Genomic DNA, 104,460 nt, shown 5'->3' on the forward strand with positions numbered 1-104,460 from the left:
GGGATGGCGTAGCCGGCGAAGTCGACGCCGCGTTCGGGGTCGAACTTGTCGACGGCTTTGATCAGGCCGACGTTGGCGGTCTGGATCAGGTCGTCGGTGGGTTCGCCGCGGCCGGCGTAGCGGTGCGCGAGGTGCCGGGCGAGAGGCAGCCACGCCTCGATCGCACGATCCCGCGTCCGGGCGCGCTCCGGCCCGGCGGGTGCGGCCGACATGGCGGCCAGCAGTTCGGTGGCGGTGCTTGTCGGGGAATCACTCGCAGTGATCATGGAAGGTCCTCCATCAGACGGGCAGAGAGCCGTGCCCGCACGCGGCGACCGTACGTACCTCTCACGCTAACCGCTCGGCCTATTCCTGACCAGCCGAAAGTATGAGTGACGTTCCGTGCTCAATCACCCAATCGAGGAATTGCTCGGCGGGCAGCGGCCGGGACAGCAGAAAGCCCTGCACCACGTCGCAGCCCTCCTGGGCCAGGTATGCGTACGTCGCCCGGTCCTCCACGCCCTCGGCCACCACCTGCAGGTCGAGGGCGTGCCCGAGCTGCACCGCCGAGCGCACCACCGCGCGGTCCCGGTGGTCCTCCGAGCTGCGCATCACGAAGGACTTGTCGATCTTCACCTCGTGCAGCGGGAGCGCCCGCAGCCGGCCCAGCGACGAGTAGCCGGTGCCGAAGTCGTCGATCGACAGCTTCACGCCGAGCGCGTGCAGCCGCTCGAGCGTGGCCGTGCTGCCCTCCGGATCGGCCAGGATCGTGCCCTCGGTGATCTCCAGGGTCAGCCGGTGCGGCGGGCTGCCGGTCTGCTCCAGCAGCAGCGCGACGATCTCCGGCAGCTCGGTGTCGAGCAGGCTGTTCGGCGACAGGTTGACCGCCACGTCCAGGTCGTGACCGCGCTCGGCCCAGGCCGCCCGGCGGCGCAGCGCCACCTCCAGCACGTGCAGGGTGAGGGGGCGGATCAGGCCGCTGTGCTCGGCCAGCGGGATGAACGTGTCCGGCGGGATCGGGCCCAGCCGCGGGTGGTGCCAGCGGGCCAGCGCCTCGGCGCCGATCACCCGGCCGGTGCGTGGTTCGACCTTGGGCTGGAACACGACCACCAGATCGCGGTTCTCCACCGCCGTGCGCAGGTCGGCGATCAGGGCCAGCCGCTGCGGGCTGTGCTGGTCCGCGGCCGGGTCGTAGAGGCGCAGGCCGCTGTGGTGCTCCTTGGCGGCGTACATGGCGACGTCGGCGTGCCGGATCAGGGTCTGCGGGTCGTCGCCGTGCAGCGGCGCCGCGGCCACCCCGACGCTGGCCCGCGCGGTGATCGTCATCGGGTCCATCCGGACCGCGCGCTCGACCACGCCGCCCAGCTCGGCCGCCGCGGCCACCGCCGCCTCCACCGACCCGGAGGTGGGCACCAGCACCGCGAACTCGTCGCCGCCCAGCCGGGCGACCACGCCGTCACCGGCCAGGTGGGTGCGCAGGCGCTCGCCGATCTCCCGGAGCAGCGCGTCGCCGGTGTCGTGGCCGAGCGCGTCGTTGATCTCCTTGAACCGGTCGAGATCGAGCAGCATCACGGCCACCCCGGTGCCGTCCCGGCGGGCGTCCGCCAGCGCCTGGTCGAGCAGCTGGTGGAAATAGCGGCGGTTGGGCAGGCCGGAGAGCGGGTCGTGCAGCGACAGGTGCAGCTTGTCGGCGGCCTCGCGGCGCAAGCGGTCGAAGTTCACCGCCCGGCCCAGCGCGGCGCCCGCGTGGTTGGCCAGCGCCCGGAACAGGGTGAGGCGGGCGGCGGTGAAGGGCCCGCCGTCGGTCATGTGCTCGCGCACCACCAGCACCGCCCGGTCGTCGCCGTGCGCGACCGGGACGGCCATCGCGTCGCCGTCCGGTCGCAGCACCGGCTCACCACGGTCCAGGGCAGGCATCAGCCAGGCATCGTCGGCCGCCCAGCCGAGCTCGCGCACGAAACCCGTAGCCTGGCCGCTGAGCCGGACGTGGCGCACGCCCTCGGGGACCCGGTGGACCAGCTCGGCGGTGTCCGCGCGCAGCACGTCGCGCAACAGCCCGAGCACCACCGTGAGCAGCTCGTCGACCGTGCCGTTGCCGTCCAGCGCCCGGGTGAACTCGTAGAGCTGCTGCACCTCGGCGTTGCCGTGGCCGAGCAGCACATAGGCCCGGTACGCCAGGAACAGCACCACAGCGATCACCGCGACCAGGATCAACGCCCACCGGGCCTGCACCGCCGCGGAGAAGCTGACCAGCGCGATCGTGGTGGTGACGGCGACCATCCAGACGCTGCGCAGCGCGGCCGGCAGCCGGCGCCACTCCCCCGGATCGTCGTGCAGGGCGATCACCGCGGTCAGCAGCACCACGGACACCACGTCGGCGAGCACCATCGCGGCATATGCGGCGAGCCAGCCGCGCAGCCCCGGGCCGGTCGCCGTGTGACCCAGCGCCTCCGGGGCGAGCAGGTGGAACACCAGCACCGCCACGCTCGCCTGCACGCCCAGCAGCGCCGCGTTGAAGGCCAGCTTGGCGCCGCGCTGGCGGCGCAGCATCCGCAGCCCGGCGGCGCCCGCCAGGGTGCGGGTCAGGATCACCGTGACCGGATCGAAGGCGAGCAGGCCGAGCACCATCGGGAACTCGCTGAGGCTGACCGCGTGCGCGCCGCGGCGCACCCGGACGAACACCGTGAAGCCCTCGGTGAGCGCGAACAGGCCGATCAGCGCGACCAGCCACCAGGCGCCGCCGGGCAGCACCGGCGCGTGCACGCCGTGCCGAGCGAAGCCGGCCGTCACCACGGCGGCGGCCAGACCGAGCACGGCGGTCAGCGCGCCCACCCGCACGGAGGGGCGCGACCACCACGCGGACGCGTCCGGCCGGATCAGTGCCATGGGTCTCCGGTCCAGCCGCCGGAGGCCCAGGTGCGGCCCGCCCAGGTGCGCCCGGCCCAGGTGCCGCTCGCCCAGGTGCGGCCGGTCCAGTACGCACTCGCCCAGGTGCGCCCGGCCCAGTCGGCGCCGGCCCAGGTGCGCCCGGTCCAGGTCACGCCCGCCCAGGTGCGCTGGTCGCCGACGTTCGCGCCGAACGCGTCGCCGGCCCACCGGGTGCCGTTGAAGGTGCCGCCGGTCCAGCTCGTCTCGGTGCGCGAGGCGAGCGACCAGGACGGAGCGTTCCAGGCCTTGCCGAAGATGTCCCTCTCGCCGGTCAGCGCGGCGTCGTTGGCCGGGTCGTAGACGTGCGTGCCGCCGCGCGCCCGCTCCAGCGAGCCGAGGCCGGTCGCGGTGAGGTTGAGCTGTGCGGCGTCCGTCGGCTTCTTGGCGGCCGCGGCCACCCCGACGTTGATCTGACCGCTGCCGCCGGCCAGCGCGTCCGCGCCGGCGATCGGCGTGGCGGTGCTCATCAGCAGCTTCTTGACCTGGTCCGGGGTCAGATTCGGGCGCTGCTCCAGGAGCAGCGCGACGGCGCCGGAGACCACCGCGGCGGCCTGCGAGGTGCCGCTTCCGCGGACCAGCCGCTGGGCCGGGTCGGCGGTGGTGCTCAGCCGGGCGGCCGGGTAGGTGCGGTCGACGTACGAGCCGGGGACGCGCAGCGAGACCACCGAGCGGCCGGGCGCGAGGACGTCGGCGTGCCGGGCCACGTTGCCGCGGTTGCTGAAGTCGGCGACCACGTCGTCGGTGCGCGTCTCGGTGCCGCGGGCGTCGGCGGCGCCCACCGCGATCACGTCCGGGTCGGCGGCCGGCATGGTCAGGTTGCTCGCACCGAAGCCGTCGTTGCCGGCCGAGACGACCACCACGATGCCCTTGCTCCAGGCCTGCTCGACCGCGAAGGCCAGCGGGTCGAGCGTGGCCGGCTGGGTCGACTCGGTGCCGAAGGACAGGTTGAGCACCCGGATGTTCATGCCCGGGTCGCTGCGGTGCTCGACCACCCAGTCGATGGCCGCGATCACCTGCGAGACGTCGCTGGCGCCGTCGGACGCGGCCACCTTGAGGCTGATCAGGCGCGCGCCGGGCGCGACCCCGTCGAACCGCGACGCGCCGGTCACGCTCGCCGGGTCACTGCCGGCGATGATCCCGGCCATGTGCGTGCCATGCCCATAGGTGTCCAGGTTGCGCAGGTTCGGCGCCTGCGACTCGAAGGAGAGGTCGGGGCCGTGGATCACCTTGCCGGGGGCGTTCAGCCCGGGAATCGGCGCGACACCCGAGTCGATCAGCGCCACACCCACCCCGGCGCCGGTCAGCCGCACTCCGGTCTTGGCGGCGCCCGAGTCCGGGTCGGCCTTGTCGGTCTTGTCGCCGCCCGCGCCGCGCACGATGGGCGCGAGCAGGGCGCTGCCGATCTGGTTCAACCAGCCCTCGCCGCTCATCAGCCGGACCTCCGCGCCGGCAGCCGGCGCGGCGACCGCGGGACCGGAGAGGCCGACAGTGAGCGCCGCGGCCATGCCGGTGGCGGCGACGATTCGGAGCGGGCTGCGCCGCATGGCGACTCCTTCGGTGGCGACGAGACGGCAGCCGGGGGTGTCCGCCGGACGTCGTCGCCTGGTTCTCGACCTCCTTTTCGGCACGGCACACCCGGACTTGACCCGAATTCCCCAGCGGGTCTCAGGCGGTCAGCACGACCTTGCCGCTGACGGTGCCGGACTCGGCCAGCCGCATCGCCTCGGCGGCGCTGGTCAGCGGCAGCTCGGCGGCGACCGGCGCGGTCAGCCGGCCGGCCGCCATCGCCTCGAAGACCTCGGTCAGGTCGGCGCGCAGCCGGGCCCGGAACTTCGCCTTGTTCCGCAGCCCGCCCCACACGTTGTAGAAGTGCGCGCGGCGCCCGTTCGGCGTGAAGTTCCACCAGTACAGCCGCCCGAACAGCTTGAGCAGCGGGATCTGCGCGTTGCCGGTGTCGTCGCGCGTGGAGGCGCTGCCGTAGGAGAGCAGCGCGCCACCGCGGCGCAGCAGCTTCCACGAGGTCACGATGCCGGGGCCGCCGACGTGGTCGAACACGGCGTCCACCCCGTCCGGCGCGATCGCCCGCACCTGGGCGCCGATGTCGCCGCGGTAGTCCACCGGCTCGACGCCGCGCGCACGCAGCGCGTCGTGGTGGCGGGCCGAGGCGGAGCCGATCACCCGGGCGCCGGCCAGCTGGGCGAGCTGCACCAGGGTCGAGCCGACGCCGCCGTTCGCGCCCATCACGAAAACCGTCTGGCCGGCCCGGACCCGGGCGTGCCGGTGCAGCATCTGCCACGCGGTGATGCCGTTCACCACCACGGTCTCGGCCTGTGCGGCGCTCAGCCCGGCGGGCACGTCGACCAGGTCGGCGGCGTCCACCACCAGATGGCTGCTCCAGCCGCCGACCTTGGTCAGCGCGGCCACCCGGCGGCCGGTCAGCGCGGCGTCGACGCCGGCGCCCACCGCCTGGACCCGGCCGACCAGGTCGTATCCGGGCACGAACGGGTAGGGCGGCTGGTCGTAGTAACGCCCGCGGCGCATCTGCTGCTCGGCGAAGCTGACGCCCGTCGCCTCCATCCGGATCAGCGCCTGACCAGCGCCGGGACTGGGCACCGGGCGGTGCGCGACCTGCAGGCCCTCGGGCTCGACGATGCCGGGAAGGATGATTTCGGTCAGTCCGTTAGAGGTCATAACTTGAGTGTTACCCATTAACTGGCAATCGTCAAGTGATTCGATGGCGGCGGCACGTGGTACTAAGCAGGAACTGCAACCGCGATCAGACGGGAAGACAGATGGCCATCCTCGGCATCGACATCGGCGGCTCGGGCGTCAAGGGCGCCCCGGTCGACACGGTCCGCGGCGAGCTGCTCGAGGAGCGCTACCGCGTGGCGACCCCACAGCCGTCCGACGTGACCAGCGTGGTGGACGCGGTGGCCGAGGTGGCCGCGCAGTTCGCCGGCTTCGACCGGGTCGGCGTCACGTTCCCGGGCGTGGTCGTCGACGGCGTCACCCGCACCGCGGCGAACGTCGACAAGTCCTGGCTCGACGCGCCGGCCGCGCAGCTGTTCGCCGACCGCCTCGGAGCGCCGGCCACGGTGCTCAACGACGCGGACGCGGCCGGGGTGGCCGAGGTGGCGTTCGGCGCCGGCGCCGGCCGGCGCGGGCTGATCATGATGCTCACCTTCGGCACCGGCATCGGCAGCGCGCTGTTCCTGGACGGCACGCTGATCCCGAACACCGAGTTCGGCCACCTCGAGCTGGACGGCAAGGACGCCGAGCTGCGCGCCTCCGACCGGGCCCGCGAGCAGGACGACCTGAGCTGGGAGAAGTGGGCCGGCCGGGTGCAGGACTACCTGCGCCACGTCGAGATGCTGCTGTCCCCGCGGCTGTTCATCATCGGCGGCGGCGTCTCCAAGAAGTCCGACCGCTTCTTCCCGCTGATCGACATCCGCACCCCGATCGTGCCGGCCACCCTGCTGAACAACGCGGGCATCATCGGCGCGGCCGTGACCGCCCAGATCACCACCACGCCCGCGACCGTGGGGAGCTGACACATGGCCCGGAGCATCGCGACCAACCGGAAGGTCGAGCGCGCGGAACTGCTCGAGTTCCTGCGCCCGCGGCACCACGCGATCCTGATGACCACCCGCCGGGACGGGCGGCCGCAGTCCTCGCCGAACTCGTGCGGGGTCGACGCCGAGGGCCGCATCGTCATCTCGACCTACCCGGAGCGCGCCAAGGCGTGGAACATCCGGCGCAACCCGCAGGTGTCGGTGTGCGTGCTCTCCGACGACTTCGGCGGCCCCTGGGTGCAGGTCGACGGCACCGCCGAGGTGCTCGACCTGCCCGAGGCGCTGGAGCCGCTGGTGGAGTACTTCCGGGTCATCTCCGGCGAGCACCCGGATTGGGACGAGTACCGCCAGGCGATGAAGGACCAGGGCAAGTCGCTCATCCGCGTGACGATCGACGGCTGGGGCCCGATCGCCACCGGCGGTTTCCCGGCCCGGCTGGCCGACTGACGCCTCAGACCGCCACCGGCGAGTCCGAGGCCATGACTCCGAGCAGGTAATAGAGGTCGTCGCGGTGCATCGTGGCGACCGACTCGATCAGGTCCGGGTGCCGCAGCAGTGCCGCGGCCTCCCGGTCGGCCGCGTCCGGGGCGAGCAGCTTGCGGAACTCGCCGGTGCCGCGGGCGTGCGGGCGGGGCTTGCCGGCCGGGATCGCCGCGGCCACCGCGTCGACGCCCCGCCGGGCCAGCATCGGGTCGGCCAGCAGGCAGGCCGCCCAGCTGACCACGACCTCGTCGACCCAGGTGCGCCAGCCCTCGTCGGCGGCCTGTTCGTCGTCCGGCTCCGACCCGGCCCGCCAGTCCAGCACCGCCGAGCCGCCCGGGCCGGCGATCGCCACCAGCGCGGCGTCCATCGCGGTCGGGTAGCGCAGCCACGCGGCGACCGTGACGGCCTCGCGGGCCTGCAACTCGGCGCGGTCGAAGGCGACGATGTCCGAGACCGCGGGCGGATAGGCACGGGCCAGCCAGTGCGTGCTCGCCGCGATCACGGGCGACAGGTCGGCGAACGGTCCGGCCACGGGTGGTCCCCTCGTCGGCGCCGTCCCGGGCGGGACCGCGTCATGGCTCACCACTCGGCGGCCGGGACGCGGGGATGAGCAGGGTCGCCCCGATGGCACCCGACGGCAACCGACGCGCTCCCGTGGTGGCCGCGGTCAACCACGGATTCGCCGGATCGGACCGGTTGTGCCGGACGCGGAATTGCGAGCTTTTGCTGCCGGTGCGCAGGCGCGCCTCGATGCGCCGGGCTGAGCGTGCTCCGGTAGGTTGGGCGTGTCGGCGGCGCCCGTTTGCGAACGCTCCACTACGGAGAAGTTCCGATTACGGCGCATGGGCATATTCGCGTCGCCGCCCAACCGTCCAGGCCTATCTGACTACGGTGGAGATCATGACCGGACGCTTTCCCATCGAGGACGTCACACCGTCGGTGTCCTGTGGCCGCTACCCCGCCAAGGCGGTGGTCGGCGAGCTCGTTCCGGTTTCGGCGGTGTCCTACCGCGAAGGACACCACACTCTCGGGCTGAACGTGGTATGGCAGGGCCCGGACCGGCATCACGAGCCGTTCACCCGCATGCAGCCCGGCGCTCCCGGGCTCGACCAGTGGCACGCGGTGATCAAGCCGGACACCGTCGGCCGCTGGACGTTCACCATCGAGGCCTTCGACGACCCCTATCTGACCTGGCACAACGCGGTCACCAAGAAGATCGGCGCCGGGCAGGGCGTCGAGGACCTGGCGAACGACCTGTCCGAGGGCGCGGACGTGCTCGACCTGGCGCTCAAGATCGTGCCGGAGAGCGAGCAGGAGCGGGTCCGCGAGGCGGCGGCCGCGATGCGCGACGAGGAGCGGTCGCTGTTCGCCCGGGTCTCCCCCGCGCTCGAGCTGCGACCGCTGCTGTGGGAGCACCCGGTGCGCCAGCTGGTCACCACCACCCGGTCCTACGCGGTGTGGGTCGATCGCCAGCGGGCGCTCTTCTCGGCGTGGTACGAGTTCTTCCCGCGCTCCGAGGGCGCCGAGATCGGCCCGGACGCGACGCCCATCAAGCACGGCACCTTCAAGACCGCCCAGCGGCGGCTGCCCGCCATCGCGGCGATGAACTTCGACGTCGTCTACCTGCCGCCGATCCACCCGATCGGCAAGATCAACCGCAAGGGCCGCAACAACACGCTGGTGGCCCGGCCGGAGGACGTCGGCTCGCCGTGGGCGATCGGCTCCGACGAGGGCGGCCACGACGCGGTCAACCCGCTGCTCGGCACGCTCGACGACTTCCGTGAGTTCGTCGCGGTCGCGCAGGAGAACGGCCTCGAGGTCGCGCTGGACCTGGCGTTGCAGGCGGCGCCCGACCACCCGTGGGTCAGAGAACACCCGGAGTGGTTCACCACGCGCGCCGACGGCACCATCGCCTATGCCGAGAACCCGCCCAAGAAGTACCAGGACATCTACCCGCTGAACTGGGACAACGACTACCGCGGGCTGCGTGACGAGGTCTATCGCGTGGTGATGCACTGGGTGCACCAGGGCGTGCGCATCTTCCGGGTGGACAACCCGCACACCAAGGCGCTCAACTTCTGGCAGTGGCTGATCGCCAAGGTCAAGGACGAGGAACCGGATGTGCTGTTCCTGGCCGAGGCGTTCACCCGGCCGGCCATGATGAACGGGCTCGGCAAGATCGGCTTCACCCAGTCGTACACGTACTTCACCTGGCGCACCACGGCACAGGAGATGCGGGAGTACATGGACGATCTGCTCGCCTCGATCGACTGGATGCGACCCAACTTCTGGCCCAACACGCCGGACATCCTGCCGGCCCACCTGCAGCAGGGCGGGCCGCCGATGTTCAAGATCCGCACGGTGCTGGCCAGCATGTTGTCGCCGTCCTGGGGGATGTACTCGGGGCTGGAGCACTTCGAGCACGTGCCCCGGCCAGGCGCCGAGGAGAACATCGACAACGAGAAGTTCGAGCTGAAGCCGCGCGACTATGCGGCGGCCGAGCGGGCCGGCCGGTCGCTGGCTCCGTTCATCACCAAGCTCAATCAGGTCCGGCGCGACAACCCGGCCCTGCACTGGTTGCGGAACCTGCGCTTCCACGAGATCGACAACCCGGCGCTGCTGTGTTTCTCCAAGCGCGATCCGGAGACCGGCAACACCATCCTGGTGATCTGCTCGTTCGACTCGATGAACGTGCAGTGGGGCAACACCGTGCTGGACATGCCGGCGCTGGGACTGGAGTGGCACGACCGGTTCACGGTCACCGACCAGATCAGCGGCGCCGAATACGAGTGGGGACAGCACAACGCGGTGCGGATCGACCCGTACCACGAGCCTGCCCACGTCTTCGTCGTGCAGCGGCGCGACTAAGGCCCTTTGCTCTGATTGAGATCCAGCAGGTGGGGTAGGTGGGAACAACGATGGACCTGACGGAAGACCTGGACCCGAGCACAGACCACATTCCGAGCGAGGGGAGCCACGTCGAGGACGGCGTGGTGGAACACCCGACCGCGGACGACTTCGAACACGCGCGCTCACTGCCGGCCGACCGGACCTGGTTCCAGCGCGCGGTGTTCTACGAGGTGCTGGTTCGCGCCTTCTACGACTCCAGCTCGGACGGCTCGGGCGACCTGCGCGGGCTGATCGAGCGGCTGGACTACCTGCAGTGGCTCGGCGTGGACTGCCTCTGGCTGCCGCCGTTCTATCAGTCACCGCTGCGCGACGGCGGCTACGACATCAGCGACTTCTACCGCGTGCTGCCCGAGTTCGGCACGGTGGAGGACTTCGTGGCGCTGCTGGACGCGGCGCACAAGCGCGGCATCCGGGTGATCACCGACCTGGTCATGAACCACACGTCCGACCAGCACGCCTGGTTCCAGGAGTCACGGCGCGATCCCGGGGGCCCGTACGGCGACTACTACGTGTGGAGCGACACCAGCGACAAATATGAAGAGGCCCGGGTCATCTTCGTCGACACCGAGGAGTCCAACTGGACCTTCGACCCGGTGCGGCGGCAGTTCTTCTGGCACCGGTTCTTCTCGCACCAGCCGGACCTGAACTACGACAACCCCGACGTGCAGAACGCGATGCTCGACGTCCTGCGGTTCTGGCTGGACCTGGGCATCGACGGTTTCCGGCTGGACGCGGTGCCCTACCTGTTCGAGCGCGAGGGCACCAACTGCGAGAACCTGCCCGAGACGCACGCCTTCCTCAAGCACTGCCGCAAGGTGATCGACGACGAGTTCCCGGGCCGGGTGCTGCTGGCCGAGGCGAACCAGTGGCCGGCCGACGTGGTGGAGTACTTCGGCGACGCTAAGACCGGCGGCGACGAGTGCCACATGGCGTTCCACTTCCCGCTGATGCCGCGCATCTTCATGGCGGTCCGGCGCGAGTCGCGCTTCCCGATCTCCGAGATCCTGGCCCAGACGCCGGCCATCCCGGACATGGCGCAATGGGGCATCTTCCTGCGCAACCACGACGAGCTGACGCTCGAGATGGTGACCGACGAAGAGCGCGACTACATGTACTCGGAGTACGCCAAGGACCCGCGGATGAAGGCGAACGTCGGCATCCGCCGCCGGCTGGCGCCGCTGCTGGAGAACGACCGGAACCAGATCGAGCTGTTCACCGCGCTGCTGCTGTCCCTGCCCGGATCGCCGGTCCTCTATTACGGCGACGAGATCGGGATGGGCGACAACATCTGGCTCGGCGACCGCGACGGTGTGCGTACCCCGATGCAGTGGACCCCGGACCGCAACGCCGGGTTCTCCACCGCCAACCCGGGCCGGCTCCACCTGCCGGCCAACCAGGACCCGATCTACGGATACCAGTCGGTGAACGTCGAGGCGCAGCGCGACAACCACACGTCGCTGCTGAACTGGACCCGCACCATGCTGGCCGTGCGGCGCCGGCACGACGCGTTCGCCACCGGCACCTTCCGCGAGCTCGGCGGCTCGAACCCGTCGGTGCTGGCGTTCCTGCGCGAGGACAAGAGCGACGACGTGGTGCTCTGCGTCAACAACCTGTCCCGCTTCCCGCAACCGATCGAACTGAACCTGCAGCACTGGGCCGGCTACACCCCGGTGGAGCTGACGGGACACGTGAACTTCCCGCGGATCGGTCAACTCCCCTACCTGCTCACCCTGCCGGGGCACGGCTTCTACTGGTTCCAGCTCTGCGGGTCGGAGGAGAAGCAATGACGCTGCCCTACGCCGAGTGGCTCCCGCAGCAGCGCTGGTACGCCGGCCGCAACCGGACCCTGGTGTCCGCCGAACCGGCCGCGGTCACCACGCTGCGGGACAACCTCGACCTGGTGCTGCTGGACGCCACCTACGCCGACGGCAGCTCGGAGCGCTACCAGATCCTGGTCGCCTGGGATTCCGGGCCGATCTTCGAATACAGCACCGTCGCGACCATCGGCACCGACGGCGACCGCACCGGCTACGACGCGCTCTACGACCCGTCCGCCGCCCACTTCCTGCTGTCGCTGATCGCGGCCGGCGAGACGGTCGGCGACATCACGTTCCTGCCCGAGCCGGACGTGCGACTGCCGGTGGACGCCTCGCCGCGGGTGTTCGACGCCGAGCAGAGCAACACCAGCGTGATCTTCGAGCAGGAGGCGATCCTCAAGATCTTCCGGCGGGTGCAGCCCGGCATCAACCCGGACACCGAGCTCAACCGGGTGCTCGGCCGGGCGGGCAACCCGCACGTCGCGCGCCTGCTCGGCTCGTTCGACGCCGGTGACTCGCCGCTCGGCATGGTGACGGCCTATGCGGCCAACTCGGCCGAGGGCTGGGCGATGGCCACGGCCAGCGCGCGGGACCTGTTCGCGGAGGACTCCGAGCTGGCCGCCGATCAGGTGGGCGGCGACTTCCAGGGCGAGTCCTACCGGCTGGGCGAGGCGGTCGCGTCGGTGCACGCCACGCTCGCCGCCGAGCTGGGCGCAGGCCCGGCGCCGTTCCCGGTGGACGCGGTGGTGGCCCGGCTGGGCTCGGCGGTCGCCGCGGTGCCCGAGCTGGAATCGGCCGCGCCGGCCATCGAGGAGCGCTTCCGCAAGCTGACCGGCGAGTCCGTCACGGTCCAGCGGGTGCACGGCGACCTGCACCTCGGCCAGGTGCTGCGCACCCCGGCCGCCTGGTTGCTGATCGACTTCGAGGGCGAACCGGGGCATCCTCTGGAGGAACGGCGGATGCCCGACTCGCCGCTGCGCGACGTCGCCGGGATCCTGCGGTCGTTCGAGTACGCGGCGTATCAGCTGCTCGTCGATCAGGCGGACGACGAGCACCTCGCCGCCCGCGCCCGCGAATGGGTGGACCGCAACCGTGCCGCGTTCTGCGACGGTTACGCCCACGCCTCCGGCCTCGACCCGCGTCTGCAGGGCACGTTGCTGGCGGCCTACGAGCTCGACAAGGCGGTCTACGAGGCCGCATACGAAGCCCGGCACCGGCCCGGATGGCTGCGCATTCCGTTGCGCTCCATCGCGCGGCTCGTCGGCTGAGACCCCCGGAGGATCCGATGATCGGACACTCGACCACACCGTCCGCGGCCGCCGACCCCCGTGCCATGAACGCGGTGATCGCCGGGGAGACGCACGACCCGCACGGGGTGCTCGGCGCGCACCCGGCCGGCGACAACACGGTGATCCGCACGCTGCGCAAGGGTGCCAAGGAGGTCACTCTGGTGGTCGGCGGCGAGCGGGTGCCGATGGTCCCGGTGCACCCGGACGGCATCTTCGCCGCCGAGGTGCCCGGCCTGGTGCTCGACTACCGGCTCGACGTGGACGGGACGGAGTGCGACGACCCCTACCGGCATCTGCCGACGCTGGGCGAGTTCGACCTGCACCTGATCTCCGAGGGCCGGCACGAGAAGCTGTGGAAGGTGCTCGGCGCGCAGCCCAAGGACACCGGCGTGGCGTTCGCGGTGTGGGCGCCCAGCGCGCAGGGCGTGCAGGTGATCGGGGACTTCGCCGGCTGGGGGCCGTATGACGGCTGGCCGATGCGCTCGCTCGGCTCCACCGGCGTCTGGGAGCTGTACGTGCCCAACGCGCACATCGGCACCAGGTACAAGTACAAGATCCTCGGCCGCGACGGGGCGTGGCGCGAGCACGCCGACCCGCTGGCGCAACACACCGAGATCCCGCCGGCCACCGCGTCGGTGGTGTTCAAGTCCAGCTACGACTGGGCCGACGGCGAGTGGATGTCCGAGCGCGCCGCCCGGCAGTGGCACCAGGAGCCGATGAGCGCCTATGAAGTGCACCTCGGATCGTGGCGGCCCGGCCTGTCGTACACCGAGCTGGCTTCGCAGTTGGTGGAGTATGTCGTGGATGCCGGCTTCACTCACGTCGAGCTGATGCCGGTGATGGAGCATCCCTTCGGCGGATCGTGGGGATACCAGGTCACCGGCTATTTCGCGCCGACGTCCCGCTTCGGCTCTCCGGACGAGTTCCGGTTCCTGGTCGACAAACTGCACCAGGCCGGCATCGGCGTGATCCTGGACTGGGTGCCAGCGCACTTCCCCAAGGACGAGTGGGCGCTCGCGCGCTTCGACGGCACCCCGCTCTACGAGCACGGCGACTGGCGGCGCGGCGAGCAGCCCGACTGGGGCACGTACGTGTTCGACTTCGGCCGCAAGGAGGTCCGCAACTTCCTGGTGGCCAACGCGGTCTACTGGTGCGAGGAGTTCCACGCCGACGGCCTGCGGGTGGACGCGGTCGCCTCGATGCTCTATCTGGACTACTCGCGCAAGGACGGCGAGTGGACCCCGAACCAGTACGGCGGCCGGGAGAACCTCGACGCGATCAGCTTCCTGCAGGAGATGAACGCGACCGTCTACAAGAACAACCCCGGCGTGATCACCGTCGCCGAGGAGTCCACCGCGTGGCCCGGCGTCACCCGGCCCACCCACCTTGGAGGGCTCGGCTTCGGCTTCAAGTGGAACATGGGCTGGATGAACGACACCTTGTCCTATATGGAGAAGGAGCCGATCTATCGCCAGTGGCACCACCACCAGATGACCTTCGCCACGGTCTACTCCTGGAGTGAGAACTACATCCTGCCGATCAGCCACGACGAGGTCGTGCACGGCAAGGGTTCGCTGACCGGCAAGATGCCCGGCGACCGCTGGCAGAAACTGGCCAACACCCGCGCGCTGCTCGGCTTCATGTGGTCCTTCACCGGCAAGCAGCTCATCTTCATGGGCGCCGAGATGGGCGACGAGCGCGAGTGGAGCGAGGAGCGCGGCCTCGACTGGAACCTGCTGTCCGACGAGGGCGGCGGCGGTGGCATCTACCGCCTGATCCAGGACCTCAACCGCGTCTACAAGCAGACGCCGGCGCTCTGGACCCAGGACACCTCGCCGAGCGGCTTCCGCTGGATCACCAGCGAGGACAGCCAGCACAACACGTTCTCGTTCCTGCGCTTCTCCCCCAGCGGCGACATGATGGCCGTGGTCGTCAACTTCGCCGCGGTCCCGCACGAGGGCTACCGCATCGGCCTGCCGCGTCCCGGCCTGTGGCGCGAGGTGATCAACACCGACAGCACGCTCTACGGCGGCTCCGGCGTCGGCAATCTCGGCGAGGTGCACGCCGACGAGCTCCCCTGGCACGGCATGAACGCGTCGGCCTCCCTGCGCGTGCCCCCGCTCGGCGCCGTCTGGCTCCACTACGAGGGATAGTTCGGCACCGCCGGTCTCGTCCTTCCGAGGCCGGCGGTTCGTCTCTCCAGCCAAGATCAAATGCAAGGTGTCGTGCCTGGGTGGGTGGTCGCAGACCGCAGCTCCCGCCGGGCCGGGCGTGCACCTCGAGGCCGCTGGCGCGTCCAAGGCAAGGCGCGCACCCTTCACGCGGATTGCAACTCACCCCCAACCCCAAACCCCGAGTGGTAGGCCAGCCGCGCATCCGGTCCACAGATGCACGCCTGAGCTACCACTTGGATTGACAGCCCGCGGGGGTGGCTGCCCGCCGTGCCCTTCGGTGTTGACCGGGATCGTCAACATCAGCCCGATTCGGTGACGCCCCGGAATTTCTAGCGTCGTAGGCATGAATCTTCGACTCGCAGCCGCGCTGGGGCTGCTCGGGCTCATCCGGCCGGTGCTGAGCATCGTGGGCGCCTATGACTCCGGGCCGCTCACGAAACCGTTCGGGCCGCTGCTGATCACCGGGCTGCTGGCCGCGGTGTGGGTGGCCGTCGTGGTGGTGCGCAAGGTGCCGAAGCCGGTGCACACGCTGACCGCGGCCGGCCTCGCCTACGGTGTGGGCGCGATCCTGCTGAACTGGTCCCTGCAACCGTTTCTGGCCTCGGCCGAGACCATCCCGCTGCCCGGCTATCCCGCCATCCTGATCTTCAACGCCGCCCAGGGCGCCGTGCTGGGCCTGATCGCCTGGGCAATCCTGCGCCGGCGCCGGGCGGCGGCCTCTCCCGCGCCTGAGCTTCACGACCCGGCATGAGGACGGTCGGCGCGCTGGTCATCGGGATGTTCGCGGGCCTGCTGGTGGGCGTGTTGCTGACCGAAGTGGTCGGCCGGCTGACCGACCCGGCGGACAACCTCGGCGTGGCCCTGCTGCTCGGATTCGCGCCACCGCTGCTCGCGGTCGCCGGCGCGGCGGCCGGCGTGCTGGTCGAGAGACGCGCCCGGTGAATGCCGCCTACCCTGCGGAGGTGGACGCCCGCCGTGATCGCCTGCTGGACGCCGCGCTGGGCGCGCTCACCGCGGGGCTGATCGGCGCGGCGGTGACCGCGAACGTGCGCGGCGACGGGACGCCGCCGGTGGCGTACCTGTTCGCGGTGGGTTTCGGCGCGCTGATGCTGGTGCGCCGGCCCTATCCGGTGCTCACCCTGGTGGCGTCCGGCATCGGCCTGCTCGGCTACTACGCGCTGGGGCTCCCGCCGATCGGGCTGGCCCTGCCGGTCGGCGCCGCGCTCTATTCCGCGGCCGAGGCCGGGCGGCTGCGCTGGGCGATCGGCACCGCGGCGGCCCTGGTGATCGTCTCGTCGGTGGCCCGCACGGCAGGCGGCGAGGACCCCGCCTACCTGTATGCCTACGAGCTGCCCACCACGGTCGCGGTGATGGCCGCGGCGATCGTGTTCGGCGACGGCGTCCGCACCCGCCGCCTGTGGCGCGCCGAGGTGGCCGCCCGGCTGGCCCGGGAGGCCGACCGCCGGGTGCAGTCCGAGCGGGTGTCCCTGGCCCGCGACCTGCACGACGTGCTGGCCCACACGGTCTCGGTGGTGACCCTGCACGCCGACGTCGCCGCGGAGGCGATCGAGGACGGCGACGCGGCGGCCGCCCGCGTCGCGGTGGGCCGGGTCCGCGAGGCGAGCGGCGGAGCGGCCCGCGAACTGCGCGGCACCATGGCGGCCCTGCGCGGCGAGTCCGGCCTCGAGCCTCCGATCGGCATGCTCGACCGTCTCGGCGACCTGACCGCCGGCGAGCCCGTCGAGGTGACGGTCGAGGGCGACGAGCGCCCGCTGCCCCGCGTGGTCGACGCGACGGCCTATCGCATAGTCCAGGAGGCCCTGACCAACGCCCGCCGCCACGCTCCCGGCCACCCCGTCACGCTCACGGTGTCCTACCGCCCCACCGAACTCACCCTGCGCATCACCAACAACTCCCAGCACGGCCCGGACCGCACAGGGCCGGCACCCACTGGGCACGGCTTGCGCGGGATGCGTGAGCGCGCGGCCCTGCTCGGCGGATCCCTGACCGCGGGCCACAGCACAGGCGGGACTTTCGTCGTCGAGGCCGCACTACCCGCGGAGCCGGCCCAATGATTCGCGAAGGCTACGACCCGATGACCAACCGCCATCCCCCGGCCATGACCGTGACCGCGATGCCGACGCCAAGACCCCGTCAGCGAAACGACGGCCGCCGCCAAGATCGCAAGCGCGGCGCCCCGACCGTGCACGTCATGCCAGCCGACGACCAGGACGCGACGACCATCCCGGAGGCCCTCGCCATGACCGCAGGCGTGACGCCATGACTGTGCGGGTGGTGCTCGCGGATGACCAGGAGCTGGTCCGGGCCGGGCTGCGCGCGCTGCTGGAGCGCGACCCCAGCCTGACCGTCGTCGGCGAAGCCGCGGATGGGTCCGCCGCCCTCGCGCTGGTCGCGGCCGAACACCCCGACGTGGTGCTGATGGATCTGCGGATGCCGGGCGTCGACGGCATCGAGGCCACCCGCCGGATCGTCGCCGACCCGGCCCTGACCGGCGTCCGGGTGGTGGCGCTGACCACCTACGGCACCGACGACCACGTGTTCGCCGCGATCCGGGCGGGTGCGGCCGGCTTCCTGCTCAAGGACTGCGGCCCCGACGAGCTGCGGCGCGCCGTCCGGCTGGTCGCGGCCGGCGACGCCCTGCTGTCCCCCGCGGTGACCCGCCGGGTGATGGACGCCGCGATCGGCGCCACCCCGAGAGGCATCGACAACACCGCCCTGGCCGCCCTGACCGACCGCGAGCGAGATGTGCTCACCGAGATCGCGCACGGCCTCTCCAACGACGAGATCGCCGCCACCCTGCACCTGAGCCGAGCCACCGTCCGCACCTACGTCAGCCGCCTGCTCACCAAACTGACCGCCCGCGACCGCGCCCAGCTGGTGATCACCGCCTACCGAACGGGCCTGGTCCGGCCGTCCTGACGGACCTTCCTCGACAAGACCAACTCCCGATGCCGGGTTGACCTGCCGCATCGCTTCCCACCTCGGCGGCCCGGCGGGTAAAGGTGATGACCAAGCAGCGTTCGGGGAAAACATTGAGCTCGGCGCAGACATAGGCGATGCAGGATGCCGCTTCCGAACAGCGTGCCAAATCGGGTCAGCGCGTCACGCAGGCTTGGTCGGCCACCGTCTCCTCGCGGCCTCCTCGGACCCGATCTCCGCCCTGACGACACCACCTCTTTCGGTCCGCGCCGAAATCCGACGGGCAGGTAGTCGCAAAGCTGCCGAATGTGGCGACCGACTGAGCGACCACGCGACAGCGAACGCGGCCCACCGAGCGAGCGATAGCACAGCAGCTGAGTGCGATCAGTTGAGGAGGCCGGCGCCCCGGCTCCAACGCCCTCCTGGTCGATGCCGGGTCCGTCGTTGGGGCCCGGCACGGGCGGCGCGGTCGAGCCGGTGGTGCGGACCGGATGGTCGGTGACCCGGGCTAGCGCGGCGCGCCGAGCCAGTCCCGGGCGAGCAGGCCGAACAGCAGGTCGTCGGTCCACTCGTTCTTGATCCAGGTGTGTTCGCGGCGGTGGCCCTCCGGCCGGAAACCTACCCTGGTCAGCAGCCGGGCCGACGCCTCGTTGCGGGCGTCGCATTCGGCCGAGACCTTGTGCAGGCCGCGCACCCGGAACAGGTGGTCGAGCATGCCGCGGACGGCTTCGGTCGCATAGCCCCGACCGTGGAACGAGGGCGCCAGGGTGAAGCCGATCTCGGCCTGCATGCGGTTCTGGTGCGTGTGCACGCCCAGGTCGCCGATCATCCGATGGTCCTCGGCGCGCTCGATCGCCCACTGGAACCAGCCGGGCTCGTCCGGGTCGCCGGCGGCCAGGTCGGCGGCGGTCGTCGACGGGTTCCAGTCCTGGTAGCGCGCGATCTCCGGTTCGGCGCGATAGGCCGCCAGCGTGGCCTGGTCAAGAGCGCGGAAGCGGCGCAGTGCTAGGCGTTCGGTGGCGATCAGCACGGACGAAGGATACGGCTGGCAGCGCCGTCGTAGGCTGATCGGATGTTGACCCGCATCGTGGCAGTGGGCGCCGCCGTCCTGGCCGGCGCCGCCGTCAAGAAGGAACTGGACAAGCCCGTCGACCAGCGTGATTGGAACGGTGACGTGGGCGGGGTGCCCTACGACTTCCGGTCGCCCACCCCGGACAAGGTGGTCCGCTCGGTCTGGGACCCGGACAACCCCAAGATCGTCGGGAAGATGCCGTTCGGGGTGGGGTGGAGCATCAACTTCGCCCGGCTGGCCAAGATGGCCCAGGCGGCCACCCAGCCGCCGGCGAAGAAGGCCGACTAAGAAGGCCGGCGAAAAAGGCCGGCTAAGAAACCGCGTCGATGTCGGCGACGATGACCGTCACGTTGTCGGGCGCGCCGGCCTCGAGCGTGCGCTGCACCAGCTCGGCGGCGCACGTCTTGCGGTCGTCGTGCGCCCGCAGCGTCGCCGCGATCACCTCGTCCTCGACATAGTCGGTGAGGCCGTCGCTGCAGAGCAGGAAGCGGTCACCGGCGTGCACCGGGATCATCCGGCCCGCGGGCCGGAACGTGCCGCCCTGCACGGCCTGGGTGACCAGCGCCCGCTGCGGGTGCCGGCGCGCGTCCTCCGGGCTCAGCACACCCTGGTCGACCAGCGCCTGCACATAGGTGTCGTCGCGGGTCAGCTGCGACAGGTCGCCGGCGCGCAGCAGGTAGCACCGGGAGTCGCCGACGTTCAGCGCGGCCACCCGGTCGCCGGCCAGCAGCAGCGCGGTCACCGTGGTGCCCATCCCCTCGCGGGCCTCGTCGTCCGCGACCGCGGCCTCGATCCGGCCGTTCGCGATCTCCACGGCCTGGATCACGTCCTGCAGCGGCTCGTCGCCGCCCGGCTCGCCGTCGACGGTGCTCAGCGCCTGGACCACGATGTCGCTGGCCAGCTCGCCGGCGGGCAGGCCGCCCATGCCGTCCGCGACCACCATCAGGCGCTGCCCGACGAACACCGCGTCCTCGTTGTTGGACCGCACCAGGCCCTGGTCGGTCGCGGCGACCGCGCGGATGACAAAAGTCATGTGACCAGAGTGCCAGCGACCGGGTTCGGTGTCTCTAGTACCTGTTACGTAGGGTTGAGTGGTGATGCCGGTGCCGATGGTGGGACGCGAGGCCGCGCTGCGGGAGCTGCGGGAGGCCTGGGCGCGTGTGCGGCGCACCGGGCGCACGGTGCCCGCGGTGATCACCGGGCTGCCCGGCACGGGCAAGACCGCGCTGGTGGCGGCCGCCGCGCCGCAGGGCGCGATCATGGGTTCGGCGCGGCTGCACTCCCCGGCGCCCTATGACTGGCTGGCCGCCGCGCTGGCCGGCCGGGACACCTCGGGGCTCAGCCTGCCACCCGACGCGCTGCGCTGGTTGGCACAGGATCCCGATGTCCCCCGGGAGCGTTACCCTCCCGACGCGCTGCTGCGGATCGCCGTGGCCACGGTGCGCGAGCTGGTCGGCGGGGCTCCGCGCGTACTCGTGGTGGAGGATCTTCATGCTCTTGACCCGGCGAGCCTCAACCTGATCGCCGAGCTGGCCACCGCGGACCTGCCGGCCCTGCTCCTGGTGACCAGTCAGCCACCCGACGCGGCGGTGTCTCCGCTGCTCACGGCACGCACGCTGGCGCGGCTGTCGGGCGTGCCGGGTGCGGTGCGCCACCACCTCAACGCTCTCGACCCGAGCCAGGTGGGTCAAATTCTCGACCATGTGTACGCCGACCGCACGCTCACGCCCGGCGTCGCGGAGGCGGTGTGGCGGCGCACCGGCGGCAACCCCTATCGGCTGACCGAGCTGCTGGCCGTGGAGGGCGCGAACGGCCCGTCCGGGCTGATGCCCAGTCCGGATCTCACCGCGCGCGAGCGGGAGGTGCTCGGCCTGCTGGTCGAGGGCATGTCGAACAAGCAGATCGCCAGCGCGCTCGGCATCTCGGTGCGCACGGTGACCGTGCACGTGTCCAACGTGCTGCGCAAGACCGGCGCCGCCTCCCGCACCGAGGCGGCGATGATGGCGATCAGGGCCACAGCAGCGTCTTGATCGACTTCCGGCCGTCCATCGCGCGATAGGCATCGGTGACCTGCTCCATCGGCAACCGCAGGTCGAAGACCGCGGCCGGGTTGAGCGCGCCGGAGAGCACGCTGGGCACCAGCCCGGGCAGGTAGTGCCGCACCGGGGCGACCCCGCCGGCCACCCCGATGTTGGCCGAGAACATGTGCTGGATGGTGAGCTTGGCGCCGCCGAGCGGGACGCCGACGTAGCCGATCCGGCCGCCGGGGCGCACCGACGCAAACGCCTGCGCCATCGAGGTCTCGGTGCCGACGCACTCCAGCACGCAGTCCGCGCCGATGTCACCGAGCAGGTCACGCAGCACCGCCGCGCCGTCGTCGCCGCGGGCCGAGATCACGTCGTCCGCACCGAACCGGGTGGCGATGACCTGCCGGTCGGTGTGCGACGAGAAGGCGATCACCCGTTCGGCGCCGAGCCGCCGGGCGGCCAGCACGGCGCACAGCCCGACCGCGCCGTCGCCGACCACGGCCACCGTGCTGCCCTTGCCGACGCCCGCGGAGACGGCCGCGTGATAGCCGGTGGACATCACGTCGGAGAGGGTGAGCAGCGCCGGGATCAGGGCGTCGTCCGGCCGTTCGCGGGTCGGGTAGAGCGTGCCGTCGGCCAGCGGCACCCGCAGGAACCGGCCCTGGGCGCCGTCCAGCACCCGGCCGTCGGGGTCGGTGCCGCCCCACCACTGGGCCCGCACGCACGAGGTGGTCACCCCGTCGAGGCAGTGGCGGCAGGTGTTGTCGCTGATCGAGAACGGTCCGATCACGAAGTCGCCGGTCCGGAGCGTGGTCACCTCGGCGCCGATCTCCTCGACCACGCCGACGAACTCGTGCCCGATCGGATGCGGGTCGGCGGGCGGCCGTGCGCCACGCCAGGTCCACAGGTCGGAGCCACAGACACAGGCCGCGACCACCCGTACGACGGCGTCGGTGGGCAGCGCGATCACCGGATCGGGCCGCTCCTCCCATCGGACGTCACCCTTGCCGTGCCACATCGCCGCATACACGATTCCGACCCTACGTGGATGGTGGATTCATGGCCCGCAGAATGTCGAGTGCCAAGTGGATCATGGTCTCTTCGGCCCTGTCCAGCAGGGCCGGGACTTCCGTGAGTGACGCGCCCGGGGTGTCCAATGAGATCAACGGCGGCATCTACTTCCATGCGGTGATCCAGGGGCGCGACCATCCCGGACGCACTGCAGGACAAGAGCCGGCTCTTCCGGAGCGTCCTGAGCGCCTACGCGGATCAGGGACGCCGCATCCTGCTGGTGGTCGACAACGCGTCCGCCGCGGACCAGGTGATCCCGCTCCTGCCCAGCGACGACCGGACCGCCGCCCTGGTCACCTCGCGGCACACCCTCGACCTGGGCCGCCACCACGTCCGGCGAAGAGGCTCCCGTTCGCGCTGGCCCGGTTCCTCAACGCACGCCGCCGGCACGACCAGCTCATCTCCTCCACGGCGGTGGCGCTGGAAGCGGGCCAGCGCACCCACGATCCGGCGGCGATCCGGGCGGATCGACGACGCGATCGCCGTCCACGACGAGCAGCTCGAGATCGGCCGGAGCCTCGCGGAGCCCGAGGTCCAGGCGGCCGCATCGTCAGGTCTCGGGACTGCCTTACATGAGGCATGGGCGCTTCGACGAGGCGGCCGAGGCTTACGAGCCGGCCGTTCGCCTTCACCGGGAGTCGGGTGATCTGCGGAGCCTGGGAGCCGAGCTGGCGAACCTCAGCGCGGCACTGAAGTGGCGGGTCGCGACGCCGCGGCTCGCCGCCGCATGGGACAGGCGGTCAAGGCGTTCACCGACGCGGGCGATCGGTACTCCGCGACCCGGGCGAGAGCATTGCTGGGTCAGGTCTGCGACGTGCCGCGTCCCACCGGACGACGATCGTCACGGGTGATCATCTTCTCGCCTTGAGCGGGGCGGCGCGACAACCCGTGTCCGGCTCAGTCACAATCGCTGCCGTGACGACCACGATTCATCAGCGCATCGCGGAAGAGCTCGGGGTACGGGAGAACCAGGTGACCGCCGCGGTCGACCTGCTCGATGGGGGCGCCACGGTGCCGTTCATCGCCCGCTATCGCAAGGAGGTCACCGGCACCCTGGACGACCAGCAGCTGCGCACCCTGGAGGAGCGGCTCGGTTACCTGCGCGAGCTGGAGGAACGGCGCGCCGCGGTGCTGGAGTCGATCCGGTCGCAGGGCAAGCTGGACGACGCGCTCGAGGCGCAGATCCTGGCCGCCGACTCGAAGGCGCGGCTGGAGGACATCTACCTGCCGTTCAAGCCGAAGCGCCGGACCCGCGCCATGATCGCCCGTGAGGCCGGCCTGGAGCCGCTGGCCGATCTGCTGATCGGCGACCAGGCGCGCGACCCCAAGGTGGAGGCGGCCGCCTTCGTGGACGCGGACAAGGGCGTCGCGGACCCCCAGGCGGCGCTGGACGGCGCCCGGGCGATCCTGATCGAGCGCTTCGGCGAGGACGCCGACCTGATCGGTGAGCTGCGCGAACGCATGTGGACCAAGGGTCGGCTGGCGGCCAAGGTGCGGGAGGGCAAGGAGACCGAGGGCGCCAAGTTCGCCGACTACTTCGACTTCGCCGAGCCGTTCCCCAAGCTGCCGTCGCACCGGATCCTGGCGATGTTCCGCGGCGAGAAGGAGGAGGTCCTCGACCTCACCATGGACCCGGCCGCGGAGCCGGACGTGGAGGACCGGTCCTATGAGGGCGCGATCGCCGGCCGTTTCGGCATCGTCGACCACGGCCGGCCCGGCGACAAGTGGCTGGCCGACACGGTGCGCTGGGCGTGGCGCACCCGGATTTTGATCCATCTGGGCGCCGACCTGCGGGTGCGGCTCTTCCAGGCGGCCGAGGACGAGGCCGTGCGGGTGTTCGCGGCGAACCTGCGGGACCTGCTGCTGGCCGCGCCGGCCGGCACCCGCGCCACGATGGGCCTGGACCCGGGTTTCCGCACCGGCGTCAAGGTGGCCGTGGTGGACGGCACCGGCAAGTGCGTGGCGACGCACACGATCTATCCGCACGTGCCCCAGAACAAGTGGGACGTCTCCATCGAGATCCTGGCCGCTCTGGCCAAGCAGCACCACGTCGACCTGGTCGCGATCGGCAACGGCACCGCCTCGCGGGAGACCGACCGGCTCGCCACCGACCTGATCAAACGGCACCCTGACCTGAAGCTGACCAAGGTGATGGTCTCCGAGGCGGGCGCGTCGGTCTACTCGGCCTCGGCGTACGCGTCGCAGGAACTGCCCGGCATGGACGTCTCGCTGCGCGGTGCGGTGTCGATCGCCCGCCGCCTGCAGGACCCGCTCGCCGAGCTGGTGAAGATCGACCCGCGCTCGATCGGCGTCGGGCAATATCAGCACGACCTGTCCGAGGTGAAGCTGTCCCGTTCGCTGGACGCGGTGGTCGAGGACTGTGTGAACGCGGTCGGCGTGGACGTGAACACCGCTTCGGCGCCGCTGCTCACCCGGGTCTCCGGGATCGGCGCCGGGCTGGCCGAGAACATCGTGCTGCACCGCGACGCGAACGGGCGGTTCAGCTCACGCGAGGCGCTGAAGAAGGTGCCGCGGCTCGGCCCGAAGGCGTTCGAGCAGTGCGCCGGCTTCCTCAAGATCCCGGACGGCGACGACCCGCTGGACAACTCGTCGGTGCACCCCGAGTCGTACCCGGTGGTGCGGACCATCCTGGCCGCGGCCGGCGGCGACCTGAAGACGGTGATCGGCAACAGCCCGCTGCTGCGCGCCCTGAAGCCGACGCAGTTCGTCACCGACGCGGTCGGCCTGCCCACGGTCACCGACATCCTCAAGGAACTGGAGAAGCCGGGGCGTGACCCGCGGCCGCAGTTCACCACGGCGACGTTCGCCGAGGGCGTGGAGAAGATCGCCGACCTGCGACCCGGGATGATCCTGGAGGGCGTGGTGACCAACGTGGCGGCGTTCGGCGCGTTCGTGGACGTCGGCGTGCACCAGGACGGGCTCGTGCACGTGTCCGCGCTGTCCGACACGTTCGTGAAGGACCCGCGCGAGGTGGTCAAGTCGGGTGACGTGGTCAAGGTGCGGGTGGTCGAGGTGGACGAGGCGCGCAAGCGGATCTCGCTCACCATGAAGCTCCAGGACAAGCCGCGCGACCAGCGGCCGCCGCGGGAGAAACGCGACGAGCGCCCGCGTCAAGGCCAGGGCCAGGGCCAGGCTCAAGGGGGCCAGCCGCGGCAGCAGCGCCAGGGACAGGGACAGCAGCGCCAGGGGCAGGGGCAGCAGCGGCGCCCGCAGGCCCCGGCGGCGTTGCAGAACGACGCGATGGCCGAGGCGCTGCGGCGAGCCGGTCTGGCCAGGGACTGACCGGCGGCGTATACCGGGAGGCATGGCCGTCTTCGCACCACCGCCGCCGTCCGTCGAGCCGACCCCGCGCCGCGTGCGGGTGCGGCTCGGCGACCGGGTCGTCGCGGACAGCACCCGGGCCCTGCTGCTCGTCCAGTACGGCCCGGGCGTGCTCCCGACCTACTACCTGCCGCTGGCGGACGTCCGGCCGGGCGCCGTCGTGGACGAGCGGGACGGCCGCTGGTCGGTGGTCGCCGGTGACCGCCGGTCCGCCGCCGCGGCCTGGCACAACGACGACTTCCCCGAGCTCAAGGGCCATCTCACGTTCTCCTGGGACACGCTCGAGTGGTGGGAGGAGGACGAGCAGGTCTTCGTGCACGCCCGCGACCCGCACCACCGGGTGGACGCGCTGCACAGCTCCCGGCACGTCGAGGTGTTCATCGGCGGCGAACGGGTGGCGGACAGCAGGCGGCCGGTGGTGCTCTTCGAGACACACCTGCCGACCCGCTACTACCTGCCGTTCGAGGACGTCCGCACCGACGTGCTGACCAGCAGCGAGACGGTGACCAGATGCCCGTTCAAGGGCGTGGCGCGATATTGGTCGCACCCGGAGGTGGCCGACGTGGCGTGGAGCTACCCGGAGACCATCCCGGAGAATCCGAAGATCCGCGGCCTGCTCGCGTTCTACGACGAGCGCGTGGACGTGGTCGTCGACGGCGTCCCGCAGGACCGGCCACAGTCACCGTTCGCGTGAGGTCGCGGGGGGTCGTTTGGGGATACCATCTCCGCCATGGAGCCGGCGGATCGGTTCGACGCGCTGATCGGTGACTTGATCACCGTGGACGGTGTGTCGGCGCCGGCCGGTGGGCGTCGGCTGGGCGCTCAGGCACTTCGTTATCAGGGGCGGATCATCGCGATGCTGGCCGGCGGCTGTCTCACCGTCAAGCTGCCCCGGGCGCGGGTGGACGAGCTGGTCGCCGACGGTCATGGTGGCCGGTTCGAGACGACCCCGGGCACGCGGCTGCGCGAGTGGTTCGTGCTCGCGCCGCACGCCCGCGTCCCGTGGCTCGACCTCACCAAAGAGGCGCTGTCCTATGCGCAGCAGCCCGGTCGGAGTGGCGCCCGCACCTCGACGTCATAACGGGTGGCGGCGAACGGCGCCGAGGACGCCGGCCCAGCAGGCGGCAGTCGCCCAGCGCGCGGCGTCCCCGCCGGTCACGGCTCCACCAGGTCGATGTCGTGGATCGCGATCCGATAGGGCGGGCCGCCGCGGCTCACTGCGGGCGGCCATGCCGAGCACCGACCGGCCCACCTCGGGCGCCTGCCCGCCCAGCGTGATCGTGCCGAGCGGCTCGCCATCGCGGGCGAAGGTCACCCCGCCCGCCACCGAGTGCAGTTGCGCCGACGAGAGCGGGCCGCGCTCCTGCCCATCCCGCCGGAGCCCAGCCGGCCCAGCAGCCGGTTGCGCCCCAATCGGGACGAGTCGGTCGCGAGCAGCGGCCGCACTCGGTGCTCTGTGTCCATGCGCCTACCGCCGCCACAGGTCGGCGTCGACGTCGGCCGACGACGAACTCAACCGGTTCAGTTCAATTCCGGCGTTGATCATCCGGCTTGCGGTGGTCATCGGTCAGCGTCCGTCCGCGACGAGGGCCGGCTCGCGGTCGCCGGGCCGGCGCGGCGCCGACCGGACCAGGACGGCGGCGGCGCCCAGCAGGACCAGCAGCGCGACGACCAGCCACGGTGCGCCGGCGCCGCCGACCAGGGCGGCCAGCCACTGCTGGACGCGGCCGGCCGCGTTGACGATCGGGTCGGTGCCGGCGATCCCGCGGTCGGCGGCCACCCGCAGTTCGTAGGCGCCGTACCAGGCCACATAGGCGCCGGTGATCAGCAGGACCAGGCCGCCGATCCGGGGCGTGACCGCGGCCGCCCGGCGCAGGCGGGTCAGCACGGACGTGCGGACCAGGGCGACCGCCACCGCGGTCAGCCCGACCACCAGGCCCATGCCGGCGGCGTAGAGCACGAACAGCAGGAGGCCGTCGGTCAGCGAGCCGGCGATCACGATGGCCAGGAAGGGGCCGATCGCGCAACCCAGGGAGGCGATCGCATAGACCATGCCGAACACGACGGTGGACCGGAGCGAGCCGGTCAGCCGGGGCGCGGGCAGGCCACGGCCGGGCGCCGGGAGCGAACGCCCGGCGGCGAGCCAGGCGCCGGCCAGGGCCAGCGCGGCGCCGAAGACCACGGTGAGCCAGGGCAGGCGGGGCAGCAGGACACCGGAGAGCGGGGTGAGCAGCAGGCCGAAAACGCCGAAGACCAGCGCGTACCCCAGGGTGAGAGCGAGGGTGCAGCGCAGTGCGCGGCCGACGGCCGCGACGGATCCACCGGGCCGGGCCGGGTCGTCCGCGGAGATCAACACCGACAGGTACGCGGGCAGCAGCGCGAACCCGCACGGGTTCACCGCGGCGAGCATGCCCGCGGTCAGCGCCAGCGCCCACACCGGTCAGCCCACCAGGGTCTTGACCTTGGCGGGCAGATCGACCGTGTCCAGGTAGCCGTTGGTGACCACCGTCCCGGCCTTGTCGAGCAGGACGAACGTGCTCTGCTGGGTGATGCCGAACTTGCGCCACACCACGCCGGCCTCGTCGTCCAGCGCGGGCACGTCCGGGATCTCCAGGTCGCTGACGAACTCCTTCATCTCCGCGTTGCTGCCCATGCCGGCGATGCCCAGGACGCCGAGCTTGTCGCCGTATTGCCGGCGGACCTCCTGCACGGTGGACGCCTGACCGGCGCAGGTCGCGCACCAGGGCGCCCAGAACCAGAGCAGCGCGGGCTTGCCCTTGAGCGAGGCCGCGTCGAAGGAGGCGCCGTTTATCATCGTCCCGCTGAACGCGAGCGTGTCCGGTCGTGGAGCCGCCGGCGCCTCCTTCGCCGGCGCGCAGCCGGCGACCAGGAGCACCCCCAGGAGCGCGAGGAGCAGCTTCACTTCGACGCCTCCGTGAGGCGCAGCGCCAGCGCCGGGCAGACGTTGACGGCCTTGCGCGCGCCGTTCTCCAGCCACGGCGGCAGCGGCGTCTGCGGGAACGCGGGGAACCCGTTGGCGTCCAGCCGGATGATCTCCGGCGCCACCGCCGAACACAGCCCATGACCGTCGCAGCGCGACCAGTCCACGGCCAGCTTCCGGGCGCCCTGATCGGCGTGGTAGGGCAGCGGCAGGATGCCGCGGACCTGCTTGCCGCAGCCCTCGCCGTTGGCGTGCGCCTCGACGTCGCGGGCGAAGACCTCGAGCGCGGAGAGCGCGAACCGGGACGTGCCGTCCGGGTGGCTGCACGCGCCCCGGCCCTTGACCACGCCGGCCGCGGCCCGCACGTTGTCCAGCGCGCTGCCGCCCAGCGCGACCAGCGTGACCGCGCGGGCCAGGTCGGGCAGGCCCAGCCGGCAGGGCCCGCACTGCCCGGCCGACTCCCCGGCCAGATACTGCGTGACCTGCGCGACCTCGCCCAGCGGGCAGGTGTTCGAGCCGATCGGGATGATCATGCCGGCGCCCAGCGTGCCGCCGACCGCGGCGAAGCCCTTGCGCGAGATCAGCACGGTCTGCGCGGCCTCGGCGCTGATCCACTTGCCGTGGTAGCCGCCGACCAGCAGGCCCGGGCCGACGTCGGCGCCGCACATGGTGAGGATGTCGATCAGCGGGGTGCCGGTGGGCGCCTCGATGACGGCCGGCGCGGAGGCCGAACCGCCCACGGTGAGCATCACCGTGCCCGGCTCGTCCGGGGTGCCGACCGCGTTGTACTCCCACGGTCCGAGCCGAGCGGCGATCGCGAGCTGCGAGTACGTCTCGGCGTTCGACAGCAGCGTGGGAAGCCCCATCACGCCGTTGTCGCTGGACCGCACCTTGCGGCCGGGCGGGATGTGCGCCTCGCCGTTGATGCCGCGGACCAGCGCGCCGCCCTCGCCGGAGATGAACCGGTGCGGCACGGTGACGATCCGGGTCGGCACCGGCATCCGGCGCTCGGCCAGCGCGGCGGCGAGCGAGTTCTGCCCGATGCCGTCGTCGGCGATGCCGATCACGATCTCCTCGGCGTCCAGGGCGGCGGCGGCGAGCGCCGCGCCGTCCAGGATCAGGTGCGGGCCGCGGGTCAGGATCGCCTTGTCCTTCCAGGACGGCGGCTCGCCCTCGGTGGCGTTGACCACGATCACCGGCGGCAGGTCCTGCCGGCGGCAGGAGTCGAGCACCGCGCGCACCTTGCGGGCGAACGGGAACCCCGCGCCACCCCGGCCGCGCAGTTCGATCCGGTCGGCGAGCCCGATCAACTCGCCGGACGACAGCGCCGCGAAACCACCGTGCACTTCCTGGTGAGCGACCAGGTCAAGCCTTCCGTACTCGTCGAAGCCCGCGGTGATCCGCGGTGTGCCGATGCTGGTGACCGGCGGGACCTGCTTCGAACTCACTGTGCCTCTCCCCTGAGCTGACGCCAGTACTGCGCGTCATCGAGCGCCTCGTCACTGCCACGTCCCCGGCTGCCGCTGCCGCCGCCTCGACGGGCCCCCCGGCCCGCCGCCCGAGGCGGCTCTTCCTGCTGTGCCTGCCGGCGGGCCCGGCGCGACGCCATGTCGACGAGCGTCGGGGTCTCGTCGGGATCCATGTAGTTCGCGTCGGACCGGTAGTTCGGGTCGGCCCGCACCCGCCACGCGTCGGTGGACGGGCCGGCCAGGTCGACGAACTCGCTGCGGCTGTGCCGGCCGGTGTCCGCCGGCCCGGGTGGCGGCGGTTCCTCGGCGGCGTAGCGGCGACCCCGCGGCGGCCGCTCGTCGTAGCGGTCGTCCTCGGCGTACCGGCGGCCGGCCGGCGGCTCCTGGTAGTCGTCCGCGGCGCGGCGGCGGCCCCGCGGCGCCTCCTCGGCGTACCGGTCCTCGTCGTAGCCGCGGCGGGCGCTCTCCACCGCGCGACGGGACATCTGGCCGGTCGGCTCGTCGTAGCGGTCGCCCATCGTGCGGCGCTGCCGGGGCGCGGCGACCCGGGGGTCGTCGACGTCGGCGTACCGGCGGCGGCGCGGCTCCTCGTCGGGGTACCGCTGCTCGTCGGGGTACCGCTGCTCGTCGGGGTACCGCTGCCCGCGCCGGTCGTCGTCGTAGCGGGGGTCGTACCGCGGGTCCTGCGGCGACCCGCTGATCGGCATGCCGCTGGCGGGCATCGCGCTGGCCGGCATGGCACTGGCCGGCATCGCGCTGCTCGGGGTCATCCCGGTGGGCATCGGGCTGATCGGCGACGGGCCGGCCGGCGGGCGCGGGCCCGCGGGCCTCCACTGCGCGGGGGCGACCGGCTCGGGTTCCGGCTCGCGGCGGCGGGGCTTGCGGACCGCCGGCTGGGTGGGCACCACCGCGCCGACCGGCTTCATGTTGCCGGTCGAGGTGGACGAGAAGTCCTTCTTGCGGTTCAGGCTGACCGAGAGGCGCACGGCCAGGCCGACCAGCACGGCCAGCACGCAGACCACGTAGCTGACGATCACCCAGGTGGCCGCGGCGCGGCCGGCGGCGAGGCCGTGCACCAGCGCGATCGGCCACATCAGGTACGAGACGGCGTGGATCGAGCGCCACATCCAGGGCTTGCCCTTGCCGATGAACTTGGACCGGGCGATACCCGTCCACATCACCAGCATCATGATCCAGCCGGACAGCGTGCCGAGACCGACATAGACCGTGTTGTACGGCGCCAGGAACGGCACCAGGATGTCGATGGCCCGGATGTGCTGTTCCATGTACTTGGTCCAGATGTGCACCGCCAGTGACGCGACCGCGATGACGCCGGTCGTGCGGTGCGCGGACTGCAGCAGCACCCGCTGGCGGATCGACAGGACCAGCCGGTCGGTGGCGACCAGTCCGATCATGATGGTGATCGAGAGCGACACGAGCGTCAGCACGCCCATGTAGAACTCGGAGTACACGAAGAAGTAGTAGTACCCGACGCGACCGAACGGGGTCAGCATCGCCGCGGCCCAGATGGCCGTGATGATCGAGACGGCGAGCAACGCCACCGACCACTTCGGCGGCGGCGTACGTCCACCGGTGGCGCCCATCGGCACATCCACACGATTGGCGGATCGTTGGTTGAGCTTCGTCCGAGCCATTGACTCCTCGTTCTCCGCAGCGGTGTCGCGTCCGTCGGTGGGCGGTCGGGACGCCGGCACCCGTGGGGGGTGCCCCGCGCTTCAGTTCTGGCGGGTCCGGGGGCCGCTTCTCTCCTTTGCCCGTTTGCACTCTCGGTTGCGGCCTGTTCGTGCCCTCCCCCATCTACGTAGGGCGGCCCGGTTCGGATGAACCGTTCGGCAGAACTTTGCGGCCGGTCTGGCGAGGCCCTGCTATCGCACTCCTTCCCGAGCGCGCTGACCTGCGGAGACATGGAGTCGAAACCCTGAGCTAAGGCAAAAATAAAGTCCCCGCCGGCAGTGAGCCGGAACACCGGCTGAACCATTTGGCCCGACCGTGCGAACTACTACGCGTGTGGGGGTTCTGACGCCTCTGCGTGAGGAGATGATTGCCGTGCGGCATCGCTTTGCTGCCCTGCTGCTCTCGAGTGCATTGACCATGACCATTGCGGTTCTGCTCCCGGCGCCGGCGCACGCCGAGGTCGACGGGGTGGACGTGGAGATCACGAAGCTGCCCGACGAGTTCGAGGCCGGCGACGACGCGGAGACCGTCGAGGTGGTGGTGTCCACCGACAACGAGGGCCGCTGCCAGAAGGTGCGCTGGTCGATGGTGCTCACCGTGGACGGAATCAGCCTCGACCAGGTCAAGGTGGACCGGATCGAGGACGACGGCTCGTTCCCGCTGCAGGTGCGCACCGAGGGCGACACCGCCCGGCTCACCGACGTGCGGTTCGACCCGGGGTCGCTGTGCCGCGGGCGTACGGTGACGGCCCGCTACCGGGTGGCGTTCGACGAGGACGCGCCCGAGGGCGAGGTCAGCTTCAACGCGCAGGCGTTCGACGCCCGGACGCAGTTGCTGGAGCAGGCGAGCTCGTCCAGCAAGATCCTTTCGGACGCCGAGCCTTCGCCCTCCGCGTCCCCCTCCCCCTCGCCTTCCGCGGAAGAGTCTGAGGAACCCATTGCCGCCGCCAACCCGCCGGCCGACGACAGTGGACTTCCGCTGGATCAGGCCGCCGCGGCCGGCAGCAGCACGCCGAGCCTGCTCGGGCCGGGCCTGATCGTCGGCGCGGTGCTGGTCTTCCTCGGCGTCGGGCTGCTGCTGCGAATCCGGCTGCGGAACCGGCGCCGGCCCAAGCCGGTCCACCAGTTCCCCGGATACATGCCCATGTGACACCACGGCAGTCGGATGAGTGACGGCGTGCTCGCACACCGTCCACCATCCTGTCCCGATGAGACAGGCACTCTGCATCGGGATCAACGACTACCCCGGCACCGGCAGTGACCTCGCCGGTTGCGTGAACGACGCCAACGACTGGGCCGAGGAGCTGGCCAAGCGCGGGTTCGGCACCGAGCTGATGCTGGACGCCCAGGCCACCGGGGACGGGATCCGGGACGGCATGCGGCGGGTGCTGCGGGCCGCCGGATCGGGTGACCTGGTCGTGATCACGTACTCCGGGCACGGCACCTGGGTTCGTGACGACAACGGCGACGAGCCGGACGGGCGGGACGAAGCCCTGGTGCCGCACGACATCGGCACCCGTGGGCCGCTGCTCGACGACGAGCTCCACGACATCCTCAGTGACCGGGCGCGCGGCGTACGGGTCGTGATGATCTCCGATTCCTGCCACTCCGGCACCGTCGCGCGGTTCGCGCCGTCCACCCGGACGGACGCCGACCGGGTGCGGTTCCTGCCGCCCGCGGTGTTCCTGGAGCCGGCCGAGGCCGCGCGGGCGGCGAAGATGCCGCGGGTGGCCGCCGGACGGCCCCGGCACGCGGCGCTGCTGATGTCGGGCTGCACCGACCTGGAGTTCAGCTACGACGCCCACTTCGACGGGCGGCCGAACGGCGCGTTCACCTATTTCGCCCTGCAGACGCTGCGCGAACTGCCCGCCGGGGCTTCCTATCTGCAGTGGAGCCGGGCCATCAAGGCGACCCTGCCCAGCCAGGACTATCCACAGTCGCCGGGCATCGACGGCACCCGCACGCAGAAATCCTGGCCCGCGCCATAGCGAAACTTATACACGCGCTAAACATCGTCTTCGCTAGGGTCGGTCCCGCCTGATGTCACCCACCGTAAGGACCTTGCTCGTGAAGAAGCGCACCTTCCGCATCCTGGCCTCGGTCAGTGCCGCAGCTCTCGGCGCTGTCGCCGTGACAGCTGGTAATTCCTTCGCCGCCGACAAGCCGGCCGCCGCGCCCGCTCCGGCCGCCGACCAGTCGGCCGCGCAGGCCGACGGTTTCGTCGGCGCCCAGCTCAAGGTGCCGGTCGACCTGGTGCCGCCGGCCGGCAACACGATGACCTCGGTGTTCAAGGCGCGCGGCGTGCAAAATTACGGCTGCACCGCGGCCGGCGCGTGGACGCTGAACGAGCCCGCCGCCGTGCTCACCGGCATCGAGCTGCGGCCGGTCAAGCGGGTCAGCGCGATCCACTTCCGCGGGCCGAGCTGGCAGTCGGACACCGACGGCACGCTGATCGAGGGGCAGAACCCGAAGTCCGCGCCGTCCGACACGCCGAACAGCATCCCGCAGCTGCTCGTCGAGGCGAAGCGGACCACCGGGGCCGGCACGTTCGGTGGCGTCACGTTCGTGCAGCGCCTGGCCACGGTGGGCGGCGTCGCGCCGGCCGGCGGATGCGCGGAGGGCCAGACGAAGGCGGTCAAGTACACGTCGGTCTACCGCTTCTTCAAGAAGAGCTGACCTCGATCACGACCGCGGTGGCGTTGTCGTTGCCGCCGGCCGTCAGCGACTCGTCCAGCAACTCGTCGACCGCGTCGGCCGGCGCGCCCGACAGCGCGGTCTGGATGCGCGCGTAGGGGACCTGCTCGGACAGGCCGTCGGTGCACAACAGGAAGCGGTCGCCCGCGTGCAGCGCGACGTTGAGCAGGTCGGGCTCGGGCGCGTCGGGGTGTCCGGCGAACCGGGTCAGGCGGTAGCGGGCGGCTCGGGCCTCGGCGGACTCGAACGCCCACCAGCCGTGCACGGCGCCGAGCCAGGCCATCGTGTGGTCGACGGTGAGCAGTTCGAGCAGTCCGGCGCGCAGACGATAGACCCGCGAGTCCCCGAGCTGAATGATCCACGCATTGTCATTTTCGGCCACGAACCCGGTCAGCGTGCACCCGGTGAGCCCGGTGGTGGTCTCCCCCGCGGCGAGCACGCGGCGCTGCACCTCGGCGACGGCCGCGCGCAGGCTCGGCGCGTCGGGACGGGCCGCCGCGCCGAACGTGTCGACCGCCGTGGTGCCGGCCAGGTCGCTGCCCTCGCCGTCACCCATGCCGTCGGCGACCACGGCCAGCCGCTTTTCCGGATGGACGCGCAGCTTGTCGTAGTTCGCGTCGTACCGGTTGCCGGTCACACTGCCGGCCGCCATCTCGAGGTCCGCCACGACGGCAGCCTACGCTGGCGGGGTGGACGATCTGGTGCAGGCACAGGCGTTGTGCGACCGGCTGGGCGAGAGCTATCACCTGCTCTACGTCCGGGGCGAGGCAGGCTGGTCGGTGACCAGATCAGAAACGGACGCGGCCTCGGCGTCGGCCCCCTCCGGCGAGGCCGTCGCGCTCTCCCGCTCCCCAGGACAGGCCCATTTCGGGTACGCGAAAAGCGGCGTCATGATCACCGCATTCGATCCGGGCTACCCGTCCCCGGAGACCATGTGGGGCTCCGATCCCGGGCATCTGGACCACCTCCTGAGCGCCCTGGGCCTGCGTGCGCCCACGGACGAGTTCGAGGACGGCTGGAAGGACTCCGACGCCAGGGTGATCGTGCTGGCCCAGCGCCTGACCGGCATCCGCCCGTCCGAGGTGCCCTGACGCTGTCAGTCGAGGGAGAGGTGGTGCTCGGTGATCTCGGTGTGGCGGGCCGTCGCGTACGCGACCTCCGAACCGATGCGGCGGAAGCCGCACTTCTCGAGGACCCTGCGGGAGCCCGCGTTGTCCTCGGCGACGCGGGCCATGATCGGCCGCACCGGCACCATGTCGAGCAGCAGCGTGAGCGCCCGGGTGGCGATCCCGCGGCCCCAGAACGGCCGGGCGATCCAATAGGTCACCTCGGTGTTGCCCTCGGCCACGAACGAGCCGATCGTGCCGGCCAGCTCGCCGTCCACCACGACCGCACGCACCAGCATCGTCGGGGCGGTGCGGATTCGGTGCATGTGGGCTTCGAACGCGACCCGGTCCGAGGGGTCGTCCGCGGTGAACGCGGCCATCCGCACCGCCTCGGGGTCGCGCATCATCTCGAAGATCGCGTCGAGGTCCCCGTCTTGCACCGGCCGCAGCCGAACCTCGGTCATGCCGGCACATTACCGCCCGGCGCGAGCTGCTCGTGCGCGACGCGCACCAGCCCCTCCGGATCGTCGGCGTGGAACCGGATCTGGGTGACCGGCCGCCCTCTGGTCTTGGCGATCCCGACCACCAGCGGCTCGCGCAACACCACGTCGACGCTGGTCTGACTGCCGACCCCGATCGACAGCACCCGCGCGGATCCGTCCTCCTCCACCTGGGTCTGCCCCTCCGGCGGAAGCGACCGCCGCCGCACCCGGACCGTCTCGACGGCCGCCCAGGGCACCGAAACGTCGACTCCCGGCCCGTTGCGGATGCGAAGCCCGAGCGGCCCGACGGCGTGCGGGTTGCGGATCATCATCGCCCACAACCCGACCATCCACACCAGACCGTAGATGCCGAGCACGAGCACCGCATCACGCACGGTGGCCCACCGCCACAGGATCACGTGCATCATCGGGACCTCGATCGCGGACACCCCGATCAGGATCCACAACACCATCCGCACCGCGCCGTGATAGGGAAACAAAGTGTCCCCGTCCCGCGCGGGCAGCGGCCGCCGGCCGACCCACCGAAACAGATCAGCCCAGAGCCGCACCTCATAACGCCAGACGAACCGGAGCCCGCGCCCGATCCGAACCCACCAGCCCCGACCGCGCTCCCCCGCCGTCATGTCCGCACCGCGGCTCTGGTGTCGATGCCGAGGTCCTGGAGGGTGCGGAGCACCTCGTCGAGCCCCGCCACGAACTCCTCGAACCGGGCCTTGTCCATCTTCCCGAACAACGCCCGAGCCAGCTCGACCTGCTCGCCCCGCTGCCGCTGCAGCCACTCGTCGCCCTTGCGGGTGAACGTCACGAGAAGCGCCCGCCGATCCGTGGGATGCGGCTCCCGGGTCACGAACCCACCGGCCTCGAGCCCGTCGACGAGCCCGGTGACGGTGCGCGCGCTGACCCCGAGGGCCTGCGCGAGTGCCCGCTGCGAGCTGGGCCCGGACTGGGCGAGCGTCCACAGGAGAGTCGCCCGGGAAACCGTCAGATCATCCTGAGCAAGGCTCGAAGTCATGTCGTGATTGAGCTGCACCACAAGCGCAAGCACCCGATCAAGCGCCGCAACATGCCGATCCCCCGCCATCCCGCCTCCAACCGTGAGCCCACCAGATAGTGATGCTTGCTCACTATTACATCACATCACCATGAGCGACCGCCACAGTCCTGAAGCCGCTAGGTCTGGCGGCGAGGTCGCGGCTCCGAGGCACGACATCTGCGGTCAGGACGAAGCGGGCAGGCCGCCCGATTGGGCGGTGACGGGCGCGGCCACGGCGCGGTCGAGGTCTGGCACTGAACGGTGCGGCGCGCACAGTCGTGGCCCGTCCGGCGCGGACAAGCGCAACGCGCGCAAGGTGCGCGCAGCGCGGACGGGTGCCGCACGAACGGTTGTGGCGCGGACGGGTTCCCGGCGGCAATCGGGCGCGGCACGGAAGGTCCGAAACGAACGGGCCGCGGCACGGAATGGGCCCAGCCCCAACGGGACCTGGCGCGGACAGGTGTGGCGTGGACGGGTGCGGCGGGATCAGGTCGGGTCAGGGTTAGAGGGTTGCGCTCAGGTAGGCGGTGGCGGAAGTGGTTCGGCGCGGGGTTGCGGCGGCCAGCTGGGACTCGATTTCGGATGTGAAGCGCTGCTGTTCCTGGGTGGTCAGGGTGGTGGTGATGGCCTCCTGGTAGGTCGGCGCCAGCGGGTTGGGGGCCGTGTTGCGCAGGACGTTCCAGTCGGCCGGCAACGGTGGGGCGGGGGTGTTGATCTCGGCTCGGTAGTCCAGCTTGATCTCGGTGAAGCCGGCCTCCGCCGTCCAGCGGAGGAGGTCTCGCTCGTCGAAGTCAACTATGACGGCCTCTGCGGTGTAGGCCGTCAGCACCTTGGCGATCAGGTCGCTCACCGGGGTCAGGTCCAGGCCCAGGAACGTTCCGGGTGCGTCTCCCGCCCCGAAGCTGTTGATCGGCTCGAAGATGGAGAGCCGGCCGCCCGGTCGCAGCACCCGGGCCAGTTCGTGGAAGCCCTGCGGCTTGTCCGGGAGATACATCAGGACCGAGCGGGTGGTTGCCACGTCCACCGACGAGTCGGGGATGCCGGCCAGGTCGTCGGCGGATGCGCGCACGAAGGAGCACCTCGGGTCATCGCCGGCCTCGCGGCGACATTCGTCCAGGAGGGCGTCGGAGACGTCGCTGAAGATGACGCGGCCGGACTTACCCACGCGTTCGAGCGCGCCGAATCCGATCAGGCCGGTGCCGGTGCCCACGTCGAGGACGACGTCGCCGTCGGTGATCGCGGCGCGCTCGAGCACCCCGTCACGAAAGGCGATCAACGACGGATGATGACCCTTTCGCACGCCCGGATCGCCGCCGTCGCGCCGCTGCAACAACCAGGAGGCCCACTTGTCCGTCGCCACCGCCTCACGCTAGCCCCATCCACCCGCACCCCGGCAGCCACGTTCGAACCAGCAACCCACATGCACGCCGACACACGCCGCCGACGTCGACACATCCGGCAACGACCGAAGCCCGCCGTCGAGAGCAAGGCCATCCGCCGACCGGTGCCCGCCGGAAGAACGTCGTCTGTCCACGGTCATGACCCACCGTGGACAGACCTGAAACTCAGTTCAGGGCGGGCGCCGACACCGTCTTGGTCACCTCCGGCACCCGCACACCGGCGCCGCGCGGACCACTCCCGGTCACCTCGATTCGTCGACCGGCCCGACCAGGGCTCCGGCTGCACCTGCAGCGGTGGGCTCTCGGAGCGCGCGGGGGCGGCGATCGGTCAGGTGTGGAGGGCTCTCATCACGGTGGAGGAGATCGTTGCCAAGTCGGGGCGGGCTGGGATCAGGAGGGTGGGGATGCCCAGGGTTTCGTTCATCGCGGCCAGGCGGGACTCCCCGATCAGGTCGGCGGCGTTGCGGACGCCTCGGATGATCACGTTTGCGTTGTGCTGGTGGCAGAAGGTGGCTGTCAGGCCCGCCCAGGCCGCCACCGTCACGTTGGTCCACGCCGGCGGGAGGTCGACCGTCCGCAGGCGCTGCTCCGGCGGCGCCGTCGGATGCTTTTCGGCGTTTATCGCCACCAGGATCGTCACCCGGTCGAAGAGGTGGCGCACCCGGTCGACCACGTCCCGGTGGCCGGGGGTGAAGGGGTCGAAGGTGCCGGGATAGACGGCGTGCGTCGCCACGGTCAGGCCCCGGCGATCTCGACGGGGACCGGGAGGCCGGCGAAGGCAAAGAGCGCGGCATGCTGGTGGCGGAAGTCAGCCGGCGCGTGCGTCGCCACGGTCAGCCGCCGGTGATCTCGGCCGGGACCGCGAGGTCGGCCGACGCGTAGAGCGCGGCTATCGCGGCCGGGTCGTCGGCGGCGCACGTCGCGGCCACCTCGTCGATCAGGGTGTCGTAGTCCGGGCCGGTCTTGCCCGCATAGGACTCGGCCATGCGGCCCCACTCGTCCCACGGCAGGGTCTCGATGCGCATCAGGCACGCCAGGTCGCGGATGGCGTTGCCGCGGATCTCGGCCTCGCCCCAGGCGTGGCTGGTGCCCCAGACGCCGAACCTGGTCGGGTCGATGGTGCCACCGCGGAAGGCCTGCCACGCCTCGCCGCCGGTCAGGAACTCGCCCGGCGCCAGGTCGGCCGCGTCCGGCACCCGGTCGGTGCCCAGCCACTCGGCGTCGATCCGGACCCAGCGGCGCTCGTCGTCGCCCCAGTATTCGACAACCCAGTGGTCCAGGCCGACGCCGTCCTGGAAATAGGTGCCGAAGCCGCATCTCGCCCGCGCCGGCACCCCGCGCATGCGCAGCAGCGCCACCGCCAGCACGGTGAAGTTGCGGCACGTGCCGACCGTGCGCGCCGGCGCCGGGCGCGGCCAGAGCGGCGCCGGCGAGCGGGCCAGCAGCGCGTCGACCATCGCGCTCGCCGGGCGCAGGTTTCGCTCCTCGGCGCGGTCCGGATGATCGGCCGGCTGGATCACCAGGCCCTGGACGACGCCGCAGATGGCGGCCGGCGTCGGCGGCAGGCCGTCGAAGAGCGGGACCTGCGCCGGCGCCAGCGTGGTGAACACGCCGGGCGCGCCGTAGTCGATGAGCATGCCGGGAACCTACAACGCCGCTACGACAAAAACTCGAACGTGGCGACCACCGGAGCGTGATCGGACTCGGGGAACTTCGCATCCGTCGCGAACGAGGCGGATTCGTCGTGCAGCAGCTCGTTGTGGATCTCCGAGCCGCGGTAGTGGGCGAGCAGGTTCCGGGTCACCAGCATGTGGTCGAGCATGTTGCCGCGGCCCTGGTGGAAGAGGGTGTAGCGGCTGCTCTCCGGGACGGTGTTCTCGATCGGCACCAGCACCCGCCCGGCCAGCGCGGGGTTGCCGGTGTCCTCGACGGTCCCGCGGATGGCCATCACCGGGATCTCGTCCGGCGTCGCGTTGAAGTCGCCGGCCACCACGATCCGCGCGGCCGGGTCGGCGTCCAGGATCTGGTCGACCAGCCGCCGCACCTCGAGCGCCTGCCCCATCCGCTTCATCGACGACAGGAAGGTGCCTTCGGCCCAGGTGTCTGCCGTACGCCAGGTGAAGTTGTCCAGCATGCCGCCCGGGATCGGGGTCGGCAGCTTCGACTTCAGGTGCACGTTGATCACGTGCAACGGCACCCCCGCCACCTCGAGCGTGACGTGCAGGATGGGTCGCTCGACGCCGATCTCCACCGGGAACGGGTCGATCGGCTCCGCGGTCAGCCGGCGATAGGTGGGCGCGGCGACGAGGTCGTTGCGCAGTTGCTCGCGGCCCAGCACCGGGAACAGGCTGGCCACCACCAGGTTGCGCTCGTCGTAGACGCCGTCGTCCTTGGGCTTGGTGCTGACCAGCGCGGCGCCGGCCAGGTTGGTGCCGGACAGCAGGGCGGTCAGGGCGTGCAGGGCGCGCGGCTGTCCCGGCCGTTCCTGCCCGTGCACCTCCTGGAAGCAGGCGATGTCGGCGTTCAGTCGCACGATCTGCGGCCGCATCAGCTCGATGCGCGCCGGCAGTGCGGGTTCCTCGTCGAAGTTTTCCAGGTTGAACGTGGCGATGCGTAAGACGGCCATGGCGTCACGCTAGGTTCACGTGACGCCATGGCCTGCCGATCAGTCGTGGATCCGCTACTTCTCCTGGTCGAACAGCGTCTGCACCTCGGCCGCCGAGAGCGCGCGGTCGTACAGGTGGACCTGGTCGGCCACGCCGTCCAGGTAGTCGACCGGGTTGCCGCCGAACTTGCCGCGGCCGATCACCGTGTGGCCGGTCGGGGTGGACGACGACAGGCAGGCGCCGACCGAGCCGGCCAGCTGACCGTCCACGTAGAGCCGCAGCTCGCCCTTGACCGAGTCGCGCACGCCGACCAGGTGGTACCAGCGGCCGACGTCCGGCTTGACCGGAGCCAGCGCCCGCACCCCGGCGAAGCTCATCGCGAAGCGCTGGTCGGCGCCGGAGTACTGCAGGAAGAAGTCGCTGGCGCTCGGGCCGTCCTGGCTGACGACGGTCTGGAAGGCGCCGTCCGCCTTGTCCAGCTTGACCCAGGCCGACGCCGAGTAGTCGGTCGACGTGTCCAGCACCGGCGCGCCCAGGTCGATCAGCTGCGACGACCCGTTCAGGTTGATGCCCTGACCCTGGTGCGCGTCCACGAAGCCGGGGTCGCCGACCAGCGTGCCGTCGTGGTCACCGGCCGCGTCCGTGGCGTTGCCGTCCAGCGGGTAGTACGAGACGCCGGTCAGGCCGGGGGTGCCGGGCGGCGGCTGCGGCGTGTTGGCCGCCGAGCCGTCGGCCTCCCGGATGATGCGCTTGTTCACGTTGCGGACCTTGGTGAAGTCCATCTTCTCGACCTGCCGGTCGTACGTGTAAAAGCCGTTGACCTCGTGCTCGACATCGGTGATCTGGGTGTAGATCGAGCCGCTGATGCCGCACCGCTGGGCAGCCGTGATGGCGTCCTGCTCGTTGGTCACGTACCGCCGGGTCAGCGCGTCCGAGTTCGGGAAGAGGTCCGCGTAGCCGTGCCCCTCGCCGAACCACATGTGGTTGGGCACCTCGAGGCCGAATCCGCCGTGCTCACCGTCGATGGACACCCGGTTCGCGTCCGGCGCCGGCGACGCCGGTCCGCCGTCGTTGTACTCGTGGTGGTCGAGCACGTCGCCGCGCCCCGAGTCACCCTTGGAGTTGCAGCAGTTCACGCCGCTGTGCGCGTTGACCAGGCGGCTCGGGTCCTGCGCCTTGACCTCGTCCGCGATCCGGCCGGTCGCGGTGCGGTCCCACTCGCCCCAGCCCTCGTTGAACGGCACCCAGGCGACGATCGAGGTCCAGCTGTCGTGCTCGCGGACCATCTCGTGCAGCTCGGCCTCGAACTGGCCGCGCCACGCCTCCGGGATCGGCCCGGTGTTCGACGACGGCATGTCCTGCCAGACCATCAGGCCGAGCTTGTCCGCCCAGTAGAACCAGCGGTCCGGCTCCACCTTGATGTGCTTGCGGACGGTGTTGAAGCCGAGGCGCTTGTGCGCCTCCAGGTCGAAGCGCAGGGCGGCGTCGGTCGGCGCGGTGTTCAGCCCGTCCGGCCAGAAGCCCTGGTCCAGAGTGGCCAGGTTGAACAGGATCTGGCCGTTCAGCGCGATCCGCAGCTTGCCGTCCGCGCCGGCCTTCTTGCTGACCTCGCGCAGGCCGAAGTACGACCCGACGGTGTCCACCGGGGTGCTGCCGCTGAGCAGCTGCACCTCGAGCCCGTACAGGTAGGGGTTGTCCGGCGACCACAGCTTGGGGTTGCGCACCGGCAGCGTGAGCTGGGTGTCGGCGGGGCCGGTCACCTGGCCGACGATGCCGCCGTTCGCGTTGCGGGCCACCGCCTTAACGGTCAGCCCGGCGCCGTTCACCGTCTTGGCGGTCAGCTTGAGCGCACCCGCGGTGATGTCCGGAGTGGTCTTCAGGCTCTCGATGCTGGAGGCGCCGACCGGCTCCATCCACACCGTGCGCCAGATGCCGGAGCTGCCCTGATAGAAGATGCCGCGGTCGGACTGCCGGCGCTGCTTGCCGATCGGCTGCCCGGTGGCGTCGGTCAGGTCCTCGGCCCAGACGATGAGCTCCTGCGGGCCGTTGCCGCGCAGGGCGTTGGTGACGTCCACGTCGAAGCCGTCGTAGCCGCCGCGGTGGGTGGCCACCTGGGTGCCGTTGACCCAGACCTTGGCGTCGTAGTCGACCGCGCCGAAGTGCAGCACCAGCCGCTTGCCCTGCCAGGCGGCGGGCACGGTGAAGGTGCGGCGGTACCACATGCGGTCCTCGTGCCGCTGGATCCCGGAAAGGGCAGATTCGATCGGGTACGGGACCAGCACGCGCTCGTTGAGGGCACGCCCGACCGGCGGCGCCTCGTTGACCTCGGCCCGGGCGAACTGCCAGACGCCGTTGAGGTTCTGCCACGCGTCACGGGTGAGCTGCGGGCGGGGGTATTCCGGCAGCGCGTTGGCCGGACCGACCTCGTCGGTCCACGGCGTGGCGATCGGCGGCACGCCCTTCTCCCACTGTGGCGCCGCCTCGGCACGGGTGGCCGGGCCGATCAGCCCGGCCGTTATGAGGGTGGCGGCGGCCGCGGCCAGCGCCCGCCGTCGAGGGTTGTTCATTGATGTCCTCTCGCGTTGTCCAACACGGGCTTGCATGGGTTTTCCGCCGCGGGTCAAAAGGGCACGCGGGCAGCACGAAACTGCGCGCCGCGAGGAAAAGCGAAAGGAAAAACGCGGAGCGCTCGTGGACCGCCATGAGCCAACACATTTGAACAACAGCGATCAGGTTACGTCAAGGTTTCGAGCGAAGATCCTCTATGAACGCACAGGTGCCCCGCCGCGAACTGCGCGACGAGGCACCGAAACGAGAAGGGTCTATCCAGCCGTGGTCAGGTATTTGAAGCCGAGACGCTGCATGCGACCGGCCTCGAGGCAGTGCCGGCCGTCGAGCAGCACCGGTGTCCGCATGAGACCGACGAACTTGCCCCAGTCGAGATCCATGTACTGATCCCACTTGGTGACCAGGATGACCGCGTCGGCGTCGTCGAAGACCTCGTCGACGGTCTCGGCCAGCTGCCCGGCCATCTCCGGCTGCTCGCGGCGGAACCGCTCGCCCGCCACCGGGTCGTGCAGCGTCACCCGGGCGCCGCGGGCCGCCAGCTGGCGGGCGATGTCCACCGAGGGCGAGTCGCGCAGGTCGTCGGTGTCCGGCTTGAACGCCAGCCCGAGCACGCCGATCTTGCGTCCCTTGAGGATGCGCAGCTCGTCGAGCAGGCGGTCGACCACGACCAGGCGCTGCTGCGCGTTCACCTCGCGGGCGGCGCGCACGATGGGCATGTCGTGGTGGTATTCCTCGGCGGTGGTGATCAGCGCGGCGGTGTCCTTGCCGAAGCAGGAGCCGCCCCAGCCGACGCCGGGCTCGAGGAAGCGCGGGCCGATCCGGGCGTCCAGGCCGATGCCGCGGGCCACCTGGGTGACGTCCGCGCCGACCTTGCCGGCGAGCCGGCCCACCTCGTTGATGAAACTGATCTTGGTGGCCAGGAACGCGTTGGCCGCGTATTTGATCAGCTCGGCCGAGGCCAGGTCGGTGGAGACCATCGGCACCGCGCCGACCTCGCCCGGCCGGGGCAGGAAGGTGGGCGGGGTGAAGGTCTGGTTGAGCACGGCGCGGTAGAGGCGGTTGAGCACCTCGAGGCCGCGCGGGCTGTCCGAGCCGACCACGATGCGGTCCGGGTAGAGCGAGTCGAAGATGGCCACGCCCTCGCGCAGGAACTCCGGGTTGGACGCGACCGTGAACTCGCCCTTCGAGCGGCGCGAGTGGGTGCGCTCGAACGCCTCGCGCAGGATCGAGTCGACCCAGTTGCTGCTGCCGATCGGCACCGTCGACTTGTTCACCACCACGGTGAACTCGCCGCCCACGTGCTTGCCGACGCTCTCCGCGGCCGAGCTGAGGAAGCGCAGGTCAGGGTTGCCATCCGGCAGCGACGGGGTCTGCACGGCGATGAAGACGACCTCGGCGCCGGGCACACCCTGCGCATAGTCCGTGGTGAAGGTGAGCCGCTCGGACGCCTCGGCGAGCAGGGACTCCATGTGCGGCTCGTAGATCGGCGACCGGCCGGCGCGCAGCATCTCGACCTTGTTCTCGTCGAGGTCGACGCAGGTCACCTCGTGCCCGAGGAAGGCCAGGCTGACACCCGTGGTGAGCCCCACGTAGCCCGTCCCGACGACGCACACCTTCATCGTTGCAGTCCCCTTCTCCCGGCAGCATCGAACCGGCACACCCGACCCGGCGGCACCCGACACCGTAGCCGACCGCGGAAACTCAAGCGTTCACCGTTCCTGCCGATGAGATACCCGTGACCGTGGGGAGCGAACTACGTCCGGCCCGGCCCGCGCATGCCACGCTGGGCGCGGAGCACCCGTATGTCCGGAATCCGCAGGAGGCCCTGCTCGCCGATCTCATCGATTTCATGACCCGTGACACACCCTCGCTGGCCCAGTTGATCGAGGTGGTGCACGGTCATCTGAGCCCGGGCGGGCTGCGCCGGGTCACCGTCTTCGGCCTCGAACCGGACGACGGCACGCTGAACGTGCTGGCCGGCACCGGGCACGATCCGGACGGGTTGCGCCTGGCCGGGCGGGTGTTCCGCTCCCCCGCGGGCGGCCGGCCGCTGCTCGAGGAGGATCGGATGGGCGTGCGGCTGCGGGTCGGCGGCCAGACCGTCGGCGTGCTCGTGCTGCGCGGCGGCAACCTCGAGGACCTGCGCCCCGAGGTGGTCTCCGCGCTCGCCCTGCACGTCGCCACGACACTGCTCGCCCTGGACTTCGAGCGGCGGCGCCAATTTCTGACCCACGCGACCGACGTGATCCGCCGGCTCTTCGAGGAGGGCACGGTCGCGACCAGCGTCGAGGAGGCCGGCCGGATGCTCGCCGCCGCGGTCGCCGAGGCGTTCCGCACCGAACACGCCGCCCTCAATCTGGTCGGCCCGGACGGCCTGATCGAGCACGCGATCGCGGTGGGCACCGCCGACCCGGAGCTGTCCGCGGCGCTCTGCGCGAGCCTGCTCGGGAAGGTGGCCCGGGACTCGCCGGTGTGGCGGTCGGCCGAGGCGGCCGGCGGCCCGATCATGATCGGTGACGTCGCGTCCACCCCGGCCCGTGTCGGCGGCTTCGTGCAGACGCTCGGGCTGCGGTCGTACGTGGCGATGCCGCTGTTCGCCGGAAACACGCCGATCGGCATGGTGATGTGCGGGGACAGCACGCGTACCCGGCAGTGGAGCCCGACCGACCGGGTGCTGGCCCGCCAGATGGCCGGCCAGGGCGCGCTGATCGTGGACAGCGCCCGGATGCGCCAGGCCGAGGCCGCGCACGTCGAGACCCTCACCAAGCAGGCCTTCCACGACGCGCTGACCGGTCTGCCGAACCGCTCGCACCTGCTGGACAACGCCGAGCTCGCGCTGCAGGTGGCCGCCGCGAGCGCGGGCCCGCTGGCCCTGATGCTGCTCGATCTGAACGGCTTCAAGCAGGTCAACGACACCGCCGGGCACCACGCCGGCGACCTGCTGCTGCAGGAGGTCGGGCAGCGGCTGCTGGGCGCGCTGCGCGAACACGACCTGGTGGCCCGGCTGGGCGGCGACGAGTTCGCGGTGGTGCTGACCCGCGGCGCCGACGAGGAGCGCGCGTTCGCGGTGGCCGAGCGGATCCACGAGCGGCTCGGCGAGCCCTACGACATCGACGGGGAGCGGATCGAGGTGGGCGCGAGCATCGGCATCGCGCTGTTCCCGGATTACGCGACCGACGTCGCCGACCTGCTGCGCGGCGCGGACGCCGCGATGTACCGCGCCAAGCGGCACGGCGGTGGGGTCCGGCTGGCGAGATGAGAGGATCGCCCGGTGACGATCCGGGTGACGGTGTGGGGCGAGTACAGGCACGAGCGCAGCGAGCAACATGTCGCCGAGCTCTATCCGGACGGCATGCACGAGACGATCGCCGCGGGCATCGCCGAGCACCTGGGCCCGGACGCCGAGATCCGCACCGCGACGCTGGACGAGCCGGAGCACGGCCTGACCGAGGAGGCGCTGGCCGCGACCGACGTGCTGACCTGGTGGGGACACCAGGCGCACGACGAGGTGGCCGACGACGTGGTCGCCCGGGTGCACCGGCACGTGCTGTCCGGGATGGGGCTGGTGGTGCTGCATTCCGGGCACTTCTCCAAGATCTTCCAAACCCTGATGGGTACGAGTTGCCGGCTGCGCTGGCGCAACGCCGACGACCGTGAGCTGATCTGGACCGTCGACCCCACCCACCCGATCGCCGAGGGCGTCCCGCACCCCCTGGAGATCGAGGCCGACGAGATGTACGGCGAGTTCTTCGACATCCCGGCCCCGGACGAGCTGATCTTCCTGAGCACGTTCAGCGGCGGCGAGGTGTTCCGCAGCGGCTGCACCTGGCGCCGCGGCTACGGCAAGGTCTTCTATTTCCGCCCCGGCGACCAGGACTACCCGACCTACCACCACCCCGGCGTCCGGCGGGTGATCGCCAACGGCGTGCGCTGGGCCCGCACCGAGCGCCCCGAGCGGGTCTTCCCGGAGATCCGCCGCTACCAGGGACTGCACGGGTGACGCCGCTGCGCGTGGTGGTGGCCGGCGCGGGTCCGATGGGCCGGCAGTGGCTGGACGTGGTGGCCGCGTCGGACGAGGTCGAGCTGGCCGGCATCGCCGATCTGGATGTCGCGGCCGCGCGGGACGTGGCCGGTCCCGAGGTCCCGGCCGGCCCGGACGCGGTGGCGCTGGCCCGGCAGACCGGCGCGCAGGCCCTGATCAACGTGACCCCGCCGGCCGCACACCACCCGCTGACCACCGCCGCGCTCTTCGCCGGGCTGCCGGTGCTCGGCGAGAAGCCGCTCGCCGAGACGGTGGCGCAGGCCCTGTCGCTGGCCGCCGCGTCCGAGGTGACCGGGCAGCTGTTCATGGTGAGCCAGTCGAGGCGGTGGAACAGCCAGCTCGAGGCGCTGCGGGCGCTGACCGCCGGGCTGGGCGGGATCGGCACGGTGACCACCGACTTCTTCCGGGCGCCACGCTTCGGCGGGTTCCGCGAGCAGATGCCCCACCCGCTGCTCACCGACATGGCGATCCACGCCTTCGACGCGGTCCGGCACCTGCTCGGCGACGACCCGGTCGCGGTCACCTGCCACAGCTGGAACCCGTCCTGGAGCTGGTTCGCCGGCGACGCGAACGCGACCGCGGTGTTCGAGATGCGCGGCGGCGCCCGTTACGTCTACACCGGCAGCTGGTGCTCGCCGGGGCGGGACTCCTCGTGGAACGGCGAGTGGACGGTCCGCGGCGAGAAGGGCCTGGCGACCTGGGACGGCGATTCTCCCCCGCCGGGTGCGGAGATGCCCGCCAGCCAAAAGCCCGAGGGCATCGCGGCGGCGCTGCACGCCTTCGTCACCGCGTTGCGCACCGCGGTCCCGCCGAGCGGCGAGGTGCACGACAACCTCCTGAGCCTGGCGATGGTCGAGGCGGCGATCACCTCGGCCGAGGCGGGCCGCACGATCGCGATGGACGACGTGCTCGCCGCCGCCCGCGCGACCGCCCGGCGCGACGAGACGAACCCCGAGGTGCGCGCGTGTCTCTGATCGCCGGGCTGGTGATTCGTCATCGCTGGTGGGTGCTGGTCGCCTGGATCGTGCTCGCGGCCGCCGGGGCCTATGCCGCGCCCAAGGCGGTGGACGCGCTCAGCTACGACTTCGGGCTGCCCGGGCAACCGGGCTACGAGACCAACCGGGACATCGTCGAGACCTTCGGGGCGGGCGGTCACGCGCCGCCGCTGCTGCTCGTGGTGACCGACCCCGCGGACGGCTCCGGCGCCGCGCTCCGGCAGCAGGTGAGCAACGCCCTGCCCGGGGCGCTGGTGTCCGACTACGACCAGCATCGCGAGCTGCGCTCCGGGCGTACCGGAGTGATCGTGGTCCATCCCCGGCCCGCCGCCGGGCCGGACGCCGGCGCACAGGCCCTGCCCGTGCTCGAGCGGATCGCCCGCGACGCGGGCGCGACGGTGACCGGCAAGGACGCGCTGGCGGCCGAGGAGGAGGGCGGCGGAGGCGGCGCCGACGTGCTGGCCGAGACCATCTTCGGCGGCGGCGGCGCGCTGATCGTGCTGCTGCTGGTCTTCGGCTCGGTGCTCGCGCTGATGCCACTGCTGATCGCGGCCGCGTCGATCCTCACCACGTTCCTGATCGTGTGGGGGCTGACCGGCATCACCGACGTCTCGTTCATCGTGCAGTTCCTGCTGGCGCTGATCGGGCTGGGCGTGGCGATCGACTACGCGCTGCTGATCGTCACCCGCTGGCGCGAGGAGCGCGGGCACGGCCTGGACAACACCGAGGCGGTACGCGAATCCCTGCGCACCGCCGGCGAGTCGGTGTTCTTCTCCGGCGTGACCGTGGCGGTCAGCCTGGCGGCGCTGATCGTGCTCCCGGTGCCGTTCCTGCGCAGCATCGGCTTCACCGGACTGCTGATCCCGGTGGTCAGCGTGGCCGCCGCGCTCACCCTGCTGCCCGCGCTGCTGCTGGTGGCCGGCCCGCGCCTGGACTGGCCGCACCGCCGCAAGTCGGACCCGGACAGCCGGCTGTGGCGCCGCGTCGGCACGTTCGTGGTGCGCCGCAGGTGGCTCGCCGCGGCGGTGTCGGCCGCCTTCCTGCTGGTGCTCGCGCTGCCGGTGCTGGGGCTGCGGCTCGGCCAGCCGTCCGACGCGTCGCTGGCCTCGGGCGGCGGCGCGGCCGGCCGGGCCATCCTGGCGGTGGACGAGGCCGGGCTGGGCGCCGGGCTGTCCACGCCGATCGTGATCCTGACGACCGATCCGGACGCTGTGCTGCTCGCGGTGCAGCAGGTGGACGGCGTGGCGGCGGTGATCGCGCCGGAGTCGTGGCGGGTGGGCGAGCAGGCGCTGGTCGAGGCGTGGACCGTCGCGGACACCGCGGACGAGAGTGGCCGGGACGCCGCGGCGGCGGTGCGGCGGATGGCGGAGAGCGCCGGCGCGCGGGTCGGCGGGGTGCCCGCGCAGGACGCCGACTTCATCAGCGCGGTGTACGGCAACGCGTGGTGGGTGATCGGGCTGATCGTGGTGCTCACCGTGCTGCTGCTGACCCGGGCGCTGCGGTCGGTCGTGCTGCCGCTCAAGGCGCTCGTGCTCAACGTGATCTCGCTGGCCGCGGCGTACGGGATGACGGTCTGGATCTGGCAGGACGGCCACGGGACCGAGCTGTTGTTCGGGCAGACCGCGGCCGGCGTGATCACGACCTGGGTGCCGGTGGCGGTGTTCGCGTTCCTGTTCGGGCTCTCCATGGACTACGAAGTGTTCCTGCTGTCGCGCATCCGCGAGGAGCACGACGCCGGCCACGGCACCGACGAGGCGACCGTGCTGGGCGTCGCGCGCACCGGCCGGCTGGTGACCAGCGCGGCGCTGATCCTCTTCCTGGCCTTCATCTCGCTGTCCACGGTGCCCGTCACCGACGTGAAGATCCTGGCCACCGCGCTGGCGCTGGGCATCATCATCGACGCCACCGTGGTCCGCGGGGTGCTCGCGCCGGCCCTGGTCGCGGCCCTCGGCGACGCGAACTGGTGGACCCTCAGACGAAGGCCGAGAGACCCGTGACGGCCCGGCCGACGATCATCGTGTTGATCTCACGGGTGCCCTCGTAGGAATAGAGGGCCTCGGAGTCGGCGACGAACCGGCCGATGTCGTAGTCGAGCACGATGCCGTTGCCGGCCAGCAGCTCACGCGCCCAGCCGACCACCTCGCGCATCCGGGTGGTGCAATAGGCCTTGGCCAGCGCCGAGTGCTCGTCGCGATATTCGCCGTTGTCCTGCAACTGGGCCAGCCGCACGCACATGCCCATCGCGCCGGTCACGTTGCCGACCATCCGCACCAGCAGGTCCTGGACCAGCTGGAACTTGCCGATCGGGCGGCCGAACTGCTCGCGCTCCTTGGCATAGGCGAGCGCGATCTCGTACGCCGCCAGCATCACCCCGACCGCCTGCCAGGCCACCCCGCTGCGGGTCTGCCGCAGGATCTTCGCGGTGTCCTTGAACGAGTTCGCGTTCTGCAGCCGGTCCTCGTCCGGGATCCGGACGCCGGTCAGCGTGATGTCCGCGTTCTGCACGGTCCGCAGCGCGATCTTCCGCTCGATCTTCGTGGCCTCGAACCCCGGCGCGTCGCCGGGCACCACGAACCCCTTGACCTGGTTGTCGTCGACGTCGCGGGCCCAGACCACGATCAGGTCGGCGAAGGTGGCGTTGCCGATCCAGCGCTTCGCACCGTCGAGGATCCAGGTGTCGCCGTCGCGGCGGGCGGTCGTGCGCAGGCCGGCCGCCACGTCGGAGCCGCCGGTGGGCTCGGTCAGCGCAAAGGCGCCGATCTTCTGGAAGGACGCCATCTCCGGGAGCCACCGCTCCTGCTGAGCCGCCGAGCCGCAGGTGGTGATGCTGCCCATCGCCAGGCCGCTGTGCACGCCGAAGAAGGTGGCCATGGACGCGTCGGCGTGCGCCATTTCGAGGGCCAGCCAGCCGCTCAGCAACGAGGAGTGGGTGCGGCCGGCGATGCCCAGGTCCGCGTACCCCTTGATCAGCTGGAACGGGAACTCGGCGCGCTCCCAGCAGGCGTTCGCGATCGGCTTGACCTCGGCGTCGAGGAACGCGCGGACCCGTTCCACGATCGCGCTCTCCTGGGCGGAGAGCAGGTCCTGGAACCGGTACAGATCCCCTACGAGCAGCTCAGACATATATTGTCTGTACCCGCGCGGCGGGCTGCCTAGACTTCGGTCCCATGCTCACCGTGCAGGACGCGCTCACCCGGCTGCTCGCGTACTGGACCGATCAGGGGTGCCTGACGGTCCAGCCGATGAACACCGAGGTCGGCGCCGGCACCCTCAACCCGGCGACGTTCCTGCGGGTGCTGGGTCCGGAGCCGTGGCGCGTGGTGTACGTGGAGCCGTCGGTGCGCCCGGACGACTCCCGGTACGGCGAGAACCCCAACCGCATCCAGACGCACACCCAGGTGCAGGTGATCCTCAAGCCGGAGCCGGGCGACGCGCAGGAGCTCTATCTGGGCAGTCTCGCCGCGCTCGGCATCGACGTGTCGGCGCACGACGTGCGGTTCGTGGAGGACAATTGGGCCGCGCCGGCGGTGGGCGCGTGGGGGCTGGGCTGGGAGGTGTGGCTGGACGGGCTGGAGATCACCCAGTTCACGTACATGCAGCAGGCCGGCGGCCTCCCACTCGACCCGCCGTCGGTGGAGATCACCTACGGCGTCGAGCGGATCCTGATGGCGTTGCAGGGCGTGCGGCACTTCAAGGACATCGTCTATGCCCGGGGCGTGTCCTACGGCGAGGTGTTCGGCCAGGGCGAATACGAGATGTCCCGTTACTACCTGGACGACGCCGACATCGAGACCACCCGCCGGCTGCTCGACCTCTACGTCGCCGAGGCGCAGCGGATGATCGACGCCGGGCTGCCGGTGCCGGCGCACACGTTCGTGCTCAAGTGCTCGCACGCGTTCAACGTGCTGGACGCCCGCGGCGCCGTCTCGACCGCCGAGCGGGCCGCCGAGTTCGCCCGGATCCGGCGGCTGGCCGGCGAGGTGTCCCGGCTGTGGATCGCCCGCCGCGACGAGCTCGGCCATCCGCTCGGCCTCTCTTCTCCGCCGCCGGCGGCGTTCGCCGGGCCGGCGATCGAAGGGTCGCGGCCGCGGATGCTGGCCTTCGAGATCGGTACGGAGGAGATGCCCCCGGATGCGGCGGCCGCCGCCTCTCTGTTCGTGCGGGAGCGCCTGACCACGCTGCTCGGCGCCACCCGGCTGACCCACGGCGAGATCCGCGTGGCGGCCACACCCCGGCGGCTGATCGCGCTGGTCTCCGACGTGGCGCCGAGGGAATCAGATCGCACCGTGCGGGTGAAGGGACCGAAGCTCGGCGCGCCGGCTCGCGCTCTGGAGGGTTTCGCCCGCTCGCAAGGGGTCTCGTCGGAAGGCCTCCAGGCCGACGACACCACCTATTTCGTGGAACGGTTCGAGACCGGGCGGCCCTCGGCGGCCGTGCTGGCCGAGCTGCTCGGCGAGCTGGTGACCGGGCTGCGGTCGGCGAAGAACATGCGCTGGAACGACCCGGCGCTGTCGTTCAGCCGCCCGATCCGCTGGCTGCTCGCGCTGCTCGGCGACGACGTCGTGCCGGTCGCGGTGTCCACCCTCGCGGCCGGACGGCAGACCCGGGTGCTGCGCGACGCGACCGAGCCGGTCGTCACGATCGCGTCCGCGGAGAGCTTCATGGAGGAGATCGCGGTGCGCGGCATCGTGGCCGACGCCGAGGACCGCGCCGAGCTGATCGTGACCGGCGCGCAGGATCTCGTCTATCCGGACGGGCAGGTCGATCTCTCCGGGCTGGTGGAGCAGCTGACCTACCTGGTGGAGGCGCCGAACCCGCTGCTCGGCACGTTCGACGAGAGTTATCTGGCACTGCCCGCCGACGTGCTCACCACGGTGATGCGCAAGCACCAGCGTTATCTGCCGGTGCGCTCGGCCAAGGGCGAGCTGCTGCCGATGTTCGTAGCGGTGGCCAACGGTGTGGTGGACGTGGAGGCTGTCCGCGCGGGCAACGAGGCAGTACTGCGCGCCCGTTATGAGGACGCCGCGTTCTTCTACCGGGCCGACCTCGCCACGTCGCTTCCCGATCTCACGGCGCGCCTCGCCCGGCTCACCTTCACCGACAAGCTGGGGTCGATGGCCGACCGTGCGGCCCGGATCGGCGCGCTGGCCGTGCGCTGGGACGACTCGCCGGTGCTGGCGCGCGCCGCCGAGCTGGTCAAGGTGGACCTCGGCTCGCAGATGGTGATGGAGCTGACCAGCCTGGCCGGCGTGATGGCCCGGGACTACCTGCTGCGGGCCGGCGAGTCGCGGGCGGTCGCGCAGGCGGTCTACGAGGCCGAGCTGCCCCGATCGGCCGGTGACACGCTGCCCGCGTCGCTGCCCGGCGCGCTGCTGTCGCTCGCCGACCGGCTCGACCTGGTCGCCGGGCTGGCCGCCACGGTGGGGCTGCCGACCGGCAGCAGCGACCCGTTCGCCGTACGCCGCGCCGCCCTGGGCCTGCTCGTCGTGCACCGCGCCCACCCGGCGCTGTCCTGGCTGAGCCTGTCGTCGGCGCTGCGGGAGGCCGCCGACCTGCAGCCCGTCCCGGTGCCGGAGTCGGTCGTGGCCGACGCCGCCGCCTTCCTGTCCCGCCGCCTGGAGCAACAGCTGATCGAAGAGGGCAACCCCGTCGATCGGGTACGCGCCTCGCTCGTGCACGCCGACCGCCCCTCGATCGTGGACGACTGCCTGGCCCAGCTCGGCACCCTGGTCGACGACCCGGCCTTCCGTGCCGTGGCGGCCGCCCTGAGCCGATCCCGCCGCATCGTGCCGGCCGCATTCGCGGGCGGCGACGACCCCGCCCTGCTCAAGGAACCGGCCGAGGTGGCGCTGCTCGCCGCGCTCGACCAGACCCCGCCGGCCGACGACCTGGTCTCCTTGACCGCCACCTCCGGCCCGCTGGTCGCGGCGGTCGAACGGTTCTTCGAGGACGTGCTGGTGATGGCCGACGACCCGGCGCTGCGGGCGGCCCGGCTCGGCCTGCTGGCCGCCGTCCGCGACCGCGGCGCGCACCTGCTCGACTGGACCGAGCTGCATCTGTGAGCGCCCGCGACCACCTGCTGCGGCTGCGCGCTTCCGCGCTCGCCGAGATCGCCACGCTCGACCGCGACCTGCACGCGCTCTTCGAGGCGTCGCGCGGGTCCAACGCGGACGACGAGCACGACCCCGAGGGATCCACCATCGGGTACGAGCGGGCCCAGCTGACCGCGGTGCTCGAGGCGGCCCGCCGGCAACTGGCCGACGTGGACCTCGCGCTGGCCCGGGTGGAGTCCGGCGACTACGGCGTGTGCGAGAGGTGCGGGCGGCCGATCCCCGCCGAGCGGCTGGAGATCCGGCCGTTCGCGCGCACCTGCGTCGGCTGCGCCTAGAAGTTTCCCCGCGCTTCAAGTCGGATCAACCCGCGATTCGTGTCGATCACCTGGACTCGCGGGCGGGACAGGCACGGCGATGGGCGCCGGCCTCGCCCGTGGAGGAACCGTGGCCGATCGCCGTCAGGTGCTGCGCTTCGGCGCGCTCGCCGCCGCCGCACCCGTGGCCGCCGGTTTGACCTTTCCGGGGACCGCGCGGGCCGCCGAGCGGCGCCGGATCGTGGTCGGCCACCGCGGCGCGTCCGGCTACCGGCCCGAGCACACGCTCGCGTCCTACGAGCTGGCCGCGCGGACGGGTGCCGACTACATCGAGCCCGACCTGGTGTCCACCGGCGACGGCGTGCTGGTCGCCCGGCACGAGCCGGAGATCGGCGGCACCACGGACGTGGCGTCCAGGCCGGAGTTCGCGAGCCGCCGCCGCACGGTGCTGCTCGACGGCGTCGCGGTGACCGGCTGGTTCACCCACGACTTCACCCTGGCCGAGCTCAAGACGCTGCGCGCCACCGAGCGCATCCCGGCCGTGCGGCAGCGCAACACGCTCTACGACGGCCTGTTCGAGGTGCCGACCTTCGACGAGGTGCTGGCCCTGCGCGCCAGGCTGTCCCGCGAGCTCGGCCGGGAGATCGGCGTGTTCCCGGAGACCAAACACCCGACCTACTTCAGCGGCCTGGGTCTGGATCTCTCCCCGCGGCTGGTGCGGGCGCTGCGTGCTCGCGACCTGGACCGGGCCGGCGCCCGGGTGATCGTGCAATCCTTCGAGGCGCGCAACCTGATCGACCTGCGCCGGTTGCACCACCTGCGGGTGCCGCTGGCGTTCCTGACCGGCGGCAGCGGCGGGCCGTTCGGCGACCCGCGGTCCTACGCGGACTACCTGACCCCGGCCGGGCTGCGCGAGCTGTCCCGGTGGATCGACGGCATCGGCCCGGAGAAGGGGCAGATCATCCCCGCGGGCGCCACCACGCCGAGCTCGCTGGTCACCGACGCGCATGCGGCCGGCCTGATCGTGGTGCCCTACACGTTCCGCGCGGAGAACCAGTTCCTGCCGCCGCAGCTGCGCGTGGGCACCGACCCTGCCGCCTATGGGAAGGCGATCGACGAGCAGGTGCTGTTCTGGCGTACCGGGATCGACGGCCTCTTCACCGACCAGCCGGACATCGGCGTCCTGGCCCGCTCAGCCGCCTTCGCCGGCGCCGCCTCCCGCCCGGCGGCCTGATCCCGGCCCCCCTTGCTCTGCTTCCTAAGAGGAAGCGCGACCCCTCAAGGCGCAGAGCCCCTCTGCTTCCGCAGAGGAAGCGCGACCCCTCAGGGCGCAGAGCCCCTCTGCTTCCGCAGAGGCAGCGCTTCCTCAGGGGGAGCAGAGCAAAGGGCTCGCGAGGGTCAGGCCGAGGGCATCAGGCGGGCCAGTTCGGTGCGGGAGCGGACGCCCAGGCGGATGAAGACGTTGCGCAGGTGGTGGTCGACCGTGCGCGGGCTCAGGTACATCCGGGCCGCCACCTCGCGGTTGGTCGCGCCGTCGGCGACCAGGCGGGCGATGCGCTCCTGCTGGGCGGTCAGCGGGAGCCCGGCCGCGCCGGCCCGTTCCACGTGTTCGCCGGCCGCGCGCAGCTCGCCGTCCGCCTGCTCGGCCCACGGGCGGGCGTCCAGCAGGTTGAACGTGTCCAGCGCGCTGCGCAGGTGGTCACGAGCCGCGCCCGGGCGGCGGCGCCGGCGCAGCTCGCGGCCGAAGAGCAGCTCGGTGTGCGCGCGGGGGAAGTCGGCGTCGCCGATCGAGTGCAGGTCGAGCGCATCGCGGAAGTGCTGTTCGACCTCGTGCTCGTCGGTGGCGCGCAGGGCCAGGCAGCGTTTGCGCAGCGCCATCCAGCCGGGCTTGCCGGTGCCCGCGGCCCAGCTGTCGAACGCGGCGAACACCAGCTCGGCGGTCTCGCTCTGCGGCGCCGCCGTCTCGCCGCACCGCCACGCCGCCTCGGCCAGGTGCGGCAGCGCGGCCACCTGCAACACCACGTTGCCGTGCCCGGCCTCCACCGCGAACAGCCCGCGCAGCCGGTCCACCGTGGCCCGCGGCCGGTCCTGCACCAGGTCGAGCAGGCCCAACGCCCACTCGCACAGTCCGCGGGCCTGCTCGGGGCCGCCGCCGCCGTCCCGGATCGCGGCGTCCCGGATCCGCAGCAGGCAGGTCTCCCGGTCGCCGGCCAGCGCGGCGAGCACCGCCAGCGTGCCGAGCAGGCTCTGCGCCAGCCGCGGCTGCCCGCAGGCCCGGGCCAGCGCGACGCCGTCCAGCCCGGACGTGGTCGCCGCCTCGTAGCGCCCGGCGGCCAGGTCGGCAAACGCGGCCACCTCGAGCGCCTGCGGGACCAGCGCGGCCTCGCCACGCGCCCGGGCCAGCGCCACCGCGCGGAAGGCCAGCTCGGCGGCCCGGCCACCGTCGCCGATCAGCAGCCCGGCGTGCGCGGCCCGGATCAGCGCGAGCGGTTGCGGCACCCGGTCGGCCAGCTCGACCACCCGGCGCAGCTCGGGGAACGCGGTGGCGTGATCGCCCCGGAACATCGCGGCCAGCCCGGCGACGTGGCAGAACGCCAGGGTCAGCGCGGGCGTTGCGTCCTCCCGGCGCAGCGCCGCCATCTCGGCGGCCACCTCCTGATAGCCGTCGTGCCGGCCGGCCAGGTAGCGGGTCTCGCCGGCCAGCACCAGCGCCTCGGCCGCGGCGCCGACATCGTGCCCGGCGAGCCGGCGCGCATGGGCCAGCAGCGCGTCGCCGGCCACCGCCGCCGAACCGTCGCGCAGCCGCATCTCGGCGTCCAGCAGGACGGCGCCCACCCCGGTCGGTGCGGGGCTGCCCGAGCCGCGCAGCAGCAGCCCGGCCCGGTGCCGCTGGCCGCCGGTCCAGGCCTGCCGGGCGGCGGAGAGCAGGGCGTCGCCGGCCGCGTCCGGGCAGGCGGTGAGGCGTGCGGCGTGTTCCAGGGCGGTGGCCGCGGTGCGCGGGGCAGCGCCGGCCGCGGCCTCGATCAGGGCCCGGGAGAGCCCCTCGTCGGGGCCGGGGGTGGCGGCGGCGCGGTGGATCAGCGCGGGCAGGCGGCGGCCTCCGGCGGCGAGCGTACGGGCGAGGAGGTCGTGCACCTCGCGGCGGTCCTCGAGCGCCGCGTCGTGATAGGCGACCGCCCGGGTGACCGGCTCGCCGAAGGTGACCAGCGGCCCCGCGGTGGAGATCAGCCCGGCGTGCTCGGCGGGCGCCAGCGCGGCCAGGCTCAGCCCGGCGGCCAGCGCGGCGGCGTGCAGGTCGGAGGGGCGCAGATCGTCGGCGGCGGACGCGACCAGCACCAGGCGGCGGGTCTCCGCGGGCAGGGCATCCAGCGCGGCCCGGAACGCCGTCGCCACGGGACTGTGCGCGGGCAGGGTGACCGGCATCGGCACGTTGCCGTGGCGCTGCTCCGGGGTGAGCGCGGCGGTCAGGTCGGCGAGGGCGCCCGGGTTGCCGCCGGCCAGCTCGGCGAGGGCGGCGCCGACGTCGTCCGGCACCTGCGGCGCGCGGGCGGCGAGCAGCTGGCGTGCGGTGGCGGCGTCCCAGCGGGCCAGCCGCCGCACCGGCAGGCCGCCGGCCGGGTGCCCGGGCGCGACCGTGGCCAGCAGGGTGATCGGCTCGCCGTCGAGGCGGCGGGCGACGAACGCCAGCACCTCCCAGGACGGCCGGTCGAGCAGGTGGGCGTCGTCGACCAGCAGGAGCACCGGGCTCGTCCGGCCGGCCGCGCGCAGGACTCCCAGCGTGGCCAGCCCGAGCGCGAGGCGGCCGGCGTGCACCGGCATGCCCTCGATCGCCTGGCCGAGGGCGTCGTGCTGCCACCGCGGCAGGGTCGCGGCGTGCGCGAGGTCGGGGCCGACGATGCGCTGGAGTCCGGCGTACTCGATCGCGGTCTCCTCCGGGTCGCCCGGCACGAACCGCACGACGTGCCCGGTGGCCGCCCCGGCCGCCGACCGCAGCAGCGTGGTGCGCCCGCTGCCGACCGCCCCGGACAGCACCAGGACCCGCCCCGGACCCCCGCTGACCAGGTCGATGATCTCCGCCGCGTCGGTCCCGAAATGTTGCACCCGTGATGCAAATTCCATGGGTCCAAGTGTTACGCGCAGATGACAAAAACGGAAGGCATCGACCCCGACGAGATTCCGTGACGGCGCGCCGCCGCAGCGTGCGCCTATTGCGAGCCGGCTCCGCGGAACTCATCGACGAACGCCAGGGCGGCCGCGGGGTCCAGCCCGGCCAGAATCTGGAGGGGCGCTCTCCACTCGTCCAGGAACGCGTGGCCGAGCAATCGAGGTGCGTCGGCCGGCCGGGCCTGCTGGGCAAGCCGGCAGAAGGCGGCGGCGCGAAGCTTAGGGTCGGTGATCCGCCCGGCCACCGCGATCGCCCGGTTCAGGTCCTGCGGGAGCGCGGCTCGCGCGATCCTGGTCAGCGCGTCGCATTGGGGTTCCGCGTCCAGCACTCGCGCGGCCAGCGTTTCGGCCAGATCCAGCCGACCGGCCACGGCGGCGGCCTGGGCCAGACCCGACATGGTTCGTGACCGCCGGTAGTGCAGGTGGAGCTCGAGCGAATCCTTCCCGGGCGGGGGTGTATCGGTGATCTTTTCGATCGCTGCGACGCCCTCGTCGATCCACTCGTTGAGGGTCTCGACGTCGACGGTCCGGTGCATCTCCCGAAGGAGATCGAGCCACGCCTCGGAAGCTTTGTAAGGCGGGACGAACTGTCTGATCCAGGCCGCCGCGCGGTCACCGAAGCCGAGTTGCGCCGCCTGGACACACAGGCGCGACATCCAGGAGCCGACTTCATCAGTGTCGGTGCGGAAGATGTTCTCCACTGACTCCAGCAGGTCAGCGGCCCGCTCCGGAAGCTGCGCGCAGAGGGAGATGAGAGCCTCTGCCCGGAAGATAGGCATCTCGGCCGAGTCGGCTGTGCTGATCGCGGTCTCGACAAGATCTGCCGGATCCGGGGAGTGCGATGCCACCGTGCCGAGCGCGACCGCCCGCCTCCACTCCGGCTCGATGCCGTCGGCGAACTCACGGGCCCGGACCGGGTCGATCGGGGCGATCGCATCGACCAGCATCTCCTGTGCCGTCGCCCGCCACGCCGCGTCGCGTCCGACCAGCGGATAGAGGTCGAGTGCCTGTCCGATCTCGCCGCGCCGCAACCGCATCTTGATCAGCTCGTACAGCGCCCCGTCGCGGGCCTGGCCGGCGGTGATCGAAAGCGTCCGGTCGGTAGCGACGTCGATGTCACCCATCCGGGCGGTCATCTCCACCACGGCCGCCGGCCACATCAGTGAGCCGCTCGTGTCGACCGCGGCGCGGATGCCGGGCCAGGCCTCGTCGAACAGTGCCCGCGCCCGCTCTGTGCGGCCGGCCGTCAGCGCCAGTGCGCCCAGATTCGCCAGCATTGCGCATCGGCGCTCAGCACCGGAGACCGCGCGTGCGGCGGCTTCGGCCTGGTCGAGATCTTTTGCATCCGCCGCGATCGTGAACAGTTTCCACAGCGTTTCATCGCGGTCGTGGGAACTCTCGAATGCCATCGCCGTGGTCGTCGCCGCGGCGGGACGGCCGGCCCGGGCCAGTGCCTCGGCCAGCGCGATGTCGTCCGCCATGTCTTCGCGGGTCCGGACGGTGCGGCGGGCGTGCCGCTCCGCGGCCCGGGCGAATTCCCGGGCTCGATCGGATTCGCCGATGTCGACGGCCAGACGAGCCAGCTTGATCAGGTCGTTCACCCGCTCGAATTCGGGCTCAGCAGAGTTGATCACGGCAGCCGCGGCATCGAGGTCGGCGCCGGTATGGTCCCCGCCTTCAGCGATCGCCGCGGCCAGGTGGCGCTGCGCCCATCCGCGTTCCATGCCGTCGGGCATGCGGGCGATCCAGGACGCGATCAGTGCGGCATCCTCCGTGGGATCGAGCATCTCGACGACGGCCAGGCGTGCCGCGTCCTGCTCGTCCTCGTCGATGGCGTTCACCAGCGCCTCGGCTCGTTCCAGGTCGTTGGACGCGACGGCGGCCCAGGTCATCTCCGTGAGCACCCGAGTCCGTTCGTCAACCTCGCACCATTCAGTGCCCGGCACTGCCTCGTCGGCCCGGTCGAGAAAAGCCGCTCGTCGCACCGGGTCGTCGGTGACGGCGGCGAGCCAGGCATAGGCCTCCGCCCGTGCCGCGCCGTCCTCGATGTCGCCGGCGGCCTGCTCGCCGGCGAGCAGCAGCTCCGAAGCCCGGTCACCTGCCTGGCTTCCGGCGGCGAGCGTGGTGAAAGCCCTCGCGCGCCAATAGGGGTCTGAAATTCGGCCGGCGAGGGCGACGGCCGCGTCGAGCTCTTCGGCATCGGCCTGCATTTCGGTGATCTCGGCCAGTGTCCGGGAACGCTGCGGTTCGCGCGGTATCGACCACGCCTGCTGTTCGGCTCGCAGCCGGTCGCCGGCGTCCGCCGTGAACTCACTGACCAGGGTCATGGCGACGCTTCGTGCGTTCGGATCCTCGATGGAACGAGCCAGTTCCTCAGCTCTCTCGGGAATACCGATCTGGCCCATCAGCTCGACGATCAACGAACGCAGCTGGTCACCCTCGGTGGCGTTCCCGATCCATCCGGTGGACGCGACGGCCCGTTCCGCATAGGCCCGCGCCTGATCGGGGTTCCGGTCTCGGCGGCTGATCGGGCCAGCGCCATCAGGGCGAAGGTGTGCGACTTGGGCTCGGTGATCGACCCGAGCAGCGCCTCGGCTCGCTGCGGCGCGCCGAGCAGTGCCCACAACGCCGGAAGGTCCCAGGAGAGGCGCCGGTTGCGGGCAAGCAGCCGGTCGCGGTACGCGGCGAGCCGGGCCAGCCGGGCCAGGTCGACGTCCGCGGCCAGGAGCAGAGCGCGTTGGGCCGCGCCGACCTCACCGAGGGCCGTGCCGTCGCCACCACTGACCTCGAGCATCCTGTCGTGCCTGGTAGCGTCGGCCGCGTTCGTCAGCACCCGGTCGGTGTCGCCGGCCACGAGCAGCATCTCGAAGTAGGTGCGGAGCAGGTATTCCGGTGTGTCCTCCGGCCAGCCGCGCTCCCGATAGCCGTCGGCCCACGCGTTGATCCGGAGCCGGTATTCGGATGCCCTGCCGGAGAGGTACTCCGCCGCCTTGGCCTGGAGCTCCTCGTGACCCAGCAGGAAGACGTCGGCCGCCGGGCGCCAGGTGCTCGGCCAACGGGCGAAGGTCCGCCCGGAGACGGCCTCGAGCTGCCGAGACACCCGCCAGCGAGCCGATCCGGTGAGTTCGGTCAGGTCCGACTCGGTCAAGCCGCCACCGGCCACGGTCACCAGGCCGAGGAGGTCCTGCTCCAGTTCGGAGCCGTCGAGCAATCGCTGCAGCTCGCGCTCCAGGTCGGCGCGGACCGCGCGGGCGTGCGGCGAGGGCGAAAGTGTCGTCCGGACGTCGCCGGCACGCAACGGATGATCATCGGGCAGGTCGGCGGGCAGCGGAGGCTCCGGCCGGCTGGACACGATGATCCGCATTCCGTGGGGCGGCTCAGCCGGCAACAGCGCGGCGATGCTGTACGCATCGGCTCCGGGCGTCACGCCGCGGTCCTCGTCCAGCCCGTCGACCACGAGCACCAGCCGCTCGTTCCGCGCGCGCACGGCCGCGGCCGCCCGGTGGAGAAGTTCAAGCAGGTGCGCATCCCGTGTCGAGCCCGAGAGGTTCGCCGGCAGCGGGCTGCCGAGCAGTTCGCTCAGCTGCTCGAGGAGGACCTCGGCGAAGCCGCGGCGATCAGCCTGCCCCGGGAACCGCGCCGTGACGAAGAAGGACAACACTCGGACGCCGCTCGGCGGATGCTGGACGAACCAGGCCATCAACGCCGATTTCCCGGTCCACGCCGGTCCCCGCCACCACACGTAGGGTCCGGAAGCGGGATCCGTGCAGAACCGGGTGAGCTCGGCCAGTTCGGGGCCGCGGCCGGCCAGCGAGCGTGGTGACAACCGATCGACCAGTTGCTGATAGGCGGAATGGGCGGCCGGCGTGACTCCGACGTGCACGGCGCCGATCTCGAGCTGGATGTTGACCGCGTCGTCGCCGGTGGAGACGATGCCGGAATTGGTTCCCGCGGCGACCGACGCCGTCCCCTCCGCGCTGACCGACGGGCCGGACGGATCCACGCGGTGACCTCCCATCGCCGGTCGCCCGAGAATCGTACCCAGCTGTACGTCGGCTGAACGGCGGCCGACCTGGTTAAGCACTTGCTTAGGTCGCTGTTGACATTGTGTGTGGGGCGGGACACATACTGCTGTCGATCACCCACATAGGAGCGTGGCCGCATGCAGGTCCCCGGACCGTTCGAATATGAGCGCGCTACCAGCGTCGATCAGGCCATCGGGCTGATGGAGCGACTCGGACCCACCGCCCGGCTCGTGGCCGGCGGGCACAGCCTGCTGCCGATGATGAAGCTGCGGCTGGCGAACTTCGACTATCTGATCGACATCAACGACCTGCACGACGAGCTCGGCCACATCGAGGTCGAGGCCCAGCAGGTGCGGATCGGCGCCATGACCCGGCACCGTGAGCTGCTCGAATCCGATGAGCTGGCCGCCGTCTTCCCGATCTTCCGCGACGCCGAGAAGGTGATCGCCGACCCGGTGGTGCGCAACCGGGGCACGCTCGGCGGCTCGCTCTGCCAGGCCGACCCCTCCGAGGACCTGTCCGCGGTCTGCACCACGCTGGGCGCGAGCTGCGTGATCCGCGGTCCGGGCGGCACCCGCACGGTGACCATGGAGGACTTCCACCGCGGACCCTACGAGACGGCGGTCGGCGACGGCGAGATGCTGCTCGAGGTGCGGCTCCCGATCCGGCCGAACGGCGGCAGCGCGTACGAGAAGGTGGAGCGCCGGGCCGGGGACTGGGCGGTCACCTCGGCCGGCGCCGCGGTCTGGCTGAACGCGGACGGCACCGTGGCGGACGCCCGGGTCGGCCTGGCCGCGGTCGGGCCGAACACCACCGGCATCCCGGCCATCTCCGCCGCGATCACCGGCGAGCCACCGTCCGAGGACCTGTACGACCGGGCGGCCGCGATCGCCCGGGACAGTTGCGACCCGGCCACGGACCAGCGCGGCAGCGCGGACTACAAGCGTCATCTGGCCGGCGAGCTCACCCGCCGCACGCTGCGGCGTGCCGTGCAACGGATCGGGGGTTAGGCGCCATGCAGGTCACCATGACGGTCAACGACGTCGAGTACACGCGGGAGATCGAGGGCCGGCTGCTGCTGGTCCACTTCCTGCGGGACGTGCTCGGGCTGACCGGCACGCACTGGGGCTGCGACACGAGCAACTGCGGCACCTGCGTCGTCTGGATGGACGAGGAGCCGGTGAAGTCCTGCACGGTGCTGGCCGCGATGGCGGGCGGGCGCCGCGTGCGTACCGTCGAAGGTCTGGCGAACGGGGCGGAACTCGATCCGGTGCAACAGGGCTTCATCCAGTGTCACGGATTGCAGTGCGGCTTCTGCACGCCGGGCATGATGATGACCGCGCGGGCGCTGCTGGACCGCAACCCTGATCCCAGTGACGGCGAGATCCGCGAGGCGATCTCGGGGCAGATCTGCCGGTGCACGGGCTACGCGACGATCGTGCGGTCCGTGAAGTGGGCGGCCGAGAAGGAGGCCGCGGCGAAATGACCACCATTCAGGAACCGCCGCAGAAGGTCGAGTTCGAGAACAACGATCAGAAGCCCGTCGGCTACGGCCGGATGCTGCGCAAGGAGGACCCGCGCTTCGTGCGCGGCCGCGGACGGTACGTGGACGACGTGCAACTGCCCGGCATGTTGCACCTGGCGATCCTCCGCTCCCCCTTCGCGCACGCCCGCATCGTCTCGGTCGACACCAGCGCCGCGGAGGCGGCACCCGGCGTGAAGGCGGTGGTCACCGGCGCCGCCCTGGCCGCGCAGAACCTGGCCTGGATGCCCACCCTGTCGAACGACGTGCAGGCCGTGCTGGCCACCGACAAGGTTCGTTTCCAAGGCCAGGAGGTGGCGTTCGTCGTCGCCGAGGACCGGTACACGGCCCGCGACGCGCTCGAGCTGATCGACGTGGAATACGACGTGCTCGACCCGGTGATCGACGTGCGCACCGCGCTCGCCGCGGACGCGCCGCTGATCCGCGACGACCTCGAGGGCAAGACGAACAACCACTGCTTCGACTGGGAGACCGGCGACGAGGCGGCCACCGACAAGGTGTTCCGCGAGGCCGACGTGGTGGTCACCGAGGACATCGTCTATCCGCGGGTGCATCCGGCGCCGATGGAGACCTGCGGCGCGGTGGCCGACTTCGACCCGGTGGAGGGCAAGCTCAAGCTGTGGTCGACCACGCAGGCGCCGCACGCGCACCGCACGCTCTATGCGATCGTGGCCGGCATCCCGGAGCACAAGATCCAGGTGATCGCCCCGGACATCGGCGGCGGCTTCGGCAACAAGGTGCCGATCTACCCCGGCTACGTGTGCGCGATCGTCGCCTCCATCGTCACCGGCAAGCCGGTCAAGTGGATGGAGGACCGCTCGGAGAACCTGATCTCGACCGGTTTCGCCCGCGACTACATCATGCGCGGCGAGATCGCGGCGACCTCGGACGGGCGCATCCTGGCGATCCGCACCAACGTGCTCGCCGACCACGGCGCGTTCAACGGGACCGCGGCGCCGGTGAAGTATCCGGCCGGCTTCTTCGGGGTGTTCACCGGCAGCTACGACATCGAGGCCGCGTACTGCAAGATGACCGCGGTCTACACCAACAAGGCGCCCGGCGGGGTGGCGTACGCCTGCTCGTTCCGGATCACCGAGGCGGTCTATCTGGTCGAGCGGATCGTCGACTGCCTGGCGTACAAGCTGGAGATGGATCCGGCCGAGCTGCGGCTGAAGAACTTCATCAAGCCCGAGCAGTTCCCCTACACGACCAAGACCGGCTGGGTGTACGACTCCGGTGACTACGAGCCCACCATGCGGCTCGCGATGGAGATGGCCGGCTACGACGAGCTGCGCAAGGAGCAGGCCGAGAAGCGGACCCGCGGCGAGCTGATGGGCATCGGCATCGCGTTCTTCACCGAGGCGGTCGGGGCCGGCCCGCGCAAGGACATGGACATCCTCGGGCTGGGCATGGCCGACGGCTGCGAGCTGCGGGTGCACCCGACCGGCAAGGCGGTGGTGCGGCTCAGCGTGCAGAGCCAGGGCCAGGGCCACGAGACCACGTTCGCGCAGATCGTGGCCGAGGAGATCGGCATCCCGCCGGCCGACATCGACGTGGTGCACGGCGACACCGACAACACGCCGTTCGGGCTGGGCACCTATGGCAGCCGGTCGACGCCGGTGTCCGGGGCGGCGGCCGCGCTGGTGGCCCGCAAGGTGCGCGACAAGGCGCGGATCATCGCCTCCGGGATGCTCGAGGTGTCGGTGGCCGACCTGGAGTGGGACAAGGGCGCCTTCCGGGTGGCCGGCGACCCGGGCAAGTCGGTGACCATCCAGGACATCGCGATGCGCGCACACGGCGCCGGCGACCTGCCGGACGGCGTGGAGGGCGGGCTCGAGGCGCAGATCTGCTACAACCCGTCGAACCTCACCTATCCGCACGGCGCCTACATCTGTGTGGTGGACGTGGATCCGGGCACCGCGGTGGTGAAGGTGCGCCGGTTCATCGCGGTGGACGACTGCGGCACCCGGATCAACCCGATGATCATCGAGGGGCAGGTGCACGGCGGCCTGACCGACGGCGTGGGCATGGCGCTGATGGAGATGATCGCGTTCGACGAGGACGGCAACTGCCTGGGCGCGTCGCTGATGGACTATCTGATCCCGACCGCGCTCGAGGTGCCCGACTGGGAGACCGGTTTCACCGTGACCCCGTCGCCGCACCACCCGATCGGCGCGAAGGGTGTGGGCGAGTCGGCGACCGTGGGCTCCCCGCCGGCCATCGTGAACGCGGTGGTGGACGCGCTCAAGCCGTTCGGCGTCAGCCACGCCGACATGCCGCTCACGCCCTCACGGGTGTGGGAGGCCATGCGCGGCAACGCGAGGCCGCCGGTATGACGGATATCGTCGAGCGGGCTCGATCGCTGACCGATCAGCGGCGGCCGTTCGTGCACGCGACCGTCGTCCGGGCGCAGGAGCCGACCTCGGCGCGGGCCGGGGACGCGGCGGTGATCCTGGACGACGGGACCATCGAGGGGTTCGTCGGCGGGCAGTGCGCGGAGAGTTCGGTGCGGGCCGCCGCCATGGACACCCTGCGGGACGGCCACACGCTGCTGCTGCGGGTGCTGCCGGAGACCTCCGACGAGTTCCCGGAGGCGCCGGGCGCGCAGGTGGTGGTGAACCCGTGCCTGTCCGGCGGGGCGATCGAGATCTTCCTGCGGCCGGTGCTGCCGCGGCCGGTGCTGAGCGTGGCGGGCACGACCCCGATCGGTACGGCCGTCGCCGAGCTGGCGCGGTTCCTCGACTTCGAGGTGGCCGACGACGTCCGCGGAGCCACCGCGGTGGTGGTCGCCGGCCTCGGTCGCGGTGAGGAGGCCGCGATCCGGACCGCGCTGGATGCCGGCGTCGGCTACATCGCCCTGGTGGCGAGCCCGCGCCGCGGTCCGCAGGTGCTGGCCGAGCTGGGCCTGACCGAGGCCGAGCGCACACGCATCCACACGCCGGCGGGCGCCTGGATCGGTGCCCGGACACCGCCGGAGATCGCCCTGTCCATCATGTCCGACATCGTCAAAGAAGTCCGCCTGGGCGGTCTGCAGCCAGCACCGGGAGACTCACCGAGCCTGATGGAAGCGCAAGACCCGATCTGCGGCATGACCGTCCTCATTACCCCGGGCGCCCTCACCGACGGCGCCGGCCACTACTTCTGCGGGCCGGGCTGCCTGGCCGCATACACCGCGGCGTGATGCGGGACGCGGCCGACGTCCGGCAGCAGCTCGACGGCGTCGGCTACCTGGTCGACGACGGGATGGCGATGGCGCTGTTCCTGGCCCTGCGGCTGGGCAAGCCGCTGCTGCTCGAGGGCGAGCCCGGCGTCGGCAAGACGGCGGCCGCCAAGGCGCTGGCCAACGCCCTGGACGCGCCGTTCCTGCGGCTGCAGTGCTATGAGGGGCTGACCGCCGCCGAGGCCCTCTACGAGTGGAACCACCAGCGGCAGCTGCTCGCCATCCGGCTGGCCGAGGCCCGCCACGAGCGGCTCACCGACGCCGACCTGTTCACCGGCGAGTTCCTGCTGGAACGGCCGATCCTGCGCGCGGTGCGGCACGACGGCCCGGTGCCGCCGGTGCTGCTGATCGACGAGATCGACCGGGCCGACGACGAGTTCGAGGCGCTGCTGTTCGAGTTCCTCGGCGAGTCCGCGATCACCATCCCGGAGCTGGGCACGTTCACCGCGATCCGGCCGCCGGTCGTGGTGCTCACCTCGAACCGCAGCCGCGACCTGCACGACGCCCTGCGCCGCCGGTGCCTCTATCACTGGATCGACTTCCCGGCGCCGGCCCGGGCCGCGGAGATCCTGCGGCGCAGCGTGCCGGCGGCGGGCGAGCCGCTGATCCGCTCGGCCACCGAGTTCGTCGGCCGGGCCCGCGAGCTCGACCTGGACAAGGCTCCGGGGATGGCGGAGGCGATCGATTGGGTGGGCGCGCTGGCCGCGCTGGGCGCCGGTGAGCTGGTCCGCGACGACCTGCTGGCCACGCTCGGCACGATCGCGAAGACGCCCGACGACCGCACGGCCATCGCCGCCCTGCTGGAGGAGACGACATGAGGATCACCAACGAGTTCACCGTGCACACCCCGGTCGAGAAGGCCTGGCAGGTGCTGACCGACCTGGAGGGCATCGCGCCCTGCCTGCCCGGGGCTCAGCTCACCGGCGTGGACGGCGACGTCTACAAGGGCAAGGTGAAGGTCAAGGTGGGTCCGGTGATCTCGGATTTCTCCGGCACCGCGCAGTTCGTGGAGAAGGACGACGAGAAGTATCGGGCGGTGATCGACGCCAAGGGGCGCGACGCCCGGTCGGCCGGGAACGCGGCCGCGATGATCACCGCGGAGCTGCGGCCGGACGGTGACTCGACGGTGGTCACGGTGGACACCGACCTGAAGATCTCCGGGAAGCTGGCGCAGTTCGGCAGCGGGATGATCAAGGAGGTGTCGGGGAAGCTGCTCGGCCAGTTCGTGGAGTCCCTGGAGGCCAAGATCGCCGCCGGCGACACCCCGCCCGCACCGGTGACGGAAACCCCGGCGGTGGCGGAGAGCAAGCCCGCCGCGGAGCTCAACGGCGTGCCGATCAAGCCCGCCGAGGCCGCCTTCGAGACGGAACGCCCGCCGGTGCCAGCGACCGTCGAGACCGCCGGGCGGGCGGCTGCCGTGCGGGCCGGCGTACACCAGGAGGAGCCGGAGCCGCTCGACCTGATGGACCTGGCCGGGGGTTCGCTGCGGAAGCGGCTCCTGCCGCTGGCCGCCGGAGTCGTGGTGGCCGTCGTCGCCGTGATCGTCTGGCGCCGTGCCCGCAGCAAAAACTGATCAATGCCGGCGAATCAGCAAAGCGCGAACACTCCGCTGCGCGGGGTGGACAACGCGGCCTTCGCGGTCGCCCTGGCCGATCGGCTGCGCAAGGCCGGGGTGAGCCTCGGGCTGGCCAACGTGCGGGACTTCATCCAGGCCCTCGAAGCCGCGCCGCCGCGGGACGCCGACTCGCTCTACTGGATCGCGCGGATCACGCTCGTGCACCGGCGCGAGGACCTGGACGTGCTGACGACGACGTTCGGCGGGACCGGCGTGTTCGTCCGGGAATCCGGCGACACCCTGGTCTCGATGCCGGCCGGGCGGGACGAATCCGCGGAGGGCGGCGGGCTGCCCTGGACGACGCTGCCGCCGGTGACCGGCGCGGCCGACGACGAGCCGGTCGGCCCGGAGATCCCGCAGCGGATGCCGAGCCGGGTCGAAGAGCTGGCCGACCGGCCGTTCGAGGAGCTGGATGCGGCCGAGCTCGCGGCGCTCGGCGAGTGGCTGCGAGATGCGGTGCGGCGCTGGCCGGCCCGGCGCACCCGGCGGCAGGCGACCGATCCGGCCGGTCACCGGATCGCGCTGCGGCCCACCATCGCCCGGGCCCGGCGCACCGGCTGGGAGCCGATCGAGCTGGTCCGTCAGCGGCCGGTCCGCCGGCCGCGCCGGGTGGTGCTGCTCTGCGACGTGAGCCAGTCGATGTCCGCGCAGATCCCGGCCTACCTGCTGCTGATGCGCGCGCTCGCGGACGTGGCGCGGGCCGACGCGTTCGCCTTCGCGACCCGGCTGACCCGGATCACCGGCCCGGACGTCTCCCCCGCGGACCGGTTCGGCGGAACCCGGATCGCCTCCGCGGTGCGGGACCTGCTGCGCCGGCACGGTGACGCGGTGCGCGGCGCGATCGTGCTGATCGGCTCGGACGGGTGGGACAGCGATCCGCCGGAGGAGCTGGCCGCGGCGATGGCCCGGCTGCACCGGCGCGCTCACCGGGTGGTCTGGCTCAACCCCAGGGCCGGAGCCGACGGGTACGAACCCAGAGTCGCGTCGATGGCCGCCGCCCTGCCGCATTGCGACGAGTTGCTCCCCGCCGGGACGTTCCGGCACCTGAAGGACGCGCTCAGCTCCATAACGTCACGTGGATCGACGGCTTGAACCGGCCCACCGTGACGCCGGTCCCCCGCACCATCGCCTGGATCGCCCGCGGCGTGGACGCGAACCGGCTCAGCTCGTCCGCCGCCGGCGTGCTGGCCGCGCCCAGCCGGATGGTGTGCCACTGCCCGTCGATCGGCACCGCCGGGCCGGACACCCGCACCAGCTGACCTCGCGAGATGTCCTGCGCCACCGCGAAGGACAGCACCGGCGCCACGCCCTTGTTGCGCTTGGCCTCCTCGATCGCGGCCGCGTGGCTCTGGAAGATCTGCTGCCGGTCCTCGGGCACCGCGAGCCGGCGCAGCATCGCGTGCACCGCGCCCAGGCTGGACGCGGCGGACGGCCCGAGCAGCCAGGTCTGCTCGCGCAGCCGCGGCAGGCCGGCGTGCCCGGAGGAGAGCACGTGCTCGGGGCCCGCCACCAGCACGATCTGGTGGTTCATCACCGGCCGGGCGACCAGCGCCGGATCGATGCCGCCGGGCAGCGGGCCGATGGTGATGTCCACCGCCCGGGTCAGCAGCAGCGTCTCGAACCGCAGCGGGTCCTGCACGCTCAGCTCGACGTCGAGGTCGGCGGCACGGGCGCCGAACAGCTCGAGCAGGCCCGGCGCGGCGTGCTCGGCGAACAGGCTGGACGCGGCGACCCGCAGCAGGCGCCGGCCCCGGCCGGCCTCGCTGACCTCGAGGATGGTGCGGTCCTGCAGGCCGAGCAGCTCGGCGGCCCGGCTGGCCAGCCGCAACCCGCCCGGTGTGAAGGCCAGCCCGGCGGCGGTGCGGGTGAACAGCTGATCGCCCAGTTCCCTGCGCAGCTGTCCGATGTTGAGCGACACCGCGGACTCGGAGACGCCCAGCTCGACGGCCGCGTTCTTCACCGAGCCGTGCCGGACCACCGCGGCGTAGGCGCGTAACTGCGTCGGCGTCATTGCCCAACCCCTGTCGATCTTTCTCCCGCACACTATCCCGCTCAGCTTGAGACCGGCGGCGTCGATGAGCAGGATGGCGGGATGGGCCGAATCGATGCGCGTTTTCTCCTTGTTCTGCCGCTGCTGGCGCTGGGCGCCTGCGGCGATGACGAACCGGCGCCCACCCCGGCGCCGTCCGTGACCTTCTCGGCCGCACCGATCCCCAGCACGCTGCCGTCGTCCGACACCCCGGAGCCCGAGCCGTCCGATTCGGTCTACGAGGAGGAGGACGAGGAGCCGACCGCGGCGCCCGGCGACCTGCCCGACGAGGTGCAGTCCTATCTCGACGAGGCGATCGGGCGCGAGCTGGGCGCGCTGGAGGGGGCCACGCCGGAGCAGGCGGACGGGCGGCGCAAAGCCCTCGACCGGCTGCCGGAACAGCCGGAGAAGGTGCTGGTGGCGCTGAAGAGCTACTCCTGGTTCTCGCCGGAGGCCAAGACGCTCTACGACAAGGCGGTCGCCGCTACGAAGTGACGGTGCGGCCGTCCAGCGCCTGGAACGCGCCCGACACCAGCTCGCGCAGGGCCTCGCGGTCGACGTCGGCGAGCTTCTTCAGATAGAGGCAGGACTTGCCGATCTTGTGCGGCCCGAGCCGGTTGAGCACGTTCTCCGCGCCGTCGAAGCCGGTGGACAGATAGAGCACCAGCGCGGTCTTGCGGGGCGCCAGGCCGACCGCCGGCCAGTCGCCCTCGCGGCCGGTGGCGTACTTGTAGTGGTAGGTGCCGAAGCCGACGATGCTGTCGCCCCACATCACCGGGGCGGCGCCGGTCACGTCGCTGATCAGCACGCACGCCTCCAGCGCGTCGGCCCGCCGTTTCGGGTCGGCCACCGCGTCGAGGAATTCGTTGGCACTCGCCGTGGTCGCGAGGGTCTTCGGATCAGCCATGGTCCACCTTCAGATCGACGCCTTGGGCCAGACGGTAGGGGTTGGTCGCGACCAGCGCACCGATGCCGCGCCGCAGCCGGGAGATCTCCGCCCGCACGGTGACCACGTGCTGGCCGTCGCCGTAGAGGGCGTGGCTGAGCCGGCTCGCGCTCACCCCGGCGGGTCCGGCGGCGTGCAGCAGGGTGAGGATCTCGGCGTGCCGGCGGGTCAGCGGCGCCACCCACGGCTCACCCTCCCCCCGCACGGTCAGCAACGGCGTCCCGGCCAGCGTCAGCGTCGCGCGCAGCCCGCTCTGCTGCCCGGCCGGGCGCACGATCCAGCCCTCGGCCAGGCGTTCCGGAAGACACAACCCCATTCCGGGTACGGCCAGCGCGGTGCCCGACCGCGGCGCCGCGATCCGGTCCCGGGTGGCCAGCCCGGAGTGATGTGCCACCCAGCCGTGATCGTCCACCACCAGCAGCGGTCCGCAGGTGGTGGCCACGACGTGCTCGGCGGACCGCCGCAGCCGCTCGAGCCGGTCCGCGTGGTGCCGCCAGAGCTGCGACTCGGCCAGCCGCACCGCGGTCTCCACCAGCGCTCCGATCGCCGGGTGCAGGGTGAGCGCCGGGCCGCTGACGTCGACGATGCCGAGCAGCTCACCGGTCCGCGGGTCGTGGATCGGGTACGCCGTGCAGTACCACGCGTGCTGCGCCTGCTCGAAGTGTTCCGCGGAGAACAGCTCGACCGGCGCCGCCTCGACCAGCGCGGTGCCGATCGCGTTGGTGCCGACGGTCGACTCGGTCCAGAACACGCCCTCGCTGAAGCCCAGGTCGTCGGCCCGCCGCCGCACCGACGAGGCGCCCTCGCGCCACAGGATCACGCCCTCGGCGTCGGTCACCACCATCAGGAAGTGCGAGGCGTCGGCCACGCCCCCGATCACCTGCAGCAGGTCGCCGATCACCAGGTGCAGTGGCGATTCGCCGCGCCGGCGTTCCACCTCGCCCCAGTCCATCGGGTCGCGCCGGTTCTCGTGGTCCGGATCCAGCCCGAAGCCCAGCGTCCGCGACCAGGACCGCTCGACGAGGGCGCGGGGACGCTCCGGCGCGTGGCCGCCACCGATCACGGCGTGGTGGACACGGCGGAGGTTCCGGGCATGCTGGGACAGATCGGTGCCGGGCCGGATCGCGTTGTAGTTCCCCACGGTCGGCCCTCCTTTGACCGAGCATAAGCCCCGCGGCCATGTGTGCAATATGTTGCAACCCTGTTGCGTGGTGGGGTCGGCGGCGTCTGCTGACGGCATGACGCAGACTCTCCAGCCGGACACCACCGCCGGCACCCCCCAGCAACGAGTGGACGCCTGGCTCGCGTCGTTCGAGGCCGCCCTGAAGGCACGCGACGTGCGGGCCGCCGCGAACCTGTTCGCCGTCGACTCGTACTGGCGGGACCTGATCTCGTTCACCTGGAACATCACCACCGTCGAGGGCCGCGACGGGGTCGCCGACCTGCTCACGCAGACCCTGGACGGGGTCGGCCCGAGCGGCTTCGCGACGACCGAGGAGCCGGCCGAGGCGGGCGGCGTCGTCGAGGCGTGGATCAGATTCGAGACCGCGGCCGGTCGCGGCACCGCTCACCTGCGGCTCAAGGATGAGGGCGCCTGGACGCTGCTCACCACGCTGCGCGAGCTCAAGGGCCACGAGGAGGCGCAGGGCGAGGCGCGGCCGCAGGGCGTCTCGCACACGCTGACCAAGGGCCGCAGGTCGTGGCGGGAGGAGCGCGCCGCGGAGGAGGCGGCGCTGGGCACCGGCGTCCAGCCGTACGTGCTGGTGATCGGCGGCGGGCAGGGCGGCATCGCGCTCGGCGCCCGGCTGCGTCAGCTCGGCGTGCCGGCCCTGGTCGTGGACAAGCACGACCGGCCCGGCGATCAGTGGCGCAAGCGCTACAAGTCGCTCTGCCTGCACGACCCGGTCTGGTACGACCACCTGCCCTACCTGCCGTTCCCGAAGAACTGGCCGGTGTTCGCGCCGAAGGACAAGATCGCGGACTGGCTGGAGATGTACACCCGGGTGATGGAGGTGCCGTACTGGTCGCGGTCGACGGTGCGCTCGGCGACCTACCGGGACGGGACGTGGAGCGTGATCGTCGACCGGGACGGCGAGTCGGTCGAGCTCACCCCGACGCAGCTGGTCTTCGCCACCGGCATGTCCGGCAAGCCGAACATCCCCTCGCTCCCGGGATCCGACGTGTTCCGGGGCGAGCAGCACCACTCGTCGCAACATCCCGGGCCCGAGGCGTACCGCGGGAAGAAGGTTGTGGTTGTCGGGTCGAACAACTCGGCCTTCGACATCTGCGGCGCCCTGTGGGAGAACGACGCGGACGTGACGATGGTGCAGCGGTCGTCCACGCACATCGTGAAGTCGGCGTCGCTGATGGACATCGGGCTGGGTGATCTCTATTCCGAGCGGGCCGTCGCGGCGGGCGTGACCACCGACAAGGCCGACCTGATCTTCGCGTCGCTGCCCTACCGGATCCTGCACGAGTTCCAGATCCCGGCCTACCGGCAGATGGCCGAGCGGGACGCGGACTTCTACGCCCGGCTGGAGACGGCCGGCTTCGAGCACGACTGGGGCGCGGACGGCTCCGGCCTGTTCATGAAGTACCTGCGACGCGGCTCCGGCTACTACATCGACGTGGGCGCCGCCGACCTGATCGCGGACGGGCAGGTCAAGCTGGCGCACGGGCAGGTCGACCACCTGGTCGAGGACGGCGTGGTGCTGGCCGACGGGACCTTCCTGGAGGCCGACCTGGTCGTCTACGCCACCGGCTACGGCTCGATGAACGGCTGGGTCGCGGACATCGTCGACCAGGAGACCGCCGACCGGGTGGGCAAGGTGTGGGGGCTCGGCTCGGACACGCCCAAGGACCCGGGGCCGTGGGAGGGCGAGCAGCGCAACATGTGGAAGCCCACCCGGCAGCAGAACCTGTGGTTCCACGGCGGCAACCTGCACCAGTCGCGGCACTACTCGCTCTATCTGGCGTTGCAGCTCAAGGCCCGGTACGAGGGTTTGAAGACGCCGGTCTACCGGCTGGCCGAGGTGCACCACACGTCGTGACCGCGGGCCCTTTGCTCTGCTTCCTCTGAGGCCGCGCTCCCTCTGGGGAAGCAGAGCGGCTCTGCTTCCTCTGAGGCCGCGCTCCCTCTGGGGAAGCAGAGCGGCTCTGCTTCCTCTCGGGAAGCGCTGCGGCGCTTCCTCTGGGGAAGCAGAGCAAAGCGGTCGCTACTTGTCGACGATCATCGGGAAGACGTGGTCGAAGCTCAGCGCCTTGCCGAAGCCGGAGACCACGATGAAGGCGATGCCCAGCACCACGCCCAGCAGCACCAGCCCGAAGCAGACGTAGCCGAGGGCGGTGCCCAGCGGGCGTGGCGCCGGGCCCGAGACGCCGGTCTCGTGCACCTGCGCCTCACCGCCCGCGCCCCACGCCAGGGACCGGATGCCGAGCGCGAAGACGGCTGGCAGCCCGGCGCCGAGCACCAGGCAGGTGACCAGCACGCGCCAGCCGCTGTCCAGGGCGAATACGACGTTGTGCATGGTGTCAGCTCCCCGTGGTCGCCGGCGCCGGCAGCGGCGCGGCCACGTTCCAGTCGTCGTTCACGTTGTGCTCGCTCACCGGCCGGCGCCGGGAGTGCGCGTACATGGCGGCCGAGGCGACGATCAGCAGGACGACGATCAGCAGCGCACCGCCGGCGCCGCCGATCAGGTGGCCGATCCACCACATCACCGCGCCGACCAGGCCGGCCGCCGGCAGCGTGATCAGCCAGGCCGCGATCATCCGGCCGGCCACCCGCCAGCGGACCTGCGCGCCGGGCTGGCCGACCCCGGCGCCGACGATCGAGCCGGTGGCCACGTGGGTGGTGGAGAGCGCGAAGCCGAGGTGGCTGGACGCGAGGATCACCGCGGCGGAGGCGGACTGCGCCGCCATCCCCTGCTGCGGGGTGATCTCGATGATGCCCTTGCCGAGCGTACGGATGATCCGCCAGCCGCCGACATAGGTGCCCGCCGCGATCGCCACCGCGCAGGCGACCTTGACCCAGAACGGCACCGCCCCGGTGTCGGTCCAGTCCCCCGCCGCGATCAGCGCGAGCGTGATCACGCCCATGGTCTTCTGCGCGTCGTTCGTGCCGTGGGCCAGCGAGACCAGCGAGGCGCTGCCGATCTGCCCCCAGCGGAAGCCGCGCTCGGTGAACCGGGCCGCCAGGCCGACGGTGATCCGGTAGATCAGCCAGGTGCCGACCGCCGCGACCAGACCCGCGATCACCGGCGAAAGCAGCGCCGGCAGCAGCACCTTGCCGATCACGCCGTCCAGCTTGCTGCCGTCGCCGTGCCAGTTCACCCCGGCCCAGCCGAGCCCGGCCACGGTCGCGCCGATCAGGCCGCCGAAGAGCGCGTGCGACGAGCTCGAGGGCAGCCCGAGCAGCCAGGTGAACAGGTTCCAGATGATGCCGCCGACCAGGCCGGCCAGCACGATCAGGAGCAGCGCGGAGCCGTGGTCGGCGAGCAGCTCGGTCTTCGGCGCGCCGGTCTTGTCCTGGATCTTCACCACCGCGTTGGTGACGGTGACGGCGACCTCGACGGAGAGGAAGGCGCCGACCAGATTGAGGATGCCCGCCAGCGCGACGGCGGTGCGGGGCTTGAGTGCCTTGGTGGCGATGGAGGTGGCCATCGCGTTCGCGGTGTCGTGGAACCCGTTGGTGAAATCGAAACCCAGTGCGGTGACGACGACCAAAACCAGGATCACGGATTCTTGGCTCACGCGCCTGATGGTGACGTGCCGGGACCGGGCCATCCAGGGTGTGAACATCAGACGATTGGATGTTCGCTGTTCGTTTACCTGTTGTTTCCCTGATGTTGCGGATGCGTTGCGACCCGACCACGGAAAGCGACGAGGGCCAGGGGGCGGCCCCTGACCCTCGCCTGCCGTTAACCTGCTATTCGCTCGGAGTCAGCACCACCTCGGCGGAACCGGTCGAGCCGTCCGCGTCGGTGTACTCGGCCACGAAGACCGCGCTCAGGCCGGGCAGGCCCTCGTGCCCCTCGGGGACGAACGTGGTGATCGAGCCGCTGCAGCCCGCGGTCGCGGACAGCGGGTGACCGTGCTGGTCGTGTCCCAGGATGTAGTTCACCGTCACGTTCGCGCAGTTGACCGGCTGGTCGTCGGTGACGTTGACCTGGAAGGTCACGGTGTCACCGAAGGCGAACGGCTGGCCCGGCGCGGGCGTCGTGACCAGCTCGACCGTCGGCGCCACCGGGCCGACGTGCAGCAGGTACTCCGCCGAGGCGGACCGGCCGGTCGAGTCGGTCACCTTCAGGGTGGCCCGGTAGTCGCCGTTCTCCGTGTAGGTGAACGCCGGGTACGCGCGCCGCGAGTCGACCGTGCCGTCGGCGTCGAAGTCCCACGCGTACCGGAGCGAGTCGCCGTCCGGGTCATAGGTGCCGGCGCTGGAGAAGTTCACCGTGAACGGCGCCGAGCCGACCGTCGGCTCCGCGTTGACCTTCACCACCGGGGACTTGTTGTCCGGCGCGTAGTCGATCCGGGCCAGCTGCGCCTCCGGGTTCTCGGAGAAGAAGCCGTCGCCGTACTCGAGCACGTAGAGCGAACCGTCCGGACCGAACTCCAGGTCCATCGGGTTGTCGAAGATGATCGACGGCAGCACCGACTCGATCGCGGTGACCTGGAGGTTCGAGTCCAGCGTGAACGCCTTCACATAGTCGCGGGTCCACTCGTAGAACAGCGGCTTGCCGTCGAAGTCGGCCGGCCACTTGGTGCGCGAGTCGCTGCGGGCGTCGAACTGGTAGGCCGGGCCGCCCATCGGGCCGATCCCACCGGTGCCCAGCTGCGGCCACTGGGCGCTGGCCGCGTACGAGTAGATGACCTCGGCCTTCTCCACCGTGGGCAGGTTGCGCAGTCCGGTGTTGTTCGGCGACTCGTTCACCGGCTGGGCGCAGTTGAACGGCTGCCCCGAGGTGTTCGTGGCGAAGTCGAAGTCCACGTAGGGCATGTCCGGCGCGACGCAGTACGGCCAGCCGTAGTTGGCCGGCTTGTCGATCGCCATCCAGCGGCCCTGACCGGCCGGGCCGCGCTGCGGGTTCGCCGCGTTGGCGTCCGGCGAGTAGTCACCGAGGTACACCACGCCGGTGGTCTCGTCGACGTCGAAGCGGAACGGGTTGCGCAGGCCCATCGCGTAGATCTCGGGCTTGGTCTTCGGCGCGCCCGGCTGGAACAGGTTGCCGCGCGGGATCGAGTACGTGCCGTTCGGCTTCACCTTGATCCGCAGCAGCTTGCCGCGCAGGTCGTTGGTGTTGGCCGCGCTGCGCTGGGCGTCGAACGCCGGGTTGCGGGTGGGCCGCTCGTCGATCGGCACATAACCGCTGGAGGCGAACGGGTTGGTGTCGTCGCCGGTGGACAGGAAGAGGTTGCCCTGCCCGTCGAAGTCGATCTTCCCGCCGACGTGGCAGCAGATGCCGCGGTCCACCGGCACCTGGATGATCTGCTGCTCGGAGGCCAGGTCTAGCACGTTGCCGCGCAGCTTGAACCGGGACAGCTGCAGGTGCCCCTTGAACGGCGCGAAGTCGGCCGCGGTGCCGTTCTCCGGCGCGTTACCCTCGTTCACCGGGGTGTCCGGGTTGTCGGTGGGCGTGTCCAGCACCGGCGAGTAGTAGATGTAGACCCAGCGGTTGCTCGCGAACTGGGGGTCGACCGCGATGCCCTGCACACCCTCCTCGTCGTGCTGATAGACGGGGATGGTGGCGGCCAGCACGTTGCGGCCGGTGCGCGGCTCGTGGATGCGCACCTCGCCCTTGCGGCTGGTGTGCAGCACCCGGCCGTCCGGCAGCACGGCGAGGGCGATCGGCTCGCCCGGGAAGTCGTTGAGCGTCACCTTCTGGAAGTCGGAGTCCGGCGGCACGGCGGCCTGGGCCGCCGGCGCCGAGACAAAGGCGGAGACCAGTACGGCCGCAGCCGTGATAGCAAGAGCTCTTCGCATGTCAGAACCGCAATCCGTCGAGGAATTCGTAGCCCACCCGGGCGGTGTCCAAGGCCTGCTCCGGAGTGCGCGGCGGGGTGCCCGCGTCGTCGCGCTCCACGATGTATTCGACCAGCCCCGCCTCGGGGGCCAGCTTGAAGATCCGCTTGAAGTCGATGATCCCGACGCCCGGGTCTTCGAACGGGGCGCTGGTGAAGTTGCTGGTGTCGACCTTCAGGTCCTTGACGTGCACCTGGCGGATCCGGCCGCGGTGGCGGTGGATCAGGTCGACCGGGTCGTGTGCCCCGCGCCAGGCCCAGTACAGGTCCACCTCGAGGTGCACGTACCGCGGGTCGGTCTGGCTGGTGAGGATGTCGAAGCCGGTGCGCTCGGTGCCGTCCTGGCGGACGAACTCGAGGTGGTGGTTGTGGTAGCCGAAGCTCAGCCCGGCACGGCGGGCCAGCTCACCGGCCTTGTTGAGGTCGGCGGCGAAGGCGCGGTACACCGCCGCGTCCCGGATCGGCCCGTTCGGGCCGAGGCCGAAGAACGCGTGCACGATGTACTTGTTGCCGATGATCGCGGCGTCGTCGAGGGTCCGCTTCCAGGCCTCGGCGTCCCACGGCTGCGGGATGCCGGCGTGCCCGGAGGTGGCCCGCAGGCCGGCCGCGTCGAGCGCCGCCCGGAACTGGGCGGGGGTGCGCCCCACCGTGCCGGCGTGCTCGACCCTGGTGTAGCCGATCTCGGCGAGCTCCTCGAGGCTGCCCTCGAGGTCCAGACCGAGCTGGTCGCGCAGCGTGTAGAGCTGCACGCTGATCTTGTCGCGCGGTACGCGATGTGGGGCTCCCCCGGTGGCCTCGGCAGGTGACGAGAGCACTGTGGAGGTACCGATGGCCGCGGCGCCGGCGGCTGCGGCGCCCAGAATTCTCCTGCGGCTGACGTGGGACTCGTGCATGGGGTGGTGCCTCCCGGTCGGGTGTTGACGGGGCACGGGGGCGTGCCGAATCGACCGGCACCCCCATGCCGGCGGCATAGCTTCATCCGCATTTCTCGATACGCACGTTACCGTTAAGTTACGGCTGTCACGAGATAAAGATTCGTCAGATCATGCAAAAGTTAAGTCGCGATAAGCATTACGAATCGGGACGGTCTAGAGCGGAACGAGACGAGCTGCCAACGCCACCGCGTTGAGGTCGCCTTCCCGCAGGCGGTCGGCCGACTCCTTCTCGCCCAGCCCCTCGAGCCGGTCGGCGGCGGTCGCGATCAACTCCGTCTCGCCGTCCAGCAGCCGCCGGGCCAGCCGCGCCTGGAACGGGCTCAGCCCGGCGAAGGCGCACCGGTCCAGCGCCGCGATGGTGGGCGGGTCGAGGGTGCCGGCCAGGGCCCGCTCGGTGACCACCCGGAGCAGCCAGGACGGCCACCAGCCGTACTTGCCGATCAGGAAGCCGGACTGGATCGCCCGGCCCGGCAGCTGCCCGCCCTCGATCAGGCGCAGGGTCAGCGGGATGTCGAAGTACTCCAGCCGCAGGGCGGTCACGAACAGGCGCAGCAGCGGCAGGGTGCCGACGATCGGCTCGGCGGCCGCGGCGGCCTTCGCGTACTCCCCGTGCAGCGCCAGGCAGAGCACCTCGGCCTCGTCGATCGACGAGGTGAACGTGGCCCGCTCGGCGAAGCGGCGCAGCGTGTCGGTCAGCCGCTCGGCGGCGCCGTGCGCCCAGGTCTCGAGCTCCTTGCTCTGCGGCCGGTTGAGCCAGCGCACCACCACGTCGGTGGCCAGCCGGGCCTCCTGCCGCAGCAGGGGTGCGGTGATGCGCCCGACCAGGAGGTCACCGAAGCCGTCCACCACCATCGCCGCGTCGAACCGCTCGGAGGCCTCCGGAAACTGTGCCCACCACTCCTCGGTGTGGGACTGCCCCGAAAGGTCCACCCATCCAGGGTGTCCTACCGTGGCGGGTTCTGGGCCTGTTTCACCAGGTTCATCGGATCGAGCATGCCCAGCTTGACGAGCGTGCGGCTCAGCGGACGGGTGAGCTCGGCCAGCCGCACCCGGCCCTCCTCGCCGAGCACCGCATAGGCCGGCTCGGCCAGCCGGTCGGTGACCGCCTCGACCTCCGCCCGCAGCGCCCGGCCCGCGTCCGTCAGGGCGTCGCCGTCGATCAGGCCGCGGGCGCGCAGCCCCTCGACGCCGGCCTCCCACAGCTCGTCGCGCCAGCCCCGGGTGGGCTGCAGGAACTCCCGTGCGGCAGAGCCGGACGCGACGTGCAGGACGAGCGACTCGAGCCCGCTCAGCTCGGCGTGCAGCAGCGCGGTGACGTGCCCGTCGCCGCGGAACTCGCGCAGCAGCATCTGGGCGTGGAAGAGCCGCAGATGCGGCTCCTCGGGCCAGGGCAGCGCGGTGTGCGCGGCGAACAGCGCCCGGCCCTGCGGGATCTCGGCCGCCGACTCGGCCGCGCGCCGGGCCAGCCCGGCGGCCTCGGCCACCTCGGGCGACCCGACCACGTCACCGAGACCGCGCCGCAGCGCCGCGTCGGCCGCCTCGAGCCGGGCGGCCAGCACCGCGGCCGGGGTGGTGCGCTCCCACACCGCGGGCAGCGCCTTGCGCACCAGGCGCGGGTTGAAGCCGTAGAACGTGGCGATCACCGGGCCCGGGCCGGTCACCCCGAAGACTGCGCCGCGGGAGGCGAAGTAGCCCTCCATCGCGCTCAGCCCGAGCGCGCCGAACCGCTCGAAGGCCTCCGGCGCGAAATAGATCATCGCGTGCAGGGGCTCGGTCACCCGCCAGGCTTTGCGTGCGGACGCCTCGTCGCTCACCCGATCTCCGGTCACCGGGCCCCCCTTCACTGGGTCTCTCCGAACGGCATCGTCATCTCCTCCGCGCCGGCGATCCCGGCGCCGTGGGCCGGGGGTATCAGATCATGGGCCCGCGCGAAGCGACGACCCGAACGGCGGGTCACCTCGAGCGTGGCCATCTGCACCGGCATCGGCGGCGCTCGGAACGGCCCGGCGCCCCAGCGCACCCAGATCGCGATGCGGCCCGCCTCGGCCTCGGCGAGCAGCTTGTCCACCGTGCGGGTGCGGTCGGAGTGGTCGACCTCGACCACCAGCGGCGGCCCGTCGGCGCGGGCGAAGGCCACGTCGACCACCGAGTGCTGCCGCTCCATCGGCGGCGGCAGGGTGACCACGCTCGGCGCGCGGCGGTAGACCCGCCAGCCCTGCCCGGCGCCCCACTCGGCGACCGTGTCGATGACGCGGGCGGTGACCTCGTCGGTGGTGAGGTCGGCAAAGATCAACTGATCGAGCCACGCGGTCAGCGCATCGGCCTCCATGACCGGAAATGCTAACCGGCGGCTACGACAATCCTGGTGTTCTGTGCCGCCAGCAGCGCACGGAACTGCGCCGGCGGCATCGGACGGGCGAGGTGGTAGCCCTGGCCCAGGGTGTAGCCGAGCTCGCGCAGCTTGATCACCTGGCCCTCGTTCTCCACACCCTCGGCCACCGTGTCCAGCCGCAGCGCCCCGGCCAGCTGGCTGACCGCGCGGGCCACCGCCTGCCGGGCGTCGGCCGCCGCCGGGTCGCCGTCCTCGATCTCGATGCCGTCGACGAAGGACTTGTCCAGCTTGACGATCGCCGCCGGGAAGAGACGCAGCAGGCTCAGCGACGACTCGCCGGTGCCGAAGTCGTCCAACGCCAGGCTGATCCCCAGCTTGTCCAGCTCGTGCAGGGTGCGCAGCACCTGCCGGCCACGCAACACCTCGGACTCGGTCAGCTCGAGCACCAGCCGGTCGGCGGGCAGCCCGCTGTATTCCAGGGCGGCGCTCACGTCGCTCACGAAGTCGGGGTCGTGCAGCTGCCGGGCGGACACGTTCGGGCCGAGCTTCTGCAACGCTTCCGGCCCGAACTCGGCCAGCCAGGCGGCCACCTGACGGCACGACTCGCGCAGCACCCAGCGGCCCAGCGGCACGATCAGGCCGGTGCGCTCGGCGGCCGGGATGAACTCGATCGGCGGCACCATCCCGCGGGTCGGGTGCTGCCAGCGGACCAGCGCCTCGACGCCGATCACCTTGCGGTCGTCGAGCCGCATCACCGGCTGGTAGTGCAGCACGAACTCGCTCTGGTCGAGTGCCCGGCGCAGCTCGCCGCCGAGCTGGATGTGGGCCAGCACCGGCTTCTCCATGCCCGGCACGTAGCGCACGTAGCCGGCCTTGCCGCGCTGCTTGGCGCCGTACATGGCGACGTCGGCGTGCCGCAGCGCGGTGTCCAGGGTGGCGCCGCGCTCGGCCGAGGCGATGCCGGCGCTGGTCTGGATCAGCAGCCGGTCCTCGCCGATCGGCAGGGTGAGGATGTCGAGCAGCCGCTGCGCCACCCGCTCGCCCGCGGCGGCGCCGCCGAACACCAGCACCGCGAACTCGTCGCCGCTGAGCCGGGCCGGCACCCCGTCATCGCCGACCGCCTCGCGCAGCGCGCAGGCGACCGAGAGCAGCAGCCGGTCGCCGACCTCGTGGCCGAGCGAGTCGTTCACCGTCTTGAAGTCGTCCAGGTCCACGATCAGCACGGTGGTGACGTCGCGGGCGGCCAGTTCGGCGGCGAGCCGCTCGCGGAACAGCGCGCGGTTCGGCAGCCCGGTCAGGCCGTCGTGCGTCACCTCGTGCTGCAACTGCTGCTCGGAGACGTTCTTCTCGTGCAGCAGGGCGAGGTTGTCGCGGTTGCCGGCGTACAGCCGCGTGGTGACCAGCAGGCCGACGACCACGGAGAGGATCAGGACCGTGCCGTCGGTCCAGGCCATCCCGCCGAGCGCGACCGACAGCATGGCGATCACGACCGCGCCGACCGCCAGATAGGGCAGCAGCCCGCCGGCCGTGCGGCGGGACGGCGCGGGCGGCGACATCGCGGCGCGCCACTGCTCGCGGGTCGCGAAGGTGGCCAGCAGCGGCGCCAGCGGCATCACGATGGCCTGGGCCGGGACGCCACCGTTCGCGCCCATCCGGTCGGCCAGAATGGCGACACCGATCGCGCTCAGGCCGGTGCCGACGATCAGCCGCAGCGCGGTGATGTCCACCGGGCTGCTCGTGATGTAGGAGACCCGGGACACCCCGGCCGTCGTCACCAGGAAGGCCAGCCCGACCAGGACGATGCCGGCGGGGGTCCACGGATCCTCGGCGGTGACCATCGGGGCGAGGCCGAAGTGCCAGAGCAGCACCGCGCAGCCGAAGAAGGCGATGGCCCGGTCGAGCAGCAGCCGCAACGGCGTCCGGTCACCGGCCTCCATCGGCACCAGCAGCACCGCGCCGCTCATCGAGAGGAAACCGAGACCCACACCGAGCGCGGCCGGCAGCCCGATGCCGGGCGCCCGCCCGTCCACGGCGTGCCGCACGACGTCGACCGCGAAGATCCCGTAGCCCACGCCGATCAGTAGGAACGAGCCGAGCAGGACGGCCCAGAAGCGCCGGGCGGCGCTCGCGAGTGGCACCGAGAGCAGCAGCCGACCGACGGCCAGCGCGGCCACGATGCCGCCGATCGAGACCAGCCAGTAGGCCGGCCAGATCGGGCCGGCCACGCCCGTCATATACGCCACATACCAGACAATGCCGGCCGCAACCAGCCCGCCGGTCGCCAGGACGTGGCGCAGCGGAGCCCGCGTAGAGGTGGCCATATCTCCTGAATCGGCCGATCCGGGCCGGATTGAAGCAGAAGCGGTTGCGGTGTGGCCGCCGGGGAGAAGGATAGGCATGTGGCGGATGTGATGGAAGCTGTGCGACGGTTGCTGGACCTTCGGCAGCACGGCCGCACCGAGGATCTGCCGCTGACACTGGCCGAGGTGGCGCCGCTGCTCGGCGCCGCCGAGGTCGAGGTGCTGCTGGTCGACTACGAGCAGATCGCGCTCTGGCCGCTGCGCGGCACACCGCCGGACGGCGGACGGCAGGCCGTCGACGGCACGCCGGCCGGTCGCGCGTTCCGCCGCACCGAGCCCGGTCACGACGAGGACGCCGCCGACGGCCCCGCGTGGTGGCTGCCGTTGCTGCACGGGTCCGAGCGGCTGGGCGTGCTCAAGGTGCGTTTCAAGGAGCCGCCGAGCGACCGCCTCCGGGCCGACATAGACGTGGTCGCCGCCCTGGTGGCCGAGCTGATCGCGAGCCGGCAACAATACGGCGACGCGGTCGAGCACACCCGCCGCCGGCTGCCCATGCAACTGGCCGCCGAGATCATCTGGAACCAGTTGCCGCCGCTCACCTTCTCGGCCAACGACACCGTGGTGACGGCCGTGCTCGAACCCTGCTACGACGTCGGCGGCGACTCGTTCGACTACGCGGCCAACGGCGACGTGCTGCACGTGGCGCTCTTCGACACGGTGGGCCACGGCATCGACGCGAGCGCGCTGACCACCCTGACGCTGAACACCTATCGCAACGCCCGCCGATCCGGCCTCTCGCTCAGCGACACCTACCGCTCGATCGACAAGTGGATCCGGGCGAAATATCCCGGGGCGTTCGTGACTGCGCTGCTCACCGAGCTGGACACGGCCACCGGCGTCTACCACCGCATCTCCGCCGGCCACCCGGCCGAGCTGCTGCTGCGCGGCGGCCGGGCGATGCCCCCACCCCCGGTCCCGACCGCGCTGCCGCTGGGCCTGGGCCACATGGTCGACCGCCCGCCGGGCGTGACCGAGGTGTGCCTGGAGCCGGGCGACGCCCTGGTCCTCTACACCGACGGCATCACCGAAGCCCGCGACGCCGACGGCAACGACTTCGGCCTGGACCAGCTGACCGAGTTCATGACCGAGGCCCTGACCAGCGGCACCCCGGTCCCCGAGGTGATGCGCCGCCTGATCCACAAAATAGTCTCCTACGAGAACGGCGAACTGCGCGACGACGCCACCGCAGCCCTCCTCCAATGGCGCGCCAACCCGGCGTAGGTCGTCCATGCGGTGGGTTTGCCGATCATCGGCCGGTTGGTGTCCGATCGGCGCTTTCCCAGCCGGGTGGGCCGGTGTATCCAGGTTGGATGGACCTGGACGGTGCTCGATACCGCGACCGCTGTGACGTCGTGATGCGGTGACGGGTCCGCACGCCGCGGGAGAGCGGTCCGTCGCGGCCGAAACCATCTCCGGTTCGGTCTTCACCGGGGACCACGCGAGTCCGACGATCCTGCCTCCCGGCGGTCTCCCCACGCCTGACCAGGTGCCCGCACCCGCGAGCTTGTGGAACGTGCCGAGGCGGCCGGCCGGCGTGTTCGTCGGCCGCGACTCGGTGATGGAGCGGGTTGCGGCATCGGTGACGACCGGGACGGGCAGCGTGATCGGTCAGAGCGTGGCCGGGCTCGGTGGCGTCGGCAAGACCGAGGTGGCCCTGCATCACGCTCACGCATCGCGGGATCAGTACACGGCGGTGTGGTGGGTTGTCGCCGACAGCCCGGCGAACATCACCACCGGACTCGCCGCACTCGCCCGCCGGGTCGCGCCGGTGATCACCGCCCTGCCGGACGAGCAGGCCGAGGAGTGGGCCATCGGCTGGCTGGAGCACCATTCCGGCTGGTTGCTGATTCTCGACAACGTCGAGGACCCCGCTCACATCGACACCGTCCTCGGGGCCACCAAACGCGGTCACGTGCTGGTCACGACCCGCCGGAACATCGACTGGGCGGGTCGCGGACTACTCCCGATCCGCCTCGGCGTGCTTTCCATGGCGGAGGCAGTGCAGATGCTCCACGGCAGACTGCGGCAGCAGGAGCCCGAGCCGGCCGACGACGCGGTCGCGGAGGAGATCGCCCGCTGCCTGGGGTGCCTGCCGCTGGCGCTGGAGCAGGCCGCCGCTTATGTCAACCATCACGAGATCTCGCTCACCGCCTACCGGGACCGCCTGAACGAGCAGCCCGGCGGGCTGCTCGCGGCGGTAGCGCCGGGCAATGATGCCCAGCGTGCCATCACCCTGGTCTGGGCCGTCACCCTCAACGTCCTTCCCACCGAGGCGGTTGAGGTCCTGCGCGTGCTCGCCTGGTTCGCCGCGGACGACGTCCCTCGCCACTTCGTCACCAAGCTGGCCGACGACGACCGGGTGGCAGCCGACCGGATCCTCGGCCTGCTTTCGTCCTACAGCATGCTCACCCTGACGACGGACACCTTCAGCATCCATCGGTTGGTGCAGACGGTCCTGCGCCTCACCGTGGCCACCGACCCGGCCACGGCCGATCCCGCCAAGCGGGCCACCGACCTGCTCACCAAGCTGATTCCGGGCAACCCCGAAGGAGATCCGGCCAGCTGGCCACAGTGGCGTGAGCTGCTCCCACACATCTCCGCTCTCGCCGACCGCCTGCCGCACAGCACTGATCCCGAATTGAGCCTCCTGCTGAACCAGGCCGCGGTGTTCGAATCAGCACAAGGTCTCTACCGGCAAGCCGAATCACACCTCCGACACTCCTTGGCGATCGCCGAGGCGGCACTCGGCCCGGACCATCCTGCCGTCGCAACCCGGCTGGGAAATCTCGCCGCCAGCTTCCGCACCCTGGGCCGGGCGAGCGAGGCCGTGCCGCTGGAGCAACGCGCATTGGCGATCGCCGAAGCAGCCCTCAGCCCGGATGAGCCCACCGTCGCGATCTTGCTGGGGAATCTTGCCGTCAGCTTTCAGGCTCTGGGCCGGGCGAGCGAGTCGGTGCCGCTGCTCGAGCGCGCGCTGGCGATCACCGAAGCAGCCCTCGGCTCCGACCACCCCGACGTTGCCATCCGGCTCGGAAATCTCGCCGTCAGCTTGCACGCTCTGGGCCGCGCGAGCGAGTCGGCGCCGCTGGAGCAACGTGCACTGGCGATCACCGAAGCAGCACTCGGTCCCGACCACCCCACCGTCGCCATCCGGCTGGGGAACCTCGCCGCCAGCTACAGCGACCTCGGCCGGGTGGACGATGCGTTTCCCCTGAAGCAACGCGCACTCGCGATCACCGAAGCAGCACTCGGCCCCGACCACCCCGACGTCGCCATCCGGCTCGGGAATCTCGCCGCCGGCTTGCAAGCTCTGGGCCGCGCGAGCGAGTCGGTGCCACTGCTCGAACGTGCGCTGGCGATCACCGAAGCGGCACTCGGCCCGGACCACCCCACCGTCGCCGTCTTGCTGGGGAACCTCGCTGCCGGCCTTCGCTCCCTGGGCCGGGAGAGCGAGGCCCTGTCTCTGAAGCATCGTGCGCTGACGATCACCGAGGCAGCACTCGGCCCGGACCACCCCGACGTCGCCATCCGGCTGGAGAATCTCTCGGCCAGCTTTTACGCTCTCGGCCGCGCGAGTGAGTCGGTGCCGCTGCTCGAGCGTGCGCTGGCGATCACCGAAGCAGCACTCGGCCCGGACCACCCCGACATGGCCATCCGGCTGGCGATTCTCGCCACGTGCCTGCGTGATCTCGGCTCGACCGACGAGGCGATGGCCTGTTGCCGGCGAGCGGTGGAGGTTGCCGAGCGAATCCAGCCGACGGACCACCCCACCACGACGGTGCTGCGCGAGTTGTGGGGTCGGCTGCAGCGCCAGGCGGACGCGTTCACCGTGGTGGAGGGGAAGGAGACGACTTGATGCGGTCGAACGGGTCTCCGTATTCCCCCATCGCGGCTCGGGCGAACGCCTGCTGGAACGTCGACACCCGCTCCGAACGACCTCGGCCCAGGAAGCTCACCGCCCAGTGCAGCACCGCGGTGACCCGGTTCTTGAAGCCGACCAGATAGAGCAGGTGCACGGCGAGCCACATCAGCCAGCCGATGAAGCCGGAGAAGCGCAGCTTGCCGACGCTGGCGACGGCCGAGAACCGGCTGATCGTGGCCATGCTGCCCTTGTCGAAGTACTTGAACGGGCCGCCCGGCTCCTTGCCGGCCAGCCGCCGCTTGATCTGGCCGGCGGCATAGCGGCCGCCCTGGATCGCCACCTGGGCCACGCCGGGCAGCCGGTCCAGCGACGCCATGTCGCCGACCGCGAAGATCTCCGGGTGCCCGGGCACCGTCAGGTCGGGGTTGACCTCGATGCGGCCGGCCCGGTCGGTGGGCGCGCCGGTGGCCTCGGCGATCGACTTCGACAGTTTGGGCGCGGCCACCCCGGCGGCCCACATCTTGGTCATCGACTCGATGCGTTCGGGACCGCGCTTGGTCTCCACGTCGATGCCGGTGCTGTCCACGCCGACCACCTTGGTCTCCAGCTCGACCTCGACGCCGAGCAGGTGCAGCTGGCGCAGCGCGCGGGTGGCCAGGTGGTCGCCGAAGCTGGCCAGCACGGCGTCGATCGCGTCGACCAGGATCACCCGGGCCCGGCGCGGGTCGATGTGCCGGTATTGCCCGGGCAGGGTGCGGTGGGCCAGCTCGGCGATCTGCCCGGCCATCTCCACGCCGGTCGGGCCGGCGCCGACCACCACGAAGGTCAGCCAGCGGTCGATCGCCTCCTGGTCGGTCTGCAGGTCGGCGATCTCGAACGCGCCGAAGATGCGGGCGCGCAGCTCGAGCGCGTCGTCGATGCTCTTCATGCCGGGCGCGTGGAAGGCGAACTCGTCGTGCCCGAAATAGGACTGCGAGGCGCCGGCCGCCACGATCAGCGTGTCGTACTCCACCTCGTATTCCATGCCGGGCGCCTCGACGCTGACCTTGCGGGCGTCCGGGTCGACGCCGGTGACCCAGCCGAGCCGCACGTCGACGTTGTCCTGCTTCTTCAGGATCTCGCGGATCGGCGGGGCGATCTCGCCCTCGGACAGGATGCCGGTCGCGACCTGATAGAGCAGCGGCTGGAAGAGGTGGTAGGCGGTGCCGTTGATCAGCGTGACCTCCACGTCGGCGCGGCGCAGCGCCTTGGTGGCGAAGAGGCCGCCGAAGCCGGCTCCGACGACGACGACACGATGCGGGTGATCGATCCGCTCAGGCATGCGCACAGCATGCCTTAAGTCCGAGCGGCACGGCGCAGGAGCAGGCGCTGTTCGGCCGCGTTGTTGCTGAGCTCGGCCGCGCGCGCGAACTCGGCCCGGGACTCGTCGAGCCGGCCGAGGCGTTCGAGCAGCTCCGCGCGTACCGCGGGAAGTTGGGGGTAGGACCGCAGCGCACGGACCGTGACCAGCTCGTCGGCCAGGCGCAGGCCGCGGGCCGGATCGCCGGCGAAGCCGACCGCGACGGCCCGGTTGAGCAGCACCACCGGGGTCGGCTGCAGGTGCGCGAGCACCTCGTAAAGGGCCGCGATCCGCGGCCAATCGGTCTGGTCACTGGTGATCGCGCGGGCATGGCAGGCGGCGATCGAGGCCTGGATGGTGTACGCGCCACCGCCCAGGCCTTCCGCCACCTTCAACGCCCCCAGACCATGTCGGATCAGCGCCCGGTCCCAGCGGCGTCGATCCTGGTCCGGCAGCAGCACCGGCTCCCCCGCCGCGTCGACGCGCGCGCCCAGCCGGGACGCCTGCAACTCCATCAGCGCGAGCAGCCCGTGCACCTCGCCATCGGCGGGCAGCAGCGCCGCCAGCACCCGGCCCAGCCGCATCGCCTCCCGGCAGAGCGCCGGCCGGGCCCAGTCCTCGCCGGCGCTGGCCGCGTACCCCTCGTTGAAGATCAGATAGACCACTCCGAGGACGGCGGCGAGCCGCTCCCGGGTCTGCGCCGGGGTGGGCAGCTCGAAGGTGACCCCGGCATCGGCCAGCGTGCGCTTGGCGCGGACGATGCGCTGCGCGGCGGTGGCCTCCGGGATGAGCAGCGCGCGGGCGATCTCCGGGGTGGTCAGGCCGCAGAGCATGCGCAGGATCAGTGCCTTCTGCGCGTCGGTGGTCAGCGCCGGATGCGCGGCCGTGAAGATCAGCCGGAGCAGGTCGTCGCCGATGTGGTCGTCGATGGCGTCCTCCCGGTCCGGTTCGGCGGGCTCGGCGTCGCGGTGCAGCAGGGCGAGCTTGCCCGCGTACGCGTCCCGGCGGCGCAGCGCGTCGATGGCCTTCTTGCGGGCCACCGCCATCAGCCACGGGCCGGGCGCGTCCGGCACGCCGTCACGCGGCCACTGCTCCAGCGCGGCGACCAGCGCCTCCTGGGCGAGGTCCTCGGCCAGAGCGACGTCGCGGACGAGCCGGGCCAGCCCGGCGATCAGCCGGGCCGACTCGATCCGCCACACCGTCTCGACGGCTTGCCGACTCATTGCGGTCCGAAGTCCTCCGGGCCGAAGACCTTCAGCACGTCCACCTCGCCCTGCCAGCCGGGCCAGAGGTCGCGGTGCGCCTTGACGAAGCGGGACGCCCACTCGACCGCCTCGGCCTTGTCCCGCACGTCGTAGAGGGCATAGCTGACCACCTCCTTCGACTCGGCGAACGGGCCGTCGGTGACGCTCAGGTCGCCGTCGCGCAGCGTCACCTGGGCGCCGGCGGCGCTGGGCGCCAGCCCGGCGGTGTCCAGCAGCACGCCGGCCGCGGTGGCGTCCTCGCCGAGCTTCATGATCGCCGCCATCAGCTCGGGCGGGGGCGGGGTGCCGGGGCGGGTGTCGCGCAGCAGGGTCAGATATCTCATCGGGCCGGCTCCTTGATCTCGGTCTTCGTGAACAGTCGGAGGGAAACGGCGGTGATCCAGGCGCTCGCCAGGATGACCGCGGCGGTGAAGGTCAACAGGCTCCAAGCCTGCCCCGCGCCGGCGATCAGGACGGCGTATCCCACGCCGAAGAGCCCGCCGACGATCTGGGAGAAGCGGTCGCCGACCAGGAAGCACGCGATCACCAGACAGATGAAGCCGATGCCGCCGGCCGCGAAGTGCACCAGGCCGGAGGTGCTCAGCGCAACGGTTTCCGGCGTGCCCTCCGGGAAGCCGCGGCCCGGGTCGGCCCGGAACACACCGGCCACCACCATGCCGAGGCCGTAGACCAGGAGGAACGCCCACGCCCGTCCCGGCCGACGCTGCTTCCAGGAGATCGCACCCAGCGCCACGAGCAGGCCGGACACGATCAGGTTGGTGCTGTGGATCCAGCCGAAATCCCCGTTGGCGAGCTGACTCCAGGCGTGCCGCCGCGGGTCGAACCCGTCCCGGCTGAACACCTCGATCAGCGACACGATCACGTACAGCGGCCCCGCGACCAATCCGGCGAGCAACATGCCCCTCTCCCTTCCTTCGCCAGGTAGCTCGAACGGGCCGGCCGGATTTCGACATCGGTCTCGAATAAAGTTTCCGCGGTGACCTACCTGCTCTTTCCGGGGCGGCACCACGTGCTGACCCGCTTCCAGGCCGACACCCTGCGCCGGCTCGCCGCCGACGCGACAGTGGTGTGGGCGGTGACCTCGGCGAACCATGAGAACACCAGGCGCAACCCGGTGCCCTTTCACCGGCGCGAGGCGGCGATCGAGCAGTTCAGCGTGCGGGAGGGGCTGCGGTCGCTGGTGGTGCCGGTGTTCGACACCGCGCCGACCGCCCGGTTCGCCTCGGTGACGCTGAAGAACGTGCGGGTCTCCACCGGCATCGAGCTGACGGCCGCGAACACCCGGGTGGCGTGCTCGACCCCGGCGGTCGCGGAGCTCTATGCGGCGCTGGGCTTCGAGATCCTTCCGGTCGAGGACGCCGTCGTGCCGAACCCGCCGCGGCCGTGGGACGTGCTGCTCCGGCTCGCCGCCGACGACGCCTCGTGGCGTGACCTGGCCCATCCGGCGACGGTCGACGTGTTCGACCGCTACCTCCTGCCCGAGTTGGTGCGGTCGGTGGTGAACGATCCGGTGGTCGGCGACGAGGGCGGGCTGACCGCGTCCCGCGACTACCGCACCTACATCACCGCGTTCGAGGAGGCCGCGACCCGCAAGTGGGAGCTGGTCCGGGCGCACGTGCGGCCCGGCCGGATCGTGGACGTCGGCTGCGGCGCCGGCTCGGTGCTCGAGCTGGCCGACCGCGAGCCGGGGCTGCGGGAGAGCGACCTGATCGGGGTCGAGGTGGCCCGGCACCTCTTCGAGGAGTGCGTGCACAAGAAGGCACAGGGCCTGTTCCACAACGAGAACGTCTACTTCTACCGGCGCAACGTGCTCGGCGGCGCGATCTTCCCGGACCGATCGATCGACACCACGCTGACCTTCGCGCTGACCCACGAGATCTGGTCCTACGGCGAGCGGGAGAAGTCGCTGCGGGCGTTCGCCCAGGCGGTCTACGACCACACCGCGCCCGGCGGCGTGTGGATCAACAGCGACGTGTGCGGCCCGGACGGCAAGGACCGCCCGGTGATCCTGACCCTGGCCACCGACGACGGCGCGGCCGGCGGCCCGGTGGGCGGGCTGTCCACCCGCGCGAAGCTGGACCGCTTCGCCGCCGACTTCGCCTTCCCGTTCGCCTTCGAGCCGCTCGACGCCGGGCGGGTCCGCCTCTCGCTGGGCGCCGCGATGGACTTCCTGACCCGCAAGGACTACACCGACAACTGGGAGTCGGAGACCCGGGAGCAGTTCTGCGGCCTGGAGTTCGCCGACTGGAAGTCGCTGCTCACCGACGTCGGCTTCGAGATCGACCCGGTCTCGCGGACCAGCCGCAACGACTGGATCGTCGAGCACCGCCTGGCACCGGTCGCGTCCCTGGCCGCCGCCGACGGCACGCCGATGGACTGGCCGGTGACGCACGTGCTCGCGGTGGCCCGCCGCCCGCTCAACACCTGACGCCGGACACGGTCCAGGCGGCGGCGGTCAGCGCGATCGGCCCGTCGCCCAGCCGCTCGTGCAGCCGGTCCCGGATCGCGGCCCGGGTCTGATCCGGGAGCCGGGCCAGATAGGCCGGCGCCGCGCCCTGGCCGCCGAGGAACGGCGTCCAGTAGTCGGCGAAGTCGGCGAAGCGGGTCGGCACCTCGATCACCCCGGTGATCACGTCGCCCAGCCCGGCGGCGGTCCACAGCCCGCGCAGCGGCTCCGGGCGGCAGATCGGGAAGCGGCGCACCTCGTCGCGCTCGCCGGCCACCGGGTCGACCTCGGCGGCCACGTCCCAGAAGTGCCGCATCATCGCCATCCCGTCGGCGTAGTCCCAGACGTAGGCGGCGACCGTGGCTCCGTCGACGGCCACCCGGGCCATCTCGGCGACCGCGGCGGCCGGGTCCGGCATGAAGTTCAGCGCCAGCCCGCTCACCACCACGTCGAAGCTGGCACTCCGGATCGGCAGGGCGACGCCGTCGCCGTTCACGACGTTCCGCGATGAGCGAAGGAAGCCCAGCGAGCGGTCCACCCCGATCACCGACGCGGCGCCCTCGATGGCCGCGGTCAGCGCGCCGGTGCCGCGGCCGACGTCCAGCCAGCGCAGGCCTGCCGGCTCGTCGAGCCGCCGCACGAACTCGACCGCGACCCGCCGGCTCCACCGGCCGACATACGCCTCATATGCGTCCCCGACCTGCCAGACATCCCCGCCGCTCATGCCACGACCCTAGAGGGACAGACCGAGCCCGTCCGCCGCGTAGCGGCCCTTCGACAGGTCGAGCACGCTGAGCAGGTTGCCGAACGGGTCGGCCAGCACCGCGACCCGCCCGACCGGGATGTCCAGCGGCCCGCGCACCAGGGTGGCGCCGGCCGCGGTCAGCTCGGCCACCGCGTCCGGCACCGAGTCGACCAGGAAGTCCACCTGTGGGCCCGGGTGCTCGGCGGACAGCACGATCTCCGCGTCGGTGTCCGGCAGCCGCAGCCCGGCCGCCTCCTCGGTGCGCCAGATCAGCTCGTGGCCCAGCCGGTCGCGATAGAAGCCGATCCCGGCGTCCAGATCGGTGACCGTCAGGTGCACGCAATCAACCTTGCGCAACATCGGTCCTCCTCGAACGTAGTCCTCCCCAGGGGTTAGGTCGATCATGCCGTCTCCGCCGGAATCCGGCACCGCACTCGGATCGGGCGGCCGTTGTGAGCGCGCACACCGGTGCCGAACACTCGATTCGACTCGACACCGGCGAACGGAAAGACCATGAGCACAACACACCCGCGCACCTTCGTGATCGCGGTCGGGGCCGCGCTCGGCGCGGCGGTCCTGTTGGTTAGTGCGCTGACCGCCGTCGCGTTCCTGTTCACGATCTTCCGGGCGCGGCGGCGGGCGGTGGGCGTACCCCCGGAACCCGCCCCGGATCGCCCGGCGCGGGCGGGCCGCCCCGGCGCGGTCGGCGAGCACGCCGTGCCGCGGGCCGCCCGATCGGGCGGCACCAGCAGCATGGATCCGCCCGGATCGCGGTGCACCACGAGGAAGCCGTCACCCACGCTTTGATATCCCAAGAACGGGTGCCGGCGCCGCCCGCCCCGGATGGACGGGTTCGCCCGGCCGGATCAGCGCCGCCCAGACCAGCGATGGGCTGGCGGTCCGATAATGATCAGAGGACGGTGTCGTCCAGGTCGAGCAGCAGGGTGTCGCCGGCGGCCAGCAGGTCGAGCCACGGCCCGGTGCGGGGCAGCTCGTGGGTGAAGAAGTAGCGCGCGGCGAGCCGCTTGCCGTCGTAGAAGGCGCCTTCCTTGCCGTGCGCCGCGATCGCCTGCTCCAGCCACATCCAGGCGATCACCAGGTGCCCGGCGGCGTCCAGATAGGGCGTCGCGTTCGCCAGCGCCCGGTCCGCGTCGCCGTCCGCCCACAGCGCGCGGGTCACGTCGAGCAGCCGGTCCCGTCCGGCGAGCAGCGCCGCGGCCATCTCCGCCAGGTCGGCCGGCGCCCGGTCCACGGTCGCCTGCATCGCCGCCGCCAGCGCCGCCAGCCCGGCGCCGCCGCGCATGGTCACCTTGCGGCCGAGCAGGTCGAGCGCCTGGATGCCGTCGGTGCCCTCGTGGATCGCGTTCAGGCGGTTGTCCCGGTAGAACTGCTCGACCGGGTATTCGCGGGTGTAGCCGTACCCGCCGTGCACCTGGATGGCGAGTTCGTCGGCCTTGAGGCACCACTGCGACGGCCAGGCCTTGACGATCGGCGTGAGCACGTCCAGCAGCAGGTCGTCCTGCTCGTCGACCAGCTTCGCCGCATAGAGCACCAGCGCCATCGCGCCCTCGACATAGCTCTTCGACGCCAGCAGCATCCGCCGCACGTCGGGGTGCTTGATGATCGGCACCGGCGGTGCCAGAGGGTCCTTCCCGGCGGGTGGTCGCCCTTGGCGACGATCCCGCGCGTACGCGAGCGCGTGCAGATAACCCGTGTAGCCCAGCGCCACCGCGCCCGCCCCGACGGCGATCCGGGCCTCGTTCATCATCAGGAACATGTAGGCGAGCCCGCGGCCCTCCTCGCCGACCAGGTGCCCGGTGGCCCCGTCGAAGGCGAGCACCGCGTTGGTGGTGCCGCGGTAGCCCATCTTGTGGTTGAGCCCGGCCAGGTTGACGCCGTTGCGCTCGCCGACCGCGCCGTCCGGTCCGACGTAGTGCTTGGGCACGATGAACAGCGACAGCCCCTTGACCCCGGCGGGAGCACCGGCGACCCGGGCCAGCACCAGGTGCACGATGGTCTCGGTCAGCTCGTGGTCGCCGCCGGAGATCCACATCTTGCTGCCGGTGATCCGATAGGTGCCGTCCGCCTGCCGCTCGGCCCTGGTGGTCACGTCGCTCAGTGAGGAACCGGCCTGCGGCTCGGACAGGCACATGGTGCCGGTGAACCGCCCCTCGAGCATCGGCCGCACATAGGTGTCGATCTGCTCCGGCGTGCCGTGGGTCAGGATCAGGTGCGCGTTGCCGACGGTCAGTCCCGAATATGCCGAGGTGGCGATGTTCGCCGCCTGGAACCATGCGAAGACGGCGCGGTTGAGCACCACGGGCAGCTGCATGCCGCCGACCGAGGAATCCATCGACGCGGACAGCAGGCCCGCCTCGGCGATCGCCCGCATGGCCTTGCCGACCTCGGGGTTGACGGTCACCGAGGTGCCGTCGAAGGTCGGCTCCTCCAGGTCGTTGCGCCGGTTGTGCGGAGCGTATTCGCGCTCGGCGAGCTGCTCGGCCAGGTCGAGCACGCCGTCGAAGGTCTCCCGCGAGTGCTCGGCGAACCGCGGCCGTGCGGTCAGCGCCTCGACGTCCAGCCACTCGAACAGCAGGAAGTCCAGGTCGCGCCGGGACAGGATCTGGGGCATGGCTCGACTGTCTCACATCTGGAGGAGGCGGCTCTTCTGCACTTTGCCCATCGGATTGCGCGGCAACTCGTCCACCAGCCGCACCACGCGCGGCCGTTTGTGGGCGGCCAGCCGCTCGGCGACGAAGCCGATCAGCTCGGGCCCGGTCACCGTGCCGGCCACCACGAACGCGGTGACCTGCTCGCCCAGATCCGGGTGCGGGGTGCCGATCACGGCCGCCTCCCGAACCTCCGGGTGCGCCAGCAGCGCGTCCTCGACCTCGCCGGCGCCGACCCGGTAGCCACCCGTCTTGATCAGGTCCGTCGAGGCCCGGCCGACGATCCGGTGCCAGCCGTCCGGCTCGATCACCGCCACGTCGCCGGTCGGGAACCAGCCGTCCTCGAGCGCCGGCGGCTCGACCGTGCCGCCGCGCAGGTAGCCGTCCAGCAGGGTGGTCCCGCGGATCTGGAGATGGCCCTCGCCGACGACTCGGGTCTCGACGCCGGCCAGCGGCAGGCCGACGTATCCGGGCCGCCGCTCACCGTCCGCCCGGGCACTCACCGTGATCAAAGTCTCCGTCATCCCGTACCGCTCGACCGGGGCCTGACCGGTGAGCTCGGTGAGCGCCTCGAAGACCGGGACGCGCAGGGGCGCGCTGCCCGAGACGAGCAGCCGGGCGGCGGCGAGTTGCCGGGCGGCGGCGGGCGCGGCGCAGACCCGGGACCAGACGGTGGGCACGCCGAAGTAGAGGGTGCCGGCCGCCGCGGCGTACGCCTCGGGGGTGGGTCTTCCGGTGTGCACCAGGCGCGAGCCGGTGCGCAGGGCGCCGAGCACGCCGAGGACGAGCCCGTGCACGTGATAGAGCGGCAGGCCGTGCACCAGCACGTCGGCGGCGGTCCACTGCCAGGCCTCGGCGAGCGCGTCGAGGTCGGCGGCGATCGCGGCGCGGGAGACCACGACGCCCTTCGGCGGCCCGGTCGTTCCGCTGGTGTAGAGCACGAGCGCGGCCGCCGCCGGGTCCGGCTCGGGCGGCACCGCCGTGGACGTGTCCGCGCGGGTGGCCGGCAGCATCGGCAGGCCGCTGTCCCCCGCTGCGGCCGGGTCGTCCGCGAGGATCAGCGTGGCGCCGCAGTCGCGCAGCAGGTGGTCGCGCTCGACGTGGCCGGCGTCCGGCGGCACCGGCACGACCGGCACGCCGGCGAGCAGGCCGGCGGTGATCGCGACGACGGTCGCCGTGGTCGGCGTGGCGTCCACCGCGACCGCGGGCGCGCCGGCCAGGTCGGCCGCGATCGCCGCCGCCCGGCCGAGCAGTTCGTGCCGGGACAGCACGGCGTCCGGGCCGCGGACCGCCTGTTCCTCGTCCGGCGAGCCAGGGCTGAGAGAGCTGAGCAGTCGCACCCGAGGAAGATAACGTGTGGGCAATCTTCGACGATCCTCGATGTAACAGTCCGTTCAAAGAATGAGTGCCATGCGTGATGAGCTGAGCCGCCGCCGTTTCCTGCAGTCCGTGGGAGTGTCCGGCGGCGCCGGCGCCCTCTTCGCCACGATGGGCGCGCTCGGTCTCGCACCCACGCACGCCGCCGCGCCCGAGTTCCGCGCGCCGCGGCGCTCCGACTTCACCCTGACCGGCCGCGCCGCCCGCAAGGTGGTGATCCTCGGCGGCGGCGTGGCCGGCCTGGCCGCGGCCTACGAACTGGGCAAAGCCGGTTACGACTGCACGATCCTGGAGGCCCGCGGGGTGGCCGGCGGCCGCAACTTCACCGTGCGCGGCGGCACCGAGCAGACCGACCTCGACGGCCACACCCAGCGCGCGGCCTTCTCGACGGGCGTCTACCTGAACGCCGGACCGGCCCGGATCGCACAGTGGATGGTCACCCTGGACTACTGCCGCGAACTGGGCGTGCCGATCGAGCCGTTCGTCAACAGCAACGCCGACGCACTGATCTACAACGAGGCGGCCGGCCGGCCGATCCGCTACCGCACGGCCAAGGCCGACGTGTACGGCTACGTCTCCGAACTGCTCGCCAAGGCCACCGACCAGGGCGCGCTGGACGCCCGCCTGACCGCTTCGGACAAGGAGCGGCTGCTGAGCTTCCTGCGCGGATTCGGGTCGCTCGGAAACGATCTGGGGTACCCCGGCAGCACCAGGCGTGGCTTCGCCGCCTATCCGGGGGCCGGCGATGACGCGGGCACTCCCCTGGACGGCCCGCCGCCGCTGTCCGAGGTGTTCGCCAGCAATGTCGGCCGCTACTTCAGCTTCGAGTTCGGCTACGACCAGGCGATGATGATGTTCCAGCCGGTCGGCGGCATGGACCGGATCCCGGCCGCGCTGACCCGGGCCGTCGGCGCGCACCGGGTGCGGCTCGGCGCCGAGGTGCTCGAGGTGACCGGGAAGTGCGGCGAGGTGGCGGTGCGCTTCCGGCAGCACGGCCGCACCCGCGAGCTCACCGCGGACTTCTGCATCGCCACGCTGCCGCCGCATCTGATGGCCCGCATCCCGCACAACCTGGGCGCGGACGTGACCTCCGCGCTGGGCTCGTTCCCGGCCACCGCGTCCGGGAAGATCGGGCTCGAGTACCGGAGCCGGTGGTGGGAGGACGATCTGCGGATCTACGGCGGCATCACCGAGACCGACCTGGATCTGGCGCACGTCTGGTATCCGTCGCACGACTTCCATGCGCGGCGCGGGCTGATCGTGGGCTACTACAACACCGGGGCGAACGCTCGGGCGTACGGCGCGCTGACCCCGGCCGAGCGCACCGCGCGGGCGGTCGAGCAGGGTGTGAAGATCCACGGCGAGAAGTACCGGTCCGAGCTGGCCGGCGCGTTCTCGATGGCCTGGCACCGGACTCCTCACCTGGAGGGCGCGTGGACGTCGCCGCCGTGGGGCAGCGCGCCCTACCGGTTGCTGCTGCGACCGGCCGGGCGGGTCTATTTCGCCGGCGACTGGCTGAGCCACGAGGTGGCCTGGCAGCACGGCGCCTTCGTCTCGGCCCGGGCCGTCGTCACGGCGCTGCACCAGCGGGTGCTGGCCGGCTGAGGCTCGGTCTCGGCTACACGATGCGTTTGAGGGCGCGGGCGCACAGCCGGGCGTAGGCCTGCTGCGCGAGCGGCGCGATCGGGCCGCCGAGCCGCATCGGGAACCTGGCCGGACGGCTGAACGCGGTGACGGCGAACCAGACCCGGCCCTGCCCGTCGCGTTTCACGGTGAACGACTCCTCGCCCCGAGCCTGGTGACCGGGCAACGTGCCGTACCCGAAGCCGGCCAGGTCGGCGTCCTCGGCGACCCAGACCACCTCGCAGGGCACCACCAGCGGGCCGAGCCCGACGGTGAGCCGGACCCCGGGCGCGGCGCGGTCGGCGTCGGTGCGGATCCGGGCGCCGGTGCCGCGATGCATCCCGAACGTCAGAATGGCCTCGGCCGCCGCGGCGAAGTCGCCGCGGCCCAGTTCGGTGCGGTAGTGCAGGTGCCGATAGCCGACCGGCAGCGGCTCGAAGCGGGTCGCGCCGACCTCGGCGTACGTAAGTTCGTTCACAGCGAAACTCCCGTCCGGTAGCGGCCGACCAGGGCGCAGACCGCGAAGCCCAGGGCGTTGGCCACCCCGTGCGTGGCGGCCATCCAGCTCAGCGACGGATGCGGCAGACCGGTCGCCTCGCCCAGCGCCCAGCTGACCGCCAGCGCCATCGACGCCACCAGCACGACCGCCGAGCAGCCGAGCAGCGCGGCGGTCACCCGGTCCGTGGTGACCCGGGCGTGCCGCCAGGTCAGCCAGGCCACCGTCCACATCCCCGCGGTGAGCACCAGCGCGCCGGCCAGCTCGACGGCCTCGGCGGTGAAGTAGCCGAGGAAGACCAGGCCGGTGCCGGCCGGCACGGTCAGCGCGGCCGCGTCGGCGAGCCGGCTCGGGGTCAGTCGGCTCTGCAGCCCGGCGATGAGGGCGGCGGCGAACCCGGCGAAGTGGAAGTGCGCCACGGTGAGCGCGAGCACCCCGAGCTCGAAGCCGAACAGGTGGTAGCCCGCCCGCTCGGCGACCAGCGCGCTCGCCGCGACGGCCGGGCTGACCAGAGCGGTGCAGAGCGCGATCTCGGCCGCGGTGATCGTTCGCAGCCGCCGGACCGCATAGCCGGCCAGCAGCGCCGCCGCGATCGCATAGAGGACGGCCAGCGTGGTCGCCGCGGCGCCCCGGGGCAGCCACAGGCTGACCGCACCGGCCACCGCGCCGAACGGCCAGCACCGGCGCGCGAACGTGAGCGCCGGGTCGCGGATCAGCCGCAGCCCGGCCGGCACCACGACGAGCATGCCGACGGCGACCAGCAGATCGACCAGCACCCACATGACCGCTCCCCGACTTGAACGTGTTCAAATACTGATCCGACGGTAGCGCATGCGGGCTCGTCAGTCGAATACGCCCCAGGCGGCGTCCCGGGCGGCGGCGAGCTGCCGGGAGTCGAGGCCGTGGAACACCCAGAGGTAGCGGTCGGGCGGGGGGCGTACCGCGGCGGTGCGGACGTCGGCGAACAGGTCGAACACGATCGGGGCGCCCTCGACCAGCGCCACCGCGGTCTCCGCCATCGGGATCACCGCCTCGTCCAGCACGCCGTGCATGCGGTCGCGGATGTCGGCGGCGAAGAGGTGGCCGTCGTCGTCCCGCTTCAGGGTGAGCCCCTCGGGGCTGAGGTGCCGGTCGGCGTTCACCACGTTGTCGACCATCGTGAGGCAGGTGTGCCGGAGCAGCGTCAGCCCCTCGGCGTCGAGCCGGCGCAGCAGGGGCTTGACCGCGGTGGCGACCTTGACCGGCGCAGGCCGGCGGCGCTGGAACAGGCGCGGGGCGCCGATCCGGCTGTTGAGCTCGCGGGCCAGGGTGCCGAGCGCGAGCACCGCCTCATAGCCGGGCACCAGCGGCGGCGGCATCAGGAACAGCGTCAGCTCACGGGCCGCGGCCCGGCCACCCTGCAGCGGCCGGTTGTCCGGCATCGAATGCGGATCCACCTCGGCGGCCGGCGGTTCCGCGACCGGCTGCCAGACCACGCCCAGATACCAGCGTGCGGCGGTCCGGTGCAGCGTGATGCTGCCGCCCGCGCCGTCGCGATAGAGCGTGTATCGGGTCAGCCCGAGACGGCTGGTGAGCACCCGCGGCACCGCCCCGAACGTGCACCCGAACTCGCGCAGCCGCTCCCGGTAACCGGTGAACGGACCGGTCGAGCGCCACACGGCATGCTCCGCCGGCCCGTCCACGGAACGTTCGGCGCGCACCAGCACGGCGTTCTCCGGCACCGGGAATCCTGGTGGGAACCCGGCCGGCAACCCTCGCTCGTCGAGGTCGTCCAGCGGCTCCATGCCGGTGAACCAGGCGGAGTCCTCATCCGGATCTGACACGCGGGCGATGCTCTCACAGGGGACGCCCGCGCGCGGACCCGTGTCCTACCGGTTGTCGCGGGCCTCCGCGTCGGCTTCCTCGGCCGCGGCCTCCTCGGCGGTGACGGGCTGCTCCGGGACGGGACGCTGGGCCGGGACGAAGCCGTTCATCGACTGGTCCGGCGGGCGCTGCTCGAGCTGCCGCGCGGGCTCCTCGACCTCCGCGGCGTGCGCCGGCGCGGGCGCCTCGAGCTCCTGCGAGACCTGCGGCTGGTCCATCCACAGCGCGCGGAGCTGGCCCTGCATGAAGCCGGTGAGCCGGGACCGGTACTCCCGGTCGAACGCCTCCAAGGCCTCGATCTGCTGCTGCAGCGACTCGCGGCGGGAGCCGAGGCTGCCGACCACGTCGTCGTAGCGCAGCTGCGCCGCGGCCTTGAGCTGATCGGCGCCGGACTGGGCCTCGGCGGTGATCGCGGCGGCCTGCTCCTGCGCGGCCGCCAGGATCTTGTCGGCGCTGGCCTGCGCCTCCTCGGTGCGGGCGCGGGCGTCCCGGGCAAGCTGCTCGGAACCCTGGCGGGCCTCGAAGAGCACCTTGTCCGCCTCGCGGCGCACGTTGTGCGCGTGCACCTGGGCGTCGCGGGCGATCTGCTCGGCCGCGGCCTGGGCGTCCGTGCGGATCTTGTCGGCCTGGTGGTGGGCGGTGGCGACATGCTCCTCGGCGGTGCGCTGCGCCATCGTCAGGACCTGCAGCGCCTGATCCGGGAAACGCGGGCTGGGTGCGACCATGGCTTGCTCCGACGTCTCGGTCTCGGCGGGTGTTCCGAGCATCACTTTGACCCGATCCTTCATGCGGTTATCCGTCATCGGAGACCTCCGTGCGTGCCGGCTCATGGGTATGTGACCCGTGTCATCGAGACCTCCGCCTCGTGCGTGCCCCGGCCGGACGGAACGATCACCGGCCGCGACCGCGGAAGGTTACCAAGCACACCGGCTGAGTTGCGAGGGGCCGAACGACCAGGACATTCGTCCGCGAAGAGTCGCACTCAGGCCGGTCCGACCGAGTCACCCAGGAGCACGCAACGGGTCACAGCGGCCCCCATACAGCCCCGGCGAAGCTCATCACAGACAGTCCGCTGCAGATTACGCATAAGTAAATATTTCTCGCACGGAGTTGACCATCACCCATCGACGCTTGATCCTTGTGCGGCGTCTCGGGGAACGCAGCACCTTCCCGCAGACCGGACGGCGTGGCGGCGCCCTCCCCCTACTTTCTCGCACGCCAGCCCTAGACCCGACGCACACCGTGTCCGTTGCCCACGTCCTTTGTGGACAGAAGCTGCACGCGTGGTGCATCTATCAACCGCCGTCTGTTTTCGGACACACCACGCAATTCACCCCTGGTGGTCCTCCTCGGAAGGAAACAATCATGAAGAACCGCCTGTCCGCCGTAGTGGCGGGCACACTGGCCCTCGCCCTGGCCGGTTGTGGCGGCGCCACCTCGGACGCCGGCAACGACAAGCCGGCCGCCGGGAGCAAGGGCACGGTGAAGATCGCGATCAACCCCTGGGTCGGCTACGAGGCCAACGCCGCGGTCCTGGCCCACATCCTGCAGAAGGAACTGGGCTACA

General features: G+C 71.7%; 91 protein-coding genes and 1 pseudogene. 42 read left to right on the top strand and 50 right to left on the bottom strand.

All coding sequences use genetic code 11. The features are described from left to right. The 4 genes from ACZ6TI_RS45065 to ACZ6TI_RS45080 form a co-directional block, all read right to left on the bottom strand. Positions 1-266, bottom strand: a 266-nt coding sequence (locus ACZ6TI_RS45065; protein ID WP_465351451.1) for a sigma-70 family RNA polymerase sigma factor, incomplete at its 3' end; no start/stop codon positions are given. 79 nt (positions 267-345) lie between these two features. Further along, positions 346-2,865 (bottom strand): putative bifunctional diguanylate cyclase/phosphodiesterase, encoded by a 2,520-nt coding sequence (locus ACZ6TI_RS45070; RefSeq protein WP_465351452.1) that lies wholly within the window; start codon positions 2,863-2,865, stop codon positions 346-348. After that, positions 2,856-4,451 carry a S8 family serine peptidase gene (locus ACZ6TI_RS45075; protein WP_465351453.1) on the bottom strand — a complete coding sequence of 532 codons (1,596 nt, stop codon included), beginning with the start codon at positions 4,449-4,451 and terminating at the stop codon, positions 2,856-2,858. Before ACZ6TI_RS45075 ends, ACZ6TI_RS45070 begins: the two co-directional genes overlap by 10 nt. 121 nt (positions 4,452-4,572) lie before the next feature. Beyond that, complete coding sequence (locus tag ACZ6TI_RS45080; protein ID WP_465351454.1) at positions 4,573-5,598, bottom strand: medium chain dehydrogenase/reductase family protein; 1,026 nt, start codon at positions 5,596-5,598, stop codon at positions 4,573-4,575. A 101-nt stretch (positions 5,599-5,699) separates the two neighbouring features. Between ACZ6TI_RS45080 and ppgK the strand changes: the two genes are divergently transcribed. Together ppgK and ACZ6TI_RS45090 are read left to right on the top strand one after the other, a co-directional pair. After that, positions 5,700-6,458: a polyphosphate--glucose phosphotransferase gene (gene ppgK, locus ACZ6TI_RS45085; protein ID WP_465351455.1), complete on the top strand. Its 759-nt coding sequence runs from the start codon at positions 5,700-5,702 to the stop codon at positions 6,456-6,458. Between the two features lie 3 nt (positions 6,459-6,461). Then, positions 6,462-6,926 (top strand): PPOX class F420-dependent oxidoreductase, encoded by a 465-nt coding sequence (locus ACZ6TI_RS45090; RefSeq protein ID WP_465351456.1) that lies wholly within the window; start codon positions 6,462-6,464, stop codon positions 6,924-6,926. A gap of 4 nt (positions 6,927-6,930) precedes the next feature. On the opposite strand, the gene ACZ6TI_RS45095 is transcribed toward ACZ6TI_RS45090, so the two are convergent. Further along, positions 6,931-7,494, bottom strand: a complete 564-nt coding sequence (locus ACZ6TI_RS45095) for a hypothetical protein (protein ID WP_465351457.1) — start codon at positions 7,492-7,494, stop codon at positions 6,931-6,933. A gap of 368 nt (positions 7,495-7,862) precedes the next feature. On the opposite strand from ACZ6TI_RS45095, the gene ACZ6TI_RS45100 reads away from it, so the two are divergent. From ACZ6TI_RS45100 to ACZ6TI_RS45140, 9 genes are all read left to right on the top strand, one after another. After that, positions 7,863-9,830, top strand: coding sequence for an alpha-1,4-glucan--maltose-1-phosphate maltosyltransferase (locus ACZ6TI_RS45100; protein WP_465351458.1), 1,968 nt, complete (start codon positions 7,863-7,865; stop codon positions 9,828-9,830). 50 nt (positions 9,831-9,880) lie between these two features. After that, positions 9,881-11,659: a maltose alpha-D-glucosyltransferase gene (treS, locus tag ACZ6TI_RS45105; protein WP_465351459.1), complete on the top strand. Its 1,779-nt coding sequence runs from the start codon at positions 9,881-9,883 to the stop codon at positions 11,657-11,659. Further along, positions 11,656-12,957: a maltokinase N-terminal cap-like domain-containing protein gene (locus ACZ6TI_RS45110; RefSeq protein WP_465351460.1), complete on the top strand. Its 1,302-nt coding sequence runs from the start codon at positions 11,656-11,658 to the stop codon at positions 12,955-12,957. The genes treS and ACZ6TI_RS45110 overlap by 4 nt, the downstream gene beginning before the upstream one ends. A 17-nt stretch (positions 12,958-12,974) precedes the next feature. Next, a complete protein-coding gene (glgB, locus tag ACZ6TI_RS45115; RefSeq protein ID WP_465351461.1) occupies positions 12,975-15,131 on the top strand; it encodes a 1,4-alpha-glucan branching protein GlgB in 2,157 nt (718 codons plus the stop codon). 364 nt (positions 15,132-15,495) lie between these two features. Beyond that, positions 15,496-15,903 (top strand): hypothetical protein, encoded by a 408-nt coding sequence (locus ACZ6TI_RS45120; RefSeq protein ID WP_465351462.1) that lies wholly within the window; start codon positions 15,496-15,498, stop codon positions 15,901-15,903. After that, the gene (locus tag ACZ6TI_RS45125; protein ID WP_465351463.1) at positions 15,900-16,094 is read left to right on the top strand and encodes a DUF5957 family protein; all 195 of its coding nucleotides are present in this window, start codon (positions 15,900-15,902) and stop codon (positions 16,092-16,094) included. Before ACZ6TI_RS45120 ends, ACZ6TI_RS45125 begins: the two co-directional genes overlap by 4 nt. A 20-nt stretch (positions 16,095-16,114) precedes the next feature. Then, positions 16,115-17,227, top strand: a complete 1,113-nt coding sequence (locus ACZ6TI_RS45130) for a sensor histidine kinase (protein ID WP_465351464.1) — start codon at positions 16,115-16,117, stop codon at positions 17,225-17,227. A gap of 44 nt (positions 17,228-17,271) precedes the next feature. Continuing rightward, positions 17,272-17,436 (top strand): hypothetical protein, encoded by a 165-nt coding sequence (locus tag ACZ6TI_RS45135; RefSeq protein ID WP_465351465.1) that lies wholly within the window; start codon positions 17,272-17,274, stop codon positions 17,434-17,436. Beyond that, positions 17,433-18,092, top strand: a complete 660-nt coding sequence (locus tag ACZ6TI_RS45140) for a response regulator (RefSeq protein ID WP_465351466.1) — start codon at positions 17,433-17,435, stop codon at positions 18,090-18,092. Before ACZ6TI_RS45135 ends, ACZ6TI_RS45140 begins: the two co-directional genes overlap by 4 nt. Before the next feature lie 508 nt (positions 18,093-18,600). Here ACZ6TI_RS45140 and ACZ6TI_RS45145 read toward each other — a convergent pair. Then, the gene (locus ACZ6TI_RS45145; protein ID WP_465351467.1) at positions 18,601-19,122 is read right to left on the bottom strand and encodes a GNAT family N-acetyltransferase; all 522 of its coding nucleotides are present in this window, start codon (positions 19,120-19,122) and stop codon (positions 18,601-18,603) included. A gap of 42 nt (positions 19,123-19,164) precedes the next feature. On the opposite strand from ACZ6TI_RS45145, the gene ACZ6TI_RS45150 reads away from it, so the two are divergent. Further along, positions 19,165-19,452 (top strand): DUF5808 domain-containing protein, encoded by a 288-nt coding sequence (locus ACZ6TI_RS45150; protein WP_465351468.1) that lies wholly within the window; start codon positions 19,165-19,167, stop codon positions 19,450-19,452. 22 nt (positions 19,453-19,474) lie between these two features. Here the strand turns inward: ACZ6TI_RS45150 and ACZ6TI_RS45155 are convergent, their stop codons facing one another. Then, complete coding sequence (locus ACZ6TI_RS45155) at positions 19,475-20,197, bottom strand: PP2C family protein-serine/threonine phosphatase (RefSeq protein ID WP_465351469.1); 723 nt, start codon at positions 20,195-20,197, stop codon at positions 19,475-19,477. A gap of 76 nt (positions 20,198-20,273) precedes the next feature. Between ACZ6TI_RS45155 and ACZ6TI_RS45160 the strand changes: the two genes are divergently transcribed. Beyond that, the gene (locus tag ACZ6TI_RS45160; RefSeq protein ID WP_465351539.1) at positions 20,274-21,194 is read left to right on the top strand and encodes a LuxR C-terminal-related transcriptional regulator; all 921 of its coding nucleotides are present in this window, start codon (positions 20,274-20,276) and stop codon (positions 21,192-21,194) included. Here the strand turns inward: ACZ6TI_RS45160 and ACZ6TI_RS45165 are convergent. After that, on the bottom strand, positions 21,172-22,221 hold the full coding sequence (locus tag ACZ6TI_RS45165; protein WP_465351470.1) for a zinc-binding dehydrogenase: 1,050 nt from the start codon (positions 22,219-22,221) through the stop codon (positions 21,172-21,174). The two genes, ACZ6TI_RS45160 and ACZ6TI_RS45165, sit on opposite strands and share 23 nt — an antisense overlap. A gap of 956 nt (positions 22,222-23,177) precedes the next feature. Here ACZ6TI_RS45165 and ACZ6TI_RS45170 point away from each other — a divergent pair. Genes ACZ6TI_RS45170 through ACZ6TI_RS45180 form a run of 3 tightly spaced genes read left to right on the top strand, consistent with a single transcriptional unit; the run spans position 23,178 to position 26,685 of the window. Further along, a complete protein-coding gene (locus ACZ6TI_RS45170; RefSeq protein WP_465351471.1) occupies positions 23,178-25,565 on the top strand; it encodes a Tex family protein in 2,388 nt (795 codons plus the stop codon). Between the two features lie 22 nt (positions 25,566-25,587). Next, complete coding sequence (locus ACZ6TI_RS45175) at positions 25,588-26,298, top strand: DUF427 domain-containing protein (protein ID WP_465351472.1); 711 nt, start codon at positions 25,588-25,590, stop codon at positions 26,296-26,298. A 36-nt stretch (positions 26,299-26,334) separates the two neighbouring features. Continuing rightward, positions 26,335-26,685: a hypothetical protein gene (locus ACZ6TI_RS45180; RefSeq protein WP_465351473.1), complete on the top strand. Its 351-nt coding sequence runs from the start codon at positions 26,335-26,337 to the stop codon at positions 26,683-26,685. Here ACZ6TI_RS45180 and ACZ6TI_RS45185 read toward each other — a convergent pair. The 5 genes from ACZ6TI_RS45185 to ACZ6TI_RS45205 all read right to left on the bottom strand — a co-directional run bounded on the left by ACZ6TI_RS45185 (position 26,680) and on the right by ACZ6TI_RS45205 (position 31,618). Continuing rightward, positions 26,680-26,919 (bottom strand): hypothetical protein, encoded by a 240-nt coding sequence (locus tag ACZ6TI_RS45185; RefSeq protein ID WP_465351474.1) that lies wholly within the window; start codon positions 26,917-26,919, stop codon positions 26,680-26,682. The genes ACZ6TI_RS45180 and ACZ6TI_RS45185 overlap by 6 nt on opposite strands. Positions 26,920-27,171: 252 nt before the next feature. Then, positions 27,172-28,041 carry a cytochrome c biogenesis CcdA family protein gene (locus tag ACZ6TI_RS45190; protein ID WP_465351475.1) on the bottom strand — a complete coding sequence of 290 codons (870 nt, stop codon included), beginning with the start codon at positions 28,039-28,041 and terminating at the stop codon, positions 27,172-27,174. A 3-nt stretch (positions 28,042-28,044) separates the two neighbouring features. Then, positions 28,045-28,527 (bottom strand): redoxin domain-containing protein, encoded by a 483-nt coding sequence (locus tag ACZ6TI_RS45195; protein WP_465351476.1) that lies wholly within the window; start codon positions 28,525-28,527, stop codon positions 28,045-28,047. Continuing rightward, a complete protein-coding gene (locus ACZ6TI_RS45200) occupies positions 28,524-29,993 on the bottom strand; it encodes an NADH-ubiquinone oxidoreductase-F iron-sulfur binding region domain-containing protein (RefSeq protein WP_465351477.1) in 1,470 nt (489 codons plus the stop codon). The genes ACZ6TI_RS45195 and ACZ6TI_RS45200 overlap by 4 nt, the downstream gene beginning before the upstream one ends. Beyond that, a complete protein-coding gene (locus tag ACZ6TI_RS45205) occupies positions 29,990-31,618 on the bottom strand; it encodes a translation initiation factor III (protein ID WP_465351478.1) in 1,629 nt (542 codons plus the stop codon). Before ACZ6TI_RS45205 ends, ACZ6TI_RS45200 begins: the two co-directional genes overlap by 4 nt. A gap of 508 nt (positions 31,619-32,126) precedes the next feature. On the opposite strand from ACZ6TI_RS45205, the gene ACZ6TI_RS45210 reads away from it, so the two are divergent. From ACZ6TI_RS45210 to ACZ6TI_RS45220, 3 genes are all read left to right on the top strand, one after another. Continuing rightward, complete coding sequence (locus ACZ6TI_RS45210) at positions 32,127-32,858, top strand: hypothetical protein (RefSeq protein ID WP_465351479.1); 732 nt, start codon at positions 32,127-32,129, stop codon at positions 32,856-32,858. 58 nt (positions 32,859-32,916) lie between these two features. Beyond that, the gene (locus ACZ6TI_RS45215; protein ID WP_465351480.1) at positions 32,917-33,696 is read left to right on the top strand and encodes a caspase family protein; all 780 of its coding nucleotides are present in this window, start codon (positions 32,917-32,919) and stop codon (positions 33,694-33,696) included. Positions 33,697-33,775: 79 nt separating this feature from the next. Continuing rightward, on the top strand, positions 33,776-34,384 hold the full coding sequence (locus ACZ6TI_RS45220; protein WP_465351481.1) for a DUF3455 domain-containing protein: 609 nt from the start codon (positions 33,776-33,778) through the stop codon (positions 34,382-34,384). Here the strand turns inward: ACZ6TI_RS45220 and ACZ6TI_RS45225 are convergent. Then, the gene (locus ACZ6TI_RS45225; RefSeq protein WP_465351482.1) at positions 34,371-35,069 is read right to left on the bottom strand and encodes a PP2C family protein-serine/threonine phosphatase; all 699 of its coding nucleotides are present in this window, start codon (positions 35,067-35,069) and stop codon (positions 34,371-34,373) included. The two genes, ACZ6TI_RS45220 and ACZ6TI_RS45225, sit on opposite strands and share 14 nt — an antisense overlap. A gap of 22 nt (positions 35,070-35,091) precedes the next feature. On the opposite strand from ACZ6TI_RS45225, the gene ACZ6TI_RS45230 reads away from it, so the two are divergent. After that, a complete protein-coding gene (locus ACZ6TI_RS45230) occupies positions 35,092-35,493 on the top strand; it encodes a DUF6461 domain-containing protein (protein WP_465351483.1) in 402 nt (133 codons plus the stop codon). A gap of 5 nt (positions 35,494-35,498) precedes the next feature. Here the strand turns inward: ACZ6TI_RS45230 and ACZ6TI_RS45235 are convergent, their stop codons facing one another. The 9 genes from ACZ6TI_RS45235 to ACZ6TI_RS45275 form a co-directional block, all read right to left on the bottom strand. Next, complete coding sequence (locus ACZ6TI_RS45235) at positions 35,499-35,972, bottom strand: GNAT family N-acetyltransferase (RefSeq protein ID WP_465351484.1); 474 nt, start codon at positions 35,970-35,972, stop codon at positions 35,499-35,501. Next, positions 35,969-36,634 carry a PH domain-containing protein gene (locus ACZ6TI_RS45240; RefSeq protein WP_465351485.1) on the bottom strand — a complete coding sequence of 222 codons (666 nt, stop codon included), beginning with the start codon at positions 36,632-36,634 and terminating at the stop codon, positions 35,969-35,971. Before ACZ6TI_RS45240 ends, ACZ6TI_RS45235 begins: the two co-directional genes overlap by 4 nt. Continuing rightward, positions 36,631-37,023 carry a MarR family winged helix-turn-helix transcriptional regulator gene (locus ACZ6TI_RS45245; protein WP_465351486.1) on the bottom strand — a complete coding sequence of 131 codons (393 nt, stop codon included), beginning with the start codon at positions 37,021-37,023 and terminating at the stop codon, positions 36,631-36,633. The genes ACZ6TI_RS45240 and ACZ6TI_RS45245 overlap by 4 nt, the downstream gene beginning before the upstream one ends. A 523-nt stretch (positions 37,024-37,546) precedes the next feature. Beyond that, positions 37,547-38,404, bottom strand: a complete 858-nt coding sequence (locus ACZ6TI_RS45250; RefSeq protein ID WP_465351487.1) for a methyltransferase domain-containing protein — start codon at positions 38,402-38,404, stop codon at positions 37,547-37,549. 368 nt (positions 38,405-38,772) lie between these two features. After that, a complete protein-coding gene (gene coaD, locus ACZ6TI_RS45255) occupies positions 38,773-39,177 on the bottom strand; it encodes a pantetheine-phosphate adenylyltransferase (protein ID WP_465351488.1) in 405 nt (134 codons plus the stop codon). Between the two features lie 100 nt (positions 39,178-39,277). Beyond that, complete coding sequence (locus tag ACZ6TI_RS45260) at positions 39,278-40,081, bottom strand: transglutaminase-like domain-containing protein (protein ID WP_465351489.1); 804 nt, start codon at positions 40,079-40,081, stop codon at positions 39,278-39,280. 20 nt (positions 40,082-40,101) lie between these two features. After that, complete coding sequence (locus tag ACZ6TI_RS45265; protein ID WP_465351490.1) at positions 40,102-41,070, bottom strand: endonuclease/exonuclease/phosphatase family protein; 969 nt, start codon at positions 41,068-41,070, stop codon at positions 40,102-40,104. Between the two features lie 54 nt (positions 41,071-41,124). Beyond that, positions 41,125-43,617 carry a LamG-like jellyroll fold domain-containing protein gene (locus ACZ6TI_RS45270; RefSeq protein ID WP_465351491.1) on the bottom strand — a complete coding sequence of 831 codons (2,493 nt, stop codon included), beginning with the start codon at positions 43,615-43,617 and terminating at the stop codon, positions 41,125-41,127. Positions 43,618-43,872: 255 nt separating this feature from the next. Beyond that, positions 43,873-45,237, bottom strand: coding sequence for a UDP-glucose dehydrogenase family protein (locus ACZ6TI_RS45275; RefSeq protein ID WP_465351492.1), 1,365 nt, complete (start codon positions 45,235-45,237; stop codon positions 43,873-43,875). Positions 45,238-45,353: 116 nt separating this feature from the next. On the opposite strand from ACZ6TI_RS45275, the gene ACZ6TI_RS45280 reads away from it, so the two are divergent. Genes ACZ6TI_RS45280 through ACZ6TI_RS45295 form a run of 4 tightly spaced genes read left to right on the top strand, consistent with a single transcriptional unit; the run spans position 45,354 to position 50,652 of the window. Further along, on the top strand, positions 45,354-46,877 hold the full coding sequence (locus tag ACZ6TI_RS45280; RefSeq protein ID WP_465351493.1) for a diguanylate cyclase domain-containing protein: 1,524 nt from the start codon (positions 45,354-45,356) through the stop codon (positions 46,875-46,877). Between the two features lie 12 nt (positions 46,878-46,889). Beyond that, on the top strand, positions 46,890-47,618 hold the full coding sequence (locus ACZ6TI_RS45285; RefSeq protein ID WP_465351494.1) for a ThuA domain-containing protein: 729 nt from the start codon (positions 46,890-46,892) through the stop codon (positions 47,616-47,618). Next, positions 47,615-48,634 (top strand): Gfo/Idh/MocA family protein, encoded by a 1,020-nt coding sequence (locus tag ACZ6TI_RS45290; protein WP_465351495.1) that lies wholly within the window; start codon positions 47,615-47,617, stop codon positions 48,632-48,634. Before ACZ6TI_RS45285 ends, ACZ6TI_RS45290 begins: the two co-directional genes overlap by 4 nt. Beyond that, entirely contained in the window at positions 48,625-50,652 is a 2,028-nt protein-coding gene (locus tag ACZ6TI_RS45295; RefSeq protein WP_465351496.1) for an MMPL family transporter, read from the top strand. Before ACZ6TI_RS45290 ends, ACZ6TI_RS45295 begins: the two co-directional genes overlap by 10 nt. Here the strand turns inward: ACZ6TI_RS45295 and ACZ6TI_RS45300 are convergent. Continuing rightward, the gene (locus ACZ6TI_RS45300; RefSeq protein ID WP_465351497.1) at positions 50,627-51,778 is read right to left on the bottom strand and encodes an acyl-CoA dehydrogenase family protein; all 1,152 of its coding nucleotides are present in this window, start codon (positions 51,776-51,778) and stop codon (positions 50,627-50,629) included. The genes ACZ6TI_RS45295 and ACZ6TI_RS45300 overlap by 26 nt on opposite strands. Positions 51,779-51,822: 44 nt before the next feature. On the opposite strand from ACZ6TI_RS45300, the gene ACZ6TI_RS45305 reads away from it, so the two are divergent. From ACZ6TI_RS45305 to ACZ6TI_RS45315, 3 genes are all read left to right on the top strand, one after another. Further along, complete coding sequence (locus tag ACZ6TI_RS45305) at positions 51,823-54,717, top strand: glycine--tRNA ligase (RefSeq protein WP_465351498.1); 2,895 nt, start codon at positions 51,823-51,825, stop codon at positions 54,715-54,717. Continuing rightward, a complete protein-coding gene (locus ACZ6TI_RS45310; RefSeq protein WP_465351499.1) occupies positions 54,714-55,043 on the top strand; it encodes a TraR/DksA family transcriptional regulator in 330 nt (109 codons plus the stop codon). Before ACZ6TI_RS45305 ends, ACZ6TI_RS45310 begins: the two co-directional genes overlap by 4 nt. Positions 55,044-55,152: 109 nt before the next feature. After that, positions 55,153-56,256 (top strand): glycerophosphodiester phosphodiesterase, encoded by a 1,104-nt coding sequence (locus ACZ6TI_RS45315; protein WP_465351500.1) that lies wholly within the window; start codon positions 55,153-55,155, stop codon positions 56,254-56,256. Positions 56,257-56,420: 164 nt separating this feature from the next. On the opposite strand, the gene ACZ6TI_RS45320 is transcribed toward ACZ6TI_RS45315, so the two are convergent. The 3 genes from ACZ6TI_RS45320 to ACZ6TI_RS45330 form a co-directional block, all read right to left on the bottom strand. Continuing rightward, the gene (locus ACZ6TI_RS45320; RefSeq protein WP_465351501.1) at positions 56,421-59,141 is read right to left on the bottom strand and encodes a helix-turn-helix transcriptional regulator; all 2,721 of its coding nucleotides are present in this window, start codon (positions 59,139-59,141) and stop codon (positions 56,421-56,423) included. Between the two features lie 86 nt (positions 59,142-59,227). Next, positions 59,228-61,606 (bottom strand): hypothetical protein, encoded by a 2,379-nt coding sequence (locus tag ACZ6TI_RS45325; RefSeq protein ID WP_465351502.1) that lies wholly within the window; start codon positions 61,604-61,606, stop codon positions 59,228-59,230. Further along, the gene (locus tag ACZ6TI_RS45330) at positions 61,603-63,189 is read right to left on the bottom strand and encodes a P-loop domain-containing protein (RefSeq protein ID WP_465351503.1); all 1,587 of its coding nucleotides are present in this window, start codon (positions 63,187-63,189) and stop codon (positions 61,603-61,605) included. The genes ACZ6TI_RS45325 and ACZ6TI_RS45330 overlap by 4 nt, the downstream gene beginning before the upstream one ends. 159 nt (positions 63,190-63,348) lie before the next feature. Between ACZ6TI_RS45330 and ACZ6TI_RS45335 the strand changes: the two genes are divergently transcribed. Genes ACZ6TI_RS45335 through ACZ6TI_RS45365 form a run of 7 tightly spaced genes read left to right on the top strand, consistent with a single transcriptional unit; the run spans position 63,349 to position 70,681 of the window. Continuing rightward, positions 63,349-64,221 (top strand): FAD binding domain-containing protein, encoded by an 873-nt coding sequence (locus ACZ6TI_RS45335; protein ID WP_465351504.1) that lies wholly within the window; start codon positions 63,349-63,351, stop codon positions 64,219-64,221. Positions 64,222-64,226: 5 nt separating this feature from the next. Beyond that, positions 64,227-64,697, top strand: coding sequence for a (2Fe-2S)-binding protein (locus tag ACZ6TI_RS45340; RefSeq protein WP_465351505.1), 471 nt, complete (start codon positions 64,227-64,229; stop codon positions 64,695-64,697). After that, positions 64,694-67,090, top strand: a complete 2,397-nt coding sequence (locus ACZ6TI_RS45345; RefSeq protein ID WP_465351506.1) for an aerobic carbon-monoxide dehydrogenase large subunit — start codon at positions 64,694-64,696, stop codon at positions 67,088-67,090. Before ACZ6TI_RS45340 ends, ACZ6TI_RS45345 begins: the two co-directional genes overlap by 4 nt. After that, a complete protein-coding gene (locus tag ACZ6TI_RS45350) occupies positions 67,087-67,935 on the top strand; it encodes an XdhC family protein (RefSeq protein WP_465351507.1) in 849 nt (282 codons plus the stop codon). Before ACZ6TI_RS45345 ends, ACZ6TI_RS45350 begins: the two co-directional genes overlap by 4 nt. Then, positions 67,935-68,792 carry an AAA family ATPase gene (locus tag ACZ6TI_RS45355; RefSeq protein WP_465351508.1) on the top strand — a complete coding sequence of 286 codons (858 nt, stop codon included), beginning with the start codon at positions 67,935-67,937 and terminating at the stop codon, positions 68,790-68,792. Before ACZ6TI_RS45350 ends, ACZ6TI_RS45355 begins: the two co-directional genes overlap by 1 nt. Next, entirely contained in the window at positions 68,789-69,547 is a 759-nt protein-coding gene (locus tag ACZ6TI_RS45360; protein ID WP_465351509.1) for an SRPBCC family protein, read from the top strand. The genes ACZ6TI_RS45355 and ACZ6TI_RS45360 overlap by 4 nt, the downstream gene beginning before the upstream one ends. A 3-nt stretch (positions 69,548-69,550) precedes the next feature. Beyond that, positions 69,551-70,681: a vWA domain-containing protein gene (locus ACZ6TI_RS45365; protein ID WP_465351510.1), complete on the top strand. Its 1,131-nt coding sequence runs from the start codon at positions 69,551-69,553 to the stop codon at positions 70,679-70,681. Here the strand turns inward: ACZ6TI_RS45365 and ACZ6TI_RS45370 are convergent. After that, on the bottom strand, positions 70,647-71,600 hold the full coding sequence (locus ACZ6TI_RS45370; protein WP_465351511.1) for a LysR family transcriptional regulator: 954 nt from the start codon (positions 71,598-71,600) through the stop codon (positions 70,647-70,649). The two genes, ACZ6TI_RS45365 and ACZ6TI_RS45370, sit on opposite strands and share 35 nt — an antisense overlap. A gap of 81 nt (positions 71,601-71,681) precedes the next feature. Between ACZ6TI_RS45370 and ACZ6TI_RS45375 the strand changes: the two genes are divergently transcribed. Further along, positions 71,682-72,113: a hypothetical protein gene (locus ACZ6TI_RS45375; protein ID WP_465351512.1), complete on the top strand. Its 432-nt coding sequence runs from the start codon at positions 71,682-71,684 to the stop codon at positions 72,111-72,113. On the opposite strand, the gene ACZ6TI_RS45380 is transcribed toward ACZ6TI_RS45375, so the two are convergent. After that, complete coding sequence (locus tag ACZ6TI_RS45380) at positions 72,103-72,525, bottom strand: DUF1801 domain-containing protein (protein WP_465351513.1); 423 nt, start codon at positions 72,523-72,525, stop codon at positions 72,103-72,105. The two genes, ACZ6TI_RS45375 and ACZ6TI_RS45380, sit on opposite strands and share 11 nt — an antisense overlap. Continuing rightward, entirely contained in the window at positions 72,518-73,705 is a 1,188-nt protein-coding gene (locus ACZ6TI_RS45385) for a GAF domain-containing protein (protein WP_465351514.1), read from the bottom strand. Before ACZ6TI_RS45385 ends, ACZ6TI_RS45380 begins: the two co-directional genes overlap by 8 nt. Positions 73,706-73,802: 97 nt before the next feature. Between ACZ6TI_RS45385 and ACZ6TI_RS45390 the strand changes: the two genes are divergently transcribed. Next, on the top strand, positions 73,803-75,614 hold the full coding sequence (locus tag ACZ6TI_RS45390; protein WP_465351515.1) for a flavin-containing monooxygenase: 1,812 nt from the start codon (positions 73,803-73,805) through the stop codon (positions 75,612-75,614). 165 nt (positions 75,615-75,779) lie between these two features. On the opposite strand, the gene ACZ6TI_RS45395 is transcribed toward ACZ6TI_RS45390, so the two are convergent. The 8 genes from ACZ6TI_RS45395 to ACZ6TI_RS45430 all read right to left on the bottom strand — a co-directional run bounded on the left by ACZ6TI_RS45395 (position 75,780) and on the right by ACZ6TI_RS45430 (position 85,169). Next, complete coding sequence (locus tag ACZ6TI_RS45395) at positions 75,780-76,091, bottom strand: hypothetical protein (RefSeq protein ID WP_465351516.1); 312 nt, start codon at positions 76,089-76,091, stop codon at positions 75,780-75,782. Between the two features lie 4 nt (positions 76,092-76,095). Further along, positions 76,096-77,346, bottom strand: coding sequence for an inorganic phosphate transporter (locus tag ACZ6TI_RS45400; RefSeq protein WP_465351540.1), 1,251 nt, complete (start codon positions 77,344-77,346; stop codon positions 76,096-76,098). 142 nt (positions 77,347-77,488) lie between these two features. After that, the gene (locus tag ACZ6TI_RS45405) at positions 77,489-79,543 is read right to left on the bottom strand and encodes a PQQ-dependent sugar dehydrogenase (protein ID WP_465351517.1); all 2,055 of its coding nucleotides are present in this window, start codon (positions 79,541-79,543) and stop codon (positions 77,489-77,491) included. A gap of 1 nt (position 79,544) precedes the next feature. After that, a complete protein-coding gene (locus tag ACZ6TI_RS45410; protein WP_465351518.1) occupies positions 79,545-80,474 on the bottom strand; it encodes a sugar phosphate isomerase/epimerase family protein in 930 nt (309 codons plus the stop codon). A 195-nt stretch (positions 80,475-80,669) separates the two neighbouring features. Beyond that, positions 80,670-81,446: a hypothetical protein gene (locus ACZ6TI_RS45415; RefSeq protein WP_465351519.1), complete on the bottom strand. Its 777-nt coding sequence runs from the start codon at positions 81,444-81,446 to the stop codon at positions 80,670-80,672. 14 nt (positions 81,447-81,460) lie between these two features. Then, positions 81,461-82,345, bottom strand: coding sequence for an SCO6745 family protein (locus ACZ6TI_RS45420; protein ID WP_465351520.1), 885 nt, complete (start codon positions 82,343-82,345; stop codon positions 81,461-81,463). A gap of 11 nt (positions 82,346-82,356) precedes the next feature. Beyond that, positions 82,357-82,845 (bottom strand): hypothetical protein, encoded by a 489-nt coding sequence (locus ACZ6TI_RS45425; protein ID WP_465351521.1) that lies wholly within the window; start codon positions 82,843-82,845, stop codon positions 82,357-82,359. Between the two features lie 11 nt (positions 82,846-82,856). Continuing rightward, positions 82,857-85,169, bottom strand: a complete 2,313-nt coding sequence (locus tag ACZ6TI_RS45430; RefSeq protein WP_465351522.1) for a putative bifunctional diguanylate cyclase/phosphodiesterase — start codon at positions 85,167-85,169, stop codon at positions 82,857-82,859. 90 nt (positions 85,170-85,259) lie between these two features. Between ACZ6TI_RS45430 and ACZ6TI_RS45435 the strand changes: the two genes are divergently transcribed. Continuing rightward, a complete protein-coding gene (locus ACZ6TI_RS45435) occupies positions 85,260-86,429 on the top strand; it encodes a PP2C family protein-serine/threonine phosphatase (protein WP_465351541.1) in 1,170 nt (389 codons plus the stop codon). A gap of 292 nt (positions 86,430-86,721) precedes the next feature. After that, positions 86,722-89,064 (top strand): tetratricopeptide repeat protein, encoded by a 2,343-nt coding sequence (locus ACZ6TI_RS45440; RefSeq protein WP_465351523.1) that lies wholly within the window; start codon positions 86,722-86,724, stop codon positions 89,062-89,064. Here the strand turns inward: ACZ6TI_RS45440 and ACZ6TI_RS45445 are convergent. From ACZ6TI_RS45445 to ACZ6TI_RS45460, 4 genes are read right to left on the bottom strand one after another with little or no spacing between them, the layout of a single operon-like run. Beyond that, positions 89,033-90,391: an NAD(P)/FAD-dependent oxidoreductase gene (locus ACZ6TI_RS45445; protein ID WP_465351524.1), complete on the bottom strand. Its 1,359-nt coding sequence runs from the start codon at positions 90,389-90,391 to the stop codon at positions 89,033-89,035. The genes ACZ6TI_RS45440 and ACZ6TI_RS45445 overlap by 32 nt on opposite strands. 14 nt (positions 90,392-90,405) lie before the next feature. After that, complete coding sequence (locus tag ACZ6TI_RS45450) at positions 90,406-91,632, bottom strand: RNA polymerase sigma factor (protein WP_465351525.1); 1,227 nt, start codon at positions 91,630-91,632, stop codon at positions 90,406-90,408. Beyond that, positions 91,629-91,997: a YciI family protein gene (locus ACZ6TI_RS45455; RefSeq protein WP_465351526.1), complete on the bottom strand. Its 369-nt coding sequence runs from the start codon at positions 91,995-91,997 to the stop codon at positions 91,629-91,631. Before ACZ6TI_RS45455 ends, ACZ6TI_RS45450 begins: the two co-directional genes overlap by 4 nt. Then, positions 91,994-92,572, bottom strand: coding sequence for a DUF998 domain-containing protein (locus ACZ6TI_RS45460; protein WP_465351527.1), 579 nt, complete (start codon positions 92,570-92,572; stop codon positions 91,994-91,996). The genes ACZ6TI_RS45455 and ACZ6TI_RS45460 overlap by 4 nt, the downstream gene beginning before the upstream one ends. Positions 92,573-92,650: 78 nt before the next feature. Between ACZ6TI_RS45460 and ACZ6TI_RS45465 the strand changes: the two genes are divergently transcribed. Beyond that, the gene (locus ACZ6TI_RS45465; RefSeq protein WP_465351528.1) at positions 92,651-94,102 is read left to right on the top strand and encodes a class I SAM-dependent methyltransferase; all 1,452 of its coding nucleotides are present in this window, start codon (positions 92,651-92,653) and stop codon (positions 94,100-94,102) included. On the opposite strand, the gene ACZ6TI_RS45470 is transcribed toward ACZ6TI_RS45465, so the two are convergent. Then, on the bottom strand, positions 94,092-94,844 hold the full coding sequence (locus ACZ6TI_RS45470) for a class I SAM-dependent methyltransferase (protein WP_465351529.1): 753 nt from the start codon (positions 94,842-94,844) through the stop codon (positions 94,092-94,094). The two genes, ACZ6TI_RS45465 and ACZ6TI_RS45470, sit on opposite strands and share 11 nt — an antisense overlap. Before the next feature lie 9 nt (positions 94,845-94,853). Next, positions 94,854-95,225 (bottom strand): VOC family protein, encoded by a 372-nt coding sequence (locus ACZ6TI_RS45475; RefSeq protein ID WP_465351530.1) that lies wholly within the window; start codon positions 95,223-95,225, stop codon positions 94,854-94,856. Between the two features lie 153 nt (positions 95,226-95,378). Between ACZ6TI_RS45475 and ACZ6TI_RS45480 the strand changes: the two genes are divergently transcribed. Next, positions 95,379-95,672, top strand: coding sequence for a hypothetical protein (locus tag ACZ6TI_RS45480; RefSeq protein WP_465351531.1), 294 nt, complete (start codon positions 95,379-95,381; stop codon positions 95,670-95,672). A 103-nt stretch (positions 95,673-95,775) separates the two neighbouring features. On the opposite strand, the gene ACZ6TI_RS45485 is transcribed toward ACZ6TI_RS45480, so the two are convergent. Continuing rightward, positions 95,776-97,497: an acyl-CoA dehydrogenase gene (locus ACZ6TI_RS45485; RefSeq protein ID WP_465351532.1), complete on the bottom strand. Its 1,722-nt coding sequence runs from the start codon at positions 97,495-97,497 to the stop codon at positions 95,776-95,778. 12 nt (positions 97,498-97,509) lie between these two features. Beyond that, entirely contained in the window at positions 97,510-98,874 is a 1,365-nt protein-coding gene (locus ACZ6TI_RS45490; RefSeq protein ID WP_465351533.1) for an AMP-binding protein, read from the bottom strand. Between the two features lie 70 nt (positions 98,875-98,944). Here ACZ6TI_RS45490 and ACZ6TI_RS45495 point away from each other — a divergent pair, with 70 nt between their 5' ends. Next, the gene (locus ACZ6TI_RS45495) at positions 98,945-100,516 is read left to right on the top strand and encodes a flavin monoamine oxidase family protein (protein WP_465351534.1); all 1,572 of its coding nucleotides are present in this window, start codon (positions 98,945-98,947) and stop codon (positions 100,514-100,516) included. A gap of 13 nt (positions 100,517-100,529) precedes the next feature. On the opposite strand, the gene ACZ6TI_RS45500 is transcribed toward ACZ6TI_RS45495, so the two are convergent. From ACZ6TI_RS45500 to ACZ6TI_RS45515, 4 genes are read right to left on the bottom strand one after another with little or no spacing between them, the layout of a single operon-like run. Continuing rightward, complete coding sequence (locus ACZ6TI_RS45500; RefSeq protein ID WP_465351535.1) at positions 100,530-101,012, bottom strand: DUF1990 domain-containing protein; 483 nt, start codon at positions 101,010-101,012, stop codon at positions 100,530-100,532. After that, the gene (locus tag ACZ6TI_RS45505) at positions 101,009-101,812 is read right to left on the bottom strand and encodes a YndJ family protein (protein WP_465351536.1); all 804 of its coding nucleotides are present in this window, start codon (positions 101,810-101,812) and stop codon (positions 101,009-101,011) included. Before ACZ6TI_RS45505 ends, ACZ6TI_RS45500 begins: the two co-directional genes overlap by 4 nt. A 60-nt stretch (positions 101,813-101,872) precedes the next feature. Then, a complete protein-coding gene (locus tag ACZ6TI_RS45510; RefSeq protein ID WP_465351537.1) occupies positions 101,873-102,853 on the bottom strand; it encodes a hypothetical protein in 981 nt (326 codons plus the stop codon). A gap of 45 nt (positions 102,854-102,898) precedes the next feature. Next, positions 102,899-103,696 carry a hypothetical protein gene (locus ACZ6TI_RS45515; protein ID WP_465351538.1) on the bottom strand — a complete coding sequence of 266 codons (798 nt, stop codon included), beginning with the start codon at positions 103,694-103,696 and terminating at the stop codon, positions 102,899-102,901. A gap of 562 nt (positions 103,697-104,258) precedes the next feature. Between ACZ6TI_RS45515 and ACZ6TI_RS45520 the strand changes: the two are divergent. Beyond that, positions 104,259-104,460 (top strand): annotated as a pseudogene (locus ACZ6TI_RS45520) (glycine/betaine ABC transporter substrate-binding protein); the annotation flags it as partial.

The organism is Actinoplanes sp. NPDC051388 (assembly GCF_055586225.1).

Coding starts and splice junctions, on each gene's coding strand:
- ACZ6TI_RS45070 (WP_465351452.1), bottom strand. CDS start 2,865: ATGGCACTGATCCGGCCGGACGCGTCCGCGTGGTGGTCGCGCCCCTCC.
- ACZ6TI_RS45075 (WP_465351453.1), bottom strand. CDS start 4,451: ATGCGGCGCAGCCCGCTCCGAATCGTCGCCGCCACCGGCATGGCCGCG.
- ACZ6TI_RS45080 (WP_465351454.1), bottom strand. CDS start 5,598: ATGACCTCTAACGGACTGACCGAAATCATCCTTCCCGGCATCGTCGAG.
- ppgK (WP_465351455.1), top strand. CDS start 5,700: ATGGCCATCCTCGGCATCGACATCGGCGGCTCGGGCGTCAAGGGCGCC.
- ACZ6TI_RS45090 (WP_465351456.1), top strand. CDS start 6,462: ATGGCCCGGAGCATCGCGACCAACCGGAAGGTCGAGCGCGCGGAACTG.
- ACZ6TI_RS45100 (WP_465351458.1), top strand. CDS start 7,863: ATGACCGGACGCTTTCCCATCGAGGACGTCACACCGTCGGTGTCCTGT.
- treS (WP_465351459.1), top strand. CDS start 9,881: ATGGACCTGACGGAAGACCTGGACCCGAGCACAGACCACATTCCGAGC.
- ACZ6TI_RS45110 (WP_465351460.1), top strand. CDS start 11,656: ATGACGCTGCCCTACGCCGAGTGGCTCCCGCAGCAGCGCTGGTACGCC.
- glgB (WP_465351461.1), top strand. CDS start 12,975: ATGATCGGACACTCGACCACACCGTCCGCGGCCGCCGACCCCCGTGCC.
- ACZ6TI_RS45120 (WP_465351462.1), top strand. CDS start 15,496: ATGAATCTTCGACTCGCAGCCGCGCTGGGGCTGCTCGGGCTCATCCGG.
- ACZ6TI_RS45125 (WP_465351463.1), top strand. CDS start 15,900: ATGAGGACGGTCGGCGCGCTGGTCATCGGGATGTTCGCGGGCCTGCTG.
- ACZ6TI_RS45135 (WP_465351465.1), top strand. CDS start 17,272: ATGACCGTGACCGCGATGCCGACGCCAAGACCCCGTCAGCGAAACGAC.
- ACZ6TI_RS45140 (WP_465351466.1), top strand. CDS start 17,433: ATGACTGTGCGGGTGGTGCTCGCGGATGACCAGGAGCTGGTCCGGGCC.
- ACZ6TI_RS45150 (WP_465351468.1), top strand. CDS start 19,165: ATGTTGACCCGCATCGTGGCAGTGGGCGCCGCCGTCCTGGCCGGCGCC.
- ACZ6TI_RS45155 (WP_465351469.1), bottom strand. CDS start 20,197: ATGACTTTTGTCATCCGCGCGGTCGCCGCGACCGACCAGGGCCTGGTG.
- ACZ6TI_RS45160 (WP_465351539.1), top strand. CDS start 20,274: ATGGTGGGACGCGAGGCCGCGCTGCGGGAGCTGCGGGAGGCCTGGGCG.
- ACZ6TI_RS45175 (WP_465351472.1), top strand. CDS start 25,588: ATGGCCGTCTTCGCACCACCGCCGCCGTCCGTCGAGCCGACCCCGCGC.
- ACZ6TI_RS45180 (WP_465351473.1), top strand. CDS start 26,335: ATGGAGCCGGCGGATCGGTTCGACGCGCTGATCGGTGACTTGATCACC.
- ACZ6TI_RS45205 (WP_465351478.1), bottom strand. CDS start 31,618: ATGGGCGCCACCGGTGGACGTACGCCGCCGCCGAAGTGGTCGGTGGCG.
- ACZ6TI_RS45210 (WP_465351479.1), top strand. CDS start 32,127: ATGACCATTGCGGTTCTGCTCCCGGCGCCGGCGCACGCCGAGGTCGAC.
- ACZ6TI_RS45215 (WP_465351480.1), top strand. CDS start 32,917: ATGAGACAGGCACTCTGCATCGGGATCAACGACTACCCCGGCACCGGC.
- ACZ6TI_RS45235 (WP_465351484.1), bottom strand. CDS start 35,972: ATGACCGAGGTTCGGCTGCGGCCGGTGCAAGACGGGGACCTCGACGCG.
- ACZ6TI_RS45240 (WP_465351485.1), bottom strand. CDS start 36,634: ATGACGGCGGGGGAGCGCGGTCGGGGCTGGTGGGTTCGGATCGGGCGC.
- ACZ6TI_RS45245 (WP_465351486.1), bottom strand. CDS start 37,023: ATGACTTCGAGCCTTGCTCAGGATGATCTGACGGTTTCCCGGGCGACT.
- ACZ6TI_RS45260 (WP_465351489.1), bottom strand. CDS start 40,081: ATGCTCATCGACTACGGCGCGCCCGGCGTGTTCACCACGCTGGCGCCG.
- ACZ6TI_RS45265 (WP_465351490.1), bottom strand. CDS start 41,070: ATGGCCGTCTTACGCATCGCCACGTTCAACCTGGAAAACTTCGACGAG.
- ACZ6TI_RS45270 (WP_465351491.1), bottom strand. CDS start 43,617: ATGAACAACCCTCGACGGCGGGCGCTGGCCGCGGCCGCCGCCACCCTC.
- ACZ6TI_RS45275 (WP_465351492.1), bottom strand. CDS start 45,237: ATGAAGGTGTGCGTCGTCGGGACGGGCTACGTGGGGCTCACCACGGGT.
- ACZ6TI_RS45300 (WP_465351497.1), bottom strand. CDS start 51,778: ATGTCTGAGCTGCTCGTAGGGGATCTGTACCGGTTCCAGGACCTGCTC.
- ACZ6TI_RS45305 (WP_465351498.1), top strand. CDS start 51,823: ATGCTCACCGTGCAGGACGCGCTCACCCGGCTGCTCGCGTACTGGACC.
- ACZ6TI_RS45320 (WP_465351501.1), bottom strand. CDS start 59,141: ATGGAATTTGCATCACGGGTGCAACATTTCGGGACCGACGCGGCGGAG.
- ACZ6TI_RS45335 (WP_465351504.1), top strand. CDS start 63,349: ATGCAGGTCCCCGGACCGTTCGAATATGAGCGCGCTACCAGCGTCGAT.
- ACZ6TI_RS45340 (WP_465351505.1), top strand. CDS start 64,227: ATGCAGGTCACCATGACGGTCAACGACGTCGAGTACACGCGGGAGATC.
- ACZ6TI_RS45345 (WP_465351506.1), top strand. CDS start 64,694: ATGACCACCATTCAGGAACCGCCGCAGAAGGTCGAGTTCGAGAACAAC.
- ACZ6TI_RS45350 (WP_465351507.1), top strand. CDS start 67,087: ATGACGGATATCGTCGAGCGGGCTCGATCGCTGACCGATCAGCGGCGG.
- ACZ6TI_RS45355 (WP_465351508.1), top strand. CDS start 67,935: ATGCGGGACGCGGCCGACGTCCGGCAGCAGCTCGACGGCGTCGGCTAC.
- ACZ6TI_RS45360 (WP_465351509.1), top strand. CDS start 68,789: ATGAGGATCACCAACGAGTTCACCGTGCACACCCCGGTCGAGAAGGCC.
- ACZ6TI_RS45365 (WP_465351510.1), top strand. CDS start 69,551: ATGCCGGCGAATCAGCAAAGCGCGAACACTCCGCTGCGCGGGGTGGAC.
- ACZ6TI_RS45370 (WP_465351511.1), bottom strand. CDS start 71,600: ATGACGCCGACGCAGTTACGCGCCTACGCCGCGGTGGTCCGGCACGGC.
- ACZ6TI_RS45375 (WP_465351512.1), top strand. CDS start 71,682: ATGGGCCGAATCGATGCGCGTTTTCTCCTTGTTCTGCCGCTGCTGGCG.
- ACZ6TI_RS45380 (WP_465351513.1), bottom strand. CDS start 72,525: ATGGCTGATCCGAAGACCCTCGCGACCACGGCGAGTGCCAACGAATTC.
- ACZ6TI_RS45390 (WP_465351515.1), top strand. CDS start 73,803: ATGACGCAGACTCTCCAGCCGGACACCACCGCCGGCACCCCCCAGCAA.
- ACZ6TI_RS45395 (WP_465351516.1), bottom strand. CDS start 76,091: ATGCACAACGTCGTATTCGCCCTGGACAGCGGCTGGCGCGTGCTGGTC.
- ACZ6TI_RS45400 (WP_465351540.1), bottom strand. CDS start 77,346: ATGGCCCGGTCCCGGCACGTCACCATCAGGCGCGTGAGCCAAGAATCC.
- ACZ6TI_RS45405 (WP_465351517.1), bottom strand. CDS start 79,543: ATGCGAAGAGCTCTTGCTATCACGGCTGCGGCCGTACTGGTCTCCGCC.
- ACZ6TI_RS45410 (WP_465351518.1), bottom strand. CDS start 80,474: ATGCACGAGTCCCACGTCAGCCGCAGGAGAATTCTGGGCGCCGCAGCC.
- ACZ6TI_RS45425 (WP_465351521.1), bottom strand. CDS start 82,845: ATGGAGGCCGATGCGCTGACCGCGTGGCTCGATCAGTTGATCTTTGCC.
- ACZ6TI_RS45430 (WP_465351522.1), bottom strand. CDS start 85,169: ATGGCCACCTCTACGCGGGCTCCGCTGCGCCACGTCCTGGCGACCGGC.
- ACZ6TI_RS45435 (WP_465351541.1), top strand. CDS start 85,260: ATGGAAGCTGTGCGACGGTTGCTGGACCTTCGGCAGCACGGCCGCACC.
- ACZ6TI_RS45445 (WP_465351524.1), bottom strand. CDS start 90,391: ATGCCTGAGCGGATCGATCACCCGCATCGTGTCGTCGTCGTCGGAGCC.
- ACZ6TI_RS45450 (WP_465351525.1), bottom strand. CDS start 91,632: ATGAGTCGGCAAGCCGTCGAGACGGTGTGGCGGATCGAGTCGGCCCGG.
- ACZ6TI_RS45455 (WP_465351526.1), bottom strand. CDS start 91,997: ATGAGATATCTGACCCTGCTGCGCGACACCCGCCCCGGCACCCCGCCC.
- ACZ6TI_RS45460 (WP_465351527.1), bottom strand. CDS start 92,572: ATGTTGCTCGCCGGATTGGTCGCGGGGCCGCTGTACGTGATCGTGTCG.
- ACZ6TI_RS45470 (WP_465351529.1), bottom strand. CDS start 94,844: ATGAGCGGCGGGGATGTCTGGCAGGTCGGGGACGCATATGAGGCGTAT.
- ACZ6TI_RS45475 (WP_465351530.1), bottom strand. CDS start 95,225: ATGTTGCGCAAGGTTGATTGCGTGCACCTGACGGTCACCGATCTGGAC.
- ACZ6TI_RS45480 (WP_465351531.1), top strand. CDS start 95,379: ATGAGCACAACACACCCGCGCACCTTCGTGATCGCGGTCGGGGCCGCG.
- ACZ6TI_RS45485 (WP_465351532.1), bottom strand. CDS start 97,497: ATGCCCCAGATCCTGTCCCGGCGCGACCTGGACTTCCTGCTGTTCGAG.
- ACZ6TI_RS45495 (WP_465351534.1), top strand. CDS start 98,945: ATGCGTGATGAGCTGAGCCGCCGCCGTTTCCTGCAGTCCGTGGGAGTG.
- ACZ6TI_RS45505 (WP_465351536.1), bottom strand. CDS start 101,812: ATGTGGGTGCTGGTCGATCTGCTGGTCGCCGTCGGCATGCTCGTCGTG.
- ACZ6TI_RS45515 (WP_465351538.1), bottom strand. CDS start 103,696: ATGACGGATAACCGCATGAAGGATCGGGTCAAAGTGATGCTCGGAACA.